General features: G+C 56.6%; 89 protein-coding genes and 2 pseudogenes (2 of these 91 cut by a window edge). 24 read left to right on the forward strand and 67 right to left on the reverse strand.

Annotated features, from left to right (window positions below):
- The 6 genes from ACI5FR_RS16640 to ACI5FR_RS16665 form a co-directional block, all read right to left on the reverse strand.
- Positions 1 to 1,383, reverse strand: partial view of an extracellular solute-binding protein gene (locus ACI5FR_RS16640; RefSeq protein WP_405456230.1) — the 5' portion only. Its footprint begins 189 nt before the window's first position; the window shows 1,383 of its 1,572 coding nt (coding positions 1–1,383); the start codon lies at positions 1,381 to 1,383; its stop codon lies beyond the left edge, outside the window.
- 61 nt (positions 1,384 to 1,444) lie between these two features.
- Positions 1,445 to 2,317 carry a carbohydrate ABC transporter permease gene (locus tag ACI5FR_RS16645; protein ID WP_405456233.1) on the reverse strand — a complete coding sequence of 291 codons (873 nt, stop codon included), beginning with the start codon at positions 2,315 to 2,317 and terminating at the stop codon, positions 1,445 to 1,447.
- Positions 2,318 to 2,326: 9 nt separating this feature from the next.
- Positions 2,327 to 3,286 carry an ABC transporter permease gene (locus ACI5FR_RS16650; protein WP_405456235.1) on the reverse strand — a complete coding sequence of 320 codons (960 nt, stop codon included), beginning with the start codon at positions 3,284 to 3,286 and terminating at the stop codon, positions 2,327 to 2,329.
- Positions 3,283 to 4,920, reverse strand: coding sequence for a right-handed parallel beta-helix repeat-containing protein (locus ACI5FR_RS16655; protein WP_405456238.1), 1,638 nt, complete (start codon positions 4,918 to 4,920; stop codon positions 3,283 to 3,285). The genes ACI5FR_RS16650 and ACI5FR_RS16655 overlap by 4 nt, the downstream gene beginning before the upstream one ends.
- A gap of 43 nt (positions 4,921 to 4,963) precedes the next feature.
- On the reverse strand, positions 4,964 to 6,481 hold the full coding sequence (locus tag ACI5FR_RS16660) for an extracellular solute-binding protein (protein ID WP_405456239.1): 1,518 nt from the start codon (positions 6,479 to 6,481) through the stop codon (positions 4,964 to 4,966).
- A 157-nt stretch (positions 6,482 to 6,638) separates the two neighbouring features.
- Entirely contained in the window at positions 6,639 to 10,349 is a 3,711-nt protein-coding gene (locus ACI5FR_RS16665; protein WP_405456241.1) for a cadherin-like beta sandwich domain-containing protein, read from the reverse strand.
- Positions 10,350 to 10,539: 190 nt separating this feature from the next.
- Between ACI5FR_RS16665 and ACI5FR_RS16670 the strand changes: the two genes are divergently transcribed.
- Together ACI5FR_RS16670 and ACI5FR_RS16675 are read left to right on the forward strand one after the other, a co-directional pair.
- Positions 10,540 to 12,300 carry a sensor histidine kinase gene (locus ACI5FR_RS16670; protein WP_405456242.1) on the forward strand — a complete coding sequence of 587 codons (1,761 nt, stop codon included), beginning with the start codon at positions 10,540 to 10,542 and terminating at the stop codon, positions 12,298 to 12,300.
- Entirely contained in the window at positions 12,275 to 13,888 is a 1,614-nt protein-coding gene (locus ACI5FR_RS16675) for a response regulator (RefSeq protein WP_405456245.1), read from the forward strand. The genes ACI5FR_RS16670 and ACI5FR_RS16675 overlap by 26 nt, the downstream gene beginning before the upstream one ends.
- A 247-nt stretch (positions 13,889 to 14,135) precedes the next feature.
- On the opposite strand, the pseudogene ACI5FR_RS16680 reads toward ACI5FR_RS16675, so the two are convergent.
- The 21 genes and pseudogenes from ACI5FR_RS16680 to ACI5FR_RS16780 all read right to left on the reverse strand — a co-directional run.
- Positions 14,136 to 14,345 (reverse strand): annotated as a pseudogene (locus tag ACI5FR_RS16680) (transposase zinc-binding domain-containing protein); the annotation flags it as partial.
- A gap of 75 nt (positions 14,346 to 14,420) precedes the next feature.
- The gene (locus ACI5FR_RS16685) at positions 14,421 to 18,464 is read right to left on the reverse strand and encodes a COG1361 family protein (protein WP_405456247.1); all 4,044 of its coding nucleotides are present in this window, start codon (positions 18,462 to 18,464) and stop codon (positions 14,421 to 14,423) included.
- 79 nt (positions 18,465 to 18,543) lie between these two features.
- Positions 18,544 to 20,529: an alpha-L-rhamnosidase-related protein gene (locus ACI5FR_RS16690; RefSeq protein WP_405456249.1), complete on the reverse strand. Its 1,986-nt coding sequence runs from the start codon at positions 20,527 to 20,529 to the stop codon at positions 18,544 to 18,546.
- Positions 20,530 to 20,721: 192 nt separating this feature from the next.
- On the reverse strand, positions 20,722 to 21,609 hold the full coding sequence (locus ACI5FR_RS16695) for a carbohydrate ABC transporter permease (RefSeq protein ID WP_405456251.1): 888 nt from the start codon (positions 21,607 to 21,609) through the stop codon (positions 20,722 to 20,724).
- A gap of 16 nt (positions 21,610 to 21,625) precedes the next feature.
- Complete coding sequence (locus tag ACI5FR_RS16700; protein ID WP_405456253.1) at positions 21,626 to 23,530, reverse strand: ABC transporter permease subunit; 1,905 nt, start codon at positions 23,528 to 23,530, stop codon at positions 21,626 to 21,628.
- Between the two features lie 83 nt (positions 23,531 to 23,613).
- On the reverse strand, positions 23,614 to 25,260 hold the full coding sequence (locus ACI5FR_RS16705) for an ABC transporter substrate-binding protein (protein ID WP_405456255.1): 1,647 nt from the start codon (positions 25,258 to 25,260) through the stop codon (positions 23,614 to 23,616).
- 195 nt (positions 25,261 to 25,455) lie between these two features.
- Positions 25,456 to 26,472 carry a LacI family DNA-binding transcriptional regulator gene (locus ACI5FR_RS16710; protein WP_405456257.1) on the reverse strand — a complete coding sequence of 339 codons (1,017 nt, stop codon included), beginning with the start codon at positions 26,470 to 26,472 and terminating at the stop codon, positions 25,456 to 25,458.
- 189 nt (positions 26,473 to 26,661) lie between these two features.
- Positions 26,662 to 27,564 carry a helix-turn-helix domain-containing protein gene (locus ACI5FR_RS16715; protein ID WP_405456430.1) on the reverse strand — a complete coding sequence of 301 codons (903 nt, stop codon included), beginning with the start codon at positions 27,562 to 27,564 and terminating at the stop codon, positions 26,662 to 26,664.
- A 16-nt stretch (positions 27,565 to 27,580) separates the two neighbouring features.
- A complete protein-coding gene (locus ACI5FR_RS16720) occupies positions 27,581 to 28,999 on the reverse strand; it encodes a sulfatase family protein (RefSeq protein ID WP_405456258.1) in 1,419 nt (472 codons plus the stop codon).
- A 32-nt stretch (positions 29,000 to 29,031) separates the two neighbouring features.
- A complete protein-coding gene (gene cysC, locus ACI5FR_RS16725) occupies positions 29,032 to 29,592 on the reverse strand; it encodes an adenylyl-sulfate kinase (protein WP_405456260.1) in 561 nt (186 codons plus the stop codon).
- A 5-nt stretch (positions 29,593 to 29,597) separates the two neighbouring features.
- Positions 29,598 to 30,593: a Gfo/Idh/MocA family protein gene (locus ACI5FR_RS16730; protein WP_405456262.1), complete on the reverse strand. Its 996-nt coding sequence runs from the start codon at positions 30,591 to 30,593 to the stop codon at positions 29,598 to 29,600.
- A complete protein-coding gene (locus ACI5FR_RS16735; protein ID WP_405456265.1) occupies positions 30,593 to 32,002 on the reverse strand; it encodes a sulfatase family protein in 1,410 nt (469 codons plus the stop codon). The genes ACI5FR_RS16730 and ACI5FR_RS16735 overlap by 1 nt, the downstream gene beginning before the upstream one ends.
- Before the next feature lie 13 nt (positions 32,003 to 32,015).
- On the reverse strand, positions 32,016 to 32,819 hold the full coding sequence (locus tag ACI5FR_RS16740; RefSeq protein WP_405456267.1) for a sugar phosphate isomerase/epimerase family protein: 804 nt from the start codon (positions 32,817 to 32,819) through the stop codon (positions 32,016 to 32,018).
- A 14-nt stretch (positions 32,820 to 32,833) separates the two neighbouring features.
- Positions 32,834 to 33,940, reverse strand: coding sequence for a Gfo/Idh/MocA family protein (locus ACI5FR_RS16745; RefSeq protein ID WP_405456268.1), 1,107 nt, complete (start codon positions 33,938 to 33,940; stop codon positions 32,834 to 32,836).
- Positions 33,941 to 34,548: 608 nt separating this feature from the next.
- The gene (locus ACI5FR_RS16750; RefSeq protein ID WP_405456271.1) at positions 34,549 to 36,825 is read right to left on the reverse strand and encodes a DUF4962 domain-containing protein; all 2,277 of its coding nucleotides are present in this window, start codon (positions 36,823 to 36,825) and stop codon (positions 34,549 to 34,551) included.
- Between the two features lie 21 nt (positions 36,826 to 36,846).
- Positions 36,847 to 38,493 (reverse strand): glycosyl hydrolase family 28-related protein, encoded by a 1,647-nt coding sequence (locus ACI5FR_RS16755; protein WP_405456273.1) that lies wholly within the window; start codon positions 38,491 to 38,493, stop codon positions 36,847 to 36,849.
- A 27-nt stretch (positions 38,494 to 38,520) separates the two neighbouring features.
- Positions 38,521 to 39,357, reverse strand: a complete 837-nt coding sequence (locus ACI5FR_RS16760) for a carbohydrate ABC transporter permease (RefSeq protein ID WP_405456275.1) — start codon at positions 39,355 to 39,357, stop codon at positions 38,521 to 38,523.
- Positions 39,358 to 39,369: 12 nt separating this feature from the next.
- Positions 39,370 to 40,263 carry a carbohydrate ABC transporter permease gene (locus ACI5FR_RS16765; RefSeq protein ID WP_405456277.1) on the reverse strand — a complete coding sequence of 298 codons (894 nt, stop codon included), beginning with the start codon at positions 40,261 to 40,263 and terminating at the stop codon, positions 39,370 to 39,372.
- A 179-nt stretch (positions 40,264 to 40,442) separates the two neighbouring features.
- Positions 40,443 to 41,885, reverse strand: a complete 1,443-nt coding sequence (locus ACI5FR_RS16770) for an ABC transporter substrate-binding protein (RefSeq protein WP_405456278.1) — start codon at positions 41,883 to 41,885, stop codon at positions 40,443 to 40,445.
- 38 nt (positions 41,886 to 41,923) lie between these two features.
- Positions 41,924 to 44,488 carry a DUF4838 domain-containing protein gene (locus ACI5FR_RS16775; protein WP_405456279.1) on the reverse strand — a complete coding sequence of 855 codons (2,565 nt, stop codon included), beginning with the start codon at positions 44,486 to 44,488 and terminating at the stop codon, positions 41,924 to 41,926.
- A 193-nt stretch (positions 44,489 to 44,681) separates the two neighbouring features.
- Positions 44,682 to 46,904: a helix-turn-helix domain-containing protein gene (locus ACI5FR_RS16780; protein ID WP_405456281.1), complete on the reverse strand. Its 2,223-nt coding sequence runs from the start codon at positions 46,902 to 46,904 to the stop codon at positions 44,682 to 44,684.
- A gap of 137 nt (positions 46,905 to 47,041) precedes the next feature.
- Here ACI5FR_RS16780 and ACI5FR_RS16785 point away from each other — a divergent pair, with 137 nt between their 5' ends.
- Complete coding sequence (locus ACI5FR_RS16785) at positions 47,042 to 48,613, forward strand: type 2 periplasmic-binding domain-containing protein (RefSeq protein WP_405456284.1); 1,572 nt, start codon at positions 47,042 to 47,044, stop codon at positions 48,611 to 48,613.
- A gap of 499 nt (positions 48,614 to 49,112) precedes the next feature.
- Here the strand turns inward: ACI5FR_RS16785 and ACI5FR_RS16790 are convergent, their stop codons facing one another.
- The 9 genes from ACI5FR_RS16790 to ACI5FR_RS16830 form a co-directional block, all read right to left on the reverse strand.
- Positions 49,113 to 50,942, reverse strand: a complete 1,830-nt coding sequence (locus tag ACI5FR_RS16790) for a right-handed parallel beta-helix repeat-containing protein (RefSeq protein WP_405456286.1) — start codon at positions 50,940 to 50,942, stop codon at positions 49,113 to 49,115.
- A gap of 15 nt (positions 50,943 to 50,957) precedes the next feature.
- A complete protein-coding gene (locus tag ACI5FR_RS16795; protein ID WP_405456288.1) occupies positions 50,958 to 51,755 on the reverse strand; it encodes a sugar phosphate isomerase/epimerase family protein in 798 nt (265 codons plus the stop codon).
- Between the two features lie 30 nt (positions 51,756 to 51,785).
- Positions 51,786 to 53,318, reverse strand: a complete 1,533-nt coding sequence (locus tag ACI5FR_RS16800; RefSeq protein ID WP_405456290.1) for a CehA/McbA family metallohydrolase — start codon at positions 53,316 to 53,318, stop codon at positions 51,786 to 51,788.
- Positions 53,319 to 53,330: 12 nt separating this feature from the next.
- On the reverse strand, positions 53,331 to 54,206 hold the full coding sequence (locus ACI5FR_RS16805) for a carbohydrate ABC transporter permease (RefSeq protein WP_405456292.1): 876 nt from the start codon (positions 54,204 to 54,206) through the stop codon (positions 53,331 to 53,333).
- A 19-nt stretch (positions 54,207 to 54,225) separates the two neighbouring features.
- Positions 54,226 to 55,125 (reverse strand): ABC transporter permease, encoded by a 900-nt coding sequence (locus ACI5FR_RS16810; protein WP_405456294.1) that lies wholly within the window; start codon positions 55,123 to 55,125, stop codon positions 54,226 to 54,228.
- A gap of 77 nt (positions 55,126 to 55,202) precedes the next feature.
- Complete coding sequence (locus ACI5FR_RS16815) at positions 55,203 to 56,795, reverse strand: extracellular solute-binding protein (protein ID WP_405456295.1); 1,593 nt, start codon at positions 56,793 to 56,795, stop codon at positions 55,203 to 55,205.
- 103 nt (positions 56,796 to 56,898) lie between these two features.
- Entirely contained in the window at positions 56,899 to 57,993 is a 1,095-nt protein-coding gene (locus ACI5FR_RS16820) for a response regulator (RefSeq protein WP_405456296.1), read from the reverse strand.
- 2 nt (positions 57,994 to 57,995) lie between these two features.
- Positions 57,996 to 59,657, reverse strand: a complete 1,662-nt coding sequence (locus ACI5FR_RS16825) for a cache domain-containing sensor histidine kinase (RefSeq protein ID WP_405456299.1) — start codon at positions 59,655 to 59,657, stop codon at positions 57,996 to 57,998.
- A 220-nt stretch (positions 59,658 to 59,877) separates the two neighbouring features.
- Positions 59,878 to 60,711, reverse strand: coding sequence for a phytanoyl-CoA dioxygenase family protein (locus ACI5FR_RS16830; RefSeq protein ID WP_405456301.1), 834 nt, complete (start codon positions 60,709 to 60,711; stop codon positions 59,878 to 59,880).
- 282 nt (positions 60,712 to 60,993) lie between these two features.
- On the opposite strand from ACI5FR_RS16830, the gene ACI5FR_RS16835 reads away from it, so the two are divergent.
- From ACI5FR_RS16835 to ACI5FR_RS16845, 3 genes are all read left to right on the forward strand, one after another.
- A complete protein-coding gene (locus ACI5FR_RS16835) occupies positions 60,994 to 63,873 on the forward strand; it encodes an S-layer homology domain-containing protein (RefSeq protein WP_405456303.1) in 2,880 nt (959 codons plus the stop codon).
- A gap of 131 nt (positions 63,874 to 64,004) precedes the next feature.
- Positions 64,005 to 64,670, forward strand: a complete 666-nt coding sequence (locus ACI5FR_RS16840) for a class I SAM-dependent methyltransferase (protein WP_405456305.1) — start codon at positions 64,005 to 64,007, stop codon at positions 64,668 to 64,670.
- 15 nt (positions 64,671 to 64,685) lie between these two features.
- Positions 64,686 to 64,889 carry a helix-hairpin-helix domain-containing protein gene (locus ACI5FR_RS16845; RefSeq protein WP_405456307.1) on the forward strand — a complete coding sequence of 68 codons (204 nt, stop codon included), beginning with the start codon at positions 64,686 to 64,688 and terminating at the stop codon, positions 64,887 to 64,889.
- 8 nt (positions 64,890 to 64,897) lie between these two features.
- Here the strand turns inward: ACI5FR_RS16845 and ACI5FR_RS16850 are convergent, their stop codons facing one another.
- On the reverse strand, positions 64,898 to 65,329 hold the full coding sequence (locus ACI5FR_RS16850; protein ID WP_405456310.1) for an NUDIX hydrolase: 432 nt from the start codon (positions 65,327 to 65,329) through the stop codon (positions 64,898 to 64,900).
- 83 nt (positions 65,330 to 65,412) lie between these two features.
- On the opposite strand from ACI5FR_RS16850, the gene ACI5FR_RS16855 reads away from it, so the two are divergent.
- Complete coding sequence (locus ACI5FR_RS16855) at positions 65,413 to 65,637, forward strand: cysteine-rich CWC family protein (RefSeq protein WP_405456312.1); 225 nt, start codon at positions 65,413 to 65,415, stop codon at positions 65,635 to 65,637.
- 99 nt (positions 65,638 to 65,736) lie between these two features.
- Here the strand turns inward: ACI5FR_RS16855 and aroA are convergent, their stop codons facing one another.
- Positions 65,737 to 67,056 carry a 3-phosphoshikimate 1-carboxyvinyltransferase gene (aroA, locus tag ACI5FR_RS16860; protein ID WP_405456432.1) on the reverse strand — a complete coding sequence of 440 codons (1,320 nt, stop codon included), beginning with the start codon at positions 67,054 to 67,056 and terminating at the stop codon, positions 65,737 to 65,739.
- Between the two features lie 186 nt (positions 67,057 to 67,242).
- Between aroA and ACI5FR_RS16865 the strand changes: the two genes are divergently transcribed.
- The 4 genes from ACI5FR_RS16865 to ACI5FR_RS16880 all read left to right on the forward strand — a co-directional run bounded on the left by ACI5FR_RS16865 (position 67,243) and on the right by ACI5FR_RS16880 (position 71,774).
- Positions 67,243 to 68,130 (forward strand): LysR family transcriptional regulator, encoded by an 888-nt coding sequence (locus ACI5FR_RS16865; RefSeq protein WP_405456314.1) that lies wholly within the window; start codon positions 67,243 to 67,245, stop codon positions 68,128 to 68,130.
- Positions 68,131 to 68,166: 36 nt separating this feature from the next.
- Positions 68,167 to 68,922 carry an alpha/beta fold hydrolase gene (locus ACI5FR_RS16870; protein WP_405456317.1) on the forward strand — a complete coding sequence of 252 codons (756 nt, stop codon included), beginning with the start codon at positions 68,167 to 68,169 and terminating at the stop codon, positions 68,920 to 68,922.
- Positions 68,923 to 69,130: 208 nt separating this feature from the next.
- Positions 69,131 to 70,363 carry an MFS transporter gene (locus tag ACI5FR_RS16875; protein ID WP_405456319.1) on the forward strand — a complete coding sequence of 411 codons (1,233 nt, stop codon included), beginning with the start codon at positions 69,131 to 69,133 and terminating at the stop codon, positions 70,361 to 70,363.
- Between the two features lie 34 nt (positions 70,364 to 70,397).
- Positions 70,398 to 71,774 carry a hypothetical protein gene (locus ACI5FR_RS16880; RefSeq protein ID WP_405456321.1) on the forward strand — a complete coding sequence of 459 codons (1,377 nt, stop codon included), beginning with the start codon at positions 70,398 to 70,400 and terminating at the stop codon, positions 71,772 to 71,774.
- A gap of 162 nt (positions 71,775 to 71,936) precedes the next feature.
- Here the strand turns inward: ACI5FR_RS16880 and ACI5FR_RS16885 are convergent, their stop codons facing one another.
- The 5 genes from ACI5FR_RS16885 to ACI5FR_RS16905 all read right to left on the reverse strand — a co-directional run bounded on the left by ACI5FR_RS16885 (position 71,937) and on the right by ACI5FR_RS16905 (position 77,157).
- The gene (locus tag ACI5FR_RS16885) at positions 71,937 to 72,359 is read right to left on the reverse strand and encodes a hypothetical protein (RefSeq protein ID WP_405456323.1); all 423 of its coding nucleotides are present in this window, start codon (positions 72,357 to 72,359) and stop codon (positions 71,937 to 71,939) included.
- 309 nt (positions 72,360 to 72,668) lie between these two features.
- The gene (locus tag ACI5FR_RS16890; RefSeq protein ID WP_405456325.1) at positions 72,669 to 73,955 is read right to left on the reverse strand and encodes a hypothetical protein; all 1,287 of its coding nucleotides are present in this window, start codon (positions 73,953 to 73,955) and stop codon (positions 72,669 to 72,671) included.
- Between the two features lie 24 nt (positions 73,956 to 73,979).
- Positions 73,980 to 74,843: a carbohydrate ABC transporter permease gene (locus ACI5FR_RS16895; RefSeq protein ID WP_405456327.1), complete on the reverse strand. Its 864-nt coding sequence runs from the start codon at positions 74,841 to 74,843 to the stop codon at positions 73,980 to 73,982.
- 15 nt (positions 74,844 to 74,858) lie between these two features.
- Positions 74,859 to 75,734 (reverse strand): carbohydrate ABC transporter permease, encoded by an 876-nt coding sequence (locus ACI5FR_RS16900; protein WP_405456330.1) that lies wholly within the window; start codon positions 75,732 to 75,734, stop codon positions 74,859 to 74,861.
- Positions 75,735 to 75,792: 58 nt separating this feature from the next.
- Positions 75,793 to 77,157: an ABC transporter substrate-binding protein gene (locus tag ACI5FR_RS16905; protein ID WP_405456331.1), complete on the reverse strand. Its 1,365-nt coding sequence runs from the start codon at positions 77,155 to 77,157 to the stop codon at positions 75,793 to 75,795.
- 223 nt (positions 77,158 to 77,380) lie between these two features.
- Here ACI5FR_RS16905 and ACI5FR_RS16910 point away from each other — a divergent pair, with 223 nt between their 5' ends.
- Entirely contained in the window at positions 77,381 to 78,310 is a 930-nt protein-coding gene (locus ACI5FR_RS16910; RefSeq protein WP_405456333.1) for an AraC family transcriptional regulator, read from the forward strand.
- Between the two features lie 41 nt (positions 78,311 to 78,351).
- A complete protein-coding gene (locus ACI5FR_RS16915) occupies positions 78,352 to 79,560 on the forward strand; it encodes an MFS transporter (RefSeq protein WP_405456335.1) in 1,209 nt (402 codons plus the stop codon).
- A 365-nt stretch (positions 79,561 to 79,925) separates the two neighbouring features.
- Here the strand turns inward: ACI5FR_RS16915 and sigZ are convergent, their stop codons facing one another.
- Positions 79,926 to 80,540, reverse strand: coding sequence for an RNA polymerase sigma factor SigZ (sigZ, locus tag ACI5FR_RS16920; RefSeq protein WP_405456337.1), 615 nt, complete (start codon positions 80,538 to 80,540; stop codon positions 79,926 to 79,928).
- Between the two features lie 67 nt (positions 80,541 to 80,607).
- Between sigZ and ACI5FR_RS16925 the strand changes: the two genes are divergently transcribed.
- Positions 80,608 to 81,624, forward strand: a complete 1,017-nt coding sequence (locus tag ACI5FR_RS16925) for an aldo/keto reductase (protein WP_405456339.1) — start codon at positions 80,608 to 80,610, stop codon at positions 81,622 to 81,624.
- 98 nt (positions 81,625 to 81,722) lie between these two features.
- On the opposite strand, the gene ACI5FR_RS16930 is transcribed toward ACI5FR_RS16925, so the two are convergent.
- From ACI5FR_RS16930 to uptA, 4 genes and pseudogenes are all read right to left on the reverse strand, one after another.
- A complete protein-coding gene (locus tag ACI5FR_RS16930) occupies positions 81,723 to 82,349 on the reverse strand; it encodes an MBL fold metallo-hydrolase (protein WP_405456341.1) in 627 nt (208 codons plus the stop codon).
- On the reverse strand, positions 82,349 to 82,915 hold the full coding sequence (locus ACI5FR_RS16935; protein WP_405456342.1) for a thioredoxin family protein: 567 nt from the start codon (positions 82,913 to 82,915) through the stop codon (positions 82,349 to 82,351). The genes ACI5FR_RS16930 and ACI5FR_RS16935 overlap by 1 nt, the downstream gene beginning before the upstream one ends.
- A 75-nt stretch (positions 82,916 to 82,990) precedes the next feature.
- Complete coding sequence (locus ACI5FR_RS16940) at positions 82,991 to 83,458, reverse strand: nuclease-related domain-containing protein (RefSeq protein WP_405456435.1); 468 nt, start codon at positions 83,456 to 83,458, stop codon at positions 82,991 to 82,993.
- A gap of 30 nt (positions 83,459 to 83,488) precedes the next feature.
- Positions 83,489 to 84,091, reverse strand: a pseudogene (uptA, locus tag ACI5FR_RS16945) (undecaprenyl phosphate transporter UptA); the annotation flags it as partial.
- A 188-nt stretch (positions 84,092 to 84,279) separates the two neighbouring features.
- Between uptA and ACI5FR_RS16950 the strand changes: the two are divergent.
- Positions 84,280 to 84,729, forward strand: a complete 450-nt coding sequence (locus ACI5FR_RS16950; protein WP_405456344.1) for a cupredoxin domain-containing protein — start codon at positions 84,280 to 84,282, stop codon at positions 84,727 to 84,729.
- A gap of 75 nt (positions 84,730 to 84,804) precedes the next feature.
- Positions 84,805 to 85,116, forward strand: coding sequence for a dehydrogenase (locus ACI5FR_RS16955; RefSeq protein ID WP_405456346.1), 312 nt, complete (start codon positions 84,805 to 84,807; stop codon positions 85,114 to 85,116).
- A gap of 247 nt (positions 85,117 to 85,363) precedes the next feature.
- Here the strand turns inward: ACI5FR_RS16955 and ACI5FR_RS16960 are convergent, their stop codons facing one another.
- From ACI5FR_RS16960 to map, 5 genes are all read right to left on the reverse strand, one after another.
- A complete protein-coding gene (locus ACI5FR_RS16960) occupies positions 85,364 to 86,152 on the reverse strand; it encodes an NAD(P)H-binding protein (protein WP_405456348.1) in 789 nt (262 codons plus the stop codon).
- A 4-nt stretch (positions 86,153 to 86,156) separates the two neighbouring features.
- Positions 86,157 to 87,800, reverse strand: a complete 1,644-nt coding sequence (locus ACI5FR_RS16965) for a sensor domain-containing diguanylate cyclase (RefSeq protein ID WP_405456351.1) — start codon at positions 87,798 to 87,800, stop codon at positions 86,157 to 86,159.
- Between the two features lie 148 nt (positions 87,801 to 87,948).
- Entirely contained in the window at positions 87,949 to 89,733 is a 1,785-nt protein-coding gene (locus ACI5FR_RS16970; RefSeq protein ID WP_405456353.1) for a B12-binding domain-containing radical SAM protein, read from the reverse strand.
- Between the two features lie 170 nt (positions 89,734 to 89,903).
- On the reverse strand, positions 89,904 to 90,161 hold the full coding sequence (locus tag ACI5FR_RS16975) for a hypothetical protein (RefSeq protein ID WP_405456355.1): 258 nt from the start codon (positions 90,159 to 90,161) through the stop codon (positions 89,904 to 89,906).
- 391 nt (positions 90,162 to 90,552) lie between these two features.
- Positions 90,553 to 91,308 carry a type I methionyl aminopeptidase gene (gene map / locus ACI5FR_RS16980; protein ID WP_405456356.1) on the reverse strand — a complete coding sequence of 252 codons (756 nt, stop codon included), beginning with the start codon at positions 91,306 to 91,308 and terminating at the stop codon, positions 90,553 to 90,555.
- A 126-nt stretch (positions 91,309 to 91,434) separates the two neighbouring features.
- Between map and ACI5FR_RS16985 the strand changes: the two genes are divergently transcribed.
- Positions 91,435 to 92,490, forward strand: coding sequence for an acyltransferase (locus ACI5FR_RS16985; protein ID WP_405456357.1), 1,056 nt, complete (start codon positions 91,435 to 91,437; stop codon positions 92,488 to 92,490).
- A gap of 38 nt (positions 92,491 to 92,528) precedes the next feature.
- On the opposite strand, the gene ACI5FR_RS16990 is transcribed toward ACI5FR_RS16985, so the two are convergent.
- The 5 genes from ACI5FR_RS16990 to ACI5FR_RS17010 all read right to left on the reverse strand — a co-directional run bounded on the left by ACI5FR_RS16990 (position 92,529) and on the right by ACI5FR_RS17010 (position 97,024).
- Positions 92,529 to 92,891 carry a LysM peptidoglycan-binding domain-containing protein gene (locus tag ACI5FR_RS16990; protein WP_405456360.1) on the reverse strand — a complete coding sequence of 121 codons (363 nt, stop codon included), beginning with the start codon at positions 92,889 to 92,891 and terminating at the stop codon, positions 92,529 to 92,531.
- A gap of 156 nt (positions 92,892 to 93,047) precedes the next feature.
- Positions 93,048 to 93,416, reverse strand: coding sequence for a DUF4383 domain-containing protein (locus ACI5FR_RS16995; RefSeq protein WP_405456362.1), 369 nt, complete (start codon positions 93,414 to 93,416; stop codon positions 93,048 to 93,050).
- Between the two features lie 772 nt (positions 93,417 to 94,188).
- Positions 94,189 to 94,827, reverse strand: coding sequence for a thiamine diphosphokinase (locus ACI5FR_RS17000; RefSeq protein WP_405456437.1), 639 nt, complete (start codon positions 94,825 to 94,827; stop codon positions 94,189 to 94,191).
- A gap of 154 nt (positions 94,828 to 94,981) precedes the next feature.
- Positions 94,982 to 95,635, reverse strand: coding sequence for a YigZ family protein (locus ACI5FR_RS17005; RefSeq protein ID WP_405456364.1), 654 nt, complete (start codon positions 95,633 to 95,635; stop codon positions 94,982 to 94,984).
- 33 nt (positions 95,636 to 95,668) lie between these two features.
- Complete coding sequence (locus tag ACI5FR_RS17010) at positions 95,669 to 97,024, reverse strand: glucose-6-phosphate isomerase (protein WP_405456367.1); 1,356 nt, start codon at positions 97,022 to 97,024, stop codon at positions 95,669 to 95,671.
- 157 nt (positions 97,025 to 97,181) lie between these two features.
- Here ACI5FR_RS17010 and ACI5FR_RS17015 point away from each other — a divergent pair, with 157 nt between their 5' ends.
- From ACI5FR_RS17015 to ACI5FR_RS17025, 3 genes are all read left to right on the forward strand, one after another.
- Positions 97,182 to 98,495 (forward strand): NAD(P)-binding domain-containing protein, encoded by a 1,314-nt coding sequence (locus ACI5FR_RS17015; protein WP_405456369.1) that lies wholly within the window; start codon positions 97,182 to 97,184, stop codon positions 98,493 to 98,495.
- Between the two features lie 99 nt (positions 98,496 to 98,594).
- Complete coding sequence (locus ACI5FR_RS17020) at positions 98,595 to 98,885, forward strand: hypothetical protein (protein ID WP_405456370.1); 291 nt, start codon at positions 98,595 to 98,597, stop codon at positions 98,883 to 98,885.
- A 128-nt stretch (positions 98,886 to 99,013) separates the two neighbouring features.
- Positions 99,014 to 99,988: an aldo/keto reductase gene (locus ACI5FR_RS17025; protein ID WP_405456373.1), complete on the forward strand. Its 975-nt coding sequence runs from the start codon at positions 99,014 to 99,016 to the stop codon at positions 99,986 to 99,988.
- 52 nt (positions 99,989 to 100,040) lie between these two features.
- Here ACI5FR_RS17025 and ACI5FR_RS17030 read toward each other — a convergent pair whose 3' ends face one another.
- The 5 genes from ACI5FR_RS17030 to ACI5FR_RS17050 form a co-directional block, all read right to left on the reverse strand.
- Positions 100,041 to 101,852 carry an ABC transporter ATP-binding protein gene (locus tag ACI5FR_RS17030; RefSeq protein WP_405456374.1) on the reverse strand — a complete coding sequence of 604 codons (1,812 nt, stop codon included), beginning with the start codon at positions 101,850 to 101,852 and terminating at the stop codon, positions 100,041 to 100,043.
- Positions 101,849 to 103,603 (reverse strand): ABC transporter ATP-binding protein, encoded by a 1,755-nt coding sequence (locus ACI5FR_RS17035; RefSeq protein ID WP_405456377.1) that lies wholly within the window; start codon positions 103,601 to 103,603, stop codon positions 101,849 to 101,851. Before ACI5FR_RS17035 ends, ACI5FR_RS17030 begins: the two co-directional genes overlap by 4 nt.
- Positions 103,604 to 103,938: 335 nt before the next feature.
- Positions 103,939 to 104,250: a pyrimidine/purine nucleoside phosphorylase gene (gene ppnP, locus ACI5FR_RS17040; RefSeq protein ID WP_405456379.1), complete on the reverse strand. Its 312-nt coding sequence runs from the start codon at positions 104,248 to 104,250 to the stop codon at positions 103,939 to 103,941.
- Between the two features lie 61 nt (positions 104,251 to 104,311).
- On the reverse strand, positions 104,312 to 106,330 hold the full coding sequence (gene tkt, locus ACI5FR_RS17045) for a transketolase (protein WP_405456382.1): 2,019 nt from the start codon (positions 106,328 to 106,330) through the stop codon (positions 104,312 to 104,314).
- A 154-nt stretch (positions 106,331 to 106,484) separates the two neighbouring features.
- Positions 106,485 to 107,369: an AraC family transcriptional regulator gene (locus ACI5FR_RS17050; protein WP_405456384.1), complete on the reverse strand. Its 885-nt coding sequence runs from the start codon at positions 107,367 to 107,369 to the stop codon at positions 106,485 to 106,487.
- A 271-nt stretch (positions 107,370 to 107,640) separates the two neighbouring features.
- On the opposite strand from ACI5FR_RS17050, the gene ACI5FR_RS17055 reads away from it, so the two are divergent.
- Positions 107,641 to 109,650 carry a beta-galactosidase trimerization domain-containing protein gene (locus ACI5FR_RS17055; RefSeq protein ID WP_405456387.1) on the forward strand — a complete coding sequence of 670 codons (2,010 nt, stop codon included), beginning with the start codon at positions 107,641 to 107,643 and terminating at the stop codon, positions 109,648 to 109,650.
- Between the two features lie 121 nt (positions 109,651 to 109,771).
- On the opposite strand, the gene purU is transcribed toward ACI5FR_RS17055, so the two are convergent.
- Both purU and ACI5FR_RS17065 read right to left on the reverse strand, forming a co-directional pair.
- Positions 109,772 to 110,671 (reverse strand): formyltetrahydrofolate deformylase, encoded by a 900-nt coding sequence (gene purU, locus ACI5FR_RS17060; protein ID WP_405456388.1) that lies wholly within the window; start codon positions 110,669 to 110,671, stop codon positions 109,772 to 109,774.
- A 70-nt stretch (positions 110,672 to 110,741) separates the two neighbouring features.
- Positions 110,742 to 111,869 (reverse strand): deoxyribonuclease IV, encoded by a 1,128-nt coding sequence (locus tag ACI5FR_RS17065; protein ID WP_405456389.1) that lies wholly within the window; start codon positions 111,867 to 111,869, stop codon positions 110,742 to 110,744.
- 188 nt (positions 111,870 to 112,057) lie between these two features.
- Here ACI5FR_RS17065 and ACI5FR_RS17070 point away from each other — a divergent pair, with 188 nt between their 5' ends.
- Positions 112,058 to 112,468, forward strand: a complete 411-nt coding sequence (locus ACI5FR_RS17070) for a DUF2621 family protein (protein WP_405456439.1) — start codon at positions 112,058 to 112,060, stop codon at positions 112,466 to 112,468.
- A gap of 59 nt (positions 112,469 to 112,527) precedes the next feature.
- Here ACI5FR_RS17070 and ACI5FR_RS17075 read toward each other — a convergent pair whose 3' ends face one another.
- Positions 112,528 to 112,947 carry a MarR family winged helix-turn-helix transcriptional regulator gene (locus ACI5FR_RS17075; RefSeq protein ID WP_405456391.1) on the reverse strand — a complete coding sequence of 140 codons (420 nt, stop codon included), beginning with the start codon at positions 112,945 to 112,947 and terminating at the stop codon, positions 112,528 to 112,530.
- Between the two features lie 51 nt (positions 112,948 to 112,998).
- Positions 112,999 to 114,348: an MFS transporter gene (locus ACI5FR_RS17080; RefSeq protein ID WP_405456393.1), complete on the reverse strand. Its 1,350-nt coding sequence runs from the start codon at positions 114,346 to 114,348 to the stop codon at positions 112,999 to 113,001.
- A gap of 99 nt (positions 114,349 to 114,447) precedes the next feature.
- On the opposite strand from ACI5FR_RS17080, the gene ACI5FR_RS17085 reads away from it, so the two are divergent.
- Both ACI5FR_RS17085 and ACI5FR_RS17090 read left to right on the forward strand, forming a co-directional pair.
- Complete coding sequence (locus ACI5FR_RS17085) at positions 114,448 to 114,903, forward strand: MarR family winged helix-turn-helix transcriptional regulator (protein WP_405456395.1); 456 nt, start codon at positions 114,448 to 114,450, stop codon at positions 114,901 to 114,903.
- 78 nt (positions 114,904 to 114,981) lie between these two features.
- Positions 114,982 to 115,343, forward strand: partial view of an MFS transporter gene (locus ACI5FR_RS17090; RefSeq protein WP_405456397.1) — the 5' portion only. The gene runs 814 nt beyond the window's last position; only the first 362 of its 1,176 coding nucleotides appear in the window; its start codon is at positions 114,982 to 114,984; the stop codon falls past the right edge of the window.

Here is a 115,343-nt window from a genome sequence, read left to right on the forward strand (position 1 = left end):
CGGCACGAAGCCAAGATCCTTGCCGGCTACAACGGTTTCCAGCGACTTTTTCAGCCAAGGCGTGATTTTGTCCACAACCTCTTTGGGCGTGCCTGTCGTGATGAAGAAGCCGATGTCATTGGCTCTGCGCATCGAGTTGCGGCGGATGAAATTCTTGGGCGGACCGACGATGGCCTTCTTCTGGCCGTTGTCCACCGTATAATCTTGCCCTTCATAACCGTCCACCACAACGGGCCACAGGTCGTCGGACAGCCAGCTATCCAGTAAATTTACAACTTTCTGCGGGTTTTTAGCGTTCTTCGTAATGCCCCAGAAGCCCCACAAGCCCGTCGGACTCGTCGCCAGGTTACCGCCCTTGACTTCCCCCTTCTCGTTCTTCACATGCACGAAGGTCAAATCCGCCTTCGGCGCTTGTTTCTGAATTTCCGGGAGATGCCAGGTGTAATGCCCCGCGAAGCCGGGGTAAACGCCGGTCAGTCCCCTCCAGAAGCGTTCGCGCTGCTTCGTGCCGTCGTTCAAAGCCGAGTCCGGATCAAGGACGCCGGCTTTATACAGATTGGCCGAAAATTCAAGCGCTTTCTTGAACTCCGTGCCGTTCTGATCGTACATCGGGTTCATATACTCGTATTTGCCTCCGGATGCCTTCTGCCATCCCATGACCCCGAACGGGCCGGTCAGAATCGGCTCCAGCACCTTGCGGGCATTGTAGGCTCCGGCGTAGCCGTACGTGTCGTTTTTCCCGTTTTTGTCCGGGTCGTTAAACGTAAATTTCTTCAGAATGTCTTCGAATTGCTGGATCGTAATCTCGCTGTTGGCCGGGATTGGAATGCCTACGTTTTCCAGCCAGTCCGTCCGCACCCAATACCCGTCATTGCGTACGACCGACGTACGCGGAATGCCGTAAATTTTCCCGTCCTGATTCGCTTTGAGCTGATCCCAGGAGGACTGGTACGTATACTTCATCAAATTGGGCGCGTTCTTCAAATAATCGTTGACCGGAACGAGAATCCCGTCGCGCACGGCGTTCAGGTAGGCTTGGTCGGTTGTGTTCTGGAAGAAGACCACATCGGGATATTCGCCCGAGGAGAGCATGAGCTGTTGCCGCTCGAGATAACCTGTGGACGGCGGAATTTCGAACGTCAGCTTTACGTTGTTTTTCTTCTCCAATTGTTCGATGAACTTCGCATCCGTTGCGGAGATGTCCGGCTGCTCGTGATTCGCCATGATTTTAATCGGCACCGGTGCCGCCGGCTCCGCCGATTTGACTGGATCTGCCGTAGCGGCAGAATTCGTACCGCCCGGTTTGTCGGTAGTTCCACATGCGGTCGCCACCAGCATCATACCGGCGATAACCGTCAACATCCCTTTCCGTTTCAGACTCATTTTCAAACCCCTCCCATGATTGAGCAAAAATTTTATATAGCAGCAAGGATCCCCCTGATTGCTACCCTTTTACGGAGCCTAGCATAATGCCTTTGACAAAGAATTTCTGGAGAAACGGATAGACGCACAAAATCGGAATCATGACGATCATCAGCGTCGCGTATTTCAACGTTTCGCTCGTAACCTGCGAGGCGCCCATCTCCGCCGCGTTGGCCTGCTGAGCCATCGTGCTCGCCGCTTCGATCACTTCGCGCAGATACAGCATAAGGGGCCATTTGGTTTCGCTTCGAATGTAGATGATGCCGTTAAAGAAGTTGTTCCAATACCCGACCGCAGCGAATAGGCACAAGGTAGCCACAATCGGTTTGGACAACGGAACGACGATCCGGAACAGAATGTACGGGTCGGATGCGCCGTCGATCCGCGCGGCTTCCTCCAGCTCCTCGGGCAACGATTCAAAGAAGTTTTTCATCAGAATCAGGCTGAACCCCGATATCAGAGCCGGAAGCGTAAGAGCCGCCAGCGTATCCAGCAGTCCGAGAGAGCGCATCAGGTAAAAGTTCGGGATCAGACCGCCGTTGAACAGCATCGTGAAGATGACGAGCACCATCAACGTTTTACGCCCTTTAAGCACTTTTTTGGACAAGGGGTAGGCCGTCAAAATGTACAAGAGAATGCCGATCCCGACACCGGAGACGGTGACAAGGATCGTATTCAGATAGCTCCTCCAGAGCAGGGATCGCGACATGATTTCTTTATAAGCTCCGAACGTAAAGTCATGGGGCCAGATCATCATCGGATTATTCACATAGGCCGAGTAAGAGCTAAGCGATACGGAAGCCACGTTCAGGAACGGATACACCATCACGATGGTAATGATTGTGATCAGCGTATAATTGACGGCATCGAAGAGTTCAAATTTTGTTTTACCCATGACGGTCACCTACCATATTTGTTTCCCGAACAGCCGGGCTATCCGATTCGCGATGAGGATCAGCACGAGGCCCACGAATGCTTTGAACAATCCCACCGCTGCGGCGAACGACAATCTGCCGTCAATCAGACCGATCCGGTACGTGTAGGTTTCGAATACATCGGCTACATCGTAGGTTCTGGGGTTGTACAGCAGGTACACCTGCTCGAAGCCGTTGTCGAGAATGTGGCCCAGCTGCAAGATGAGCAGCACGACAACGGTCGAAGCGATGCCGGGTATCGTGATGTAGCGGATCTGCTGAAGACGGCTGGCGCCGTCAATCTTGGCCGATTCGTACAAAGAGGGATCGATGCCTGTCATGGCGGCCAGATAGATGATCGTCCCCCAGCCTACTCCCTTCCACACCTCCGCGGAAATGAGAATCGTCCGAAAATACTCCGGTTTCAACAGAAACGGGATCGGCTCGAATCCCATGGACTTGATCAAATAATTGACGGGACCTGTCGAGGGCGACAAAAAGTTGATGACCATCCCCGCCAGTACGACCCAGGAGATGAAGTGAGGCAAATAAAGCAGCGTCTGCGATACCCGTTTGAACAGGAGGTGCCTCACTTCGTTTAACATGACCGCCAGTAAGATAGGAGCCGGAAATCCGAACAGAGTCTGGTAAAAGCTGAGAATGAGCGAGTTTCTTAACACCTTGTAAAAATCTTTGGATTCGAACAAATAAGTAAAATTCTCAAAACCGATCCATTTGCTGGCCCAGATCCCCCTCACCAGGCTAAAATCCTTGAATGCGATGACGATGCCGAACATGGGGATATATTTGAAAACAAACAGATATAAAAATCCGGGTATCAAAAAGAGATACAGCCATTTGTACATTTTGAAATGCTTGAGCAGGTCTCCCTTGCGCGTATGCGACCGGACTGTCTCGTCTTTCTTGGCAATCAGCTCCAAGGTGTTCACTCTCTTTCCTCGATCGCGATATTTCTCGTTGTCTCAGGGTCTATCCTATAGCGGCGTTCGACATCCGCAAAACGGTTTCCGACCAGCCTTACATCCTCCGCGTGGTGCACATCCACGCCAACCGGGACATTCACGAACATGTTGTCTTCGATCAGGATATATTGGTTATAGATCCCTTCCAAACCGCTGGTTCGAATGCCGACGCCGCCGGTAACGCCGCAGCGCGGGGTGTATCCGCAGTTGTCGAACGTGCAGCGCCGAATCGTTATATGGCTGGGATGGCCCCCTTCATAAAACCCCGTCCATTCCGCACCGATCCATACGCCGGCGTTCATTAGATTCCGGTAAATGACATCTTCGATTGTGACATTGCTGTACCTAATGACATGACCGCACCCCGCGACATTACGGAACACCGAATTTCGCATCGTATACGATTCCACTTCCCAGCAAGCCGGCGCCACATAAGCTTCGGAGGAAATCGGCGCAGCAACCGGTTCGTCAAGCTCTATCAGGTAATAATGGCCGTTATTGCCTCTGCCGTCATGACTCCAACTCCGGATCGTACGGCGCTCCCGACCGGTCCCGATATAGATCGTAACGGCCGTATCCGCACGAAGCGGAGCGTAAGTCCACTTGGCCCAGAGCCTTATCTTATAGCGATCGATGACCTGGTCCACCAACAGGAAGGTGCCATGCATGTTTTGGCCGTCCATCCGCACCCCATTTACGTACATATGTTCGATTTCGAAGTCGCCTGAACACTTATAGATTTTCCATGCATCCCTGGGTGCCGTGAATAACAGGTTGCCTTCCGGCTGGAACCGGATATGGTCGGCCTGCACTCCGCGGCAGATTTCCGTCTGCATTGCAAATCCATTGGAGCTTACCGTATGCAGGTTCTGGAGCCGCAAATCCACGCACTCCTTGAACTGCAGCTGGAACTCCGTATGGGCACCGAAATGCCAGGACAGCCCTTCCCCCACATTCACCTGGCTGGCGACACGAGCGCTGTCCAGACGAAGCCTCCGACCCGCTCCTCCTTCAATACGCCGCCACAGGGCATCCGCTCCCTTGCCGTAGGTCACGCTCTCGCCGAGCAGCGCGGCAGCTTGCAGATCGAAGCGGTTCGCACAGTAGCAGGCCATTCCGTCGATACATGGATTACCCTGGAATACATCAACGGCGATATAGTCTTCTCCCTTATCCACAATGACGCCGGCGCTGGAATAGGCCGGGTCCCTGGAGAACTTCAGATTGCGAAGCGTAAGACCGGTGCACCTGTCGGCCCACAGGATCGAAGGCAAATGCTTTTCATTCTCTCCGTCATGGCAGCCGACCAGCATCGTAGCGGGATTCCCTTCCTCGTCTGTCGCCCCTTCGATTGTTAACCCATCCATATCTTGCAGCCAGAGGTGACGCCGGCTCCAACCGGGATTTTCCGTCGTGTCGTCTGTTACGCAGCTGCGGAGGAAGTACGTTCCCTGTTCAAGCAGCACCCTGGATTTCCCGGACGCAATTGCAGAATAGATGGCCGACCGGATGGCCGCGGCCTGATCGGCGGGATCGTCCGGCATGGCGCCGAAATCTCTCGCAAGCACGTCCCGGTGTGCGTCATAATCTATTCGGACCATGCATCGGCACCTCTTTTCTAGTTGGTCATGTTGCCTGGCAAGCTCACTTCAGCGAGAGCTGCTCCTCCAGTTGTTTCCTGGCCGCTTCCATGTACAATCCATAGTTGTACTTCGTATCAAGTGTCTTGAGAAAATCGTCATACTCGGCCAATGGACGTCTCCCGTAAATGAATTTGAACATTTCCTCCAAAATGTACCGGTTGGCGTCGACGGCCCGGAAGCCTTCCGGGAGTTGAATGAAGGAATCGTACACTTTGATCCGCGGCTGCTCGATCGCAAAGCTGAAAAACGGCTCGGCTGCCGGAAATTTGGTTGCCAGATACGTCATTTCATCGCGGCCCAGCAGCTGGTAGACGTGTGAGTAGATGACGTCGTCTATCTTGTCCGTCGGCCGGATTTCTCCGCCGTCCAGCGTATAATGGACGTTTCTCAAGCCGTACTGTACCAGGCGCGAGCCTTCGGGAGATGACAGGTAATTCAACAGCCGGATGATTTTTTCCAGCTTAAGCGGTTCATTCTGCAGGGTTACCGGCATCACTAGAATGTTCGAAGCGCCAAAATCGTCGTAGCCGTTAAAGGCACCTCCCGGTCCCTCTGGAACTTCAATCTGGATCCATTTCGCTTTCGGGTTGATTGCGGCGATCTGTGCGGCGGCGTCAGTGTTGACCACCAGCGGCCAATTGATATTAAGGAGGCCTACCTGTCCCTGATAAGCTTTATCCTTCTGCTGTCCCTTCGTGTTGGCCAGGAAGTCGGGGTCGACGACTCCCTCCTTCACCATCTCGTTCATATAGGCCAGCGCTTCTCTGAATTGAGGATCGTAGACGGAATTCGTCAGCTTGCCGTTTTTGATATAAAATTTACCGGGATACGTAGTACCGAAGGCTCCGAATATAGGATCGAGGGCGTTAAAGTTCGGGTTGCCCGTAAATCCGAAGGTGTCGTTTTTCCCGTTTCCGTCCGGATCCTTATCGGTAAAGGCTTTCATCACAAGCATTAGTTCACCAAGAGTAGCCGGCGCTTTCATTCCGATACGCTCCAGCCAATCCTGGCGTGCCCATAATGTAAATTGGGGAGCCGGTGAAGCCTTCGTGACGCCGAACACCTTGCCTTTGACCGTCGCGGCCGCCATCGCTTCCGTACCGACGAATTGGACCGCGGGTTGGAGCTTATCCATATAGGGAGTAAGATCCAACAGGCTGCCCTGCTGGGCCAGCTTGATCATGTCCCTTCGGTCCACATAGAACAGATCCGGCGGGCTGTTGCCGGCTATCCGCAGGTTCCATTGGTTTTTATAATCCTCATCGCCGACATTCGTGGTGATTTTCAAATCGATGCCCAGCGTCTTGTCCAATTCCCGCTTGATCACATCATGAGACGAGTCGGACGGCAGGTTGTTCTGGGCTGAAACCATCGCTTCAATTCTCACCCTGGCGCCGGCATCCGTGCTGTTCTCAGACTGATCCGGACTAGCGGACTGCGATTTGCAGCCCGCGAGGAGCCCGGTTATGAAGACAATCATGATTACTGTGGGAATGGGATGCAGTCGTCGTTTGGCCATGTTCGTTTCCCTCTTCCTCTTCAACCGCTTTTAAGTGTAGTGTACACCCTCGATGGCAGCCACAACCTTTCAACTTTTCTTAAAAACTTTCAAAATTTCAGATTGTTGAGTAAGTACGACCAGTATTTGCAACGCGATCCGGAAGGTCGCATCCTCTTTAACCCGGTCGCTTCGACGGTTTCACTGGATCCGCTGGAACTGCCGGGGTCGCCCGGTTTGACGGATCTGCCGGATTAGCCGGGACAGCGGGAATTGCCGGGGTTGCCGGATCGGCCGGCTGCCCTAACGTTCGAACGAAAGAAGGAGCCGACACGGCCGATTCTCCCGCTGCGTTGTATGCCGATGCTGTGTAATAATAATCAGCCGAATGAGCGACGGTAGTATCGGTGTACTGCTGCTCAGCTCCTGTATAAATCAGGCTGTACGGCCCTTCCTCAGCGGAAGCCCGGTATAGCTTGTAGCCATCGGCGCCATTCGAAGCCGTCCAATTCAGGCTTACACTTCGTCCGGTCAATTTGCCGGCACTGGGTCCGGCCGGCGTTTCCGGCGCCAGCGTGATTGGAACGAACATCACCGTATCCGTCCGAGTAAAAGCAGGATCCATGGCCGTTAAGATCACCTTGGCCTCAGCCCCGTCGTTAAAACGGAAGGTTCCTAGGGAAATCCACTGCTGGCCTCCCAGCTTCTGATCTACGGATACGTCCGTTGTCCCGTCCGCATGCAGTACCGTATACTTCGCTTGAGTCGAGTTGTTCGTATAAGAAGGATTCCAGATCTTAACCTCATAAGTCCCTGTATGAGCGATATTCGCCTTCCACTCGGCACGGTCTCCCGGCGTGCGGGTAAATCTGGTGTCGTTATCGTCATAACCGAAGGCGTCCCCGGTGGAAGTCCAAGTACCGGTTTCCGAATAGCCGGCGTCCCCATTATCGATCAATATGGCACCGTCCGGTGCGTTCAATCCGTAATCATTCGTATAGAATCTGAAGTAATCGTACGTCACTTCGCCGGGAAGCCCCGAATCGTCAACCGGCAACTGGTAGACAAGGGAGGTCAGCCATAGATGCTGGCCCCGTCCTTGCGTACCCGCTCCATGAGGACCTGTGTAGAACTCTTCCCGGAACAATTTGCCGTCGATGTAATATTTGAGTTTGGTCGGGGTCCATTCGAAGCCGTAAGTATGGTAACCGTCGGACGAATCGACATTCGTATACGTGAGATACGGCACCGGAACCGTGTGGCTGTCTCCGGGCCACCATAGATGGGCGGCCGTCTTGATTTCATTCGGGGCCCCGGTCTCAATCTCGAAGCCGTCGATTTCGTTGACCTGATAGTCGGTAGACGGAGAATAAATCCGATCGCCGTCGAGCACCTGGACCTTCGGGTTCATGCCTGCGACCCAGAACGAGCTGTGGAAGCCGGCCTTGTTATGCTGCTTGAAGCGGGTTTCGTAATAGCCGTATCCGAGCAGCTGCTTCGTTATGACGCCTCCGCCCGAATAACCTTTGCTGCTTCCGGCCGGTTCCTTCTTCAAAGCGATCCGCAGATATCCATCCGAAACGGAGACGTTGTCTTTCTTGTTGTCCGAATACGTATTGCCGCCGGTTCTGTAGAACCAGGAATCTTCATTCAGGGTGGTTCCGTCGAATTCATCCGCGAATGCAAGGGTGTATCCGGAGCCGGGAACCGAAGGGACCAGCTCGATATGCAAACGGTATTCCATCGACCGGCTCCCGTCCTTAGACGTAACCTGGATCGTTACGGTCCGCGGTTTTCCGTACAAGCTTTCTTTTTCCACCACAAGGGTGTCCCGGGTTACACCGTCGATCGTGAGCGTTTGCCCTTCTGCCGCCTTAACCGGCGAAACGGTGATGTCACGGTCCGTGACGACCGTATAATCCGTTTTATAGGGATCGAAAGCCACGGTTCCGCCTGACAGCGAAATTCCCGAAAGCCGTTCGTACTCATCGCCTTTGACGTCGGAAGGTACATCAGGGCCGTAAATCTCCATCGCATATAAGCCGATATACACCGATTCCCTAGCTTTATCCGCATAAAACCGGACATACCGGGCCGTAACCTCCGGAAAACGAACAATCTCGATCGAGGAAGGCGCAGATTCTTTCAAGTAGGCGTCCTGCCAAGTGTTGCCGTCGTCCGAGTATTGAATTTTGAAGTTTCGCATATCCGCATAATTGTAAAAAGCCACAATCGCCCGATCAAAAGTCGTTCTGCGGAGCAAATCCACCTCGAGCCAAATATACGGAGTGCCATCCGCGAGCACAGTTCTCCAAACCGTGGATCCGTCTCCGTCCACCGCATTTTTACCCGGAGTCAAATAATATTCTCCCGATACTCGGGAAGGCTTGCCTTGCGCATGGTCGCCCTGGCCGACTGTAAGGTTGTAAGTTTGGGTGTAAGCACGGTCTTCCGCTTGAATCTCGATCCGAAATGTCTGTACGCCGAAGGCCACAGGCAATGTTGCTGTGTAGGTGGTACTATTCACAGACGCCCCGTTGATCGAAACCGCTGCGTTCGGGTCATTCGGTATGGTGGTAAGGGTGATGCTGTTCACCCCAACCGCCACATTATAGGCGTAATCCGTAACGCCTGGTTCGAAGCCCGGCGAATTGTTCTCGCCCGATGCAACGTTGTAGCCTCTTGTCGGCTGCCTGCCGTTGATGAGTAAACTCCTTAATTTGGCGTCGGCCTTTTGCCGGATGACAGTCAAAGTGTAGGTCTTCGTATACGCCGGGTCTTGAGCGATTACATCGATCCGGATCGAATTGCTTCCCTCCTCCAATGGCACCGTAGTCGGCGGATCGTTCGGTCCGATTGGGCTGCCGTTTACTCGGACGGTCGCTTCGGCAAACGATGCGATCGGCTTTATGCCCAGAGTCGCGCGGTCATGATTGACCGTATACGTGTATTCGGTGACACCGCGGTCGAATCCCGGCAGGTCGGCCCCGTTCAGCTGCAGGCTGCTCAGGTCCGCATCTCTGCTGCTGCCGGAAGAACGTTTCACATGAAGCGAGTATTGTTTCTTGAAGTTTATGTTTTCAGCCGTCACCTCGATAGGAATCCAATTGTCTCCCACGGCCAGGGCTAGAGGAGCGCTGGATTCCCCGCGGGCGACAACGTTTCCCGCCACCGTGACCGTCGCTTTCGGATCCGCAGTGAGCGGTACGATCGTGATGGAGCTCGTCTCATGGCTCACATTATAGGTAAAGTCCGTTACCGAAGGCTGATAGATCGAGAAGCTTCCAATCTTCAGATCGCTCAGCGTAGTATGCCGGGACCCAAGTCTCTCAAATTTGACGGAATCCGTATTGAAATACCCGGTCGGTCCGTTCGGATCCCTCGATAGCTTCACATACTCGTCGCCTGAACCTTGAAAATCGAAGGTGCCGACCTCCACCCATCCCCCGGCGGGGTCCAAATTCGGAAAAACCGCCGTCGTAGAAACGCCGTTTCGGAATACGTCCACCTTGAGATTCGCATGGAATGAGGTTCTCTTGACGATCCATACGGAGACGCGATAGGTTCCGATCTCGAAGCCTTGTCCGCTAAGAGACGGCGTGTATCGGGCGTAGGCCGTGTTGCTGTTGGCATTCTGAGAGCCCTTGGCGTAAGCGAGGCTGCTGTATGCTCCGCCCCCGGCCATCCCCGAGCTCGAATAACCGCTTGTTGTCGTAGGCAGTCCGCCGGATACATTGGGAGCTCCGTTGTTATCGTTGTCGATGATAATCGTCGACAATGCCGGCTCCACCTCCACTGCCGACGCTGTGTGTACTCCGCCCAACAGTTGCACCGCGAAGAGAAGGAACGCAAGACAGCCGCAAGAAGCCTTCATGAATCTCTGAAACATGATCATTCCCCCAGCATGGAATATAGGATGGAATAAAAACACGCAGTTCATCTCAGATTCATTATCGCTTGTTCCGATTTTCCGTCTCCATTCAATATTTATAAAAAACCTTCAATAATTCGTGAAGTTTCAAAATTCGACTCCATCCGACTCGAAGTCGTTATACTATTAGAAAGTAGGAGGGTCACCTATGAAACGCCGAATTGCAGTCAAAGTGTTTATCATCTCCTTCTTGATGGTGGAAACAATCATCGTTCTGTTGGGCTACCGATATTACCGGTATTCTTCCGACTCTTTACTGGATGCCCAATACGAGTACGCCGCCCAGATCACGAATAAATCCAACGATTATCTCAAGGTCACGCTGGAGCATGTACGCAACCTGCTCATCACGGTCGGTGCCGACAATCGGTTCCAGGGGGGCTCCAGCGAGGAAATCGTGCGATGGTTCAATGAAAGCTTGCTCCCGTATTTGCCGAATGTTTACAATATCCATCTGCTGGAGCAGGGACGCGTGACCGCCAGCACCTCTTATGTGCAGTGGGCGCTTCTCGACGATCCGTTTCTTGTCAAGGAGCTGGATAAAATAAAGCTGTACGGTACCGTTTATTGGATCGGACCCTATTTCTCGCTTTCTTCCAACTATACGGTGACGGCGGTAATGAAGCTGCCTTCCGCAGGGGGGGATAAGGTGATCCTGCTCGATCTATATCTGGCGAGGCTCTACGATTCGATGCTGCCGCAGCCGCCGAACCGAATCAGCGGCGAATTCATCCTGCTGGACAGCTCGCGCCAACCTGTGTTCGGCAGGCTGCCTTATGCGGAATATAACGTATTCGATAAATCTTACCACCTCTACGGGATAGAACCCGAATGGTTCAAGGGAAGCTGGAGACAAACCGAACGAACGACCTCCTCGGGACAAAGTCTGGTGCTGACGAGAGCTACCAACCCGATCATCGGATGGGACGTGGTGTGGATTCTGGATAAAGCGGTTCTGCTCCGGCCGCTGCAGGATACGGTATCTTTTACATGGGCGCTCGGCCTCTTATCCCTCTTCCTGTCGCTCGGCATGGCGTATACGATATCCCTGATGATCAGCCGGCCTGTCCGCGTCATCGCCAAATCCATGAATGCCGTCAGCTCGGGGCAGTTGAATACGACGATCCGAATGAACCGGAAGGATGAGCTAGGACTTTTGGCTACTCATTTCAATCGGATGACAGTGCGGATTCGCGAGCTGATCGCCGATCTGAAGGCAACGGAAAAGCAGAAGCAGCTATCGGACTTTCAAGCACTGCAGGCGCAGATCAAACCTCATTTTCTGTTCAATACATTGAATACGATCAGCATGGCCGCGCGAACCGGCGAATACATCAAGGTCGATCAGCTGATCTCGGCACTCACCATGCAATTGGACTATACCCTGACATCCAGTCCTGAGCCTGTGACGCTGCGCGAGGAAATAAGCGCCCTGGAAAGCTACATTTATCTCATGAAGATCCGGTATCCGGATAAATTTACATTCCATATGGATCTGGACCCGCTTACGCTCGAGAGATTTCTCCCGAAGTTCGTGTTGCAGCCTCTGGTGGAAAACAGTATTTTTCATGGGCTCGCTTCCGCTGAGAAAGACGGTGTCCTGTTTATCGGAACAACCAGCGGACCGGACGGCTGGGACATTATGATCGAAGACAACGGCAGGGGCATGACAGTGGAGGTTAGAGCCGAGCTTGAACGGTTGCTGAGCTTGCCGGCGTCCCTGGACGACAGCCTGACGGAGAATAAACCTTTTGGTCACGGAATCGGATTCGTCAACGTCCACCGCAGGCTGCAGATGATGTTCGGCGATCATTTTCGACTGACGATCGAAAGCGCACCCGATGAGGGGACAAAACTTTTGATCCATTTGGGGGTGGAAGAGCATGAAGCGAATCCTGATCGTGGATGACGAAGCGATGACCAGACAGCATATCCGCACCCAGTTTCCATGGCAGGAATGGGGGTATGTCATTGCCGGCGAAGCGGAGAACGGCGTACAAGCCTTGGAACGCTGCAGGAAGCTGAAGCCGGACATCCTGCTCCTCGATATTACGATGCCGTTGATGGGGGGATTGGAACTGCTTGAGCGGCTGAAGGTGGAGTTCCCTCTTATTCGATGCATCATCCTGACGGCCCATCGAGACTTTTCTTATGCACAGGAGGCGATCCGTAAAGGCGCAGACGGCTACATCTTGAAAGCCCCTATCGATGCCGGAGAGATGAGGTCGGCGCTGCAGCGGGCCAGCGATGAATTCGATAAAACGAGCCGCCTGAAGATCAGCGAACAAAGCCATAAAGTATTGGTTCATAATTACCAGTATCCGCTGCGGCAAAAGTTTTTCGAGGATATCCAGTCCTCCCTGCTCGCCAAAAATGAGGAAATCATCGCTCTGGGAGAAAAGCTTGGTATCGACCTTGGCCGGCCATCCTATATACTTCTCGATTGCTGCGTGGACGAACTCCCCAAGCTCGAACACCGTTACCCGGTCAAGGACCGGTCGCTGATCGAGTTCAGCCTGCTGGAGATCGTGCGCGAGTGCGTTCAGATGGATTTTCCCGGAAGTTTCGAGCTGTTCCCCGTCACATTCGGGCGTTTCGTCCTTCTGCTGACGGGTCAACGGACTGCGAACGCTCCCTTGCTGAAAGAGAACATCACCCTGCTGCTCCGTAAATTATCGAAACCGCTTGGACAATACTTGAAAATCCGGCTTACGGTTACAGGGAGCCGACCCTTCACGACCATCTCCTTGCTTAATCAGGTGTACAGGGATACCTTGAAATACCGGAACCGCCACTTTTACTCGGATCGTTCAGAGCCTCTGTTCGTCGACCAAGCCGTTCCGTTCCGCCCGATTCCATCGGCCGTCCTGAAAAAGCTGGAGGATCGCGTGGAAGAGATCGTCTGCTGCCAGGACGAACAACCTTACGGGGATTGGACGGGACTCATCAAGAAGGAATTTCTGTTCTATAAACCCGAGCCTGCTTCGGCCTTGCAGTGGCTCGAAAATTTGCTGTGCCTGCTGACGGAAAATACGGCCGCCTTGGGCGTACAACCATTCGCGTCCGGCTCCCTTCAAGGGGAAACGTCCTTCAGCCGGGCACTGGAGGCCGTTGCTCGCCAGGTCAATGAACGGCGCAAGCGGCAATCCCATTCGCTTCAGCTGAGACACGAGCTATCCGCCGCCGTGCAATATATCAAGAACCATCTGAGCGACGATCTCAACGTGGAGATCATAGCCCATAAGGTGAAGCTGAGTCCGTCCTACCTGGGCCAACTGTTCAAGAAGGAAGTAGGTGTCTCTATCGTCGATTATATTCTGGAGCAGCGGATGGAGATGGCCAAGCATTATTTATTGACCGGGCAATACCGGAACTACGAGCTGGCTTCGAAAGTCGGATTCCGCAGTTACTCCTATTTCTGCACCCTGTTCAAAAAATATTACGGTGTGACACCCAACGAATACAAGCACGCCCATCAGCCTGTCGTCGAACCGTGAGCATCCCAAGGAAATTACCTGAATTAAGAAAAACCGTCCTGACGGACGTTCCTTGGCGTTGGCGTTCAATTGGCGCGTGGGGGAGGGCAGGCAGAGGGGTTCCGACCGCTGTTGAAATCTTGTGCTTTTGATCGGAATGGGCTTAGGGTAGCACAAGATTTCAAAGGCGGACGCTTCGCTTCTCCACTCCCTCTGCCTGCCCTCTTTCGTTCCTCTTTCCAGCCGTGCGTTATGTCGAGGCCTCTTGTAGCTGTACGGCCTCATCGATAAATTCCCTCATCAGCTTCTCGCGATGCCGTAAGAAGACTTCGCGTAATCCTTCATCGATCGTAAAGACAACATGTCGATGATTGACCTGAAATACGTCTTGCTCCAGGAACCGTCCCCACTCTTCGGTCTCTCGACATGAACATGTCGTACAGAATCTCACTTTGCACCGATACGGAACATGCCGCAGGACTACTAGTATGTTGAAAAGACCCCAGCCGACATGCAGAGCATGCCGGCCGGGGTTTTCCTGCTTCGAGCCTTGTCAATAATGAATTTTCACTTGATCCTGTCCCGTATGCCGGACTTTCAGGAGCAAATACCGGTTATGTTCCTGATAGACCCACCCTACAGGGGCTCCGTTTAAGTCAACGTTTTCGTCAAGTGCGACGTCGTTAATCGTGATTTGGCGCGGTTTCTCCCTCATGGCGACCAGAACGTAACTCGTTTCTCCGGCTGGATAGTCCAGTGCAAAGGATACGAGATGCCTGGTGTCGGCGGGAGAAGTGTTCCGAATCTCCGCAAGAGAAGTCACACGAGCTTCGGAGCATTCCCGTTTGTCGACAACCGCCTCAGGACAGCCGGGAACGGTAATGGAGCGGACGTCGGGATTTGGCCCCTTCCCTTCCACGAACCGTTTCATAAAGATCGTTTTTACAATTTCCTCCGGGTTCAGCATAACGCTGTCCGAACGGCTGTTGGAGATCAGCCTCCAGTTATCCGGGTAGCCGCCCCTCCAGACTTCGTCCTTTCCGGACGCCTGCTGCTTCTCAGCGCTGGCCAGTATTCCGTCCGCTACCTGCTTCCAAGGCCCTGAGCTGTCGTAGCGGGCCAGATCCAACACTTCATAGGCGTAAACAAGACCGTTCCACTGCACGGGTGAAGCCAGCCAGGAGTTGATGTAAGCGGAAGCGCCGAAGATCGGGATGGTGCCGTATTCCATCATGGGCCGTTCCTGCACCCCCCAGGTGTACACAAAAGGCAAGCCAGCTTGCGCCCATTTAGCGGATTTTTGCAAATAACGGTCCTCACCGGTCAACTTGTAGGCCTGCAGGTAAGCTCCTGCAGCATGCCCTGCGGCAAGAATATCGGGCGTATGCAGGGGAACCTCCCATGGCTGTCCCGCACGCGGAACCTCACCCATGGAACCGAGAGCCGCAAGTCCCTTAAAGCCTGCTTCTTCCGCCTTCTTGCTGCCTGTCATGGCTGCGTATTTTAACAACAGCTTCGTATTCAGGGCCGTCTGTCCGAGAAGGGGGGTGCCGTTGCTGCCGAGAGGCGGATTGTACGCGTTCTCCTTGTCGTATACCCAGGAACCCGAGGGAGTCTGCGTATCCATAAGCGTCTGCATCTGCTCCTCCAGCCCTTCCAGCATTTCCTCCATGTATCCTACATGGAACGCGGCCTGGAACTGCGGGATATGGTAATCCGGATCGCCCAATTGCTTCTTGTCTGCCATGGCGTTCAGCGCCTTCGAGATCACCTGCTCTACTTCCGGTTTGCGGTCCGGCTGTGACATGCCCAGAAGCTTAAGGCTTACCATGTCGGCAGGATACTGATTCGTTCCCCAAGACGGAATGTTGACATGGCGCCATCCGTTCGTTGCAGGATCCCAGTATGTTCGTAGGTAGGCATCCAACCCTAGGTCTACTTGTTCTTTAAAATCGAAGACCTGCGGAACGGCAGGCAGTCCGCCCTCCTGCTTCATATAGAGGTCCACCGCTTTGGATACGGATTCCGCGTTGGACACCGTGATGCCGGACTTCAGTTCAATGGGCTGTCCTGCTTGCAGGGGATAGGGCGTATGGGCGAGCTCCTGGTTCTCCTTAACCCAGGCCGGCACGCTTAACGCGGACAATCCCATCACGTGGTTGTTTTGATTCTCCACCCAGTTGGGCGAAGCGAATTTAGCGGCAGGAAGCTCATGCACGCCATCCCACTTCTGATGAGGGTCCCAGCTCAGACTGATGAGTTGCCCGCCTTGGCGAACGGCCATTAAGGGAACCGTAATCTTGTAAGGATGAGGAACGAGGCGCAAGGAGTCCGGTGTGTGAATGTCCAGCTTACTGGAAGAGACCTCGTCGCCGACAAGCCATTCGAGCCCAGGGAATAACGCTTCATCCTTGGCGCTGCCGAAACTTCCTTCTCCTACTGTAAGGACCGGTCCGGTCAGATTAAGCAGCTCCGCATCTCTGTCCGACTGAACACGCTGCTGGGCCCCAATTTGTAAATCGCCGTCCTTAAGAGCAAACCCAAATTGGTAACTCCATTGTCTGCCTGCTGAATCCTTGGTCTCACCCTGGAACGTAAGCCGAGACTCGCCGTTCGCAACTCCGGCCGCGACCCGGCTCGGATGAAAAGCGACCGTCTCCGCGCTGTTATCCCCTTGACGGACGACGGCCCCGGCAAACGGCTGAACGCTCGCCATCCGCTTCCAGCCCTGAGTGTCCTCCCATGCGTACACCTGATACTGTCCGTATCCGAAGCTTGATTTGGGGGCCACGAAGCGGATGTTCGGATTCTCCAGCACGGCATCTCCGGTCCCAGGGTCCACATAGGCCCGCGTAGCTTCCGGCCTGCCGACCGGTAACGCCTGATTTTCCTTTACGATGGGCAATGCAACGGAATAACCTTGTTCGTATCCTGCAGCATGAAGGCGGACCTCAACACCCGATGCACTTTCAGAGGCCGCTTTTAGTTTCCACGAGACGGTCTTGGTATCGCCGGGGTGCAGATCCGGAAGAGGCTGAACGAGTTGCCCTTCGTCAATCCCCAGGTTCCCGGAAAGGATAAGCTCCGCCTGCGGGCTGAAAAAGGCTTTGCCGCCGGTGTTCGAGATATCAACCGTAATTTCCGCATTGTCTCCGGGATGCAAAGCCGGCTTGGAACGTTTGACGGACAAGTTCGCACCGGCCGGACTGGAGACGAATCTCACTTCGTCCAGGGTCAGAACGGCATTCATTCGTTCCCCGCCCTCCAAGTCCAAGCGCAGCTTCGTGATCTTCCCTTTCCACATCGGGTGGTCGCCTACGGGAATGACGTATTCCCTCATCGTCCCGTCAGCCGTAATGGTAAAATCGAATCGGCGCGTTTCCGCATAGGCCGGGGCGGTATCGGTCGCGAAGAAAACGGATATGAAATTACCCGCTGTTGCAGCCATTCGGATCTTAAGGGTTTTGTCCCTCTCCCCCACCACGCCCTTCAGGTTATCGATTCCCAAGTGAGGATCCGTGCCGGTTACAGTTGTCCGAAGCATGCCGTCCGCTATGGTGAAAGGAGTCAGATGGTTGATCGGAGTCCACTGTTGCGAGTCGCCGTCTTTGTTCCAGTCGAAGACTGGAAGCACAACGCTTTGGAACCGGACATAGTCCGTTTCCCACAAGGCCGCTCCCTCCGAGCCCGTATATTCGAGGCTTAGGCGAACGGTTCGGATCGTCCCCTTCCAGGACGGGTGCTCCCACATTTTCACAATGGTTTCCCGGTAGGTCTCATCGGCCGAGAGGGGGATTCGGATTTCGTTGGCAGCCGTATAATCCGGGGAATCCTCCGTTGTAAACGAAACCCGCAAGGCATTCGCCGTCCCGCCGGTCAATCGGGTTCTGACTTTCAGCTCGCCCAGTCTGTCTGCCGGTTCCCCGATAAGACCGGATTCCATGGTAGGCTGAGAGCCGTATACCGTGGCGGTGACACTTCCCGACTGCGCGGCCAGTTCGCTCAGATCCCGGACGGAATGCCAGCCGTCCGTCCCGCTGAACTCAAATCCGAAATCCGCATGGTCGGCAATCCGGATGTAATCGATGCTTACTTCGGAAGGAACGCTTGAGGCTGGCTCCAAGTCCATCCTCAGCTTCCGTACGTTTCCTTTCCAGTTCGGATGAACGCCTGCGCTCACCGTATACTCGTGAAACTCCCCGTCCGGTTTAATCGGAATCAGGATTCTCTTGCTTTGAGAGAGTCCGGGGTAAAGATCCGTATCGAAATAGAAGGCGATGGAATCTCCCTTGGTCGCCCGCATCCGCACGGTGATCGATTGATCGGCGGAAGCGGTAAGCCCGACGGGCTCCGGACCGTACCAAAACGGATCCGTTCCGTTCAATTTCAGGTGCAGGCTTCCCGCCTGAACCTGGTAGCTCTCGACACCGTTCCGGAAATTCAGCCAGCCCTCCGCATTGCCAGGTTCATCAAACTCATAAGACACGGAAGTCGTAGTCCCGGCTGCCGAAGCACCGTAGGGAAGGGGAAACCCGGTAAACATCACGGCGAAAATAAGGACGATCACGAGCATTCTAAGAGTGCGAATTTTCTTCATTGCGATCCACCTCCTCAAATGTTTGCAACGATGCCGCTTCTCAGTGTTTGTGATGCGCTTCGGACCTCATCTCCGAAGCTTATTGCAGATCCATTCCGCCTGCCGTGCGTCGACTGACGGATTTGTTTATCCCGCCCTCTGTCACCTTCCATTCCACGAGGATCGGACCATCGGGTGTGCCTACACCTCCCTTGCACTCCGTAAGTCCGGGCAGCGCATTCGGCGTAAAGTCAAATTTCCGGTATCCCGGTTCAAGCGGTTGGATCCCCAAGATGTACCGGCTTATCCATACGACGGGGGTACTAGACCAACTGTGGCATAGGCTCATCCGGTACGAGCCATACGCCGTGTACGTCGTTTGGGCGGCATGATAGTCCTCTTCACGGTTAAGCACGATACTCTCCCAAAATGTCGTGGCCCCTGAATTCAGCATGGATCCCCAAACGAGGGAGATGGCGTCCCATGCTTTTTCGTGAAGACCATGCCGGGAGCAGCATTCGGCAAACCAATAGGCGGAAAGTGGGGTCAACGGGTCTTTGAGCTCACAGCTCCGGAGGAACGCTTCCGCTTTGTCAGGGGCAACCGAACCGCTCATAATCCCTAGAAGAGGGGTCAGCAGTGCCGACGTGCCTTCCAAAAACACATATTCCGGGAGCTCCGGCCCCTCCCCTGTCACCTCGATACCCAGCTCAGGGACGTAGGCGGCCAGCCGTCCGATCTGCGTCTTCATGAGTTTATAAATCGCGTTGAGGCACCACCACGATTCGTCAGCGCCTATCGGCACCCACTCGATGAACGAAACCTCCGCCCGCGCACCCGGCAGGAACAATCCGGTCTCCTTGTCGGTGTTCTCCTCTACCCACCGGAGATGACGGGTCAAATCCTCCCTAAGTTCCAGTACAAACGCGGTATCGCCCGTCTCCAGATAGTAGTCCCACACGCCGCACAGCCACCATAAAGTATAAGAGGGAATGGCGTTCATCCAATAGCCGTAGGGGGTTTTGCCCAGCTCCCGAATGGAACGGCGCAGAACCGAAAGATCATCCCACAGCACATAATCGGCCTTTGCAGCCATGTAGATATCGTAAGCCCAGTTTAGGCGGTCTCTCTTAATTCCGTCCCACAATCCGATTTGATGGCAGACCGCGCTGGTATGGACGGAAACGTCGTAGATCTTCTTCAACAGCGGGTTGTCGCATTCCAGTCTCCCCACCTGCTTCATGGGAACGCCGACGGCCTCAAACCGGATTTCGAGGTGGAAGCTTTCCCCCGCCCCGGCCCCCACGAGGAACTGAACCAGTTTCATGCCTTGGGGACTTGTCACAAACCGGCTCCCGGGCTTTACTACGGCACGCTCCGTGATGCAGGAATCATACCCGTGCAGCTCATGGAGCGATTCCGCCCCGTTCCATACAATCTCCACCTCGCCCAAGCCCCGGTTCTCAATGTGGAATCGGATGTTCATCTCGGACGGGAACTCGACAACCGTCTTGGGCATGTCGGTCCAGTCCCGGGCATTCTGCTGGCTGCGCAGGGCCTTCCACTCGTTTTGCTTCATCAGATGATAGAAAATATAGCGCTCGTTCCGGGCGTTCGTTTCACCGAACTGGAGCTTCCGTACTCCGCTTCCGGTTAGGATCAGGCGGCCGCCATGGACATTCGCTTCGAGACCCGAGGCGGACAGGCAGTTTAACTTCTCCATCGGTTCGGCGGCAATGTCGCCATAACCGCCTGCTACAAACCAATCCGGGGTGTTGTCCAATTCGCCGTACGGCTCCTCCCCCAGCCTGCACACCACCTCCGCTTGGCCGTCGTCCGCCTGCCACGTTGCATCGGTCGGAAGCCAGAATCCGTCTCCCTGGATATAAGCGATGCAGCCGACGGTGCGGTCATGGAGATGGATGTTGATGGGAAGGAGCGGCATAGGTTCGCTGCACCGGATCTTCAAGGTTAGGGTATGGACGCCGGCTGCAAGTGCGGCCGGGAAGCGGTCAAGACAAGTAAATGACGTCGATTGCCGCGGATGTTCCGGAATGGCGCCTAGGGGGCTCCCATCCAACTCCACCTCCACACCGCCCGTACAAGCTATCCGGAATTCCAAACCCGCCACTTCACTTGCGAGGGTAAACCGCCTGCTCAGGACAACCGACCTCTGTCTCTCTCGGGCCGGATGCCAAATCCAGCTTGGGATTTGTCGTGATTCCACATATTGGGTCATGGTTTATCTCCGTTAGGGTATTTGCGATATTTGCGAACATTACATCTTCAAAGCGCCCTGCGTAAGCCCTTGGATGTAGTACTTCATCCCGAAGCTGAACAACAGGACGAGCGGGATCGAGGAGATCATATAGGCGGCGAATTCAACGCCCATGTCGGAGATCCCGAATTGATTTTTGAACTGAGTGAGACCGACGCCGATCATCTGGATTTCATTGGATTTGATCGTTAGCAGCGGCCAGATGTATTCGTTATAGATCCCGACCGAAGACATGATGAAAAGTGTCATCAGCACCGGTACGGTTAAGGGGAGTACGATTTTTAGAAATACGGTGAACTCGGAGGCCCCGTCTATTTTGGCCGAGTCGAACAGTTCATTGGAGAGCCCGCCCATGAAGCTCCGGCACAGAAAGGTGCCGAAGATCTGACCTCCCGCCGCCGAGCTGATTATGATGACCCAGGGGGTGTTGACGAGCCCGAGATCGGCGTAAAGGACGTAAGATGGGATTAATGTCAGAACGCCCGGAATCATCATAATCGCCAGCATCATCATGAAGAGAATCTCCTTGCCGAGAAAGTTCTTCTTGGCGAAGGTGTAGCCCGAAATGGCCGAGAGCAGCACGACCAGGAGACTGCCCGTTACCGCATACCCGACGGTATTCGCGGTATACCGCCAGATGGCGGCGAATGCGACCTCATAGTTTGCCGCCTGCGGCGGAGAAGGTATGGACCAAAAGCCTCCCAGGATTTGGGCGTTGTTCTTGAAGGAAGAGATCAGGGTAAATAAAATGGGACCGAGCGTAAGGATCACGAAGAGGCCGAGAACCGCATACAGCACAGCTTGCTGTGTGATTACCGCCTTTTTGCGAAGTCGGACCGCGGCTTTTACCGTACCGGCCCGGGGGACTAGCGTTTCCGACTTAGCCAACCTATTCACCCCCTATTTAGTCAGCGGTCTTGATAAATTTCATGTTGATCACCGTGATCAATAGAATCACTAAGAACATGCTGACGCCCAGGGCGGAAGCATAACCCAGGTCACCGAACTTGGTCGCGGCATAATACATCTGAAGGGCGGGTACGTACGTCGAGTCCATCGGACCTCCGCCGGTTACGATGAGAATGGAACCGAAGTCCTGGACGATGCCGATGAGAGCCAGCACGATGAGCAGCTTGAACTGCCCTCCAAGAAGCGGCAGATGGATGGAACGGATGATGCGGAACGACTTGGCTCCGTCCATTCTGGCTGCCTCGATCACTTCGTCCGAGATGGCAATAAGGCCCGAATACATCACGAGCAGCTGCATGATGCCGACGAACGGAAATCCCATAAAGATGATGGCCCACAGCGCCGTGTCCGCATCGCCGAGCCAAGGGTGGGCGAATGAATCAAGGCCTATGACGGTCAGAATCTGGTTGATCAGGCCGATGTTCGGGTCGTACAGGTTTTGCCAGACCAGTAGAAAGCCGACGGACGGGATGACCATGGAAATAACGAATGAGGTCCGGAACAAGTACTTAGCTTTGTTGTTTCTCAAGTGATAGATCAATTCCGCCACAATCAACGGAGGGATCAGCGTCTTGAACAGACCGGTGACCACGAGGATGAGGAGGTTGACGGCACCTTTGGACACATAGGGATCGTCCAGCATCCTTTTGAAGTTGTCGAGGCCCACGAACGTGCTGCGCGATCCGGGATTCCAATCATAGAGAGAATGGAAAAGTCCGGAAATGGACGGATAGTAGAGAAAAACAAGAAGAAGCGAGAAGCTTGGAACCAGCATCATGTAAGCATATTTGTCTTTCCACAGGCGCTTAAAGATTTCCGGTTTCCGTTTCACCGTCCATAAAATGAGGACTAAAATGAGAAGCGCAACCGCCGCGATCGAACCGTATTGGATGGTCTTTTGCCGGAGGGCTGCTTGTTGGCCGCTCTTGAGGAGGTGACCGACCTCGTACTGATAGACCGCTCCTTTGTCCGATGCGGCATACAGGTGCTTGCCGTCCGGACTGAAACGGATCTGGCGTCCGGCTCCCGTTTCTTGGGCAGACCAGAGCTCCTGGCCCTTCAGGCTGCCCACGTAATACTGGCCTGAGTAGTCGGCGTAAGCGACATAATCGGCATCGCCTGTGATATGTACGGACGTGATGATGTCCCCTGCCAGGAGCTCGGTAAGCTTCTTTCCGCCGGCATCCAGGATGATGACCTTATCTTCCGACGAACCGACGACCGCAACCCCTTCATCCGAGATGGATACCGAGTTGATGCTGCCCGAAATCGACGTCTTGACGACAAGCTCTCCTTGCCCGTTGTACACGTACAGAAACTGGTCCGCTCCGGCCGCGGCCAGGAATTTACCGTTGGGAGAGACCTGGGCGCCGGTTATATCAATCCCGACCGGGATTTCCTTTACGACTTCACCCTGCTTGTTCAGCAAGTGCACGGCATTTGAGCGAAAAAGCGTTACCGCAATCACTTCGCCGTCTGGGGTAGATGAGATGGATTTAACCATCTTCTTCATGCTTTTGGACCAGACCGGCTTACCCTCGACATCGAGGAGATAGACATACTGGTCGTCTGAAGAAACGAGCAGTTCCCCGGTGTCTAACATCGATACGCCTGTTATGACATTCTTGGCTTCGAACCGGTAAACCTGCGTACCGTCGGGCTTGAGAACAAATGCAGCGGCGTCCTGCGTACCTACTGCGATCCGCTCGCCGTCGGTCGCTATCGACAACGAGTTTACGTTCATTTGCTTATCCATTTGCCAGAGGGGCTCCGCCATAGCCGGATGAGCAAAAAACAGCAAGGAGACGGCCAACATTAGGTAAACAATCCGTGTTTTCATGGGTTCTCCCTTCTTCCGGGACCATCATTGCGCTTTGCTCCGTGCTGGGACAGACGCGGAGCAAAGCGGCTGCATGGGGTTGCTTACTGCCTGACCGGAGGTTTGCGTTCCGGGTGGTCCAAATCGGAAACCTCCCATTTCTTACGCTCCTTCAGCATGGCTTCCAGCTTCGAGTCGATGTCTGCTTGGTACTGCTTCATAAATTCGTCTACACTGAGCTGTCCGCTGAAATACTTGGAGATCAGGCCGACATAGCTTTGTACGGAAGGCTGATAATCGTATAGGCCGCGCGCCAGTACGTTGCCCGGGCTTGGAAGTCCTTCCGTGTTGCCGATGGCGCTGAAGGATTCGAACGCCTTCTTCATGCTGTCCGGCAGTTCGATGTTATTCAGCATCGGGGAACCGGACATCGCGGCATCCTTGGAATTCTGCATGGCTTCCATATAGACCTTGAAGCCTTTCGGGCTAGTGAAGTACATCATGAAGTCGATGTCGAGGGCGGTTTGCTCCGCGTCCTTCTTAACGAAACCGTAGAACCCGGTGCTGACATGAATCGTGCGGGCCGGCGCCTGAACGAGAGGGCCTTCGATCGACGGCATGTTGTAGTAGCCGAATTCGAACGGCTTGACCCCGCTGCTCTCCCCCGTCTTTTCGGCGTCCTTAAAATCCTTCGGAAGCTGCCAATAAGAGGAAGGTTGTGCCAGCATCGTTGCCGCCTTGCCCGTGAGGAACAACTTGTAAGCCTGGTCCTCCGACATGCCCATAAAGCCTTGAGGGGCATAGCCGAATAGCTTTTTCAAGTTTTCATACACTTCACGCCATGCCGGATTGCCCTCAATTTTGTAAGGGCCTTCCTTATCGCGTACCGCTTTCAGCATGCGGAGCTCGTTGGGTGAAACCTTCGCGCGGGCATCGTTGTAAGGATCCTTCAGATCGAACTTCCAGGTGTCGTCTTTCGGCAAATAAGTATAGTCCCCGTTCTGTGAACGGATCAGTTTGATGTAGTCACGGAAGTATTGGTCTGGAAATATTCGCATCAGCCAGCCGGCCTGACCGCTCCAAAGGGAGAGGGCGTTCCCGCCGATGGTGAAAGGCGTATAACCGGCGTCTTTGATTTTCTGAAAGGCAGTCATAAGTTCATTGAAGGTCTTGGGAGGGGCGGAAATGCCGGCCTTCTGGAAGATCTCTTTGTTGTACATCCACAAGATCTGAACGGACTCCACATTCAGGGAGGTTAGCTGGTCCAGCTGGGGATCCTCAAGATTGATCCCCATTCCCTCCAGGTTGAGACCGTCCTTCCATGATTTCCCTGTGTAAGGGTTTACTTTTTCCAAGTAAGGCTTGAAGTCGACAAATTTATCTTTAGCAAGCTCCCCGTTTTCGTTGGTCGTGATGAAATCCGCCTCCGGTTTTCCGGCGGCGAACTGGGCCTGCACCCATTCTCGGTAGCCTTGGGCCGGTTTAACGTCGACGATTACCTTTACATTGGGGTGCATAGCTGTGTAGGATTCCGCCACCTTGTTCCAAACTTCCGCCGAAGCGCCCCGTAGATTGACCCGGATGGTCCCTTTGAGCGGGTCTGCGCCCGGAGTCATGGTGGCCTGAGCCTTTTGTGTTTCCGACGGTTTGGCGCTGGGGGACTCCGTCTGCGACGTACTCTTCGTGCATCCCGTAATGCCGAGTGCGATAGCAAGGGTTAGAACCGTACTCATAACCTTTTTTACCTGCATCGTGCTTTTCACTCCCTTATGGATGATTGAAACCGCTTACGAAACAGCCTGTATTTCTCGTCAACCCGACTCCGCCTATGAGCGTTAAAAGGCATCACATCCTCTCAATTTTATTGCAAAAACGTTTTTGTACTCGAAATGACGAAGCCCAGGCTAGCAAGCTAACCTAAGGAGCCTCGTTTGAGCCGTTTGATTTTATACGGATTCTCGTGCATGCAGGATACAGGGCAGAACTATTCGTTGGGTATTGTCATAAGAAATGCCGCCCTCGATGAGCTGAATCAGGAGATTCGCCGCCCTATACCCCATTTCCAGCATGGGCAGTTCAATAGAGGTAATGGAAGGGCGGGCTACTTGGGAGACGACACTATTATCAAAACCGACTACCGCAAGATCATCGGGCACGTGGTAACCGAGATCCATCGCTTTCTCGATAACCCGCGAGGCGATGGCGTCCCGGCCGGCGATTATAGCAGTCGGGCGGTCCTTCAGGCTTAAGAGCCTCTCCGTCTCGGCATAGCCGCTGTCGGAGGCAAAGCTGCCATAGGCAATCAGTTGGTCCTCCGCGCCGCCGAAAAAGTCACTCATTGCCTTCCGGTAGCCGGTCAGCCGGTCCTGAGCGGCGTCGACCTCGAGGGAGCAAGGAGTGATGAAAGCGATCCGCCTATGGCCCTTGCTTGCCAAATGCTCGACTGCCAGGTAGGCGCCCTGCTCGTTGTCGGCGTTAACACTGTGGCAAAGGCAGTCCGAAGAAGGGCGGCCTAGAAGAACGAAAGGAAATCGTTTGCTCACCAACTCCTTGTACGGCGTCTCTCCCATCTTCGTTCCCATCATGATCAGACCGTCGGCGGATTGTTTACGGTATACGTCCAGCAAATGATCATTCGGCTTTGCGGCGTGGGGCTTCTGAAAAGAAAGCATGACATCGTAGTTGAATTTGCCTGCCGCCTGCCCCAATCCTTTAATGACATCCAGCAAAATACCGTTCTCCAAACCGTCCGCCGTCTCAGACACGGCCAGCCCAATGTTGTTCGTCCTCTTGGTGACCAATCCCCGAGCTGATTGATTGGGGCGGTAGTTCAGGCGCTCGATCGCTTCGAAAATCCGCTTCTTGGTTTCTTCAGCCACATGAGCGGAACCGTTCATGGCGAAAGAGACCGTACATACAGCTACTCCCGCTTCTTTTGCCACATCCTTTATCGTTGCCGCCATGTTGTTTCTCCCTCGGTCCGTTAGTAAAAACGTTTTTGCAAAATCGCTTTTGATAATAAACTACTACCATTACCGGGCGTTTGTCAATATATTCCTTCGCAATTTCTCTTTTAATTTATTGCTCCATTAAGTTTCCTTTTCATGTCGAATTAAACAAAAAAAAGCCGCGATTAAGCAGCTTTTTGATGACTAGCGTTCCACTCGCGCCCTATATTGACTGGGGGAGCAACCGACATGGCGGTGAAACAACCGGCTGAAGAACGAGGGGTCCTCGTAGCCTACCATCGTCGCTACGACGATCACTTTCTCATGCGTCTCCCCAAGCAGATGCTTCGCCCGATTAATCCGGATCTCGTGCAGCACGTCGATCACGCTTTTGCCGAACTCCTGCCCCATGAGGCGGTTGAGCTGGCGAACGCTGACATTGTACAGATTCGCAAGCGATTGCAAGGTAATCTTGCTCTCGTAATTGCGCTCCATGTACCCGTAGATGCGTTTGGCCGTCATGTCGTAGCTGGACGCACGGCTGGGCGCGGACGCCTTCTGCTTCTGAAGCAGCGTGTAGTGGCGGGAAAGCACGACAAGCAGCTCGATCAGCTGCAGCCGGACCAACGTCGTATAGCCTTGACTTTGGGATTCCAGTTCCCGGATCATGCTGTCCAGCAAACCCAGCACAATCTCTGCATCCTTGCCGCGTAGGTTGAGCCGATGATTGAAGCGCACATCGCTCTTGAGAAAGGGATGCACGTAGAAGTAATCCATGGAAGCCGTAATCCCCAGCTCGCGGAGCAGCGTATCGGGGATCAAGGACGTCATGAACAAGCAGTTGATAATATCCATCTGCTCGCCCTCTTCCACCACATAGCTATGGGTTTCCCCCGGGTTGATGATAAAGACGTCGCCGGCCTTGATCTCGTAAGCGCTCTCTTGAAACCGATGAATCCCTCTGCCCCGCTCGACAAACACCAGTTCAATGAATTCGTGCCCGTGCTCGTCAAGTGTCTTCTGAACAAACCGCTTCACATAGATGGGAAACTCGGACTTCATAAAAACACCGCTCTTGGAAATACGCATGACGGCATCGCTACCCATATCCTTCACCGGCCAGTCACCTACCTTCTCGTACCGCCTTGTCGAAGCGCTCTCGATCCGGGTTGCTGCACCACTCGGCCCAGCTCATGCCGACGGAGGACAAGATGGCCTCGATCCGTCCCCGGAACGGCAATCCGGCTTGTCGCAATTGAACTTTCATCGGATCGGGGCGCCCGTCGAGCTTGGCCTCGACCCAGGCATCCAACTGTCGCTGGAAATCCGCGGTCAAACCCGGCTCCTCCTCCGCCAAATTCACGGTCTCGGCCGGATCCTTTATCAAATCATACAGCTCGCAGGACGGGCGGGTAAAAGGACCCGCATCGTACGTCCGAATGTATTTGAACCGCTCGGTCCGAATCCCGCGAGCCGCTTGCCAGGCGCACTCGCTCAAGTAAACCTGCTCATGCGTCCCGTACGTCTCGCCATGAATCGCCGGCCACAGACTGTGCCCGTCCAACTCGGGAGGATCGGCGAGCTTGGCGAGATCGATGCCGGACGGCTGCAGGAGCCGGATCGCCTCCAGCAGAGTCGGCAATAAGTCGACGTGCTGAACGAGCCCCTGCACTCTGCGGCCAGCCGGAATGCGCCCCGGCCAGCGCATGATCAAGGGAACATGAACGGTCGGTTCGTACAACCCGCAATGATCCCAATAAATTTGATGCTCCGTCAAGCTCTCACCGTGATCGCCAAACAGGATGAGCATCGTTTCCTCACGAATGCCGAGCTCCTCCAAGTGGTCGTCCAGCTCCTTCAACCGATCGTCCAGATAGCGGATTTCGGCGTCATACAACGCATCGTAATAAGCGGAATCGGTTACCGGGCCGACCAGATCATAATGATGATGTTTGAAGAAAGGATAGGCCGAATGATTATAAGCCTCGGACATACTTCGATTGTCAGGGTCGTACGGATCGCGGTTCTTGTCGTAGAAGGCTTCGATATAAGGGCTCGGCGGCAAATACGGCGTGTGGGGATCCCAGTAATGCAGGAACAGGAAGAAGGACTCCTCCTTGTGCTCGTTCAGCCAAGGCAGCGCCATTTCATTGACCGTCCGCCCATCGATCCACCGTTTTGGTCCCGAGCTGTTCATATAATAACGATACCCTCTCGCGAACCACTCCTTCAACTGATACAAATTGTCGACGGCCGCGGTCGTGAACCCCGCCGCCCGAAGCAGGGTGGGCAACCAGGCGACGGTTTTGGGCAGCTGCGTAAGACTCGACCCGTGCGATACGATCCCGGTGGACAGACCGACCCTCCCGGTGAAGAGGCCGGTATGAGCCACTTCCGTAGGGATGTCCCCGGCGTAAGCCCGTTCAAAAAGTACGCCTTGTTCGGCGATCCGATCCAAGTAAGGACTCGTCGGTTTGTCATACCCATAGCTGCCCAACCGGGAAGCGCGAAGCGTATCGAGCGAGATCAAAATGATCTTCATACTGTTAGTGTCCTCCTAAAGAAGCACCCTCGTCAAGTCCGTCTTTCATGCCTTGCATTCACCCAAGCCACGACGTCATTACCATTGTGCTCTATAGAGTAGGACGCCGTACACAGCGTGATGTCCGGCTGCAGCGGTTCCTCATATGGGTCCGAGATGCCCGTAAACCGGAGCAGCTCGCCTCGCCTCGCTTTCGCATACAGTCCCTTCACGTCACGATGCTCGCACGTCTCGAGCGGGCACTTGACGTAAATCTCCACGTAGCCGGGAACCTCTCGCCGGGCGTACTCCCTCATCTCTTCATAAGGTGTGATGGCGGAGACGAGAACGATGACGCCATTGCGAGACAGCAGCTTGGCGATATAGGCGATACGCTTGATGTTCTCGAGCCGATCCTCCCGGCTGAATCCGAGTCCCTTGCAAACCGTCGCGCGAAGCTCGTCGCCATCCAACAGCTCCACGGCATAGCCTTGCTCGCGAAGGATCGTCTCGACATGCCTCGCCGTTGTCGTTTTGCCCGACCCGGACAACCCCGTGAACCACAAGACCGACCCTTGTACGACGTTGCTGCTCATGTTTATCGGTTCCTTCATCAAAGTCATGCGACCTCCACCGGCATGCCGCCGGACTGATGCGAGCGGATCGCCGCTTCGATGACTTCCTGCGCGGCGAGCGCATCCGCCCCCGACGCTTCGATTGCTTCGGGCGCCGTGCCCGCTTTGATCTGCTCCACGAAACGGTCGATCCGCCGCCGGAACGTATCGTTGAAGCCCTGCATGCCCCCGAACAGCGGATTTTTCACGACCAGAAGATCGTCGGATTGGTGCGGGTAGAAGGTCATGCTTTCATAGACGTTGTCGATGACGAACCGTCCGGTCTGACCGGCCACCTCGCAATACTCGATCGGATGGCGCATCGACATGTCATAGCTGCCGGTCAAGTGCCCAACCGCTCCGGAGGCGAACTCCATATTGACGGACACGGTCGACCAAGAGGTTCTGCCTTCCGCCCGAGTCATGAAAGCCTGAACCCGGCGAATGTCGCCGCCGAAATACCGCATGACATCGATGGAATGAGGGTGCAGCGCCCGCATATGCAGCCATTCGGTCTCATCGGATTTGTTCTGGATCGTCAGCCGCATGTTGATGAACAGTTGTCGGCCTAGTTGTCCGGCATCTACCAGCTCCTTGGCACGATGTGCTGCCGGGGTGAACCTGTGGTTCAAGTTGCAGGCGAGACGAACGCCCTTCTCCCGGGCAAAAGCGACCATCCGCCTCGCTTCCTCAATATCGTTGGAGATCGGCTTCTCTACCAGCACGTCTTTGCCTGCTTCAATCGCAAGCATGACGGGTGCGTAATGATGGCTGCCTTTCTCCGTGCCCGCCGTGGCTACAACCACCACATCAATCCGCTCCTGCTGCAGCAGCATCGAGAGATCGGTGTACGCCGGAACGCCGAATTCCGAACCGGCGGCAGAAGCCCGCTCCTCCATCAGATCGCACACGGCGGCAACCTCAGTATCCGGATGCTGCTTGTAACTGCGGCAATGAATTTTGCCTATATGGTTCACACCTACAACAGCAACTCGGATCATCACGCACCTTCCTTCTTCTCTTCCGGGACGGCCTTCTTCTCCTGAAGCGAGCGGGCGCCGCCAATCGAGCCGATTCCAAGCGAATCGTAAGCGTCTTGGGACGTGGCGAACGTTTTGTTCTTCCCGTGCCAATTCAAGTTAGTGTAGATCGGATTCCGGCGGCCGGTCTCTTGTTCCCTCTTCGCGATATGCGCCAGCATCCTTTGCTCCAGCAGGGCGACGATCTCCGGTTCCTGCTCGGCCACGTTCACATTTTCTTCCGGATCCCGGACAAGATTGTACAGCTCGATCTCCGGCTTGAAATGAAAATCCGGCTCAAGCGCATGGATCAGCTTCCATTCCGGGGTTCTCCAGCCGTGTTTGCGCATCCAGGTGCACTCCGTGATGTAGAATTCGCTGATCCGGTCTGAAGGCTCGGCTTGCCAGCGCCCGGCAAAGCTGCGTCCGTCAAATTCGATCCCGCTGTCGATGTCAAGCAGATCCAGCACGGTAGGCATAATATCCTGAATCACCGTGACTTCGGAGACCCGTTTCCCTGCTGGTACGCGCCCCGGAAACTTCAGGATGAGCGGTACGACAAGCGTGCAATCGTATAACCCGTGGTGATCGAAATAGCATTCGTGCTCATACAGCGTCTCGCCGTGATCGGACGTAATGATAATGAGCGTGTCCTCGTCTAAGCCTAATGCGTTGACTTTGGCAAAGATCGACTGCATGCAGGCATCCATATAGGCGACAGCCCCGTCGTATTGGGCGCTGACGTATTCGTGATCCGTCACGCCTTCCGGAATCCACGATTGCAGGAAGGTCGCGAACGGCTTGAAATCGTAGACCGGTTCCATCGAGCGGTTGCTCGGGTCCTTCTCGTTCGCGCCGTAGAACATGCGCTCATAGGGGGCGGGAGGCAAATACGGCGAATGCGGATCCATATGCCGCAGGAACAGGAAAAACGGCTTGTCGTCCGATGCGAGCCGCTCCAGCTCCGGGATCGCGACATCGTTCAAGTTTTGCGCCTTCGGCGCGCGGCCCGTCTCGTCCGGCAGCCACGATTCATAATTCAGATACGTCTGGAATCCGCGCGAGGACGGATTTCCCGTAAATCCGATACAAGTGGTTTGATAGCCCTCGTCCTGCAGCACTTCGGCGAGTGTACGCACATGCCCGCCAAGCGGACCCTCATGCCGCAGCGCGACGACATTCGTGCCGAATACATCCATGCCCGTCAGCATGTTGGCATAAGCGGGCGTCGTCGGAATGCTCGGGCTGAAATGCTGCTCGAACAACACGCCTTCCGAAGCGATCCGATCCATATGCGGAGTCGTCAGTCGGTGGTAGCCGTATGCGCTCATATGATCGCGACGCAAGCTGTCGATGCCGAACAAAATCACATTCGGTTTTTTCGTGGACATAGGTAGAAGCCTCCTATCGAGCGTTTAATTGTTTCAAGCAGGCGTTCAAGTAACCGTAGGACTCGGCCGCGACTATGGAAACATCGGCCAGCGAGTGTGCCGGCCCGGCGCCGATCACTTCCAGCACGACCGGACCGTCATAACCACCGTCCACCATCGCCTTACAATAGCGATACAGATCGATATCGCCTCGGCCGCACGCCTGCAGCTCGATCGGTCCCGGGCCTTGTGCACGGCCTTTGCAATCGCGGATATGGATATGCTTCACCCGACTGAGCACGGCCGGGAGCGCCTCTTCCGCATTCTCCCCCGCCCGGTGAATGTGGCTCGGGTCCATGTCGATCCCGAATGCGGGAGACGCGATTCCCTCCATCGCTTGCAGCGTTGTAGGCGTGTTGTAGATCGATTGGTTCACGTGCGCCTTCACGCACAAGGTAACGCCGAACGAAGCGGCCGCCTCGGCCATCCTGGCCAATCGCTCGATCGATTGCTGCAAATGCCCGGGCTCGTCGGATTTCCCACCCGGGCCCACATTGATCACCGGAATCCCGATCGCGGCCCCCGCTTCGAATGCCGGAAGCAAGCGCTCCTCGTCCAGAGAGGCGACTTCCATCGACAGGAACGTTAACCCGTTTTCTTGAACGATCCCTTGCAATTCAGCCTTTTGGTCCCGCCAACGGCTTAGATCCAGATGCTCGCACATGCCTTTGATCGCCGAAATTTCGACGCCGTCATACCCGCATTGCTTGATCTGTTGGGCCGCAGTGGCAAAATCGAATTGTTTGAACAGCACCGAGTTCACGCCTAGTTGGATCATGATCTACTCCCTCCTTATCTGAGCGTAAGCGGGTCGCCATGGAGCGGCGGCAGCGCGTGCGGACGGACGACCTCTCCCCCGCGTTCATAAGATTCGATCACTGCGAACGTGTACTCCAACACGGCCAACGCGTCGCGGCCATTCGCCCGCAGCTTCTCCCGGGGAACCCCATTCGAGACATCCTCCAGAAACGCATGGAGGCGGTTGTTGAAGGTCGTGCCGAAATCGGTCACCCCATAATCGGTCACTTCCGCCTTCGGCTGCTCGCTAATGGCCGGAATGCCCTTCTCCGCTTTCCAATAGGACACCTTTTCCACGCAATTCTCGATGCACACCGTTCCTTTCGTCCCCGCCATCTCGAAGCTCCACCAGCCGCCCAGTCCATAGACGGCATCGCCTCGCTGGCTGAGCAAATACCCGGCGCCGCCATTCGCGAACTTCACATGAATGCTGTTGATCGACACCATCACGTCTCCGGCACTCCTCCGGAAGCCCGGTCGGTCGGAGAACGTCTGGATGTGTGTAATATCGCCGCAGAAGTACCGCATGACGCTGAAGGGATGGGTAAGAAATGCTTTCATATGAAAATACGGGTGGCCCTTCACCTTGTCCGAGCCCGCCGGCGCATAGCCGGCTTCGCCGCCATTGAATCCCATCTTGTGCAAGCAGTACACCAGCTCTCCTACCTCGCCGTTGTCTACATATTGCTTGGCCTTCTCGGCCGGGGGCGTGAAGTAGTGATTCAGATTGCAGCCGAGATACACCTTCATCTTTTCCGCATAAGCGACCAGTTCCCGGGCTTCCGCAATGTCATGGCAGATCGGTTTTTCGACAAGCACGTGCTTGCCCCGGCCGATCGCTTCCATCGCGGGCTCAAAATGCCAGCTTCCATTGTCGATCCCGCCTGTCGTGACGTCCACCACTTGAATGTCGGGTTCGTTCTCCAGCATTTCCTTCAGACTGAAGTACGCCTTTACGCCATATTTCTCAGCTGCCGCATCCGCTCTTTCCTTCACGACATCGCAGACGGCCACCAATTCCGCCAGATCATCCGTCTGGTAGCAGCGCGCATGGTTGTTCCCGATGCCGTTCATGCCGACAATTCCGATTTTAACCGCCATTTCCAGTTCCCCGTCCTTTCTGCTCCCTAATCTGAAAACGCTTGCTTACAAGCCTTATTATAGTCGCCTCGTATGAGCGATTCATGGTCGATTCGGACATTCACATCTTTGATTAGGACGGATTTTGGAAATAGGTCATGATTCCAAATAATAAGAAAAACCTCTGGAGCAGATTCACTCCAGAGGTCCTTGGCGTTGGCGTTCAGTCGGCGGTGGGGAGGGCAGGCAGAGGGTTTCCAACCGCTGTTGAAATCTTGTGCTTTTGATCAGAATGGTTGAGGGGAGCACAAGATTTCAAAGGCGGACGCTATCGCTTCTCCACTCCCTCTGCCTGCCCTTTTTTCCTTCTTTCGATCTATGAGCTCCGGTTGAACTTGGGCTTATGGCGAGCTGTAGTTCCATTTCGCCTAATTGCACGAGGGCAGCTTGGCTCCGATCGAGTTCTAATTCGATTTTGCCGAATTGGAGCTGCTTTTTGGAGCCCAAGCCCCGTCAGAATGCGTGCTAAATAGGCAAAATCGAATTGCATCCCGATAAACGTTTCGGTTGCGTCTCCCAAGTCGACAAAATCGAATTACACGAACTCGGAGGCGACTTGAGTTCTCGTCTCAACCGGTCTCGTTCCTCGAAAAAACAAATTCGACATAAGCGCACCTGACGGGCTTTTCGGAATCGTAGCGAACCGTATCGAACGGGAGGAAGCCGCTCGGACTGACATAGGACCAGACGACCGGTGTTTCCTCCACAGTCACAGTCAGGCCTAATTGCGGAGACCGAGGGCTGATCGTCACGCCCCCCTCGCCCCCCAGCTTGCAAGTCAGGCCTTCGAAGGCTGGATTATGCTCCCGTTTCGTCTGGAACAGCCAAGACAGCTTCCGCGGTTCATTCAGCACGACATAGTCTCGCAGTCTAACCGGCTGGCCTCTTTCAAGAAAAAACTCTCTTCTGTAAGCGGTGACTCCCGCCTCTCTGGGGTAGGCCTCAGTCAAATTTAGCCGGACCCTCCCTTTTCCTTCGGCATCGTCCCAGCTCACCGACTCGATTTCCTCGCCCAAGTATTTGTAAGAAGGGACGGACATCGTATAGCCGACGTCATCCTGCTGCCCTTGGCCATCTATAAGCAGGCAGGAGCGAATATCGGTTCGCAGGCTGTAGCCGCTGTCCGGGGTTACCAGGAAGGGCTCCCCTTGAACCGCGATCATGAAGTGTCCCGCATCGGGTCCCAAGCCGAGCCGGTCGCACGCTCCCTGGGCAGTCCGGTACGCATGATGCCCCATAGAAGGACCGCATCGGAGGGAGACGACGACCTGCTGCTCCGCGTCGCGGTAATGGACCACACCGCTGTCTTCGTAATACCGGATTCCGGTCGATTGTTGCAAGCGTTCGGCAGGCGGCTGAGCCGTCTCCTCGTAACTGAGAAGGCCCCACAAGGCGTCCCCGTAATAAGCCTTCTCTTCCGGTCCCGCGTAGAACGCCTCCATCCGCTTATCGTTCAGCAATTGCTGCAGGAAGGCCGCACGCCGGTCCTGGTAGACGGAAGCCATTGCATTGAGAAAGGCTCGGCCTCCGACAAGATGGAGCTTATCTCGCCCCCACCCCACGACGGTCTGGTCCGCCGCGTGAACGATGTCCGTCAAATAATCGACGATCCGACGAAACGCTTCGCTTCGGTAAATGTCACGGCCCGTCAACCGGTACAGCGCATCCCGATACGGCACGAGCATCTCCGTATAGAGCTCGAGGCTGTAATGCGAGCTCGCGGGAATTACCCCGTCCGTCGGCATCGCCGCCAAGCTCTTGTCGAGCCGGGGAATGATATAGCGCGTCCACAAGGAAGCTTCCGGAAGCACGCCGAGCAAATGCAGCGCCGCGCTCCCGAAGCCGAACAGCGATCGCCAGCCGTGATCCTGAAGCAGCGAGCCTCCCCAATAATCCCGGTACAGCAGCGCTTTTTCGAAAAAACGATTGCCTTGCAAAGCGAGCTTATCGAGCATTCGGCTCTTCATTTCGCGGTCCAGTCGATCGTACAAGGAATGGTAAGCATACGTGAGGCCCCACAGCACGTACATCGCGGACATATCCCCGTCGTGTCCGTATCCGTCCGGCTTCTGGTTTCCCCAATGCTCGGCGGCAACCGCCCGCTCAATGACCTCACAAGCCACCCCCAAGGCGGATTCGTCGTTGTTCAGTCGATACTTGGCAATCAGAAGCGGAAGCGTCTCCGGCGTTTGATGATCCGCAACGTTCAGCCATTCGAATGCTTCGCGCAAGGGACGTTCATACCCCTGGCAGGGCCCTTGCAATCGGCTTGTCATCTTCATCCAGTATGCCGGGTCTCGCCACTCGGCAAAGGGACAACGGTCGAACCAGTCCGGCGGAATTTCCGGCACCTCGCCCAGACGATCTTCCGGATCCGCCTCCAGAAGAGCCGACAGCCATCGGACATTGCCGACGTCGTTGTAGGGTCTAAGCCTCAATCGATGCTCTCCGCTCTCCGCGGTGTAAAAAGCAAATCGCCCTCTAAACCGTTTGTTCGTCAAGTCGTCGATCGACACGCGCTGGAAGTACCATAGCCCGATGGGCTGATCATCCAATTCCACCCAATAGCTCGGCAACAAAGCCCTTGCTCCTTCCGTAGGATGAAAATCCCAGGGTCCGGTTCGCTGCCCATGGTTATGATAGGAAAACAAATTCATGTACAAGGACTCCCATTGGAATTCGGAAGCATCGGCAATCACCGAAAACTGATACAATCCGGAGGCGGCTTCGAAGGATATGACCGTCTCGCCATCCGGCCGAACCGTCCAGTCCAATTCGCCGATGGTCGATGAGACGGCGTTAACCGCTACGACTCCGCCTATGTCCGGCTGAGAGGAAACCGTCATGAAACACCCTCCTTCGTCTTATCAGGAACTGTACTGCTGCATGACGAGAAATTTGCTGCCGTCGAACAGCAGCGTGTACACATCGATACCGAACGTTCGCTTAACAGGCGCCGCGGAGCGGCTGCCGAACTTCCACTCCGTCGGAAAACCGCTGATCGTATAGCCGGTTGAAGAATTCTGGATCAGGTGCACCGTAATCTCGCATCCTTGAAACAAGGCGGGCCTATTAACGAACTGGATCGATGTAACGTCCGCGTTGACGGCTACGGTATGGTACGTGGCCACAGATAAATCCAATTGAATCGTACTGGATGAGCTGGAAACATACTTGAACGGCTTCGCACCGACCGGGATTTGCGGCACGCCGTTAAGCGGAGTCATCACCGTGCCGGGCTTGACGAACGCGAAGTACACGCCGTCGAAATATTCGACGTATTTGCTGTTCACGACAGCGGCCGATAGCCGGTTGTATCGGCCGTTATCCAATATTTTCTCCGGCTTATCCCCAGCGGCGGGCGCGATCAGCTTGTTCGATTGTGTACCCGTGCCGAAATCGGCGAGCCAGGTAGCATGAGGCATTTCCAGATAAGTCTCATAAAAGCTGTTGTTCGCCGACGCCCTTACCTTGATCCCGACATCGTGGAACCCCTCCAGCAATTGATTGTAAAATTTGTTGTTGTTGTTATAGCCGATTTTCGTGCCATTCAGATAAATATGAACCGCTCCGGTCGACGCTTGGCCGCCGAACGAGCCGCCGTAGAAGGAGTTCCCGTTGACCCATCCGGTGGCCGTATCGACCAGCTCGAGGCCGCATTGGCAGTTTTCGATGCGACCCGGATAAAACGAGTTGTACACCGTTCCTTTGGCTTGCCCGTTCACCGTGTCGGCCGTCAACTGGATTCCCGTAGTAAAGCCTCTGACCTTGCCGATTGTAAACCGGCCATAGTAACTGTTAACGATTTTTAGAGCGATACTGCCTAGCGAATAATTGGGGGTTCTTTTCCAGAATGACAGGTTCATGTTCAATCTGGTGGTCTCCGCGTCTCCGAAATTGCTTCGCAACGCAGGTATGAATTGCAAGCATACGTCATCATGATCGGCCACAAGGACCGCATCGTCCGATTCCAACGTAACCGTCTTCCCAACCGTTATAACGGATGTCGTTCTATAGTGACCTTTCGGGAAAAATAAGGTTTGGCCGGTTCCCAGCGCTGCAACCGCCGCCGCTATGGCCGCCGTATCGTCGGTTCCCGCCGCTCCGCTCGGCACGCTGTCTCCTTTCGCTCCGAACCATTTCACATTAAGAATCCCGCCATCCACAATCCGCATAAATCGCGCACCTGATGAGGAGACCAATACGGTCCCCGTATTATCCGGCGTCGTCGTATCCGACGGGGCGTACTTGAAATACCCTTCCTGCGCTGCGTCAACGACGTAATAGAGCACGTCCGCGTTGGGAGCCGTATTGGCCCTGAGCTCCGCAATCGTCGTGACTATGACTTCGCAGCAATCCGATGTCCCGCCGCCGTAGACCGACTCCGTTACGCTCATCGCATTTGCCGGCATAAGGCCGGTAACGCCGCCTCCCAGCGCCGTTCCGGCTACCACGGCCGCTCCCGCCGAAGCGAGAGTCGTCAACATTTTTCTTCTGCTTACTTTTTGATCCATATCGTATACCTCCCTAAATTGGATGGTTTACCCTTTCACTGCGCCGAGCGTCGCACCTTCAATAATGGACCTTTGGAAAAGAATGAATACCAGAACGGACGGGACCATGGCGATGATTACGCCAGCGAACAATGTAACCCAGTCCGCCGTGTACTGCATCTTCATATTGGCCTGATACATGTTGACGCCGATTGTGTATTTAGCCTGGTCGCTTAAGTAGATAAAAGGTCCGAGAAAATTGTTGTACAGCCCAAGAAACTTGAAAATCGCCACGGTCACGATTCCCGGCATCGACAGCGGGACAATCACGCGGGCAAACACCTGCAGCAGGGAAGCCCCGTCCATAAATGCGCTTTCTTCCAGCTCCTTGGGCAGCGATTGCATGAATCCGCCCAGCAGCATCAGGAAAAAGACGCTCTCGCTGAGCACGTGAAGCAGGATGAGCCCGGTTAAGCTGTTGGTCAAATGCAGGCTCCGCATGACTACGTATTGAGGAATGAGCGCATTGATACCGGGAAGGAACAAGGAGAACATGATCGTCGCCCAGATCAGCTTCCGGCCTCGGAACGCCAGCCGGGTGAGCACGAAAGCGTTCAATGTCGTGAACAACGTCCCTAAGACGAGTCCGGTCCCCACGTAATACAACGTGTTGAGCATGGCGGGGCCGATGTTGTAGTTCACCCACGCGTTGCGATAATTGACCCAGTGGAGCGTCCCCGGGAGCTTCCATACGTCCATGAAAAACTCCCGGTTTGTTTTCAACGATTCGTACAAAACCCAGATTACGGGAAACAAAATCGAGAGCAGCCACAGAAGAAGCACTCCCCACCATAATCCGTCAACGATTGTGCGTCTTTCTTTCAATCCGTTCTCCCCCTAATACTCCACGCCCCGGTTCGGCATAAATTTGTCCAGCAACAGTTTGGCGCTGACTAGAATCACGAAGAGGAACATCCCCACTGCCGACGCGTAACCGTAATTGTGGTATTCCATACCAAAGGCGAGATTGAACATATATAGAGCGATTACATCAGTCGATCCCGACGGTCCCCCATTGGTCAGGATCAGAACCTGCTCCATTCCTTTCAGCGTTCCGAGCATTAGGAAAAGAACGCCCACGCGAACGACCGGCATAATGAGCGGAACCGTGATCTTGAACATCCGCGCCGAATGGGTAGCCCCTTCCAGAATGGCCGCCTCATACAGCGATTTCGGAATGGAAGACATCGCATTGATGAAGATGACGATATAAAATCCGACGCCCCCCCATACCGCGGGCGGAATGAGCGCCCAAATGGCGGTTTTTTCTTCACCGAGCCAATAAAAATGGCCGATCTTCAAACCGATGGCTTCCAGCAAACCGTTCAGCAGGCCGAACTGGCCGTCATAAACGAATGTCCACAATAAGGCGATGACCACCGTAGACAGCACGTTCGGGAAAAAAAACAGCACCTTAAGCACGGACGAGCCCTTGTAGTTCTTATAAACGAGCAAGTACGCGAGCACGATCGAAATGAGCACGACAAGCGGGGGGATCGTCGCCATCAGCAGCAGGTTGTGTCCCAGCGCTCTCCATACGTACTTGTCTCCCAGCATGGTAATGAAGTTATCCAACCCGACAAATCGGGGCTCCGACATCCCGTCCCACTGAAGCAGCGAATAATACACAGAGAGGATGTTGGGGTAGAGGGTAAACAGCAGGTAGCCCCCATAGGCCGGACCAAGGCTCAAGACGATAAACATCCATTTCTGCACGGCGCCTCGTTGCATCCAACGCACGACTCCAGTTCCAGCGGTCCTTTTCTGCGAAGTTATCGAAGTCTGATTCAACCTTACGCTCCTTTCACTTCTCCTGTTGAAAAGCTCGTAAACCCATTCCGCACCGCGCGAGGCTCCCCTCGCGCGGTGCTCGGCGTCACATGAAGGGGGTCAACCCCATACGACTGCCGCTATTTCTGGGCATCGATCGCTTTTTGAATAAGCGCTGCAGCTTCCGTCATAATCGGCAGCGGGTCCTGCTCCCCCAAGGCGATCTTGGGCAGCGCTTCGTTGATCACTTTATCCGCCTGGGCGGCGGCCGGATCGGTGAGCGTCACGTTTCTGACATCGGTGATGCTCTTCACTTTATTTTTCTTGACGTATTCCATTACGGCGCGGGGAGCCGCCTGAACCTTATCGGCGCGCGCCTGATCGTCCATGAAATCTTTGCGCACCGAACTGGACCCGCCCTTCTCCGCCAACACTTGCTGAACGTCGAGATTCAGCAGCGAGAGAACGAACTCTTTGGCCCATTTTTTGTTCAAGTCCGGCTTCGCCGCCCAAATAAAATACGGCCCTGTGACGCTGACTCTCATGTATTTCGTTTGGTCGGGTTTGTCGTTCATCGGAATGACCATAAAGCCCCAGCGGAAATCTTTGGGCACCGCATCCTTCATCTCGTTCTGGACCCATTCGCCGGTCGGCACCATGGCCGCCTGCCCTTGCAGCAGCTGCATCTGGGCCTGCGTATGGGTCAGAGCGGCCAATCCTTCCGGAAAGGCACCCTTCTTGCCCAGCTCGGCGAGACGCTGGAAAGCGGTTCGGGCCTCAGGCATCGATAAATAAGGGGACTTATAATTCCGGTAGGCGTCGTCGAACGGCTGTGCATGGCCATTCATATCCGCAAGCTGGAGCATGGGACCGGTTAAGAAGGCAGACGCGATATACCCCGGCACTTTGCCCGGCGCGGTGATCGGAATGACGCCATCGGCCTTGATCCGTTCAATCAGTTGGACGAACTCGTTCCAAGTTGTCGGGTTTTGATTCCACCCCTTCTTTTCGAACAAGCTTTTGTCGAAGAATAATCCGAAGCCGGAGGTCGTAACCGGCAAAGCGTACAAATCTTTGGCTACGCTCTCGTAGATCCCGTCCACTAATCCTTCCCTTACCGTTTTATTGCTGTCATACAGCTTGCGTTCCCACAAGTCCGCTTGCGGCAGCAGCTTGCCGGCTTGCTTGAGCTGCAGCGTCGTGGCGCCGGGAATGCCGGTCGAGAAGATATCGAACATGTCGTTATCGTCGTTGGCAGATGCCTTCGTCGTAATGACCGTGGAGATGGTCGGCGAATAGGTGGGATCGAACGTAACGTTCGGAAACTTCTTCGTGAACGCCTGCATCGCGTAATCGACCCATTCCCGGCCGTTGCCGTTTTCCCAAACCGCGATTTTGAGCTTGACCTTCTCATCTTTCGGCAGCCCGTTCTCCGGGTAAGTGCCTCCCGCTGTCGGCGCTCCCCCCGGAGTAGCCGTTGCATTCGGAGTGTCCCCCGTTCCGGTGGAAGAGCAGGCGGCAAGCAAGAGCAGGATAAGAACAACTACCGAAAGACGATCCCATCGTTTAAGCAAAACATTCATTGTTAAGTCGACGCCCCTTTCAAATATAAACCCAGTGGTTAATTGGACGGGATGTTGTAAACGTCCGCATCGTCCAAATACAGCTCGTCGGTTGCGGCCAGCGCTTCCACATTCACATCGTATTTCACTTGCTTGACAGGCACGCCATTCACCGCCGCAGGGATCTCCCGAATCATTTGAATATCGGCCCACGTGCCGGAGGTTTGCTGTACCGTTCTCGCTTCGGCCGGCAGGGTGCCGATCTGTTTACCCTGTGCGTCCAGCAGATATGTGTAGAGCCGGATCGCGCCGTTCGTCTTCAAACCGGCAGGCGTGTAGTAATAAACTTGGGCGTGGAGCAGCCCCTTCTGTACATCGATCGTCTGCGACAATTGTCCCCAGTCGATCCCTTGCGCCAATATGCTGGCATTCCCCGTATGAGCGGTCCCTTCCACGCGCTTGAAGCTGCCCGTATTGCGGACCGTATACGTCCACGGAGGAGCGTCCGCCACGCCATTCTCGAAGGACAGGTTGCTTCCTCCGGTATACGTTCCCTCCGCCGCCTTAATCGTGTATTGCGCGTACGTTCGGCTGAGCGGCGAATCTCCGTTAGAAGCAATCCGGGCGATCTCGTCCTTGACCGGGCCGCCTTGCGGTTCTTGTTCCTTTACGTAATCGGCGACGCCCCAGAACCGATACGGATTCCAGCCCGAGAAATTCAGGTTGAAATACGATTTGGCGTTCAGCCAATGCTTCAGTACCGGGTGCTTGGCGAATTCGTCCAGCAAGGCGGACCTTTTGTTCGCGTACACCAATTCGTTAGACCCTTGCTGGAACAACTCCTTCGCTTCGTTCGCACTCACCGGCGGCACGCTCTTCCTCGGGTAGCTGTAGGCGGAAGCCTCGTAATACTCGAACGCCCGGTACAGCAGATTGGCCCGCGCCTTCTGCGCGTCCGTTCCCGCTTTGCTCAGGACCGTCTCGAGCAGTTCACGGCTCTTCGTGATGTCCGCCGTTGTCAGCTTCTTCAGATAGTCCGGAAAGGCGAAGACGAGGAACGATTTCGTTTTGTACGTATCGAACCATTCGTTTTTCGTGCCGCGTTCGAGCCAGAACTTCTCCCATAGATCGTAATACGCTTTCAAATACGGGGCCGCTTCCTTCCCGACGGCGCGCTCGTACCATTCATTGAGCAACGCGTCCACATTCTGGTACGGATCCCACATCAGCTTCGCGGCAATCCACATCTTCGGACCCTCGCCCCAGTTGGGATACGCCTCCATGTAGTGGGCGGTTACCCCGTTTTCCGCCGCGAAGCGCATATTATCGGCCATCAGGTGTGGATAGACACGCGGCACCAGGTACGGCGTGCCGTATATATAGTCGTACAGGGCGACATTCGACGCCACCTCGTTCCACTCGCGGATCAACCGCTGGTCGTTGAGCCGGATCGTATCGTCGTACCAGATCACCCGGTCCTTGGCTATGAACGGAATGACGTGATCGTTCAACGGAAACGACGGCGGGTCGGTCGACTCCGCGTAAGCGAGCAGCCCGAACCACTTGTCCGGATGCACCTTCCGCACTTCTTCCACGACCCGATTGACCCACTTGTAATAGATGTCCGAAAGATCTTGCGAGCCCGTCGAGTTCAACTTGTTCGGATAGAGCGGATGGGACGGATCGGATTCGCACGAGCCGCCGCTGTCGTTCATGCCCAGCGAGAAGGAAGTTGCTTGAGGGTTTTTATTAAAGTAGTCGACGATATAATCGACCGCGACGCCGATCGTCCCTTCCTCAGAGAAGCACGGCTGCCATCCGGTCTTGACATTGGGAGCGGGAATGTAGCGCACGCCTCCCTTCATCGGATAAAACTCGGGATGCGTCTGCCCGTACTTGTCCGGCGGGAATATGGCCCATAGGTTGTGGCCAAATTCCACTCGCTGGTGGGTGCGGTTCTTCCTCGCCCAGACGACTTGGACATCCGTGCTGTCGATGTTCTGGAACGGGCTGAATAGGCGGGCGAATGCAGCTGGCTCCTCCTTCACCTCTTTGCGCGGTACCGATACATCGCGAAGCTTCGGCACATCCTCGCCGTCCGGCCCCGGCATCAGCCATCTTACGCCCAGATAGCGCTCCAGAAACTCATACACGCCGTATTCCGTACCCCACGCAGTCGGTCCGACGATCGTGATAGCGTTTGCATGCGGCCGGATCAGAAACCCGTCCCCATCCATATTCTCGAGCTTCTTCGTAATAAACGGCCGTTCTTTCTCTTCGGCATCCCCAATGTAAATGCGCACAGTGTCGCCAAGGTCTACCCCGGACTCCTCCTGTGCCTGCTCCGTCGAGATCGGCAGCCGGGCTCCGGTCGATTTCTGCACATACTCGACTAGCGTAGTTGCCGCCTTGCGAGTTTGCGCATCGGCGTCCTCCGCCACCAGCACGATCGCTTTCGCTTGCCCGTCGCGAACGATGGCGATCCCGTCAGCATGATACGATTGCGACTCGGCGTTTGAGCCCGCAGATTCATCGGCGAAGGCTCGAACGTCCAATACCGGGATGACTAGAAGCGCTGCCAGCAATAGCAGCAACAGGCTTCTCCTGCCCTTTCCTAAACTCATTTGAACTCCCTCCAGATCCAATGGATTCGCTTGCCGGTTCGTATGTAAACCGTACGTTCCGCGGATGAACCTCCTTCCGTCCTCGCTTGTTTCCGGCAAGTGACCCCATCCTAGCACGACCGCTCCATGACGCCTATCGGCATTATTTTTCGAATATGCAAAAACCGGAATCGCTTCCGGTTTTCGCGCAGGATCAGTCCTGTTGGGCATCTTTTCGGTATTGTCCGGGCGTGATTCCGGTTTGCTTTTTGAATACGCGAATAAACGTCAGCGAGTTGGTGTACCCGACAGCGGCCGCAATTTGTTGGATGGCTTCGTCGGTTTCGGCTAGCAGCCGTTTGGCATGCTCCGTTCGAACATCGGTCACATACTCGACGAACCGAACCCCGAACGCTTCTTTGAAGAGGCGGCTGAGATACCCGCCGCTCAAGCCGAATTGATCGCCAATATAACCGAGGGAAAAGTTCGGATCGGCATAATGCTCGTCGATCATTCGCTTCATGTTCTGAATCAAAGCGCCGGTAGACTGACTCTCGCGCAATTCCTGCATCGACTGGAAGGCCTCGCGCAGCAAGGTCCGGAATGCGCCGATCAGGTCGTCCGCCGTCTCGTGACGCTTCAGCGATTCCTGCAGCTGCTGCCGGACACCTGAATTCCACAATTCCAAGAAAGGACCGGACATTTCATCGATCTCTTTATTCAAGTGATAGAGGAGAACGTTCATCACATTGATTAATTCTTCGCGCGCGAACAACCGGCTGCGCAGCGTTCGGTGGAGCTCGTCCAATGCGGTCTCCCAATGCGATTCGCCGGCCCGGAACGATTGACATAACGTTCGAATGTCGTTCAAATGCCGATACAGATCTTCCTTGGAATGGCCGTCCAGGTCCTCTTGGTCGATAATCCGGTTCCCTCCCAGTGAGGGCTTGTACTGCAGCGCTGTCCAAGCGGCGCGATACGAGCCTGGAATCCGTTTCAACTCCGCCACGTGGAATCCAAGCCCTATCGTGACGGTGAAGTCGAGATTGTGCTCCACCCAGTGGCGCAGCTTCTCGCACATCGACTGAACGTCCTGTTCATCCGCTGTGGCGTCCTGCAAGGCAAACATAACGGCCAAATGCTGACTGCCGACCCACTCCGGCCACAACTGGAACGGCTTGCTTTCGGCCAGTTCCTTGAGTGCCATGACAAGAACGTTCTTAAGCAAATATTGGTCCCGATTATATTGGTGGACGAATTCCGCGAACTGATCGATTTCTACGATCGCCATGATCGCGCCGCCAGCCTGCGGCGCAAAGCCGAATCGCTTCGCTTCGAGCACCAATGGTTCTGCTTCTTCATCCGATGCCGCCTCCAAGAGGTGGAGGAACACATGCTTCTTCCGGTAGACGATGTTTTCCTTGTTTTGCTCCTGCAGGGTGATCGACTCTCCGAACAAGCGCTCGATCGTCGATTCGATGAGGTGAAAGTCGTCCTTCTCCTTCTCGAATTCGTCGGGCGAGGTTTCGTTTCTCATCTCCGCAATTCGTTTCAATATCGTTTGAACCGGCCGGTAATTTTGCTTCGTCAGGTAAACGAACCAAGCGATGCCTGCCGCAATGACAACAAAGCCGAAGGCAATCCAGACGTAAAACAGAGAGGAAACCAGATTCAAGAGCGGCGCGCCTTTCGGTTCGTTGCGGACGGACCAACCCGTATAAGCCGAGGTTGCCGTATCGGGTCCGACCTTCTGCTTTGCCGCTGTCTCTTGAGCGTTCGGTTGATCGTTTGCCCCTAGGATCGGGTGTCCTTCCGCATCGAAAAGATGAACGGCCGTCACCTCAGGGTCATACATGCCCAGCATCATTTCGCGTAAATATTGCGCTTTTATGTTGACAACCAGCAGACTGTTATATTTGAAGTCGGCGATCTTCGCCAGACTGACGACCCCTTGGCCCTCCCGCATGGGTAACGCTCTCGCCGTCCAACGATAAATGTCCGGGCTGCTCATCCGATTGCCGATAAACGTCCGATCGTCGAATTGTCCGAAGCTTTTCAAGGTGGAAGGCGTCAGCACCATTTGATCCGTTGCCCGAAACAAATAGACCGACTCGATGCCCGGATTGTTCGCGAGCAGTTCCTTGAGGGCCACAGCGGCCACGATATCCGAATATTCCCGATTGTCGGCCGTATCCCGGAAAAACCCTTTCAGCTTTTCGTTATTCAACAGCTCGTACTGCATCATGGCGTCAAATCCGCCGAGCGTATGGTCGAGCAGCTTCATCAAATTGCGGGACAGTTCCTGGCTCGCCTTTTGCGACGATTTTTTTGTCAGTTCATTGATGGATAAGAAAGCGATCAGCAGAAGGCTGAGCGTGATGATGAACAAGGCGGGCAAATAAGAGAGCAACAATTTGTAAAACCAATTTTTGCGCATTCGGACGATCTCCTCCGGTCTCGCATCGTAGAAGCCCAATTTCCCCCCTATTATCTTTGTATTTATTTCCCATGGCAAGTGTAATATCATTAAGCTGTCTTGGGATTCTCATTAAAGGCACCCTGGAGGTGAAGCGCTTGCAAGCCAGACGACTCTCGATCATAACCGGTATTGTGGTTTCAGTGGCCTTGTTGTTAGGGCTGTTGCTGGTCCAGGTTTGGTTGTCGGACAAGCAGCGCAGCGCAGTGAACAAAGACTTGCCCCCGCTGGAGCTCACGATGGTTTTGCCCAGCCCGGCCGATACGGGTCCTTCGACTTCCGATCCCGATAGGGTTCGAACCGTGATCGAATCGAAATTTCATGTCAAGCTGAATCTGATTGCATGGCCTCGGGGCCGAGATTACCAAACCAAATATGTCAGCATGCTGATGGCGAACAATGCTCCGGATTTTGCGATCGACCTTAGTCCCGATGGAGGATCGAGCCTGATTCTGAATGGCGTTTATGCCGACCTCTCCTCTTTCGTGTCGCCCGCTTCCATGCCGAATTATTTCAAATATTGGATGACCGAGCATGAATTAAGACAATACCAGCTCCACAACCAGTTCGTAAGAGCTCCCGTCCCTTACGACCGGAACGTGTACCGCAGCTATTACATTCGCAAAGATTGGCTCGAGCGGCTCAGTCTACCCGTACCCGAGAGCTACGAACAATACGTGGAGACGCTGCGCGCCTTTACGTTTCGAGATCCGGACGGCAACGGACAGCAAGACACTTACGGGTTCTCGACCTCCGGGAACGGCAAACAGATTTCCGAGGAATGGCCCGAATATGTCAAAAACGATTTGCTTTATCCCGCCTATATGGAGAACAATCGGTTGGTCGATATGAAGACCGATCCCCGAATAAGCCGCGTGATTGACGATATCCTGAGCCTTATGAAGGAGGGGCTGAGCGATCCGGATTGGTTCCTGAACCAGGATAACGAGCATATCGAGAAGGCGGTTCAGGGTCGGGTCGGCATCGTGATGGGGAACACGCGCGACTTTGCCTTCGATTCCAATCCGTTCAGCCTTCAAGCCAGAGGCAAAAAAGCGAACGCATCGGCCGATTGGATCCCGTTCACCCCGTTCGGCGCGAACCGACCGCTAGGTACGGCCATTGAAGCCAGCTCTCCCTTCGTGTTCCTGAAAACGAACGCGGACAAGCACCCGGAGAAAGTGAGCAAGCTGATCGAGATTCTGGATTGGCTATGCGGCGAGGAGGGCTATCTCCTGAGCCATTATGGGCTCGAGGGGCAGCATTATACGCGAAGCGGGAACATCATCACGCTGCTGCCTGACGCAAGCGCCATGACCGGAAGAGGGGGTGCTTCGAGTGTGTGGAGTTTCTTTACTCCCGAGGCGCCGTCCGTCCTCGGCCTTACCGTGATCGATCCCCGGATGACGGAGCACGACAAGACCGTCGCGGACTTTTTGGTGCGGCTTCCTGTCAAGGAGAAGCTGGGAACCTTCCTGATCCCTCCTCAAGAAATCGATGTCGGCGCTTTTCGCGACAAGCTGGACGAGTATCAGATCCGAATGCTGTACTCCGACAAATCCGGTCAACGGTGGCCGGAATATCGCAAGGAGTTGATGGACAACTACAACGGGGACGTGATCCTGCGGCATTACGAGAATCAGGTACGCACTGCACGCGGAACGAAATAATGGAATCTAACATGATTGCCATGGATTCGCATGATCGCTGCCCCAATCGGTCGTCCGGCTGCTGAAGCCGGGCGGCAAGCTCATCCTGCAGGATTTACACCCGGTGTCTACGACAGCCCCCCGCCGCACGCTCCCGCCACTCGGGATGTGAGGGAAAACCTCCCCCTCATTGGGGCGAATTCGGCGATCTTGTCATCACGAGAGGGAAAAGCTCCCTCTCTTTTGACCAGTTTGACCGTAATCGCCCGAAGGATTCCCGGAAAATGAGGGAGTTTTTCCCTCTCATGGGCCAAAAACATAGGATCGCACTTCAAAGAGAGGGAGATTTTCCCTCTCCTCGCGCTCGACCCCGCTCCCCCGCAGCGCGCAACTTAAAACCCGGCTGCTTTGGTCGGGTATCGTGCAATAGTCCGCAGACGCCAGGAGCCCGGCCATAAGAAAAAACCGCGGAATCCGCGGCTTAGAAGGTGATGCAGCATTTCTTGATTTCCCGGCTAAATTAAACCAAATCCTGGAAAGAGGTATTAGGAGTCACGGACAAATCCTGCAGATTGGCGGTTGCGGCTCCGCATCTAAGATCGTTCTGCAAGCGGGTTAGCAAGGTGATCGTAGCGGCTGCGTTCAACCCATAGCGAACTTTTTTCTTGCCAGCTTCGGTCCGTACCACATTGCCGATGACCCGGTTGTCCGAGCCGGTGCCGGTGAGCGAGATGCCGTCATTCGTATTATCGCCGTTTTGACTGGCGTTTGTAATCGAATTGTTATTCACGATCACCCGTTTCGAGTTGTTCACTTGAATCCCATGCAAATTGACATCGCGAATCAAGTTATCGGAAACGATTACGTTGCTGCTTTCCGTTATGAAGATCCCATTCTTCTTAGCCCCTTCAAGAATGTTGCCGGTCACGACGCAATTGGCGCAACGTAAGCTAATCGATTGGCCGTCTAACTTCTTGAAAATGTTGTTGGCGATGATCACCTTCTCCCCGCAGCCCTCGGGGAACCCTTCGACATAAACGCCGTTGTTGGTGCCGGTGTCGATAATGTTGTTCTCAATAATCAGCGTGCTGGCCGGCTGAACGGGGTGGACAACGCCGTTATCGTCCTTGGAGGAGGCGGATGTCGCCGAAGGTGTGGAGACGAAGAAGCCCCCATTTACTTTGATCAAATGATTGCCGGAAATAACGGAGTTTAACCATTTAAAAGGACGAATGGCCCAGTAAGTGGAGTTCTCCATCACGTTATCGCGAACGATAATATGCTCGAAATAAGCGTCCGGATACGCGCCGTGCGCGCCAACCCCGCATGGCCACGGCACCGTGCCGGCCGTTCCGCTCGGACCGAAATAGCAATGCTGTACCGTTACATGGTGGGTAGGCGTATGGTCGGCGACTTGCCCTACAAACCCAGCTTTGAGCGCGGGCTCCAGTTGAATCGCTTCGGAGTAGTTCTGCGTGGTGAACATGAAGCCTACAAACCGGCACCGATCGATCATAACGTGACGGACGCCGGTCAATTCAGCACCATGGCCGCTCTGAGTGTCCTTAATCGTCAGCTTCCGCAACGTGATATTCTCCGCATGGGCAAGCGCAATTCCGTTGCATACACGGGTGAACTTCACGCCGTTGCAATCGAGCACCCCGCCCTCGATGGTAATATTTCCGTTCCCTTCATAGTTGTAGAATACGTCCGTTGTCCGGTAGTTGCGGATTACGTTGCCGTCATGGCTGCGGAGAAGGACGGTAGTCTCATCCATTTTCAAATACGTATTCTTAAACAGGTACAATTCCCTCGTCATTCGATAGGTTCCCGAAGGAACCGTCACCTTGACGTTCGGCCACCGGAGAGCTTCGTTCAACGCGGCTTGGATGGATGGCGTATCGTCGGCCATACCGTCGCCTTTGGCCCCGTACCACTTGGCGTTGACCGAATAATTGTCCACGATTCGCTTGAATCGGGCTCCATCGGCGCTCACCAAGAGGGTTCCGGTATTGTCTGCAGAGACGGTATCGCCCGAGTCGTAAACAAAGAACCCTTCCTGGTCGGGGTCGGTTATGTAGTAGACATCACCGACCGAAGGCCGTTTGACAAGCCGCAGCTCCGCAATTGTAGTGGAGGCCACCGGCTGAGTATGCTTCAGCTTCAGGGAGACCTCGTCTCCGTGTCCGTACGTGGCTTCAGTCACGCTTTGTCCCTGAACGCTGCCGGCGCCGTAGGCGGACAACATAACGGCTGCACCGGCCATCCCCATGGAGGCCAACAGCTTTCTGCGACTCATCGGACGTTTGTCTGCGGATTCTTGTTGCGGGGTTTGGGATGTTGGATTCATACTATTTTATACCTCCTAAAGTATATTTGCTTCTCTCCGAAGCTCACGTTCGACCAAAGAGGCGTGCTCCATCACGATCTCTAACGAGGTATCAAAATCATATTCCAAAATGGATCGGTAAGCGTGCTTCTGACTTCTCAACGCCTCCCAGATCGGCCCCCACTCTATGGTTCCTGCTCCGATTGGCTGATGCAGATCGTCAATCCCATCATTATCGTGAAGATGGACCGCACTTAACCGGGTTCCCAAACGACGGATGAGCTCCGGCGTGTTCCAGCCGTTTATATGAGCATGACCGACGTCCACCAAAGCGGAGATAGTAGGGATCTGCTCGAACAGTTGAACGAACTCATCCTCATCGAACAAGGCAAACTCATGAAAGCCCACATTCTCGACAGCCAAATCAATATTGAGCTTTTGGGCAACATCGCCCAACCGTTTCAAATTATCGATCGACCGCTGCTGGGACTCCTTGCGCATGAACAGCCGCGTAGAGTACAAGCTGGGATGAACAACCATTTGCTCCGCCCCAATATGGGCAGACCATTCCAGACACTCCTTGTACACTTCGTACGAGTATTGACTGATCATCTCGAACCGGGCCGAGGCCAAGTTAAGCTCCCAGATCGGAGAGTGAACACTGATAGGGCCCTTATAGCCTTTGAATCGGTCGAATTCCTTGTGCCAATTCACGGGTTCGTCCCAATTCGGCCCGTCCATGGAGATTTCCAGTCCGCCTGTCCAAGTATCCAAGAGCTCCTTGCAATCCTCAATGCGATTCATATACGGCAACAAGTTAATAAATACGGTCATCGTATCCCTTCCCTCTCGCGGTTATTTATACTACTCGATGACAAAGCCCGCCAATTCCAGCAGTTGTCCCCACGTACGTATGGTGGACTTCTTCCTCCCTGCTGAGATCGGGTTCGTAAAACAGAGCAGCTTTCCAACGGTGTCCCGAATTTCATACCGTCTCCAGTTATAGTCGCCGGGCGTCCAGTTGAACGAAAAAGCTTGTCTCCGCAGGTCCGACCCGATCTCCCAGGAGTCGATCTGAACCCCGTTCTCGATCAAGCAAAGTTGCGAGTCCCGAGCCTGTTGTACGATCAATTCCATGTGAACGTATCCATCCGGAGAAGCTGCGAGTGCCTCGGTCAAGTCGTCTCCAAAGGTGAAGCTTTTGCTCCCGACCTGTACCGTTACATCCAACATCGGCCCTCTGGACACATAGACATGGCCGGCTCTCAGCCCGAGCAGCAGCTCCTCCGGTGTAAGTCGATCGAGCAGGACGTAACTCGCCGGATCGCCGATCGTATCGGACGAACCGTCCGCTTCATAACGATACTCGGGCTTCTGATGCGTATCGGAGCCTCCAACGCCCGGAATCCGGTAACCCTCGTTCCAAAGCAGACTCCAGAGCGTGAGTGTACGTTCCGTCAGGTAGTCCGCACGCGCGCGGGACGGGCTATTCCAAATTTCGAATAGATCGATGAGTTCCAGCGGCGTATCCGGATACCGCCATGCGAACCGGCCGGCCAGCGGATGGTTAAGCGTCCGCAACGCCCCGGCTGCGGCGGCCTCGGCCATCAGCCGATTTTGCCCGGCTTGCGTCTCCATGCCTCGATCGGCCCTTCCGGTTCCCCAGCTGTCGATCCAAGTCCGTAAGCCGACCGCATTCCAATCTCCCTTGCCGAATGAAGTGAACTCCATTCCCGGAAGAACGAGCGGCCTCCCCTTGGGCCAGCTGCCAGGCATTACGTTGTGCTCGGTCACTACGTAATAATCCAGCCCTCTCGCCTCAGCCTGACGCGTCATCTCGCTAGGGGTCATCTGGCCGTCCGACAATGTGGTATGGCCATGAAGATCCCCCTTGTACCAACGTCTGCCGCTCCCTCGGCATTGGAACCAGTCGTAGCGGTTCAGCGTCAATTCGGGTCCCGCATCCTCTTCGTTCCCGTCACACCAGACCTCCCGCTCTTCATCGTGGGACGGGGTTAGCCCTGCTGCGGCTAAATCCGGCACAGGACCGTCGCCTGAGATCCAGCTGAGGACGAACGATTCCGGCGCGTTCCTCAGGAATTGGATCGTCCATACGCCACTGCTTATCGTTCCGGCCGCAGCAGCCATGCTCGTCACATAAGGATCGCGGTGCAAGAGGACGACTCGCGTCTCCATAACGTCCAGATGCATGAACCTCACACGTCCGGCAGGGTCGCGTACCACGAGCTGCCGCCATGTGCGGGGTTTCCCATAATCGAACCGCAAGACCATCCATGCCGCAGGGGTTGCCACCTCGAACGCAAGCGATGCGGGCTGGGACTCCAACGTTTCGGAACCCCTGTAGTGAACGCTCTGCCAACTCTGCCAATCTTCCATGGCAACGGCCTCCTATTCTTTTAAAGATCCGAGCATGGCGCCTTTCACAAAATATTTTTGCAGGAACGGATAGACGATCAAAATCGGGAGTGTAGTGAATAAGATCGCAGCGGCCTTAATCGTCTCGGGACTGGAGTGCACTCCGGAATCGAGGGCAATGCTGTCGAGTCCCGAATCCGTCATACTCGACGCTACCATATTCTTGAGCTTCAACTGGAGCGGGAACAGGTCCTTGGAGCGAATATAGATCATGGCTCCGAAGTAGGCGTTCCACGTCCCGACCGAGTGGAAGAGGGCGATGGTAGCGAGGACGGGCGTAGAGAGCGGCAGGACAAGCCGGGCGTAGACACCGAATTCTCCGCTGCCGTCGATCTTCATAGCGTCCACGAGCTCTGCAGACACACTTTGGAAGAACGTCTTCATGATGAATACATTGTAGGCGCCTAGCGCTCCAGGAATAATTAGCGCCCAGAGCGAATTGATCATCCCTAGCTCCTTCACGATCAGGTAGCTCGGGATGAGCGGCACCGGGAAGATGAAGGTAACGAGAATCAGCTTCAGCAGCAGCTTCCGTCCCGGCATGGCGGGTCGAATGAGCGCATAGGCCAGTGCGGATGTGAGCAGGAGGCAGAGCAGGGTTCCCATCACGGTAATATACACACTAATCCCCATGGCTCTCCACATGTCGCGCATGTGCAGGAGGGATTCGTAGATTTTCGTCTGAAACCCTTTGGGCCACAAAATCACCAGCTTGTTGTTGGCATAAAGCGGATCGCTGAGCGAGACGGCGAGCAGATGGATCATCGGGGAGATCATCGTGAAGCATAAGCCGACGAAAAAGAGGGCGTTCACCCATTGAAACGTGGTCTCGGAGCGGTAAGCTTTCATGGTTGTACCCATTCCTTTCCTAGTAAATGCTTTCCCCCGTTGTTCTTCGGCTAAGCGTATTCAACCCGACGACAAGGAGGACGCCTACAAATGCCTTGAACAGTCCGATTGCCGTCGTATAGCTGTACTGCCCTCCCATTAGGCCGACCCGGTATACATACGTATCAAAGACGTCGCCTACTTCCCGAACGAGCGGATTGAGGAAGAACAGCACCTGTTCCACGTTCGCATCGAGAATATGCCCGATGCGCAGCAACAGAAGGACGACGATCGCCGGCATGAGCGAAGGAAGCGTAATGTGCCAGGCACGCTTCCAGCGCCCCGCACCGTCCACCATAGCGGCTTCGTACAAATTGGGATTAATGCCGGCGATGGCCGCCAAATAGATGATCATCGACCAGCCGACTTCCTTCCACACCCCAAGACTGATTACGATGCCTAGGAAGTATCGGGGCTCCGTCAAGAAAGAGACAGGCTCCATCCCCAAGCCAGCGAGCCCTTGATTGATAAGCCCTCCCCGGGCCAGCAGATCAGTAAAGATGCCCCCTACAATGACCCAGGACAAAAAGTGCGGGAGATAGAGCAGCGTCTGAGTCGTCCGCTTGAACCAGCTGAGCCGAATTTCGTTCAAGAGCAGCGCGAGCAGCAAAGGAGCCGGGAATCCGAAGAGGATCGAATAAAGGCCGAACTTGAGTGAGTTTCGCAGAACCATGATGAATTCCGCGTACTGGAACATGAAGATGAAATGTTTGAAGCCTACCCACTTGCTATGAAAGACCCCCGAGAAGATGTTGTATTCCTGGAAGGCAATCAGGTTGCCGAAGAGCGGAATGTATTTGAAAATTACAAAATGGGCGATGGCCGGCAGCGCCAGCAGCGTCAATACAAGGGCATCGATCGATTTGGCTTTACGAAACAACAGAGTAGTCTCCCTTCTGATGCAAAGGCCCCCTAGCCAGCAAACTCCAGAGGGCCTCACATGCTGAGTGCGTCGCGTTATTTCTTCATGGAGCTGTTGTACCAGTCGGTCGCTTCTTTGATCGCCGCTTCTCCGCCGCGCTTTTTCCACTCGGAGACGAAGGTGTCGAAGCCCTTGTCCAGATCTTCCTTGCCCACAACGAGCTTCACGAACCAATCGTAGAACAGGCTGCCCGCCACGAAGCCCGGATTCAGCTCGGGACGACCGTCCATGGACTTAAGCTGCGGCAAATAGACGGCATCGTTCTTCATCACTACGCTTTTGGCATCATCGTAGCCTTTCAAGACCTTATCGCTGTTAGGCAACATTTTGAGAACCAACGGGTTATTCAAGCCATTCTCCCGAACGTTGATGGAAAGCTGGTAGAACTCCTTCTCATTCAACTCTGTGTTGTTCGGACCGTTCGGATCAAATTTGACCTTACCGCCCTCTTCCGTATAGTTAAAATCCTTGATGCCGTAGGCAAAAAATTTATCGGCTTCAGGAGAGCTCCAAGCCCACTCCAAAAACTTGACGATTTCTTCCGGATTTTTCGTTCCGCTCGGAATCGTCCAGACGAAATAGATCTGGTCCGTACCGTTCTGCAGGAAGTTCTCCCCGCGGGGACCCTTAGGCGGTACAGCCATCGTGATGGCCGCTTTCGGCTGGTTCGGAAACTGCTGGGCGGCCACGGCCGCGTATTGATATGTAGCGGCTCCCCAGGCGGCGACCAATCCTTTGGAAATGTCCGCTCCGCGGTCACCCTGCTTCTTCGTAATGAAATCTTTCTCGATATACCCGTTGTCATACAGCTTCTTATAGAATGCAATCGCTTCCTTCATCTGCGGCTGAATAATATCCGGCTCCAGCTTGCCGTCGCGCACGTGCCACGTTCCCGGCCGCACTCCGAACGAACCGGTAAACACGTCGTTCCAGGACATGTTGTCCGTTAGCGAAAGCGCCCACTCATTATTCGGGTCTCCATCTCCATTCACATCATTCACTTTGACCGCCTCGGCGAATTTCAAAAACTCATCCAACGTTTTGGGCACGTCCATTTTCAGCTGATCGAGTATATCTTGCCGGTAGAAGATGATTCGGTCGGCCGCCGCTCCGTTCAACGTAGGGATACCGTAGATTTTTCCGTTCTTCATAACTTTAGGGCTGTTCCAGGCGACTTCCGGAATCTTCTTCTTCAGATTCGGAGCGTACTTGTCGATGAGCGGACCGAGCTCCATGAATACGCCCCGGTCCACGGCCCCCTGATGAACTTCCCAGTCAACGCTGCCCGTCCGGACCAGATCCGCGAGCTCCCCGGAAGCGAAGCGAAGAGACAGCTGCTGACGGAAATCGATATCGTGTCCGAGGAATTCATAGCTGACATTGTACCCGGACAGCCGGCTCAGCTCCGCGTAATACTTCGCTTTTTTGTCATCAGGGCCTTTGGAGGCGAAGCCCGAATTGTTATGCGACAGCAAAATCTTGATGTCTTTTTTCACCGGCTCTTTTTTGCCGGTCTCGCCGTCCTTGGGAGCCGCTCCGTCCGGACTGCTGCACGCGGACAAAGCTGTGGCGGCCAGCAAGACCGATGCAGCTCCCGCAAGTACGGATTTCTTGAATTTGTAAGACACAGTAATCCCTCCGATAATCAATGTGATAAGGTTCATCATGGGCTTCATGTGTTTGATTATAGAAGAACGATCACTATGGCCACTATGGAATTATCAACGAAAACTAGAACATATCCTCATCGACTTGAATGCTCCCGGCATAGTCGTATTTGCGGAACTCCGAAGGCGTGACACCTGTGTATTTCTTGAACGTCTTAGAGAAATAGGCGTAATCCGAGAAGCCGACGCGTTCTCCCGCCTCAAATACCTTTACCGTAGGATTTTTCAGGTACTCCATGGCCTTCTCGATCCTCAGGCGGGTCAAATATTGATTCAAGGACATGCCGGCCTCCCGTTTGAACAAGATTCCGAAGTAATTCGGCGAAATCTCGAAATGCGCGGCGACCTCCTTAACCGTCAGGTCGGATTTCATGTAATGGTCTTCCATATATGCCGACACGGATTTGAGCATGCGGTTGTAGCTCCACCAGTTCCGCGAACTCCGGATCTGGTCGAGGACTCCCGCTAGGCTGGCATCCAGCGCTTCGCAAAGTTTTTCGTTCCCCATCGGCCCCTCAGGCAACTGGATGACCGGCAGGGGCGGCGAGCCTTGCCCCAACTGCTCCAGTTCACCGTTCAAGACGACCAGATAATACGCGAGCATTTCCCGGAGTTGAGACAGGGCCTGTCCCGCCGAAGCTTCCATGATAAGCGTGCGGAAGCGCCCCAGCTCCATTCGAACCTCATGTTCTTCGAGACGCCAGACCCACTTCGCCATGCGCTCCGCGTCCAACTTCCAAGTCCACATCCATTGCTTGGGGGCGGCGTTGCCGCGTTTCCGTTCAATTCGACTGCCCATCTTACGCAGCGCAGTCCTCATATAGTCCGGATCGATCGGTTTCAGCAAATAATCGGCGACGCCGAATCGAAGCGCGCTCTGGGCATATTCGAAATCGCTATAGCCCGAGACGACGATGAATTCCGTAGAGGCCCCTTCCTCCGACAGGCTGCGAATGAGCTCCAATCCGTCGAGTCCCGGCATCCGGATGTCCGTAATAAGCAGGTCCGGCTTCATCTTGGAAGCCAACCGCAGCGCGTTCTCCCCGTCATGGGCTTCGCCCACGACCGTGAAGCCGGCGTTATCCCGTTCGATCATAGTTCGCAGGCTGATCCGAACCATTCGTTCATCGTCGGCGATCACCACCGTATGCATAGCCATCGTCAGATGCTCCTTTCGCTAAGGCGCGGAGTAATCACGCCGGTCATATAGGGAAGTAGAATACGGATGATCGAGCCGTCCTCGCCCGAACGGATGATATGGATTCCGTAAGGGACGCCGAAACCCAAGCGAAGCCGGGCGTGTACATTCCAGAGACCGATCCGTTGGAAGGGGCTGAAGCCGGATTGGAGCATTTTATTTTCCGAGATCGTCTCGAAGGCTTCGTTATATTTCCGGGCCAGCTCCGGCGGCATCCCTCCGCCTTCGTCTTCGATGTATAGGGCGAACGCGTCTGCCTCCGCAACACCGGTAATCTTAATTGTACTAGGCGTGATCTCGTGCTGCTCATACGCGTGTTGGAAGGCATTCTCGACCAACGGTTGAACGATGAGGCGGTATACATACACTTTGTCCAGCATGTCGCTGTCCACGTTCACTACGAATTGCAAGTTGTCATAGCGCTGCTCCTGAATCATCATGTAGTTCCTAATATGGTCCAGCTCCTCGCGAAGGCTGACCACCTGGTCGGGGTTGCTTACGCTATATCGGAACAAATTCGACAAATGCTGCGTCATGCGGCTGATCGGCCTCACTTGGGCTACGATGGCATAGGCATTGATAATTTCTAAGGCATTGTACAGAAAATGAGGATTAATGCGGGATTGAAGGGCGGACATCAAGGAATCTCGATGCTTCAGCTCCAATTCCTTCTCCCGCAAACGGTTCATGTGGATCTCACCCAGCAGCCTCTTAATCTCCCAAAACATCCGAGAGAAAACGAGAAAGGCTAACCCGAGAATCACAGCCCCGACCAGCAAGGTCAGCAGTTGAAGCCGAATCAGGCCGCCGAGCAGCTCGTACTTGGAAATCTCGGAAACAATCTTGAATTTAGTCTGCTTGGAGACCTGATACACCAGTAATTTTTTTCCTTCCGGTTCCTTCATCTCGAGCCGACCGCTTTCCTGATTCATTTGTTCGAATTGAGGCAAAAATTGTCCCCATTTTTGGCGGTCGGTGTGATAGAGAATTTGTCCCTGCTCATCCGCAATCGCGAAGGAGCCGTGTTTCCCGTAAGGCTTAATATCCGCAATTCTGACGAATTGGTCGAACGAAAGAGCCATGATGATGCTGCCGGCAGGCTCATACGACACATTATCCATGACGATTCGGTATATGATCAGGACCGGTACTCCGTCCTTCTCGGCCATCCCAGCAATCTTAAAATTGTCCGTCCACTGAAAACTGCCGAACGGTTCAATGTCCTTCGGGAGTTGGATCGGACTTCCGTATGCCGCACCCTTAGCCGTTAGGATCGTGAAGCCGGCTATGTCCTTGCGCAGGTTCGACACCAGTTCTATAGGGAACCGGCCCTTCAGACGAAACATTTCATAAGAATTGTTAGGATCGGCTTTGATGAATTCTTGAATGAGCGGATGGCCCGGCAGCGATCTGGTATCCGCACTAATGCCGGTGAAATATTCGTCCAGCTGCATATTAACGCGTTGGACCAGTTGCTCATTATAGTAAATGCCGCTCTCTTCCATCATTTCCGCTGACTTGGCATACCAGATCAGGCATAGAGCAAGAAAGGGAAGAATGAATAGAACTAGAAAGAAAACGATTAAATTTTTCTTGATGGACAGCGGCTGCAGCAACTTTCTCACAAGAATCCTCCCTAACGTGTATTCATGCAGTGAATCATGCGACGATCCCCGTCAGATTATCCCGAGGATTCAAGTGTGTCAACCATCTTTACAAAAATCTTAGTTAGGTTAGGAACTGCACCAGTGCCTGTGGCAACTTATGGATGACATAGATACAACAAACAAGGCTGCCGAATGATGAGTTCGGCAGCCTTGGCATGTACACTAGCAAATGGAGCTATTATTTTTGGTAAACCAAAGGATTAATCTCGCTGGCGGCGAGGTCGCCCGGTTTAAGCCCGGGGAATACGGCTTCCAGATCATTGCGCCGGGCCGCGCTGTCCGGTTCGGCGATTCGGATGCCGTCCGCCATGTAAATGATGGTCATCACTTCCCGCATCGAGTCCGTCGGATTCCCAGGCGCACAGTGAGCGGTCCAACCGGAATGAAAAGTAGCGTCGCCGGCAGCCATCGCTCCATAATTGACTTGTTCGAACGATTTGGACTCGATATATTGCTGCAGGGTCTTGTGGGAATCGTCCGAGATGACCTGCTTGCTAATAAAGCCGATTTCGTGGGTTCCGGAAGCGAATGTCATAGACCCCACTTCCTCGCTGATCGGGACAAGCGGCATCCACATCGTAATCGTGTGCCGGGTATCGAGCGGCCAATAGATTTGGTCCTGATGCCACGGCGTGTGGCCCCCTCCCGGTTCTTTATACAAAGCTTGATCGTGATAAATCCGTACGCCTTCCACCCCCATAAGATCGGCAGCGATTTTGGCGAAACGGCGTGCCAATACGAACCGCTCCACCGCTTTGCTATGCCTCCACAGGTTGCCTACTTGAATAAACGCCTTGCCGTAAGTATCTCTTTCGTTCAAAGCTTTCGTATGCGGGTTCAGCTTGTGCACCTGCTCCGCGATTTCTTTCCGATAGGCCGCAACCTCTTCTGAATTGGCAACACCCCGGAGCAAAATATGCCCTTTCTCCTGATAGGACTGAATCTGCTCCTTGCTGACCGAATAATCCCCGTTCAAATCCGGGAGCCGGTTCACCTGTTCTGAAGCCGCCATCTGTCTGTCCCCTTCCCTTGAGAAATCCTGCCCCTCCATTATAGTCTTTCTTCTGCCGGAACCCGATGTAAAAACAAATCGAGTTCATTGTCAAAAACGTTTGTCCCTTCTACCTAATGCTTGCATTGCCTAGGTAATATGACCCGTCGATCATACAGAAACCTTATCTCGGAAACTGGTAATAACGACCTATAAAATGTATTCCTTGGCGGAATAGTCAAAACTAGTAGGTTTCTATATACTTAGATACGATTTGGAACGGCAGAGCTTTAAGGAGGATATATGAAAAGAACAAGATTGGCGAAGAAGGCGATCGGGGTCGCGTTGGCCGGCTTGCTCGCGCTTTCTTCCGTGCCGCCCCTAGCCGGAGCGGCGGGTACGCTCCAATCCGCCTCCGATCTCACGGGACATTGGGCGGAACGGGACATTGCGCAATGGATGGAACAAGGTTGGATCGGCGGTTATGAGGATGGCAGCTTCCAGCCGAATCGGACCGTGACACGGGCGGAATTCATGGCCCTCGTCAATCGCTCCTTCGGGTTTACGGCGACCGGAAGCGTTACATACCAAGACCTGCAGGCGAACGATTGGAGCTATCCCGAGGTTCAAAAGGCGGTAAAAGCCGGCTATATCGCAGGCTTCGAGGACGGCACCGTCCGGCCGAGCTCCCCGATTACCCGACAGGAAATCGCGATGATCGTAGCCCGGCTATTAGACTTATCCTTGTCGGAGCCAAGTACGGGCGCGTTCACGGATTCGGCGTCCTTCCCGGCGTGGAGCAAAGGCGCGATCGGTGCCGTAGGCGCCGCGGGCATTATGGAGGGGTATGAGGACAAGGCGTTCCGGCCGGCCTTCGATGCGACCCGCGCTGAAGCGGTCGTGATATTGAACCATGCGGTCCAGGCTAAGAAGGCACCGACGAAGTTCGACAAAGCGGGGACATACGGTCCGGAAACGGGGAGCCAGACGATCCAAGGCACTGTTGTCATTACCGCTCCGGGTGTTACACTCCGAAACACGGTGATTGAAGGGGACCTGACGCTGGCGGAAGAGATCGGCGAAGGCGATGCCGTGCTCGACCATGTGACGGTGAAAGGTACGACAACCGTAAAGGGCGGAGGCGGACACAGCGTTCACGTAGTGGACTCCGTGCTGCTGACGATCATCGTCGACAAAGCGGGCGGGACCGTGCGGCTCGTAGCCGAAGGGTCGACGACCGTCGCGGAGGTGGTAGTGAGAACCGGGGTGACGCTCGAGGAGGCCGGCGTGACGGGAACGGGATTCACCGCTGTGCAGCTCAGCAGCCTGCTCCCCAAGGACACGGTCGTCACGCTGGTAGGAACATTTGAAGACGTGCAGGTTGCCAGCGCGAACGTCCGCGTCGACATTCCGAGCGGAAGCGCGGGCAAGATCACCGTTAGCGGGGAGGCGACCGGGAACAAGATCGAGCTCGGAGACGAGGCGGCGGTGCTCAACCTGGTCCTGAATGCAGCAGTCAACATGATTGGAAACGGTACGATCGAGAAGGTTGTGATGAACGAGCAAGCACAACCCTCGACAACTTTCGACAAACAACCGAATCGGGCCGAGACGGAGAGCGGCGAGCCGATTACCGTGAATCCGTCTAAGCCTACACCGACTCCAACACCGACTCCAACGCCAACTCCCGACCCGGCACCCAATCCTGATCCGACGCCGGAAGGGCCGTCCCAAGAGGAGATCGATCGTCAAGAAGCGGATCGCGTAATCTCCATCATCGGCTCACTGCCCGCGGCGGCGGATCTGAAGCTCGCGGAGGATGCGGCGAAGGTGACCGCTGCGCGCCAAGCATTTGAAGCACTGTCGTCCGCGCAGCAGGCGCTGGTCACGAATCGGAGCAAACTGACGGACGCGATCACGCGCATCGCCGAGCTCCAGCAGGACCAGGATGCGGCCGCAGCCGTTCAGGCGTTAATCGAAGCGCTTCCGGCTGTATCCGCTCTGACGCTCGCGGATGAAGCGCAAGTCGTGGCGGCCAACACGGCATTCGGCGCCCTCACCGCAGCTCAGAAGGGGCTTGTCACGAATCAAGCCAAGTTGACCGCAGCTCTCGCTCGCATAGCCGAGCTCCAGGCCGTGGACCGTGACGCTGCAGCTATTGTCCAGGCACGGATTGAGGCGCTTCCGGATGTATCTGCTTTGACGCTTGCGGATAAGACGCAAGTCACGGCGGCCAACACTGAATTTGACAAACTCACCGTATCCCAGAAGGCGCTCGTCACGAATCAGACCAAGCTAACCGGAGCTCTTGCACGCATCGCCGAGCTCGATGCTGCGGACCAAAGTGCCGCGGCCGCCGTCAAGGCACTGATTGATGCGCTCCCGGATGTATCCGCGTTGACGCTTGGGCATGAAGCGCAAGTCGAGACAGCGAACACGGCTTTTGGTGCGCTCACGGCCAGTCAGAAGCAGTGGATCGGCGAGGAAACACAAGACAAGTTGGCCGAGGCCATCACCCGAATAGCCGAGCTTCGATTGACAAGCCTCACGATCTCGAATCTTAATTTCAGATCGACCAATCTGACGGCGGCGAAGACAGTGAGCAAATCCCTCACGTCCTCAGACTTCAGCGGGGCGAATGCCAAGGAATTTACCGTCAGCGACGGAACCCTCAGTATCCCTATCCGGCTCTTCTGGAACATTCCGGTCTTTAACGGGGAGATGACCTTTACGGTCGGCGAGGTAGTCGGATCGGCGGTCATCAGTACGATCATGGACTACTACAATGCCCATCATCTCAATCTGGGGGACATGGCCATTATTGCCTTCGGTTCCGGGGACACCTTCACCCTCTCTACGACCGCCACCGGCAAGAATGCGAAGCTGATCATCAGCGGACCGGATTGGTCGTACTTCTTCACCGGCACCAGCTTCACCGGGTCCGGAGACGAAGCGAACAAAAGCTTCACGGTCAGCGACGGCTCCCATACGGCGACTATACAGCTGACTCAAAATTTCTCGAGCATGGATGCGCTCGTCGCTTTCGTAAACACCAAGCTGCAGGCGGCAGGCGTTGGCGCAACCGCTGCGAAGGTCGACGAGCAGCATTTCAAATTCATTCCCTCCACAGGCACTACATTAATCATTGGCGGAGAAGACAAAGCCAGTTTTTTCGGGAATTAGGCGATAAAACCCTGATCGGCGCATTTGCCGGTCAGGGTTTTCTGTGTCTTGTCATTTATTTCTATATCCCCTAGACTTAGAGTAAAAGAAACGCTGTAGATTCGGAGGCGATAGGATGGCCCCACTACGATTTGTTCGCCGAGCAATATAATGCGATGGTAGTTTCCGGGCGTTCGGACAGCGCTTATCAGTATATCCTCGAACAGCTGGAGAGACTGGATGCCTTGCAAGACAAGCGGATTTGCGATGTCGGCTGCGGGCAAGGGGAGCTCAGCTATCGCCTGTCAGGTAGAGGCGCGCATGTAACCGGTGTCGACCTTAGCGGAAAATTGCTGGAGTTTGCGAAACGGAAAACCGAAGCGGTCACATGGATTCAGGACGATGCAATGACCTTAAGTCAGCTGCCAAGCGGGTCTTACGATGTCGCCGTCTCCAGCGTCATGCTGGTGGATGTGCCCGACCATCTGGCGGTGTTCCAGTCCGTGCACCGGATTCTGAAGCCCGACGGGATTATGATCTGGGCGATCACGCATCCTTGCTTTCAATCCCCGTTCAGCTCCCCTTTGGGCGATGGCGCAAGAATTGTAAAGGACTATGTCGAGCAGTTCTGGAAATCGGAAGGGTCCGGCACGATCCGCTCGACGCTCGGGGCTTATCATCGTCCGCTGGCGCAATATTTGAACGATTTTATAGCAACCGGATTCTCCATCCTGCGTGTTGACGAGCCGGCCCGACTTGATACGTCTGTCGATAACCTGCCTTTGCTGTTCGCTGCGGTGGGGCGGAAGATAAGCTGAAAGGAGGGAACGGTCATGAATCAAGCGATCGAAAGCGACCTGCCGGAAAAGCTGTCCAAGCCCGCTCAACAGGCGCTCGCGAACGCGGGGTATTCTCGGCTGGAGCAACTCGCTGCGCTCAAAGAGGCGGATTTGCTGCAATTGCACGGGCTCGGCCCCAAAACGATCCGGCAGCTGCGTCAAGCGCTTGCGGACAAGGGGCTGGCTTTTGCCGAGTGATCACGCTCTTACTCGTAAAAGGAGATAAGAAAAGGCTCCGGCATGTGCCGGGGCTCTTGCGCCAGCTGGAACACCCGCTCGATGCGCTCCCGGAAATTGCCCCAAGTGACGAGCCGAAGCACTTGCTCCATAGGAAAATACCCGACCTCCAGACTCTCCGCGCTCGTTCGGAGCACTCCTCCCACCGGGCTGGCAAGGAACGTAAAATTGACCACATCGCGGGTCCGATTGTGATACACCCCGCAAAACCGGGTCAGCCGTACTTCGAGGCCCGTCTCTTCCCGTACTTCGCGGATCGCGCAGTCCTCGATCGTCTCGCCTTCCTCCATCAATCCTTGCGGCATCTCCCACCCCCGGAACGGGTTGCGGATCAGTAAAATCTCATCATTCTCGTTCAGCGCTATGACCGAGGCGGACACCGTAAACTTGGCCTGCGACATGCGGACCACTCCCTTCGGGCCAATCTAATTGATATAATGGAACTCTATGTAATCTTCCTAAATGATGTCAAGCGGGTGAATCCATGATCAACGAAGCAGCCGCTACTTGTCCTCTCTGCGGCAACGACAATCTCTGCGGCATTAAAGAGGTGCTGACCGGCGGCACATGCTGGTGCATGAACAAAGCGGAGCGCATGCCGCAAGAGCTCCTGGAGCGGGTGCCTCCCGACAAGCGGCGCCAATCGTGCATCTGCCAGGCTTGTTATACAGCCTATATGCGTGAGGCGAGATCGCGGGAGGCGCAGTAAAGTCGACCAGTGGTGGAGGGCGCAGGGCGACCGGCACGGAGAAGGCAACGGTAGTTAATGTCCTGCCTCTGCTGCGTATCGGGAGCCCGCTGAGGCGCACTACTCGCGTGCCGTCACGCGCAGACCTAGCTGCTGCATCATCTCCCAGTACGTCGGACACGTCTTAGACACGCAGCCGGGATCCTGAAGCACGATGCCCTCCACCCTCGTTCCGATCAGCGCAAGCGACATCGACATGCGATGATCGTCGTACGTCGGGAGCACGGCAGGCCGTGGCGTACCCGGATGGATCGTCATCCCGTCCGAACGCTCCTCCACACGGATGCCGAGCCGGGCCAGCGATTCGCACATCGCCTGGATCCGGTCGCATTCGTGCGCCCGAATGTGCGCCACGTCCGTGATGGTGATCGGGGCGTCGGCGAACGGCGCCATCGCGGCGAGCGTCAGCGTCTGGTCGGACATCTCCCGCAGGCTGACAGTGAAGCCGCCTCGCAGCTTGCCCACCGGCGGCCCTTGTACCTCGATGCCCGCCGACTCCCCTCCCGCCTTAACCGTGCATCCCATCCGCTCCCAGATTTGCAGCATTCCGATGTCCGGTTGACGCGTCCGGTCGCTCAGATTCGGAATGCGCACGGCTCCGCCCGTCAGCGCGGCATACGCGAGAAAGTAGCCGCATGTGGACGCGTCCGCCTCCAGCTCCAGGTCGCAGCCTTGATAGCGCTGGGGCCGGATGAGGAACCGGTCGAACTGCGCTTCATCATATTCAACACTTACGCCGAACCGCTCCATGAGCTCCAGGGTCATCTTCACGTACGCGTGCTGCACGATCCCATCCGGGACGCGGACGATCGTCTCGTGTTCGGCATAGGGCGCGGCGAGGAGGAGCCCGCTGATGAACTGGCTGGACACCGCGCCGGAGACGGTGACCTCGCCGCCCTTGAGTGCGCCCGCGTCTATGCGAAGCGGAAGCCGCCCGGGGCTGGCGGCGTCCGCGTACTGCACGCGGGCGCCGAGTGCCTGCCACGCGTCCACGAGCGGCGCGATCGGCCGCTCGCTGAGGCGCGTGCTGCCCGTGAGGCGCCACTCGCCCCGGCCGCAGGCCGCGATGGCGCCCGGCAAGAAGCGGGCGACGGTCCCGGCGGCGCCCATGTACACGGTGCCGCCGACCCGGGGCCAGCGGCCGGCGGCGCCCTCGATGACGACGGCCGTCGGGTCGTCGGCGTCGAAGGTGACGCGCGTGCCGAGCTGGGCGAGCGCCTCGAGGCACCAGTAGGCGTCGTCGCTGCGCAGGATGTGGCGCAGCGACGACCGGCCTTGCGCGAGACCCGCGAGCAGGAGCGCGCGGGTCGTGAAGCTTTTGCTGCCGGGCACGGTCACGGCAGCACCGGCAGGCGGCGTGAGCGGGGGAGCGAGCTCCACCGCGGCCGCCTGCGCGTGCGCGCCCGCCCACGGGGAGCGGGCGGACAAGTCGGGATGAGGGTGTGGGTGTGGCATAGAAGGAAACCGCCTCTCTTGTGTGATTTACACTTGTTCCTTATTATAGAGAAGGGTCAGCCATACGAATAATGGATAGTTTCTATCCTACCCATAGAGAGGTTCTATGCCATGAGCGCGATGGACTATTACAAGGTGTTCTACTACGCCGCCTCGACCGGCAGCATCACGAAGGCTGCGCAGCAGCTGTTCATCACGCAGCCCAGCGCCAGCTACGCGATCAAGCAACTGGAGGAGCAGCTCGGCGTACGCCTCTTGGAACGACAGCCCCGCGGGGTGGCGCTGACCGGGGAAGGCGAGGCGCTCTTCGCCTACGTGCAGCAATCATATCGGCTGCTGCAAGCAGGCGAGCAGGCGGTCGCGCAGCTACGCACGCTGCAGGCGGGCATCGTCCGCATGGGGGCGAGCGACTCGCTGTGCAAGGCGTTCCTGCTCCCTTATCTGGAGCGGTTCCGCGAGGCGCATCCCGGCATCCGCATCGTGCTGACGCATGGGAAAAGCGAGGACATCTCGGCCCGGCTCTCGGCCGGAACAATCGACTGCGGCATCGTCCACCTGCCGGTCCCGGAGCCGCTTCTCCATATTCTAGCGGTGCGGCCGATCCAGGACGTATTCGTCGCCGCTCCGGGACTAGCCGCCGGCACGGATCCCCATGCACTGGCCGACTTGGTTCAGCATCCTTTCGTCATGCTGTCCGAACGGAGCCGGTCGCGCGCTTTTTTCCACGCCTACTTGCAGACCTATGGCCTGACGGCCACGCCGGAGATCGAAGTCGGCAGCATTGAGCTGCTGCTCGAATTCGTGCGCCGGGGCATGGGGCTCGCCTTCATGACGCGCGATTTCGCAGCCGACGATCTAGCTGCCGGTACGCTTGTGGAGCTGCCGGTCGCCGAGCCGATTCCCGGCAGAGCGATCGGCATCATTACCCGGCCCGGGGACAGCCTCTCCCTAGCAGCCGACCGCTTCGTACGCGGGCTGGCGGAATCGTTCGGCGGTTAGCCCGCTGAAAGAATGATCAAAAGGAGGAATAACGCGATGGAGAACTTCTCCCGGATCACGCTCGCTGATGTCCCGTGTCTTCAGTTCGAGCCGACGCAGCCGGAACCGGCCGGCAACGTGCTGTTGTACCACGGCTGGGCTTCAACGATCGACCGATATATATTTTTCGCTTCGCAAATCGCGTGTTGGGGTTATCGGGTGATCGTGCCCGAGCTCCCTCATCACGGACAGCGGGGGACGCTGGATTATGGGGATCGGCAAGCTCTGGTGCAGCATTTTTGGAGTATCGTTCGCCAGGCGGCTGCGGAGGCGCAGGCCATAGCCCGTATTGCGGGTTCATCGCAGGATACATCGCGAACCGTACCATTAGCCATCATCGGGCATTCCACAGGCGGCTTTATTGCCTCGAGCGCGTTCGCCCGCGCCGCGGCGGTGCAAACCGCGATCGTGATCAATGGCTCGTGCGCGTGGGTCCGATGCGAAGAGCTGTTCCGGGAAATGTTCGGGATGCCGGCGATGGCCCCCGCCGAACGAGAAGCGCTTACCGCCGATGACCCTCTGACTCACCTGATCGAGTGGGAGGCCGGCCGGGGGCTGCTGCTGCTGCACGGCCAGGCGGATGCGACGGTGCCGATCGAGAGCCAGCGGTATTTTATACAGGCGCTGTCGCACTGCGGGATCCCTGCGGATCAATTGCAGTTTATCGAGCATCCCAATGTGAACCATCACATCACCCTCGCGATGCTGGAGCAGTCCAAGGCATGGCTGGATCGGCATCTCTCCTCTACCTGACCTGGTCTCGTCAGCGTCTTGACCGGCTACGGTACGCCCGATATGATGGGAATATAGAATGGGAATAACCCCCATCGAGGAAGGAGACTTCTCCATGAACCGAACCGCCAGACCTCCCTGCTAATCTTCAGCCTCCCGCAGTTCCCGAGCCCCGCCTTAGCTTGGTTGAGCGTGTCCGCCCAGCCAAACTAAGAGAGGAGCTCTTTCGTTGACCTATACCGCTAACTTATGGAAGCTTTATGTGTTCCGTTTCTTTTCCAGCCTCATCCCGGCCTATGTGATCGAACGGCTGTATTGGGAGGAGCGCGGCATGACGATCCAGATGGTCGTGTATACCGAGATCATCTACGCGATCACGATCGTCCTGCTGGAGGTGCCTACGGGCATCATTGCCGACAAGTGGGGGCGCCGCCACCTGCTTGTGCTGAGCGCTCTGCTCGGCTGCGCCGAGTTTCTCATCCTCGTCTACGCGACCGAGTTCTGGCACTTCGCGCTCGTCGTCTTCCTGGCGGGTATCAGCCGCTCGGCCAGCAGCGGGGCGGAGAACGCCCTGTTGTACGATACGCTGCTCCTGCAAGGGAGAGCAGCCGACTTCGAGCGGCAGCTCGGCCGCCTGAACGCATGCGACTTCCTGTCCGCGATGCTGGCCGCGCTGTGCGGGAGCTGGCTCGCCAGCCGGTTCGGGCTGGAGCTGAACTACTGGATCTCGCTCGGCAGCGCGGGGATCGCCCTTCTGGTCTCGCTGCTCCTGATCGAACCCCCTTGCGGGTCATCTTTGAAGGCTTCGCCATCGTCAGAACCTTCGTCAGATCCGTCGTTGGAACCCTCCGACCCAGAACAACACGCTCCTTCGTTCCGGGAGTATGTCACCGTATCGCTGCGCTTCTTCGGGGCGAATCCGGGGCTCCGGCTCGTCCTGCTTACCGGGATGATCACGGGCACGGCGGTCGGCTTCATCGACGAATTCTGGCAGCTGTACGCGAATCGCCTGGAGCTGCCGGTCGTGTACTTCGGCGTCCTGTCCGCCGGACTGATGGTGATGCGGCTGCCGGGCAACCTGCTGGCGCACGCGCTGCTTCGCCGGTTCCGGTACCGGACGCTGCTGCTCAGCGTCCTGCTCGCGAGCACGGCCGGCTTCGCCGTACTCGCCGCAAGCCCCAGCTACGCCGGGCTGCCGGCGATGCTCGTCATCTGCCTGTTCTCCGGCGTGATGGAGCCGCTCGCGTCCGGGTACTTGCACCACCGGATCGACTCCTCGATGCGGGCGACGATGGACTCGTTCCAGTCGCTCGGGCTGAACGCCGTTCACATCTTGGCCGGATTAGGCTTCGGCTATTGCTCGACGCGCTTCGATATATTCGGCGGGTACGGGTTTCTCGCCCTGCTGTGCGGCGTGTTCCTCCTCTGGTTCCTCGCGGCGGCACGCCGGATTGAGGGATAGTCCACAATCCTGCAAAGTAACAAGGGAGACGTCCATGTTTCAGCTCTTGTATCGAACGGCAGCCTTACTCATACTCACGCTAGTCTGGATGATGATCGGGTCCGACCAAATACGGGAGACTTTTTATGCAAGCCCGTCGCCACAAGATCCCATTCAGAAGGAGCCCGGGACCCTTGGGACGCCCCCGACGGCGACTCCCTTTCTATCGCCACGGCCCAGTGAACCGACTCTGGCTGTTGCAGCTGTCGTTCCTGGGTCAACGCCGACGACGAAGGATTACACGGTAGACAGTTTCATCGCCGATATGCGGACCCGACTGAGGCTCGCTCCCCATGCAGCCGCTGCCGCTGGACCGGCTCCTGCCCCTGGCGGTTGGACCGCATGGTTAACAGCATTCGTCGCACACTATGACAATGCCAAATGCGCTGAGGCAACTCAGATCCCGATCACGATAGGGGAAAGCACGAGAACGATTACAAGCGCCTCCATCTGTCGTCTTGTCCCCAAGGGCGAGAACGGCCAACCAATTCCAACGTCGATCGCTCTAATCCTCACCCCGGTCGAGGCTCAATATTCACTGAGCTCGTACGTATTCCCCGACGACATGATGGAGACGGCCAAGACCCATGTAGCCGAGCTATATAAATCGGGCAATCCCGAAATCCTGATGGAATCCACAATTACCGGCGCCCATACGAGTACGACACAATATGCAGCCTACACATGGTTGGAGGACCAATGGATTCGCGTTCCCGGGTTGGCAAGTCTGCCTTCGGTAAGGTCGATGCGGATCGAAAACGCCAAGCTGATCTTGAAAGGCGGGATCATCTCTTCCGCCGGTGCCGGAACCTGGCAGCGCGAACGCACCTTCACATTTCAAATTCGAGATAGCGCGCTGCAGTTGACTGATGTGCAAGCCGACCAGTCTCCCACCATCTACCATCTCCTTCAGGATGCAGTAGATATAGAATCCTTGGCGAATTGGCAGCATGCCATCGATCGATATGCTCGGGTACTCGAACATCCGGCCGACAAGGACGACTACCAGGGCTATTTATTTCAGAATAAACAAGAGTTAGTAGAAGGCGGCAAAGACCCCGTTTTCGAGCGGAGGTTTCAAGAAGCGGTTCGAGCCCTCGCCTGGCTTCGGCTTCAACTGCTGCAAGGGGACACGAATCGCGTCCCGGGGAATGGGATCAAGCAAGAGCCGGATCTCGGCGAGTTTGCCGGCCTTGCTGAGGTGGTGAAGCCAGCAAAAAACGGGGAAGAAGCGAGAACGGCGGCCGTGAAATGGGCCCAAACAAACCCGGCCTGGGTCGAGTTGTTGAATGCCCCCTTCGGCTATGCAAATCGGAACTGGACTCCCACCTCAATCGCGGCTGCCATCGCCCCGGTCGAACCCAGTTATTAAGTGAAAAGGCTGCCTGATCCTACTAGGATCGGCGGCCTTTAAATCTTAGTCCCATGCAACTGCAGCAGTAAAGCTAACGGTCATGCCAAACATGCAAAAGAAGCCGCCAAAATTAGACGACTCCTCTCGTTTGCAATTTATCCTTTTCCAACTCTACCATTATCAGTCGTATAATTTCACTTGGCGTTCAAAAGCAAGCCCACCAGATGCGAGAGCGGCTTTCACATAAAGTTCCGCTTTCTTATTGGTGCCATCTTTAAATTTATCCAGACCTGTGAACGTATAACAATCATTCATGCCTAATGTCCAAGAGTATACATAGTCATCATTATTGCTACCTGGATCATACTCGTACACAAAAAACTTCGTGCTAGACATATTATAATTACACACTTTAAAACTTCCGCCATCAGAATGTACATACTCGGTTCTATAATAATAGAGATTGCTTCCAGCCTTCTCTCCCGTATTAATCGTCAACCCGTACCTACCCAAATAATCCAATGCAGCAAAAGCTGAAGAAAAAGGAATAAGTAAAGCAACTACCGCTGCGAAGAAAGTTATACCGAGTTTTCTGAGTCTCATAGAGCATTCTCCTCTCTGTGGTTAAACATGATATATCAATGGTATTCGTTATTGTATGTAATGAAATCATTCAATTTGATCAATACCATAAATACATATGTCATTATAACTCAACTTACGCAGCTAGAAATGGGCAGAAAGGCCTTAATACTTGGGTACACCATCAATCAAAGCTGGAGTTGACTATGAATCAACTTGGAAAAGCCCCGGTTAGTAGGAAGCGCTGTCCAGCGCACAAAGGCGAACGCCTGCTGGCGTTCGCCGCTCTCTTCTTTCTCCGAACCCTTGCCAGGGCCGGCAGCCTTCAACCTAAGGCCGATGCAACTGCTGAAGCAACGCCAGCGCCCGCTCCACGAATCGTTCGCCCGCCTCGTGCGCTAAACGGCTCATGCGGGTGATCCGAGGCTCGTACCCGCCTTGCTCATACGCCTCCGGCGTGCACACATAGCCGTGACCGGATCCGTTGGCCAACTCACACACCAGGGTGACCCGGAAAGGGGAAGCCGCCTTAATCCGCAGCCCGTACTCCACGAACAGCTCCGCAGGAAGTGCGATCAGGGCGAGCTCGCCTATCCGGAACGCTTGAAGCTCAATCTCTTCTACTGCACCCCGATCAGGCTCAATCAACAAAATCTCGTTCGCGAGCACCGTCTCACTCAGGTCCACAGATCCGTTCCCCACCAGATTCGCCGCCCACAATCGTTCAGCCTCGGACGGATACCGGAGCGGAACCATGAACCGGTCCGACCGCACCTTCAATCCCCGCGGTTCACCCGAATCGATCCCATCCCATACTCGAAGGACTTCCTTCGCCAGCACACTCCCCATCACCCGGTGATGATTGGGGCCTACCACCAGCGCCCCGGACACATCGTGATGATTAATGTTCCCGCTCGCCCCCATGAAGAACAAACTGACCACTGCTTCCCCCAGCTCCCGCTTAATCGCTTCGCTCAGCACTCCGGGATAATCCGCGCTGTGCTCCGTCCCCGACACGGCGTCGGTATGGCAAGCATAGTTCCACACGACGCCCATCGGGTTTCCGCCAGCATCGTCGATGCGGATGACCGCCACCTCCGGATCGATCGGACCGGCGGCCCGATCGATGAGCGGATTGCGGACGCCGGGATTCGTCGTTACAGAGCCGTCCTTCATCAAGAATCTTCGCTGGAACGCGATCGACGATTCTCCCCCTGTACCGACGCCTATTCGGGCTTCGACGCGATTCCGATACGCCATCACCGCACAATCGGCCGCCAGCAGCACAACAGTATTCGCGTACTGTTCATCGACATGGCCGGCGAACCAAGGGCTAATATGTCCGCCCGTGTGGGTGTGGGTAGCGGCGACCAGGATATGTTCCGGCGGCACGCCGGTGAACATCTGCACTCTACGGCGAATGCCGACAACCGCGTCCCGGGTGAGATCGAACGTATCGACCGCGATCCAGACCGCCACCATCTCGCCCTGCTCCATCACGAACGCTTTGGCATGCAAGTCGTCATTGATCCCTGTGGCGAGCCGCTCCTGATAATAGCCTGGGATGGAAGTCCCGAGGGGCGGAGTGATGACCTTTTCGTATACGCCGCATTTCATCGCTTCATCCGGTCCTCCCCGCTCCTATTGTTTAATCCCCGACAGGGCGATGCTCTCTATGATATAGCGTTGAAGGAACAAGTACAGCGCCAAAATCGGCACCAGGCTGATCGTCGTGGCCGCCATGATCAGCGCAATATAATCGCCCTCGCCCTTGTTGTAAGTGAACATGGCCATGCCGATCTGCACCGTGTATTTGTCCGGATCGTGCAGCACGAGCAGCGGCCAAAGGAAATCGTTCCACACCCCCAGAAAGTGCAGGATCACCATCGTGGCGATAATCGGACCGCAGAGCGGAAGGAAAATGCGGGTGAACGTCGTGAACTCGCTCGCTCCGTCCACGATCGCAGCCTCCCGCAGGCTGTAGGGCAGTTGATCCATAAATTGCTTGGCCAGGAACGTGCCGAACCCATACACGATCGCCGGCAAGTAGAACGCCCAATACGAGTCGATCAGGTTTAAGGTGTTGAACAGCTTATAAAGGGGGATCATCGTCGTCTCGAACGGAATCATCATGGTGCTGAGCGCCAGGATAAGGACGAACGAAGCCCCGCGAAACCGGATTTTGGACAAGGCGTACCCGGACGCCAGCGCCGATACGGTGCTGATCAGAATGACGAACACGGCCACGAGCATGGAGTTCATAATATACCGGAGCAGCGGCACGTTCACGAAGGCGAGCTGGTAGGTTTTCAGCGTCGGCTCAAGCGGCCATAACCTCGGCGGGAACGGAATATCCGCTACGGCGTCCCAATCCAGGCTCGTGGAGATCATCCAGATGAACGGAATCACCATGATCAGGGAGAGGCCGCACAGGCTGATGAATACAACGACGCTCAGCGCTGTTCGAGGGGACGCTTGCGACGTTGCGGATCGGACCGACAGCATAGGCTATTCCTCCCCTCAATCCACATTGTTTTTGCCGAAAATTCTCAAGTTCAGCAAGCTGAAGATCATAATAATGACGAACAGCAGGAACGCCGCAGCCGAGCCGATCCCGATCTGATAAGCCTCGAAGGCGTTGCGGTAGATGTAAAGCACGATCGTGAGCAGCGACCCGTTCGGATTGCCGGCGTTGCCGCCGATCATCCAGACATCCCCGAATCGCTTCATGCTGCCGATCGTCCCGATGACGATGATGAACACGAAGATCGCGCGCAAGTAAGGGATCGTGATGTACCACCACTTCTGAACCGGATTCGCCCCATCAACCTCCGCCGCCTCGTACAGGTCACGGGGGACACTCTGCAATCCAGCCAAGAAAATGATCGTGTTGTACCCGAGCGAGCCCCATAACCCCATAAGCACGATCGAATACTTCGAATACCTCGGGTCCGAGAACCACCCGATCTCATCAAACCCGATCCAGCCGATGATCGAATTCATCAGGCCTTGCTCCGTCGGATAGAAGATGTACGTGAACAAAATCGCAGTCCCTACGACCGAGACGATGTTGGGCAGGAAAAACACACTCTTGAACAACCCTTTGCCCCACCGTACGCTGTTGATCAGCGAGGCCAGCACGAACGGGAACACCAGACCGGTCACTACGGACAAGAAAGCCATATAGATCGTGTTGAACACCGCCGACCAGAAGTTCGGATCCCGGACAATCCAGGCATAGTTGTTCAGGTTGCGAGCGCTGTCGGCCGCTCCGTTCGCATTGCGGAAGCTTAGGTCGAACGACGCCAGCATGGGATAGAGGAAGAAGACGGCGATCCCGAGCAGCATCGGCGCTACGAACGCGTACCCGACGAGGTCAGTCTTTTTGAACGGCATGTTGGTTCCCTCGCTTCCGTATGTAGAAGTAGGCGGGAGAGACTCCCGCCTGCGCCGGTTATTTCAACAGCGACGACCAGTTCTTCGCCTTGTCCTGCTGCTGCTTCAGGAAGGCGGCGACGTCCGGAGTTTTGCCCGTAGCGGCGGAGCTGATGAACCCGTTGACCGCCGGATTGAGCTCGCTGCTGAAGTACTCGCCCACGCTGTCATGAAGGCTGGTGTGCCCGACCTCGGCGATCTTGAGCGCCTTCTGCAAGTACACGTCGTCCGGGTTCAGGAAGTCCGGGTTCTTCAGCGTAGGCGCGTTGCCGAACATCTCATAGTTGTACTTTTGATAGTCGTACCCGCCCATGAACTTCATCACTTCCCAGGCAGCTTCCAAGTTCTGCGGCTCCTTCGCCATAGTGATGCTGTCGTTCGCCACCCAGCCTTCCCCTTTGGGTCCGAGATTGAGTGTAGGTACGAACCGCTCGATCATGTCCTTCTTTCCGCTGCCTTTATAATCCGAAATGATTTTCGCACCGTTCATCTCGAGGTTGATCGCGTTCACATTTTTATCCGTCCCGAAATTCTCATTGCCCTTATTGTTCACGAACGCCGGATGGGCGAGCTTCGCCGCTTCCCCGAGCCAGTTCATCACCTTGGCCATATTCGGGGTATCGAGCTGCCAATTAATGTTCTTATGGTCCTTCAGATCGCCTTGGAACCCCGGGGCATCGAACGCGAACGTTAGGGTGGTGAACAGGCTGCCCGCCAAGTTATTCCCGGCAAAATAGAACCCATAGTTCATCTCGCCCGTCTTCGGGTTTTTGCCCGTCATCTTCTTCGCCTTCTCCAGAATCTCTTCCGGCGTCGGCCGCTCGGACAAGTACGGCACGCCCCAGTCGTCGAACAGCTTCTTGTCATAGATGACCATCCGCTGGCCCAGGGTAGTCGGCAAGCCGAAGCGTACCCCGTCCAGGGTTTTGTTAAATACCGAATTTTCCCATAGCCCGCTTATATAAAGGTTGGCCGGCTTGAAGGCCGGATCCTTCGCCAGCAGGTCGTCGATGCTCCTCAGCAGCCCGGCGGCATAATATTTGTGCTCGAAGCCCCCGGAAGCGAGTACGTCGATGTCTTTGGAGATCAGCAGGGATCGCATTTTGGCGTCCGCATTCTCCCAGGGAGCTACGCTCAATTCGATTTTGATGTTCGGGTACTTCTTGCTGAATTCCTGATCGAAGAACTGCTTGAGCCCCATCGTTTTTTTGCCGCTGATCGGATCGACTCCGTTCTCCAGCTGTCCGCCGGCTACGATCACCCTCACTTTCCCGGACACGTTCGACACGACGACCCCGCTGTCCCCCGAGCCTTTGTCCGTGGTTGTCCCTCCATTCGAACCGCAGCCGAGCACCAACAGCAACGACAAAAGAACTGCCAACATCAGCGTAAGCCTTCTCTTCATGCCGAAACCCCTTTCCATAGTTGAACTGGCCATGACACCGCTATCATAACGCCGGGGGACAGCAAAAATCTTTAACATTCCCGACTCAAAATTTGTACAATCGTAAACCGGGAATCGGCTTTGTTGCGGCATCGATCGGTTGACAGACATTCAGGGGCCTACTAGTATGAGGGGTAAAGACGGGTTTCAAGGGGGAAGGCATGTGTTTAAACGGTACATGCATTTGAACTTGAAGGAAGAACTGGTCGTCCGCAGGTTGTATTCGTTTCATTACTCCGAACTGACCCGGGATTACAGCTTCCCGAGCGAAACCCACGATTTCTGGGAATTCGTCTACGTGGACAAAGGGAGTGTCGAGATTACGACCGATACTCATGTGTACCAGCTGAACCAAGGGGAGATGGTGTTTTATGCCCCGAACGAGGGTCATGCGCTGCGCACGTTCCACGAATCCGCTCCGAACCTCTTCATCATCTGCTTTGACTGCCGTTCGGACGCGATGCAGTACTTCGCGAACAAAACGTTCCGCATCGGCAACGAGGAGCGTCGAATCCTTTCCCGGCTGATCGAGGAGGGGCGCCGCTCGTTCATTCCGTCCACTCGTAAACCGAAGCGCACCGACCGGCTGCTGCATTGCCTGGAGAAAGCGACTCCCTCCTATTTCGGCTCGGAGCAATTGGTGAAGATCTATCTGGAGGGGCTCCTCATCCAGTTGACCCGCAACGGGATCAAGAGGACGACCCCGCCCATGTTGACTTCTATGATCAAGCAAAAAGAAGAGATCGGCATCCCCTCCCGGCTTGAAGCGTACATCGCGAACCACTGGTCCGTATGGTTGACGCTGGAGCGGGTGTGTGCCGACTTCGCCATGAGCAAGACGTATTTGGGCTCGGTGTTCCGGCGGCATTTCGGCTGCGGAATTATCGAATTCGCCGGGCGGATCAAAATCGAGAAGGCGAAGCAGTTTCTGCGCGAGGAGACCTGCACCGTCTCCGAAATCTCCGAACGGCTCGGCTATAGCAGCATCCACTATTTCTCCCGGCATTTCAAACGGGCTACCGGCATGTCGCCGACCGAGTATTTGAAGACGCTCAAGGCGATCGTGGTCGATCAGCCGCAAGGGCATACTTAACCTAAACTGCGCTATAAAAGTTCGATGAAGGAGTTCGCCTCATGTCCACTTTGTCCGCACCGGCCACACTCGCGAGCCGCCCTCTGACCCGGGGGCTCGTGCTGTTGATGGCGATCTCCTGCGGCGTTACCGTCGCCAATCTGTATTACAATCAACCGCTGCTGGCCGACATCGGCCGGACGTTCGGCATCGACGCCCAGCGGGCGGTCTATGTCTCTATGCTGACCCAGATCGGGTATGCGACCGGGCTCTTCCTCTTCATCCCGCTCGGCGATATCCAGGAGCGGCGCAAGCTGATCACCGGCCTGCTGCTAGCGGTGGCGGTGTCGCTCATCGGCGTGGCGACCGCGCAGACGGTCGCCTGGCTCTATGCGGCCAGCTACATCGTGGGCGTGACGACCGTCGCGCCGCAGATGATCATCCCGCTGGCCGCGCACTTGGCCCCGCCCCCCGAGCGCGGGCGGGTGATCGGCAACGTGATGAGCGGCTTGCTCATCGGCATCCTGCTCGCCCGGACCGTCTCCGGGGCGGTCGGGGATTGGCTCGGCTGGCGCAGCATGTATGCGCTCGCCGCGCTGTTCATGTTCGCGCTGGCGTACGTGCTGCACCGCCAGCTGCCGATTAGCCGGCCGGAGATCCGACTCCGCTACCCGGCGCTCGTCCGCTCCATCGGGACGCTGATCGCGGAGCAGCGCACGCTTCGGGAAGCGGCGTCGATCGCCGCTTGCGTCTTCGGCGCGTTCAGTGTGTTCTGGACCGCGCTTACGTTCTACCTCGAGGGACCGAACTTCGGCTACGGGAGCGGGGTCGCCGGGCTGTTCGGCCTCGTCGGCGTAGCCGGGGCGGGAGCCGCACCGGTCATCGGGCGGATCGCGGACCGGATCCGCCCCCGATATATGGTCGGGGGCATGATCCTGATCGCACTCGCCGCGTTCGCCTGCTTCTGGCTGATCGGCTCATGGATCTGGGGCCTGGTCATCGGCGTACTGCTGCTAGACCTTGGCGTCCAGGGCAGCCAAGTATCCAATCAGGCTCGCATCTACAGCCTGCAGCCGGAAGCGAGGAGCCGAATCAACACCGTCTTCATGGTGAGCACCTTCCTGGGCGGGGCGATCGGCTCGACGATCGGTGCGTTCGCCTGGAGCCATTGGGGTTGGAATGGCGTCTGCGCCGTAGGCGGCGGGCTGGCTGCAGTCGCACTGCTATTGTGGGCCGGACACAGGGTAAGCGGTGAAGGCGGCGAGGCGTAAACTGGCGACATGGAGGCGGAACGGCGAGGTGTAGCCTGAGACGGAGCCGAGTTATCGTGGTGTTACCTGGACTTTCTAATCTTCTCCCAAGAGATGTAAGGCAAAGTTAACAATAAGCTAACCTCCCTTACAATGAATCGGGCATATCGGAACTTTTCGCCTTCTTGTAAGGCTATGTTTACAATTAAAGAGGGTCGCCTTCCCTATTAACATAACCTTGCCTTACAAATCGGCGGAAATGATGAAAATCTAGCCGAATTTGTAAGGTTACTCTTATTATTTGTGAGCTTTGCCTTACAAAGCCGAATCCTCTACTTTTAAGAGAGCCCTCTATGCCTGGCTTCACACGAGCGTCAGCTCGAAATTCAGCCTCGGTGCGAACCAACGGTTCCCTTCTTTATAGATCGGGGCAATTCTTTCAATACTACCCGATAATCAACAATATTGCCGTACCTATCCGCTTCGATGGCACAGCAGCTGGTCATCATTTCTTTGAGCATCTCCCTGCCCCGCTGAACTCTCGATTTGGCGCCGGAGTAGGATAGGCCCATCTGCTCGCTCAGTTTCTTCTGGGACAACCCCTTCAATTCGGACAGCTCGAGCGCTTCCCTATATTTATCCGGCATTTGCCGGATTACGTTTTGTAACCCGAACACGGCCTCCTTGTCAGGATCCGACTCTTCATACCGGTCTTCAATCGAATGCTGATCCTGCAGTTCCTCGGTCCGCTTCACTTTGCGGAAATGATCGATGATGCTGTTCCGGGCAATTTGGAAAAGCCAAGCACGCATTTTCTGCTCATCCCTCAAATCGTCAATTCGTCTATACGCCTTTACAAATACATTCTGAACAATATCCTCGGCATCGGGATGATACCGGGTTTTATCCTGAACGAAATTCCTGATGGGATCGTGATGCTGCTCCCAAAGTTCTTCAAAGGTCATCCGGCGAGTATCCCCTTCCACAAAATTTTCTGCCATTTTGCGTCCTTTTCAATTCGCTTCCGTCACCATTAGTGTAAACCAACTTCAGGAGGGTGAAAAGGATATGAAATACAATTTACTAGGGAATACGGGAGTACTTGTATCGGAAATCGGTCTTGGAACGATGACGTTCGGAGGCGGGGACAAGTGGGGCCTCTTCGGGTCGCTGGATGAGAAAGAAGCGGGTATCCTGGTCGATCGAGCGATGGATGCAGGTGTCAATTTCTTCGATACCGCCAATGTGTACGCCGAAGGCAGATCCGAGGAAATTCTCGGAAAAACGCTAAAAGGCAAAAGACAGCATGCCATCATCGCAACCAAGGTGAGAGGTCGAATGGGCCCCGGTCCGAACGAACTCGGCTTGTCGCGGCTTCATATCATTCGTCAAGTCGAAGATAGTCTCAAGCGGCTCGGTACGGACTATATCGATCTGTACCAAATCCACAATCCGGATCAGTTGACGGACTGGGAAGAGACACTTCGGGTGCTCGACGACCTCGTTCGCAGCGGGAAAATACGCTACATCGGCAGCTCCAACATGACCGGCTGGAATATCATGAAAACACGAGGACTGTCCCAGCTTCACGGCCTTCATGCTTTCAAAAGCAGTCAGTCCTACTACTCCCTGGCGGCTCGCGAAATTGAAAGGGAGATCATCCCTGTTCTTCAAGACCAGAAAATGGGCCTGATCGTTTGGAGTCCGCTGGCGGGAGGTTTTTTATCGGGCAAATACTCCCGGAATGATCAAGGTACAAACGAAGACCGCCATGCCAAGCTGTCGTTTCCTCCCGTTGACAAAGAAAAGACGTTCGCCATCCTCGACGTACTCCGCGACATTGCAGAAGCGCGTGAAACGACGATAGCGCAAATTGCCCTGGCTTGGGTACTTAACCGGCCTGTTGTCACCAGTGTGATCGTCGGAGCGAAGCGTCCCGAACAATTGCAGGATAATCTGGCGGCAAGCGGCATCCTGCTAAATCAGGCCGAATTGGCAAGGCTGGATGAGGTCAGCCGCTTGCCCATCGAATACCCGGCGTGGCCTTTCTTGGCGCAGGACGACTCGATCGTGAGAAAACTCTAAGCTTTAATTATAACCTATAGATAGCCCCGATGATTCCAAAAAAACCCGCTCTTCGGCCATTAGGCCCGAAAGCGGGTTGTTCTCATCCATCATCACGTTCACACATAAGGATTATGCGCCCGTTCGTAGCCGATTGTCGTCAAGCCGCCGTGGCCCGGGTACACCTTCACATCGTCCGCGAACTCGAACAACGTCCCATGGATCGACTCCAGCAGCTCGCGCTCGCTGCCGCCCGGCAGATCGGTGCGGCCGACCGACAGCCGGAACAGCACATCGCCGCTGAACAGATGCTGGCCGGCGTACAGGAAGCTGACGCTCCCCGGGGAATGGCCGGGCGTATGGAACACCTGCAGCGCTTCCCCGTCCGGCAGCGGGATCGTCATCCCGGTATCGAGCGCGTATTCCGCGGGATCGCTCTCGATCCGGGCTCCGAGCTCCGGCCAGCGCAGCGAGCCGTTCTTCTTGGCGTCGGTCAGCCAGTCCGCCTCCGCATCGTGCAGGTAGACCGGGCAGCCCTTCAGCTTGCGAATCTCGTCCACGCCGCCGATATGATCGAAGTGCGCATGCGTCAGCAGGATGGCGTCGATCTGCATGGCCTCGATCCGATTGATCAGCGGCTTCGGGTTCATCCCGGGGTCGATGATCACCCCGCGGCTGCCATCCTCCGTGCTGAGCAAGTAGGCGTTCGTCCCGATCGGGCCGAGCTCGAACTTCTCGATCTTCATCACAGGCCGGACACCAAGTCGCGAAGCTCGCGTACGATCGTATGCTGGTAGCCGTAGCCTTCGCCGTATTGTGCGATCATCTCGGCACGGGCGACTTTGAGCCTGTCGTCATAGCCTTCGGCCGTGCGGTCCGGGTTCTCCGCCTTGAAGCGCCGCAAGACGTCCTGAACATGCTTCGGACGAGGCCCCCAAGTCCCGAGCGTGAACCCGCCGGTGTCCGCGAAAATCACGACCGGGATCGACTCGCCGCCATCGGTCAGGAACTGCGCCATCACATCGGGATGCTCTTCCTTGATCAGCACCTCGACCGGCATGCCGGAGTTCTCGAGCGCCCGGAACACGACCGGGATGTTGCGCACGACGTCGCCGCACCAGTCGGCCGCGATGATCAAGCACCGCAAATCGTCGCGGTTGCTCACCGATTCGAAGAATTCCTTTTGCTCGTCCGACTCCCACTGGAAGGCGTTGTAATAGTCCAGGAATTTCTCCTGGTTCTTCGTCATGCCGTCAATGAATTGCTGCGGCTCGAGGCCTTGCCCCAGCTTGTTCGCCAAATTCGCGCCCATCGGAATCCCTCCTAGAAAATAAGTCCATTTATCCCTTAGTGTAGCACTAACGCCTCCGGAATTCCAAGCGCACCTCTACTTCGTACGCGACTTGCTGTGCTCTTCGATCAGCCCAACGATCTCCTGAACCTGCTGCTCGCTCAGCGTTTGCTTCGGCTTGTACCCCCGAATGTAAGAAACGAGCCGATCCGGCTTGAGCGCAGCGAAGGCGGCACTCTCCCCGAGCAGCCGGGCGTCCGGGTGCGTGAAGCAGACGATTCCTACGACATCGGCTTGTTTATGCTGCTCGCGAAGCAGCTCCTTCAGTACGAACTCATAGCGGTACGACTGCGCGGTCGCATCCTCCTGCCCGGAGCCGGATGCAGCCTCGCCGCCGACCTGAATTTCGCCGGACCAAGGTTTGTTCTCGATATGGAACACCCCGTTCGGGCCGACAACTATGTGTGCGATCCGATGAGCCGCGCTTCCGGAATGCACCTCGAGGCCGTGCAGCACGCGGTATTCGGGTCCCAGCCCGCGCAGCTCCCGTTCCGTATTGTGCATCTCGGCGGCGGTATAACCGCTCGCGAACGATTTCTTCTTGGACCGCGTCCACAGCTTGTACGCCACGAACAGCACGACCGCCGCGATCGCCGCCCACATCAGGAGTTTCACGTAAGGCGCCGCCTTCTCGTCGATCGCCTCCCAGTTCTCGCCTAGCGTCTTGCCTAGGTAGACGAATAGGATGGACCAAGGAATGATGGCCAGCGTGGTCAGCACCGTGAACTTCAAGAGCGGCATACGCACGATCCCGGCCGGGATCGAGATCGCATGACGCACGACCGGGATGAACCGGGCGGAGAAAATAACCCCCGTGCCGTACCGGTTGAACCATTTTTCCGAGAGGTCGATGTGATGCTTGTTGATGAAAATGTACTTCCCGTACCGTTCCAAGAAAGGCCGGCCGCCGTAGCGCCCGATCCAATAAACGAAAATTTGGGCGATGGTCCCGCCGATGACGCCGAACAGCACCGCCATCCAGAAGTTGATGTCTCCTGTGGAGACGAGATAGCCCCCGAACGCCAGCACAATTTCGCTGGGAATGATCTCGATCATAAGACCGAGCATAATGCCCCAATGCCCGAGATGGGTGATCCATTGCATAACCGTGTCGACCAAATGGTGTACTGCATCCATCATCCGAATCTCTTCCTACTTTCCTATAGTTTGGCACTCGCCGATTTGTCCCTCCTATTCTATCACAAATCGACGTGCGCCCGCATCTTGGGCCCCGTCCCGCTCCCCGAACATCGCTAGGCATGCGAAGACAAGCCCCCGCATATAGCTAGTACTAAATAAGCTCTAACACTGAAGGAGGCGTATCCGTGATCCGAATTTTCGTTCTGCACCGCAAGCAAATGCTGCTGATCCTGGGCTTGATGCTGCTCGCTGTCTTCACATGGATGTACTTTGAACGCGACCAGATCCGAGCTGCGATGAGTCCGACTCCGACCACGGAACGGACCATTCATCTCGTCACCGGCGAATTCGAAGGCAAGACGGCCGAAGGGAAAGAAATCGAGGCTTACCGCTGGGACCCGGGCACGATCGTCGTGGAGAAGGGGGAAAAGGTGAAGCTCGTCATCCGCGGCGTGAGCGGCATGAGCCACCCGTTCATCATCGAAGGGCTTAATATTAAAGGCGAGGTGAAGCAGGACAAAGAAACCGTCGTGACGTTCCAAGCGGACAAGGAAGGCACCTATCGCCTCATCTGCCTGACGCATCCGGACGCCGCCCACAACGGACCGATGATCGCTTACATCGTAGTCGACTAGCTGCCTGGAACGGCGCGGAGTAGCCTATTCCCGCCCTGCTGCATACTGTGGTAGGGAGAGGAAGGGATCAGCCGCATGCAACCGACGAATGAAAAGCATAAAGCCCCGCTGCCTACGCTTCGCAAGCTGAGAAGGGCCTGCAACAACGAATTGTACCGCACCGTCAAACGAATGAAGATTTGGATTCCGCCCGCTCAGCTCGTGGAAGCGGAGGATCTGTACTTGAAGAAGGTCGTGCTCAACCTGCCGTTTATCGTGGAGAATAGCAGCAATCGCAAGCTGCTGTCGGATTGGTGGGACGAGAATGTGTGCCCGGAGATCGCTCAGCTGTGGAATGTGGAACCGGCGCTGCTCTCACGCTGCTTCCGCGAGGCCTTCGGGGGGTAGCTGAAAAAGAACTTGATGCCCGAGAAACCCGGTCCTGGACCGGGTTTTAACTTTGTTAGGAGAAGGAAAACCTCCCTCATGTTGTGCGGGTATCCTCGAACGGGCCGCTACGTGAGGGAAAACCTCCCTCTCTTCGGCCCGAAGTCGCTCCAATCGAGCGGAATCCGGCCGAGATGAGGGAGGTTTTCCCTTTCATTAGTCCATTTTCGAGACAATCGAGCGAAAATGAGGGAGGTTATTCCCCTCCTCAGCGTGCATACCGCTGAGCGAGCTCGGCGATGCGATCCGACGCGTAGACGATCGCATCGCCCGCGCCTGCCGCCGCCGCGCCTCCCGCCTCCTCCGAGACGGCGGCTTGCACCATCGCCATCGCCACGGCCCGGCCGGCGATGGGCTTGTACTTGCGGAGCGGCCCGCGCAGCACGGCGCTCCACAAAGGGGCGAGCGCGGCGGCGATCCGCTCGCCCGCGCGCACCTCCTGCCGCTCCCCGAGCAGGAGCGAGGGGCGGAAGATGTGGAGGCGCGGCAGCCCAAGTCCGCGGAGCGCTCGCTCGACATCGCCCTTCACGCGGCTATAGAAAATCCGCGAGCGCGGATCGGCTCCCATCGCCGTGACGATCAGCAGCTGCGCCGCACCACTCGCCTTCGCGAGCCGCCCCAGGGCGAGCGGGTACGCGTAGTCGACTTGGCGGAACGCCTCCTGGGAGCCGGCCTGCCGGATCGTCGTGCCAAGGGCGCAGAACACGTCCGCGTCGCGCAGCACGTCTCCCGCCGCCCCGGCCAAAGCTTCCTCGAGCCGGTCATACGCCACGACCCGCTCCTCCAGCTTCGGATGAGGGGGGATGGCGCCCGGCCGCCGCGTAAGCGCAACGACCCGTGCATAGCGCGGGTCGTCCAGCAGCAGCTTCACCAGTTCGATCCCGACGAGACCGGTCCCACCGGCGACAACGGCCTTCCGTCCCTTCACGCTGGGCTGGGCAGGCCCATCGCCAGACGCACCGCCCCCCGCCATCGTACCTCCGATCCGTTCCCGCATGCGATCAGGCGCCTCCCTTCGACTCCTTATCCTTATCCTTATCCTTATCCTTATCCTTATCCTTATCCTTATCCTTGTCCTTGTCTTTATCCTTGCCCTCGTCCTCCTCGGCCGGCGCCGGCTCCGCCACGACGCGGTTCCGGCCGCGGTGCTTCGCCTTGTACAGCGCCTTGTCGGCCCGCTCGATCATGTCCTCCAGCACGTTCGTGCCGTACTGGCGCACCGTGCTGTTCTGCGTCACGCCGATGCTGACACTGAGGCGGATCGTGATCGCCTCTTCCCGATACGGCGAGCTCTCGACCCAGGTGCGGATCCGCTCCGCCAGCTCCTGCCCCTGCTGCAGGTCGCAGTTCGTCGCCAGCACGACGAACTCCTCGCCTCCGTAGCGGGCGACGACGTCCGACGTCCGCACGCAGCCGACGAGCACCTCGGCGATGTGCTTCAGGACACGGTCGCCGATCAAGTGCCCGTACCGGTCGTTGACCGACTTGAAGTAGTCGGCGTCGATGAGCAGGACGCTGCACGGGCTGCCGGCGCGCAGCGAAGACATCATCATTTTGTTCCCTTCATTCATCAGGAACCGCCGGTTGTAGACCTCCGTCAGATGGTCGACGACCGCCGATTCCTCCAAGAGCAGCACCGTCGATTGCAGCTTTTCCGACATGACGTTGAAATTGTCCGACAGCTCCCGCAGCTCGGACGGCGCCGAATCGATCACTTGCCGGTCAATCTGGTAGCCATACTGGCCTTCACGAATACGCGTCGTCCCGTGCAGGAGATGGCCGATGACGTCCTCCATCCGGCGGGTCAGCGACAGCGCGAGCACGTAGCAGATGAGCAGAATCCCCAGCGTAATGACAACCATCACCTTGAGCAGCGTGTAATAAGGCCGGAACACCTCTTTGTAGGCGAGCTCTCCCACGATGATCCAGCTGTGATCCTGCGTCCACGAGAAGGCGCCGAACACCTTCGTCCCATCCGGGTTCAAGTAAGCGGACGTATCCTGCCGGTTCGCCAGCGCGCGCTCGAAGATCGCCGTTACATATTGGCGGCTCAGCCGGGTTTCGTCCGACCCCGGGACAGCCTTCGTAATCCGGTAGCCGTTCCGATTCAAGATATACGTCTCTCCCGTGGTGCCGAGCTGGAACTGATGCATCAGCTCATCGAGGGTATTGAGGCGAACCGAACCCGCGACCCCGCCTTGGAAGTCCCCGCTCGGCCCGACGACGGGCGATATGAAGACGACGATCAGCCGACCGGTCACCCGGCTCTCGATCACGTCGGACACATAATCGCTCTTCTTTGCAGCGGCGAGGAAATAATCCCGGTCCCCCACATTCGTGCTGCCGCCCGCTCCCGAGCTGTTCCATTGGATTACACCCGACTTGTCAATGAACGAGAGCGTATCGTAATCCGGATGCGTCAGCGTGAACTGTTCGAATTCCGATTTTATCCGATTCAGGTCAATTCCCGCGCGACCCGTCATGGAGGCCAAGTAGCGAATATCCGCTTGACGCTCGGCCTTCCACTTATCTATGAACTGGCTCTGCAGGGTAACCGTTTCTTGCAGCGTATTGAACGTCTCCTGCTCCTTAATGATGCGTACGAGTAAAGCAAATGAAAGCAAGATGAGCACGCTCATCCCCATAATAATGGCTCCGACCCAGAATCGGAAACGCCCTCTAAACGAAGAGATACGAAACATTTTAAACATTGATCTCATGGAGGCACTTCACCCTCTTCAACGACTGGGTCCTACCGTTGCGCCATACTTCCAGCCTGGGCTGATCTTCTATTCAATTCCCGGATTCCACCGCAAGTGCCGCCCGGTCCTCCGGCAAGCTGTAGATGCGCGAAGAGGCGCCGGATTCCGGGTCAAAATAAGCGATAAGGATCGACGAGCGGTCGGTCTCCACAGCTCCAGCGGCCAGATACCGCGCCAGGTCGAATGGGACGCGCTCCAGCGCCGTATGCTTGTGAAGCTCCTTCTCGCCCAAGCTAAGTTCCCCAAAGCCGTCTCCCTCGACCCGCTCCGGGTGCGCGGCCATCAGCCGCATCCACGCCGTCTGCTCGTTTTTGTCCATGGAGAACGTCCACCACGTCTTACGCGGCTTGTATTTGTGATTCAGGAAGTAATCCAGCTTCATCAGCCCTTGAACGACCTCCATGTCCGCGGTGCTCCGATCGAGCAGGAATGTCTGCAGCCGCGCGAACAAGTCCTCCAGCTGATGCCCGATGCGCTGCCACCCTTGGGCGTCCCAGTAGTCGCCGAACTGCTGGAAGAAGTCAAACGGCGTCTCGAAATGCTCGCGAATCAAATACTCGACCGTATGGTCCAACCTGTGGGCGTTCCAATATTTCTCCAGTACATCCTCCACCCGCTTAATCCGTACGATATCCGAGAACGGCAAGATCCGGTTGCCCAGAATCTCGTAGGGCGAGTGGTCCATGTACACGTAGCCGTACTTCTCGGCGTCCCGCCGCAGGCCGGTGCCGCGCAGCATCTTCAGGAAGCCGAGCTGCAGCTCCTCCGGCCGCAAGGCGAACACGTCGTTGAACGTTTGGCGGAACGAGGCGTAATCCTCCTCCGGCAATCCGGCGATCAGATCCAAGTGCTGGTCGATCTTCCCGCTCTCCTTGATCTTCGTCACCGTCCGCGTCAGCTTGGCGAAGTTCTGCCGGCGCATCACGAGCGCATTGGTCTCGTCGTTCGTCGACTGCACCCCGATCTCGAACCGGAAGACGCCCGGAGGCGCATGCTCGGCTAGGAAATCGAGCACTTCGGGCCGCATAATATCGGCGGTAATCTCGAACTGGAACACGCAGGACCCGCCGTGGTTGTCGATCAGGAATTGAAATATCTCCATCGCGTAGTCGCGCTTGATGTTGAACGTCCGGTCCACGAACTTGATCAACTTCGCTCCGGATTGGATCAAGTGCAACAGATCGGCCTTCGTCCGCTCCATGTCGAAATACCGCACGCCTACCTCAATGCTGCTCAGGCAGAACTGGCAGCTGAACGGGCAGCCCCGGCTCGTCTCGAAGTAGACGACCCGCTTGCCGAGGGCCGCGTAATCCTCCTCGAAGCGATGCGGCGACGGGATCTCGTTCAGCTCCAGCTTCGGCCGGCCGGGGTTCACTACAACCTCGTCCCCTTTCCGGTAGGTGATCCCGAATACGAGATGGAACTTGCGCGTCGTCCGCAGCTCTCTTAATAGATGGAGGAACGTCTCTTCCCCTTCTCCCATCACGATATGATCGACCTCGGGCACCCGACGCATCCATTCTTCCGTATCGTACGACACTTCGGGACCGCCCAGCACGATCGTCAGCTCCGGCTTGATTTTCTTCAGCATCCTTACTACTTGTATCGTCTCTTCGATATTCCAAATGTAGCAGGAAAACCCGAGCACGTCGGGATTTTTTTGATACAGGTCCGCCACGATGTTCATCGCCGGGTCTTTTATAGTATATTCGGCCATCTCCACGTCGAACTCCCCTGCGCAAAAAGCTTTCAAATAGCGCAAGGCAAGGCAGGTGTGAATATATTTGGCGTTCAAGCTGGATACGATTACATTCATGCGTGCATTCCCTCTTCGTCTGCCTATGTCTTACCGTCTCGCTCAATCGGCTTGCATACTCATTCTACATGGAATTGTGCCGCAATACAAAAGAAAACCAGCCCTCCGGATCTCCCCGGTTCGGACTGGCATTGCGATTCGAAATTTCGGCTGTCGGCCGGCTCTCGGCCTCAGCTCGTCTGCGAGGCGGCGGCAAATTCTTCCGTAGCGGAGAAGGACTCCGTCAGCGGCACGTAGACGTCCGGATCGAAGTCAAGCTCGACCGGGGTTTGCTCGGGTACAAGCCACCGGCTCGCTTGCGTCAGCATGATCTGCTCGACCTGCTCCTTGCGGGCGAGCAATTGCTGCCGATCCCCTTCCGCCTCGTCGAGTACGAGCTTGAGCCGCATCCGTTCCTCCATCCACATGGCCAACTGGTATAAAATCATCCCTTCCACTCCTTTCCGTCTGCTATCATTGTAAATCCCGAACATGAAATTCTTGTTAGCGGAACATTAGCGCAGCATTAACTTTGTGTGACAAAGCGGTTACAGCCGGCTCGATTACTAGTATGACCCATTCCCCCAAAATGTAGAATGCCCCGGAGGCCGCTTCCGGAATGCTTTTTTTCAACGAAACGTTCCCTACCGTTTCGTCCCGCGATGGAGTAAAGTAAAGGTATCCCAAAGAAGGGAGTGATGCAAATTGGTACAAACGGATAAGGTGATTGACCTGTAGCCGGAATTTCGATTCCGCCGCAGGGCAAGCAGGGGCTGCCCCTTAAGTAGATTCATTCTACTCTAGGGACAGCCCCCATCTTTTTTTATGCCCTTCTACACCCTAGCAGTCGCCCTGGTCGGTCAGAATGATCGGCCCGGCTTCGGTGATCGCGATCGTATGCTCATACTGCGCGCACAGGCTGCCGTCCACCGTCTTGGCGGTCCAGCCGTCATCCTCGATATACGCGGCATAACCGCCCGAAGTGATCATCGGCTCGACGGTGATCACCATGCCGGCCTTGAGCCGTACGCCCTTGCCGGCCACGCCGTAATGAAGCACTTGAGGCTCTTCGTGCATCGAGCGCCCGATCCCGTGTCCGGTGAAATCACGCACGACCCCATATCCGTGCTGCTCGGCGTACGATTGGATCGCATGCCCGATGTCTCCCAACCGATTGCCCACGACCGCCTGCTGGATCCCCAGGTACATGCTCTTCCGCGTCACGTCCAGCAGCTTCCTTGCCTGCGGCGAGACGTTGCCCACCGCGTACGACCAGGCCGAATCGGCCAGCCAACCGTCTTTGTTCACGACCATGTCGATCGTGACGATATCTCCGTCCCGCAGCACCTGCGCGCCCGGGAACCCGTGGCAGATCACATCGTTCACCGAGGCACACGTGGCGTACTCGTAGCCGTGGAAGCCTTTTTGCTCCGGGGTGGCTCCGTGCTCCAGCATGAAGCGCTCGGCGAACTGGTCGATCTCTCCCGTTGTGACCCCCGGCCGGATTCGTTTGCGAATTTCCTTATGACACGCAGCCAGAATCGCGCCTGCTTTGCGCATCGCTTCGATCTGGGCTTTCGATTTCAATTCCGTCATGAACGTAATGAACCTCCTTTGGGTACAGCATGATCTTTGCCTTTTTGAACAATCCTATTCAGTAGAAAGCGCACACGTTTTCAAGTATACTAGGTGCAACCCTGATAAGCGAGAGGTAGAGCCAAATTGAGAAAACCGAGATTATTCGAGCTGGACATCGTCCGTGCCGTCGCCATCACTGCCGTCCTGCTCATCCACGGTACCGCTTCGGCTACGGTGGACCTGCCGCTGGGCAGGATGCAGGTGTTGTACAAGCTGGTGAACAGCTTGAGCTATTACGCCGTCTTCCTGTTTATTTTCCTCAGCGGGCTCGTGCTGTTCTACAGCTATATGGATTCGTGGAATGTTCGCCAGATCTTCACCTTTTACCGCAAACGGCTTCAATATATCGTTCTGCCGTATTTGATCTGGGCCGTGTTTTATTATTTGTACAACCCTGCCGTAACCCCGGGGTGGGGAGTGGAGTGGAATTGGCCCAAGTTCCTTGAGGGTCTAGCTTGGGGCGAGACTGGGTATCACCTTTATTTTATGATCATCATTGTCCAGTTTTATGCTCTGTTCCCGATCGTCGTTAGCCTTGCAAAGGTCTGGTCCGGGTTCAGGCGCTACCTATGGGTGTTCGGGCTGGCCGTGCAAATAGGCGCATACTTGTTTCATTTGTACATAGCACCGATGGAGCACCGCGTCACGTGGTTCTTCACCTACTTCGGGCTGTTCTGCATCGGGGGATCGATCGGCATGTACTACGACCGCTTCCTGGGGTGGCTGAACCGCAATATTTGGTGGGTCCCGGCGGTTACGGTCGCACTCGGGATGATGTATGCCGGACTGACCATCTTGGGGCAATACGGCATTACCTACGGTCAGCATTTGTTCGAGCTTACGTTCAACTCCTATGCGCTCTTCGTCGGCCTCAGTTCCATCTGGATCGGTCGTCACATGCTCACGGCAGCGCCTAGGTTGGCGAAGCTGCTCTCGTCCATGGGTGCCGCTTCGTTCGGCATCTACTTCATCCATCCGGCCGTGCAGCTGATCTGGATGAACGAGGTGCAGGCGTCTCCGCTTAGCTCCATGTATCATGCAGTGACATGGGGCGGGATTCTCCTGATCTTCACGGTGCCTTGGCTGATCGTCTGGGCGCTTAAGCGCGTGAAAGGGAGTTGGATTTTGTTCGGCAAATAGGGCAAAGGCGGCAGGGGTCGGAGGTTCTCAGTCGGTGGTCAGCGAGTAGAGGGAGGCAGTCGATCGATCCGCAGCTCCTGCCGGGTCATGCGCCCGCGCAGCCGGTTCATCTCTTGCTCCAGCTGGCTGACTCGCTTCTTCAGCAATTGGATCTCCAGCTGCAGGGCGATGTTCCGCTCCTCGAGCAGGTCGACCCTCCGTTCCTGCTGACCTCCGGCCCGCGGTACTGTCGTCGGCAGTGGGGTAGGCGCGGGCAGGGGCCACGGGATGAGGAGCGTCTGCCCGGCCTCCAGGGGGGTCGGGCGCTCCATGCCGTTCGCCTGCATAAGCGCCGGCACGCTCACTCCATACTGCGCGGCGATCGAGTACAAGGTGTCGCCGGGTTGAACGACCACATTCATGCGCGTCCGCCCTCCCTTTCCCGTCCGGAATGGTACAGTATATGCAAACGCCGGGCCCTTGACCCCCGCGAATCGAACCCCAAGAGCCTCGCTCTCCCCGGCCGGATGGTCGGAGAAGGCGAGGCTCTTGGCCGTCTTGCGGGTGTGGGCGCGCGCTTAGTTCATCTTGGATTTCAGCTTGACGGTTTGAATCGTTTGGGCTGTGAAGCCCAGGTACAGGCCGATGACGCCGACTACGAGATGGAGCACGTTCTCGGCATTCTCCATGTGCATGAGGCCGAGCATATCCGGCAGCACCATGCCCAGGATGCCTAGCACGACATAGAGGAGGCCGACGGTCTTGGCGAACTTGATCGCCGTGTCTTCCGATCGCATGGCCCAGATGCCGGCGGCTCCGATCCCGAGGTGGATGATGTTATGCAGGAGGTCGAAGTGAATCATGCCGAACAGCTCATGCGTGAAGAAGCCGGTCAAGCCCAGTAGCAAGAACAACACGCCGACCAAACCCGCAAACGGTTTTACCATGTGTACTCCTCCTTTATTGGTTGTGCTACTTTATCCATATGAACCTGTCCGGGGAAAAAGTACAAGTTGGCTTGTATAAAGTTTGTTGGCGGGGCGCGGCGGAGTGCTGGGGATGGGTGCGGGGTGCGGGGGGTACGGGGGTTGCGGGGGGTGCGGGGGTTGCGGGGGTTGCGGGGGTTGCGGGGGGTGCTGGGTTGCGGGGTTGCGGGGGGTTGCGGGGGTTGCGGAGGTTGCGGGGGTTACGGAGGTTGCGGGGGTTACGGGGGTTGCGAGGGTTGCCGGGGTGCGGGGTGCGTGGGGGTTGCGGGGGTTGCTGGGTTGCGGGGTTGCTCGGATTTTTGCTCGGGTTGCGGGATTGGATGGGGCCGCTGGGTGTGCTTGGTTAGATAGGATCGATGGGTTTATGGGTTACCTTGGTTCTCTCGCTGGTCGGCATCAGCTGATACGCTCGATCCGTGCAGTTGGTTGGGTTTCCTTGAGTGGACTTGGCCTTCCACTAGTTAAGCAAAGCTTACAATTTGCAAGCCTTTCCTTACTATTCTGAAGCCAATTGGCGGTTATTGCGCCCATAGTAAACCAAACTTAGCTTAATAGGTAAGCGCGCCTTACTATTAACTAAAGATTGGTTTACTAAAGCTCAAAAACGGCCAGTTTCCCGCCAGTTTTGTAAACTTCCCCCCGCTTAATAATAAACTTCGGTTTACTAGCGCCCCACACAGGTACGCCAAAAAGCCCCGCCAACGGCCGAACACACCGCGGCGGGGCTAGAAACTTAATCTCGGCTCTGAATGACGAGCAGCAGGCCTTCCCGGACCGTGACCCGGCCCTCGGGCTCGAGCAGCACGTTGCTGATCCCGAGCGACTGCCCGATGGTCAGCGTAGCGTCCGTCAGCGGGTACTGGAAGCCCGCAAGGGTAATGCCATGCACGTCCGCCGTCAATGGGAGCAGCGAGACGTTGTCGTACCGGCCGCGGGCCACGACGGCCGGCGTGTCGGGACCCGCGAGGCGCACCTCGTTGTACGCATCGACGATGCGGCAAGAGACGCCTCGCGCAAGCGCTTGCCGCAGCAAGTGCACGTTCGCGAGCGAGTGGTCGAAGCGGGTGCCGAGCGCGCCGAGGAGCACGACCTCCTGCGGCGGGTCCGGCTGCGCTTCCAGCGCGCGGACGAACGCCATCTCCGTGTCGGTCCAGTCCTTCAGGACCGGATCGCACGCTTCGAAGCGGCGGCTCGCGGCCTCGATGTCGGCGAGCTCCTCGGCGGTGACCGAGTCGAAGTCGCCGAGCGCCAGATCGGGCGTCAGCCCGTGACGCACGAGGAACAGCGCGCCGCGGTCCGCGCCGATGAGCGTGTCGCCGGGCCGCACTTCGCCCAGCGCCCACTCACCGAGCGCGCCTCCGGTGAAGATCAGCGCGCGCCGCCGAGCGGCCTGCGAGTCCGCGCCCGCGGTGGCGGAGCCTGCGGACTCGGGACCCGCAGCACCAGTGCCTGCAGACTCACGACCTGCAGCAGCCACAAACCCAACAGCGGCAGCACCCGCCTCGTCCAGCTTCAGCCTAGCGCCCCTAGCCGTCTCCGACGGCCGGCTGCTCTTCATGCTCGACATAGCGCGCCTCCCCCTCGACAATGTCGGCTTGGCCTTGCGTCAGGTCGGTCATCCACGCGGTGAACCGCTCCCGTTCGGCGTACAAAGGCAAGCAGACGAGCGTCACCTTGTCGGTGAACGCCGTCTCGCCCATCAGCATGCCGCGGCCGCGCAGCTCGTTCTCCACCTTGCCGAGCCAGGTGTAGTCGATCGCGACGCGCACCTCTTGATGGAGCGCCCGGTACACCGGCTCCGCCGCCGCGAGCCCAGCCACAGTCGCGTCGGTATAGGCGCGGACGAGTCCGCCCGCCCCCAACATGATGCCGCCGAAGTAACGCGTCACGACAACGACGACATTTTTCAGCTTCTGGTGCTTGATCACCTCGAGGATCGGCTTGCCCGCCGTGCCGCTCGGTTCTCCGTCGTCCGAAGCTTTCTGGAACTGGTCGCGCTCCCCCACGACATAGGCCGAACAATTGTGGGTGGCCGACCAATGCTCCTTCTTGATCTGTTCGATATACGCGATCGCCTCGTCCTCCGTCTCCACCGGCTTCACGTGCCCGATGAACCGGGATTTCTTAATGACGATCTCGGCCGCCTCGCTGCGCCGGACCGTCCGATACACTTCCAGCACCGCGCCGCACCGCCTTTCCTGTCACAAACTCGCTTACTTGTCCAGTCGGGCTTCCAGCTCCGCCTTCTCTTTCTCGAACCCCGGCTTGCCCAGCAGCGCGAACATGTTCTTCTTGTACGCCTCAACACCCGGCTGATCGAACGGATTGACCCCCAGCAGGTAACCGCTGATGCCGCACGCTTTTTCGAAGAAATACACCATATACCCGAACGAATACGCGGAAATATCCGGAATCGTCACGATCAGGTTCGGCACGCCGCCGTCGGTGTGGGCCAGCATTGTGCCTTGGAACGCCTTTTTATTGACGAAATCCATCGTCTGCCCGGCCAGGAAGTTCAGCCCGTCCAGGTTGTCCGCATCGGTCCCGATCACGATCTCTTCCGGCACCCGCGATACTTGGATCACCGTCTCGAACAGGTTGCGCGACCCCTCCTGCACGAATTGCCCCATGGAATGCAGATCCGCCGAGAAATCGACCGAAGCCGGGTACAAGCCTTTGTGGTCCTTCCCTTCGCTCTCCCCGTACAGCTGCTTCCACCATTCCGAGACGTAATGAAGCGAGGGCTCGTAGTTGACGAGAATCTCGATCGCCTTGCCTTTACGGAGCAGCGCATTGCGCACGGCGGCATATTGGTAACATTCGTTGCGGCTCAGATCGGGGTCGGCATAGGCGACCGATGCGTCGCGCGCGCCCTTCATCATCGCCTCGATGTCGATGCCGGCCGCAGCGATCGGGAGCAGCCCCACCGCGGTCAGCACGGAATAGCGGCCGCCCACGTCGTCCGGAATGACGAACGTCTCGTAGCCTTCGGCATCGGCCAGCTGTTTGAGCGCCCCCCGGGCCCGATCGGTCGTCGCATAGATGCGCTCCCGCGCGCCGGCTTTGCCGTACTTCTTCTCCAGCACCTCGCGGAAAATCCGGAACGCAATCGCCGGCTCCGTCGTCGTCCCCGATTTGGAGATGACGTTGACCGAGAAATCTTTGCCCTCCAGCAGCTGCAGCAAATGCGTCACGTATGTAGAACTGATGTTGTTGCCTACGAAATAAATCGCGGGGGTGGTCCTCCGGTCCGGGGACAGCATATTATAGAAAGAGTGCGACAGCATCTCCACCGCCGCCCGCGCGCCGAGGTAGGATCCGCCGATTCCGATGACGACGAGTGCCTCGGAGTTCGATTGAATCCGCTTGGCCGCCTGTCCGATCCGGGCGAACTCTTCCTTGTCGTAATTGGTAGGCAGATCGATCCAGCCCAAGTAATCCGAGCCGGCTCCGGTTCCCTTATGCAGCTGCTCGTGCGCGAGACGGACGGGCTCCGCAAAATAGTCGATTTCATGTTGATTCACGAACGTCAGCGCCTTGCTGTAGTCAAAATGAAGCCTTTCAGTCATGGGACAACTCCCTTTCAAATTTTTAAACTTAGCATACTTGAATTGCACCGGCAAAACAAGTGAAGCGGCACGATTCCCTTCAGGTAGCGGAAGTGCTACAATGATGGAATGGAATGGAAGCGTAGGCCTGCTTCCTAGTAGAGTTAGAGGTGACTAAATGAAGAAGATCGGCTTTATCGGCCTTGGCACGATGGGGGCAGCCATGGCTGCGAATTTAGTGAAAAAAGGGTTCCCGGTTAGTGTATACAATCGTACGTTGGACAAGGCGGAACATTTGGTCGGACTGGGGGCGTCCTTGGCGGCCACTCCGGCAGACGCTGCCCGGCACGTCGACGTGCTGATCACAATGCTGAGCCACGATAACGCGATCCGGCAAATTTTTTACGACGCTTACGGGGTCTTGGAGGGCATCCGACCTGGGATGACCGTGATCGATTGCAGCACGATCTCTCCGCATACGAGCAAGACGTTGTATGCCGAGCTCGCCGAGCACAGCGTACGGTTCCTAGATGCGCCCGTGACAGGCAGCAAGCCGCATGCGATCGAAGGGTCGCTCACTTTCATGGTTGGCGGCGACGAAGGGGTCCTGGAGGAGCATCGGGACGTATTCGAAGCGATGGGCAAACGCGTCATCCATATGGGACCCGCCGGTTCCGGCTCCTACGCCAAACTCGCGAACAATACGATCGCGGGGATCAACGCGCTGGCCTTTATCGAAGGCTTGTCGCTCGCGGCCAAAGCGAACGTCAACTTGGAGAAATTCATGGAAATCGTCCAATCCGGCGGGGCAGGCAGCCGGCAGGCGGAGCAGAAGGGCCCCAAGATACTGGACCGCAATTTCGACGTCCAGTTCTCGATGCAGCTCATGCACAAGGACCTGCGGCTCGCTACCCAGCTCACAGACCTGCTTCAGTTGACCGCCCCCTTGCTCGGCATGGCGAAGAACGTGTTCGAGATGGGCCTCAGCAAAGGACTGGGCGAGCAGGATCTATGCGCCGTCGCTCAGTTGTATGAAGAGTGGATGGGCGCATCGATTCAGCGGAACGCGGCTCCGTCGGCGGAAGCGATCCTGCAGGCGGAGAAACCGTTCGTGGAACGAAGGAAGAGTGTCCGGCTGCCGATGGACATCCCGCTCCTGCTGTCCGTGTACCAGTGGGAGCAGGAAGGCGCCTTCTCCGGTCAAAATATCGAGGGCACCCTCTTCGATCTGTCCGACAGCGGACTGCAGATTGCGAGCCGGTTCCCGCTGGCGCAGGATATGTTCGTCGTCATCCATTTCCCGCAGGAAGCGGAGTTGCCTCCGATCACGGGACGCATTATCCGAATCCAGCCTGAAGATGATTGGTTCCATTACGGCTGCCTGCTCTCCGGCCTCCCGCCTTCCACCCGCATCAAGCTGGAGGAGTACATCCAGAGCCATCTGAGACGGGAACAAGAGGGAGAAGAAGACGAGGACGGGGAAGAGTTGTGAGCAAATAAAAGCAGCGATAGTCAGGGACGAAAGCATTTAGTCCTGGGCTGTCGCTGTTTTCATTCTAGGAGCGTTTTTCAAAAAAGATACAATGGGCTGTTGCCTGAACTTGCTCTTCCTCATAAGCTAAAACGAGTGAATCTTGCCTTTAATATAGCGGAGGAGAGCGGAGCCAGCTTTGTTGAAAACTTAGGGCTCTTCGGACAAATCCTGGTAGTCACCGGAGAGGTGATTCTTTTGGTCGGCCAAGCTCTTGCCATCGAGCAAGCGAGACAAGAAGCCATTCAGGTGCAAATGGAGAAACTGGAGCAGCAACAAGACATGCAGATGCAGTTGGAAGAGATGCAACGACAAATCGATCAGCTCCAAAAGCAGTTAAAAAAGAAGTAGGTGTTGTTTAGATAAACAACACGGATGGCTTTTTTCCCTGCCAGAGGCGGGAGCTCTGCGCAAGTGCCGTGCAAAAGCCGGCCTATATTTGCTATAATTGAGCAAACAGGGCTAGAGGAGGCGTTGGCGTGCGGTATCGGAATTTGGGCAAGAGTGGATTGGAAGTTTCCGTACTAGGTTTGGGTACGAATGCGTTTGGCGGACGTGCGGACAAAGAAGCCTCGATTCGAGTGCTGCACAACGCGGTGGACAATGGAATTACGTTCATTGACACGGCCAACATCTACACGGGCACCAAGTCGGAGGAGATCATTGGCGAAGCGTTCGAAGGGCGGCGTCATGAGGTGATCCTGGCGACGAAAGCAGGCATGAAGCGGGGAGAAGGTCCCCATTCCAAAGGATCCTCCCGTCAGCATATTCTGAAGGAAATCGAAGGCAGCTTGAGTCGTTTGCGTACCGATTACATAGACTTGTATCAGATCCACGCTTTTGATCCGAACACCCCTCTCGAGGAGACGCTCCGGGTCTTGGATGATCTGGTCACCTCCGGCAAAGTGAGGTATGTAGGAGCTTCGAATTATTCCGCCTGGCAGATGATGAAATCCCTCTCCATTAGTGAAAGCAAGCAGCTGGTCAAGTATGTTTCGGTCCAACCCGGCTATTCCTTGGCGGACCGGGGTATTGAGCGTGAACTGATTCCGTTCTGTGTAGATCAAGGGATCGGCGTTATCCCGTATTTTCCTCTAGCAGGAGGCATCCTTACAGGAAAATATGCGGGAGGTGCCGTACCGGCCGGATCGCTGCTGGATAAGAATCCGAACTTTGCTCAGCGCATGGACGCCGCGCGAATGGAATTGGGCGAACAGGTGACGAGAATCGCAGCCGAGATCGGGACGTCGGCCACGGCACTCTCCCTGGCTTGGCTGATGCACCGACCTGCAGTTAGTACGGTGATTGCCGGAGCGACCAGGGAATCGCAAATCGAGGAGAACCTGAAGGCGGTCGACCTTAGCCTTTCCGAAGATATTCTGCAAGCGCTCGATGAAGCAAGCGAAAGCTTTGTTTATGCCCCTCCTTTTGGAAGCGCAGTGCGGCGGAAATAAGTCATTCAAAAAAAGCGCATACCACTCCATGGTATGCGCTTCATTTGTTCTTCTACGCCAAAGAACGCTCAGGCATCGTCCGCTCTGTATTGGGCTCCTCATTCGGTTCCGGTGTCGTTTCCCCCTGCCACAGCAGCTGCATCTCGGTGCTCGTGGCGAGCAGCTCCGCCAGCGTCCCTTCCGCTTCGATCCGGCCGTCCTTCAGCACAAGGATGTGATCCGCCCGCGCCAGTGCCGCCCGCCGGTGGGACACTGCGATGCACGTCACGTCGCGCTCCTGGAACAGCCGCTCCCACAGCTGCTTCTCCGTCTCGACGTCCAGCGCGCTGGACAGATCGTCGAAGAGGAGCAGGTCCGCTTCCGTCAGCATCATCCGCGCGGTAGCCGCGCGCTGGATCTGGCCGCCCGACAGCATGACGCCGCGCGGGCCGACATACGTTTCCAAACCGTCGTTCAAGTCGTCAATGTCCTTCTCCATGACCGCGAGGCGCACCGCACGGGCCATCCCGGCCTCGTCCACGCCCCGGCCCTGGGTGATGTTCTCCCGCAGCGGGTCGCTGAATAGGCGCGGCACCTGTGGCGTATAGGCCGCCCTAGGCGGCACGAGGAAGGTGGCCGGGTCGTCGATGAGCCGGCCGTTCCAGCGGATCGTCCCCGCCTCCCGGGGCAGCAGCCCGAGCATGGACCGGACTAGGGTCGACTTTCCCGACCCGATCCGCCCGGTGACGACGAGGAACTGGCCCCGCTTCAGCCGGAACCGGATATCCTTCACCCCGTTCTCCGAATCCGGATACGTGTAGGTGAGCCCCTCCACCTCGAACCGGTGCAGCCGGTCATCCGACTGAGGCTCGGGCGCCGTTACCTCAGGCGGGTCGCTCTTCAGATAGGTCGGACGATGCTCCACAATCCCATCCTCTTCCCCGGGCCGGAATAACGCCCGCATCCGGTCAAGCGCGATGCGCAGCCTTTTGTGCTGGTACACCATATAGCCAAAGAGCGAGATGCTGTTCGAGAACATGGCGAGATACATGGTGAACAGCGCGAAGTCGCCCACCGTGAACCGTCCGGCCCGCATCTCCGAAGCGCACATCAGCAGGATGACGCCGGTACAGATGCTCAGCACATGCTGGTTGAGCGAGCGCATCCACTGCTTGAACAGGCTGTCCCGGAGCGCGGCTTGGCGCCGCTTCTCGTTCAGCTGCAGGAAGCGGTTCAGGACGTGGTCCTCCGCCCGTCCGAGCTTGACCGCCTGAACGGCGCCGAACGTCTCGGCGATGAAGCCGGTGATACGCCCGGTCGCTTCCCGGTTCAGCTGGCTGTAACGGCGCGCCCGGTCCCCGGACAAGTTGTTCAGCGACGTCACGAGCACTAGCGGCAAGATGGCGACGATCGTGATCCACACATTGATCTGGGCCATGATCCAGATGCTGCCGATCGCGAACGCGAGCCGCCCCCAAAAATCGACCCACGACTCCACGTACTCGACCACTTCGTCGACGTCTTCCCGGAAGCGGCTCATCGCTTCGCCCGGCGAGGCCGGGAGATTGCGGCCCGGCCAGCGCATAATGCCGGTCAGCATGTTCGTCCGCAGAATCGCCTGGAGGTTGTAGATGTAGGTCACCCACTCGTAAAAGGCGAGGAAGAATACCCCGACCCGGGTAAACCGGATCAAGGCCACTACCATCAGCGGCACAGCCAGCCATATATAGTCGGCGGACTGGCTGGTGACGCGGTCGAAAAACCATTGCAGGCCAAGCCCGACAAGCACCGGGATCGAGTGAAACAAGCCCCATAAAAGACCATTCACTATAAATAAGGACAGTCGATATTGTACCAGCCGTCCCATAAAACGGCTTACCGTCATGCCAATTCCTCCAATCGGTCCGTCCGGAGCAGCTGGCCGTAGTGGGAATTCGGATCGTTCGCCAGCGTTTCCCTGGCTCCGAATTCCACGATACGCCCCTCCTCCAGAACGAGGATGCGATCGACGCGCTCCAATGTGGCGAGCCGATGCGCAATAATGATCCCGGTGCATCGCTCGAGCAGCCGGTCTACGGCGGCCTGCAAAGCCGCCTCCGTGGCGCCGTCGAGCCGGGAGGACGGTTCATCCAGAATGACCAGGCTAGGCTGGGTCAGGAACACACGCGTGAGCGCGAACAGCTGGGCTTCGCCGGCCGACAGCGAAGCGCCCCCGCTCGACAGATGCGTATCCAACCCTTCCGGGAGCGCGTCGATCCAAGGCTTCAGACCGAGCTCCCGGGTCGTCTCCAGTATCTCTTCGTCCGTGATATGGCTGCTATACAGGGTCAAGTTGTCGCGCAGCGTGCCGTCGAACAGCTGCACGTCCTGCGTGACCATCCCGACCCTCCGGTACAGGTCTGCGAGCGGAAGCGTGCGGATGTCCACACCACCGACGCGGATCGTACCGCGATTGATATTGTACAGCCGGAGCAGGAGGCGGCTGATGCTGGATTTGCCGCTCCCCGTACGCCCCACGATCCCGAGCCGTTCGCCGGGGCGAAGCGAGAAGTGAATGTCCCGGAGCACCATGTTCTCCGGCTGATAGCCGAAATGCACGTGCTCGAATTCCACCTCGAGCGGACCTGCCGGCAAGACGCCACCATCTCCCCGGCCGTCCTGAATCTCGCTTCGCTCCGACAGCAGCTCGAGCGCGCGGCGCATGCCCGATTTGGCCCGTTGGAACTCCTGCATCTGATTGCCGAGCTGCTCCATCGGATCGTTCAGCATCTGTGTGTATTGGAAGAACAGGAACAGCGTACCGAGAGTTACCGCGCCGTTCAGGTACAGCCGCACGCCCATCAGCAGGACGACCGTCACCGAGACCGTGAACAGCACCACGGTTACATTCCAGGGCACGACCCGCCGCATCCAAGCTTTGACCCCGCGAACGGCCACGTTCCGCATAGCGCGGTGAAACCGGTTCAGCACATACGGCACGCTGCCGCTTGTCTGCACGTCTTCTATGCCGGCGATCCGCTCTTCGATGAGCCCGTATAGGGCGGCGCTCGCCTGACGCTCCGTCTGCGAGCTGGACACCCCCAGGTTGCGGATGAGCAGCATGGCACCGATGGAGAGGCAAGTGAACAGCGTCATCACCGCTGCGATCGGGCCATTGTACGTGAACATGAAGCCCAGAATGCCGGCCAGGAGAATAAAGCTGCCGACGATCTGGACGATAAACATGGCAAAAAAATTCGACATATACGTCACATCGCCGTCGATGCGCTCGATCATTTCGCCCGGCGTCTTCAGGTTGTGGAACCGCATATCAAGCCGCAAGGTATGCTGCAGCAGATCGGCCCGCAGCCGGTTCGTCGCCCGCCAGGCGACGTCATTGCCGAGGAAGCTGATCGCCACCGTGCCCAGCTGACTGAACACCGCGATGACCAAGTACACGCCGGCGAGCGCCATCAGGCTGGAGACGGCCCCTTTCGCCGCGGCCGTGTCGATGAAGCGCTGCACGATTTGCGGATGGATCAGCTGGAGCCCTGTAGACACGAGCAGCAGCGAGAGGAGGAGCAGCATCCGGCCCTTGACCGGGACGAGATAGCGGAGCAGCCACCCGATAGAAGCCGATTTGTTGTTGGTAGACATGTATATCACGACCTTTCCAGAAAAACGCAAAAAACCCCAGACTCCCCGTCTGGAGCGAAACACACGATGATTCGTGCAAACCCTCGTAGTTCGGGTCTTCAGCCGACGGAAGCAAGCGTATGCAATTGAAGTTGCGGTGCCGGAACAGGATGCTGCATCGCTTGGGACCTCCTCATTCGACCCGGATCGGAATGCGTTATTGTTACACTATAGCACAGTCGCACGCCGCGTAGACGAGGAATTTTAAATAAACTCGTTTTCTCCGAAACGTAAGAAAAAGGCCCGCTCGCCCACCAACGGGGACGAAACAGGCCTTTCCTTAGTGCGGGTGATGCTCAGCCGAACGAGCAAATATACGACGTAATCGACTTCACGTCCACCTTGAACTTCGAGTTCGCCGGGACGTCGAATTGCGTGCCGCCGGAGAACGGCTTCCACTCCGTCTCGCCGGGCAGCAGGGCGAGCAGGTCGCCGGACAGGAACTTCATGATCTCGCTCGAGTCCGTGTTGAACTCGAATTGACCGGGCAGCATGACGCCGAGCGTCTTCTTGGAGCCGTCCGGGAACACCACGGTATGGCTCGTGACTTTGCCGTCGAAATACACGTTCGCTTTGTGCAGAACCGTTACATTCTCAAATTGGGACATCGATGGGGGCTCCTCTTCCATGAAAATTCAGTGCAATACAGTTTACCCGACTACCCTACGCTTACAGCAGCGCCTTCACCTTGGACACCACGTTCGCCACGGTGAAGCCGTACTCGGCGATGATCTTGTCGCCCGGCGCGGAGGCGCCGAACTTGCTGATGCCGAGAATCGCGCCGCCGTCGCCGACATAGCGCTCCCAGCCGAGCGGGTACGCCATCTCGATGGCGAGACGGACTTTCACTTCCGGCAGGATGACCGAATCCTTGTACGCCTGCGGCTGCTTCTCGAACAGCTCCCAGCTCGGCATGCTGACGACGCGCACTTGGATGCCTTCCTCCGCCAGCTGCTTCTGCGCCGCTACGGCGAGCTGCACCTCCGAGCCGGTTGCGAGCAGCTGCGCCTGCGGCTTGCCGTTCGTGGCGTCCGCCAGCACATACGCGCCGCGGCCCAGGTTCGCGAACGCCAGCTCGTCCGAGCCCGGCAGCACCGGCAAGTTTTGGCGCGTCAGCACGAGCGCGAACGGCGTGTCGTTGTGGCTCAGCGCATATTGCCACGCCGCCGAGGTCTCGTTCGCGTCCGCCGGACGCAGCACGGTCATGCCCGGGATGACGCGCAGCGCGGGCAGCTGCTCGATCGGCTCGTGCGTCGGGCCGTCTTCGCCGACGCCGATGGAGTCGTGCGTCAGCACGAAGATCGCCGGCAGCTTCATCAGAGCGGCGAGCCGCACGGACGGGCGCAGGTAGTCGGAGAATACGAAGAACGTGCCTCCGTACGGGCGCAAGCCGCCGTGCAGCATCATGCCGTTCAGGGCGCAGCCCATCGCGAATTCTCGGACGCCGAACCAGAAGTTGCGGCCGCCGTAGTTCGCCGCGCTGTAGTTGCCGGCGTCCTTGATCATCGTGTTGTTCGAGCTCGCGAGGTCCGCGGAGCCTCCGACCAAGTACGGCACGCGCTTCGCGATCGCGTTCAGCGCATTGCCGGACGCGGCGCGGGTCGCCAGCGGCTTGTCCGCCGGCGTGTACTTCGGCAGGTCCGCGTCCCAGCCCTCAGGCAGCCGTCCGCTCGCCGCGTCCTCGAATTGCTGAGCGAGCTCCGGATACGCCTGGCGGTACTCCGCGAACAGAGCGCGCCAAGCGGCTTCCGCTTGCTCGCCGTTCGCCTTCACCTTGGCGTAGTTCGCGCGCACTTCGTCCGGCACGAGGAAATCCGGCTCCTCCGGCCAGCCGTAGAACTGCTTCGTCAGCTTCGTCTCTTCCTTGCCGAGCGGCGACCCGTGCGGGCCGGCGTGACCGCCCTTGCCGCCCTTGTTCGGGCTGCCGTAGCCGATCGTCGTCTTGACCTCGATCAAGGTCGGACGGGTCGTGTCAGCCTTCGCCTCCGCGATGGCGCGATCGATCTCGCCCAGATCGTTCTGATCCTCGACGCGCAGCACTTGCCAGCCGTACGCCTCGAAGCGCTGCTGCACATTTTCCGAGAACGCCATGTTCAAGTCGCCGTCCAGCGAAATATCGTTCGAATCGTACAGCACGATCAGCTTGCCCAGCTTCAGATGGCCGGCGAGCGATACCGCTTCCGACGATACGCCCTCCATCATATCGCCGTCGCCGCAGATGACGAACGTGTAGTGATCCATCACATTGAACCGGTCGCGGTTGTAGGCGGCGGCGAGATGCGCTTCGGCCATCGCCATGCCGACCGCCATCCCCATCCCTTGGCCAAGAGGACCGGTCGTAGCGTCGACGCCCGCGGTGTGCCCGAACTCCGGATGCCCCGGCGTGCGGCTGCCCCACTGGCGGAAGCTCTTGAGATCGTCGATGGTGACGTCATACCCGCACAGGTGCAGCAGGCTGTACAGCAGCATGGAGCCGTGGCCGGCCGACAGCACGAAGCGGTCGCGGTTAATCCAGCTCGGATTCGACGGGTTGTGGCTCATTTGCTGCGTCCACAGGACGTACGCCATCGGGGCGGCGCCCATGACCATCCCGGGATGGCCGGAATTGGCTTTCTCGATCGCGTCGATCGCGAGGGTGCGGATCGTGTTGATGGACAGTTGATCTAAAGTTGGATTCGGTTGTGACAAGGTTTTAGCCTCCCTTTTTATAGTGCGGTGTGTATGTAAACTACGGCTTGCAGCATGCTCCAGGTACTTGCATTATTGTAACATTTGCTTTCGCGCTTTGCTACTGCACACGTGTGAATTTCTTGAGAAGACCGGGCGGGTACCGGTTCCAAATCTACAGGGCTTCGAATCCATGCCTTTCTCCATCCGCTTGCCGGTAAGCGCCCGGACTGAGTCCCGCCGTTCTCCGAAACATCCGAATAAAATAATTGTCGTCCGCATACCCCACCTGTGCGCCGATCTCGCCCACCGTCATCGACGAATGGCGGAGCAGCCGCTTGGCCTCCTCGATTCGCAAATAATGCTGATACTTCAGCGGACTCATGCCGGTGTGACGCTTCAGGCAGCGGGCCGCATAGTCGAAGTTGTAATGCAGCTCCCGCTCCAGCTCCCCCGCGTCGAACGGTTCCCGAAATCGACGGTGCAACACCTTCTTCAGTTGCTCGCACATGCTCATCGACCGGGACACCTGCTTGTTCCGGAGCCCCTGCTGCAGCCGGACCAGCAGCTCGGCCAGCTTCGCATGCAGCAGCATGGCGTTCTCCCGGCACAAGGTGCGGTGGATCTCGACCATCTCCTTCAATAGAGGAAGGAGCCCGTCCATGTCGACATGCGCATATTTGGGCAAATACACATGCTGCTCGTTTGGGACGAGGTCCCGATCGGTGCCTTGCGGCAGCATAGACGACCAAGAGACCGATTCCATCGGTATACTCCGATAAGGCGCCTCCTGCCTCAGATGCAGCCAAAAAATTTCCGTCGGCTCGCTGCAGCTCCGATGGCCCCAATGCTCCAAGCCGGCTTCGAGGATCAGGAGCTGCCCGGCTTGAATATCGTAGGGCTGGCCCTCTTCCGTCATATGAAGCGTGCCTCGAACGATGAAGAGCACATCGAACAAGCCGAACCGGCGGCGAAAATGCTGGTCGCCCGCCCTCCACACCGCATGCCCTACGGTCAGCAGCTGGGGCAGCGGCGGTATGGTCATCTCCAACACCTGCATGAGACTCCCTCCTAGTATTACATGACACTACGGTCGAGAATGTGCTATCTGTATAAGCCTTCTCAATTGTAGCAAGTTCCGGCGAAATCTTGTAGATGATGCCAGAGGGAAAAATTCCATCTCGTGAGATCACAGCTTGGTCGAGATCCGCCATTCGCCGGGATTATAGTCGATAATGTGCTGCTCTAAGTCGGCCTGATCTCTATCGCTAGGCGTGCAACAGGTATATTGTAGAGGCATGGACATAAAAGATAGCAAAGGAGCTGGTATAATGCGTTTTCGCCAAGTTCATCTCGACTTCCATACGTCGGAGGCCATCCCCGGGATCGGCCGCAACTTCTCCAAAGCCCAATTCCAATCGATGCTGCAGTTGGGTCATGTCGATTCCATCACCGTGTTCTCCAAGTGCCATCACGGCTGGGCGTACCATCCGTCCGAAGCGAACGAGATGCACCCCGGGCTCGAGTTCGATCTGCTCGGAGCGATGATCGAGGCCGCGCATGAGATCGGGGTGAAGACGCCGGTGTACATCTCCGCGGGACTCGACGAGAAGCTCGCCCGCCGCCACCCGGAATGGCTCATTCGGGACGAGAACGACCGCACCCGCTGGGTCGACAGCTTCATGAAGCCGGGCTATCATGAATTTTGCCTGAACACGCCTTACCTGGATCTGCTCATCGCCCAGATCGAGGAAGTCGTGTCCCGCTACGATGCGGACGGCATCTTCCTCGATATCGTCGCGGTGCGCCGCTGCTACTGCCAATCTTGCGTCGCCGATCTCCGGCGCGAAGGGCACGATCCGCGCGACACGGACGCCTTCAAACGTCTCTGGGAGCGGACGTATGCGAACTACACGGCTCGCGTGCGCGCAGCGATCGATGCGATCAAGCCGGGCTTGCCCGTGTTCCACAACGGCGGGCACATCCGCTGCGGACGCCGCGACCTGGCGCACATGAATACCCACCTCGAGCTCGAATCGCTGCCGACCGGCGGCTGGGGCTACGATCACTTCCCGCTCTCCGCCCGCTACGCGGCCGGACTCGGGATGCCGTTCCTTGGCATGACCGGCAAGTTCCACACCACCTGGGGCGAATTCGGCGGGTTCAAGCACCCGAACGCGCTGCGCTACGAGACCGCGCTAAGCATCGCGAACGGCGCCCGCTGCTCCATCGGCGACCAGCTCCACCCGAACGGGCTCATGGATGAGACGACTTACCGGCTCATCGGGGCCGCGTATGCAGAGGTGGAGCGCAAGGAAGCGTGGTGCACGGACGTGACTGGCGTGGCCGACATCGGGCTGCTCGGCGTCGAGGCGCTCCATTCCGAGCTCGGCATCGAAGCGCCTCGCGTCGGCCATTCCGACGCCGGCGCGGTGCGCATGCTGCTCGAGGGCAAGTTCCTGTTCGACGTGATCGACTGGCAGAGCGACCTGAGCCGGTACAAGGTGCTGATTCTGCCCGATCAGATCGCGCTCACCGCCGAGCTCGCCGGTAAGCTGAACCGCTTTCTCGCGGGCGGGGGCCGTGTGCTCGCTACAGGCCGGTCCGGCTTGTGGAGAGAGGCGGCAGGCGGCGCGGGCGACGGGTCCGGCCAACCGGACGGATTCGCGATCGATCTCGGCGTGGAGTGGCTCGGGGAGAATGGGTACAAGCCGGATTACTTTCAGCCCCATTTCCCGCTCCAGAGCCTGGGCCGCGGAACGTTCATCTTCTATGCGCAAGGGCAGCGGATCGCGCTCGCCCAGGGCGGCACCGAGCTCGGCGTCCGCCAAAACCCTTACTTCAACCGCGACGTCTTCACGTTCAGCTCGCATCAGCACACGCCGAACGATCCGCAGACTGCCGGACCGGGGATGGTCGAATCGCCCCACGGTATCTACATCGCGTGGAACGTCTTCGAGGATTACGCCACGAAGGGCAGCCTGACGCTAAAGGAAACGGTTGTGCACGCCCTGAACCGGCTGCTGCCGGAGAAGTCGCTGCGCACGAACTTGCCCGCCCAAGGCGTCGTTACGCTGATGCAGCAGCCGGGCGAGAGCCGGTACGTGAACCATCTTCTCTACGCTTCGCCTGTGAAGCGCGGGGAGGGCGTCGAGGTGATCGAAGACCTCGTCCCGCTGTATGACATCGAGGTCAGCGTCAGGCTGCCGGCCGAGCCGAAGCGCGTCTACTTGGCCCCTGAGGGCGAGGATCTCCCGTTCCAGTGGGACGGCGAGGCGAGCCGGGCGTCGTATACGCTGCCGAAACTGCTCTGCCATCAGATGATCGTACTCGAGGTATAAGCAACCCCACAAAGTGACGTAGGCCTTCGGAGAATATTCCTATTACTTTGCGGGGACCCCGGGAAATAGCAAAAGCGGCTGTACCGGAGAAGCTCCGGCGCAGCCGCTTTCTTCTTATACCTTATGACGGGAACACAACCGTCTTGTTCTCGTGTACGAGCACGCGGTCTTCCACATGCCAGGAGACGGCGCGGGCCAGCACGATCCGCTCGATATGGCGGCCGATGCGCTTCAGGTCCTCCACGCTGTGGCGGTGGCTGACACGCTGGACGTCCTGCTCGATGATCGGCCCGCCGTCCAGCTCGGCCGTGACGTAATGCGCGGTGGCGCCGATAATCTTCACGCCCCGTTCGTACGCTTGCGCATACGGCTTGCCTCCGACGAAGGCCGGCAGGAACGAGTGATGGATGTTGATGATCCGATTCGCGTAATGCTCGAGGAAGTACGGCGAGATGATTTGCATGTACCGCGCCAGTACGATCGCGTCGACCTTGCCGTCCACCAGCTCGAGCTGGCGGCGTTCCGCCTCCGCTTTCGTCTCGGCCGTCACCGGCACATGATAATAGGGAATGCCGAACGACTCTACGGTCTCTCGCATATCCGGATGGTTGCTGATGACCATCTGCAGATCCGCATCGAGATCGCCCGCCTTCCACTGCCAGAGCAGCTCCAGGAGGCAGTGGTCTTCCTTCGAGACGAAGATCGCGAGACGTTTGCGCCGGTTCGCTTCCGTGATCCTACACGTCATGGAGAACGACTCCGCTACAATGGCGAAATCCCGCTCCAATTCGGCGAGCCGGCTATCGAGCCGCTCGAGGTCGAATTCGATGCGGATGAAGAACAAGCCGCCGGACGGGTGCATCGTGTATTGGTCCGATTGCACGATATTCGCCTCGTGCCGCGCCAGGAACGCAGATACCGCGGCGACGATCCCCGGGCGGTCCGGACACGAGATGAGCATCCGGGCGCGGTCGCGATACCGGTCAGTCCGGTCCGGTGAAGATGGATGATTCAAGCTCATGCTACATAACTCCTCTGACCTGTCAGGACTTGTCCATCCTGATCATCTTTATCTCTATCTTTCTCTTCTTTTAGGCCGTTTGGAACACTTCTTTGCCTGCCAGCCATGCCGTCAGGCGATGGTTGATCTGCTCCTCCGACAGCTCCGGGAACAGGCGGTTCTCGAACACCATGTCATACAGCCGCTCCAGCGGCTCGCGGGCGTCCGCCTTCTTGGCCTTACCGTCGTTCTTGAGCAGGTCCCACACCTGCAGCACGTACTCGCGGGGATCGATCAGTTCCTTGCTGAAGTAGTGATGGAGCTGCTCCAGATGGTCGAAGAATTCGCCGCCGAACCGGCTCGAGGCATCGCCGCGCAAGAGCGCGATCTCCGCTTCGTACATCGGCCGCTGCGTCCGCTCGTCCTTGCCGATCCAAGGCGTCTCGAGAACCATAGGCAGGTGCTGCAGGCTCGGGTGGTGCACGATGTAGTGCATCGCCTTGAACCCGATCAAGCCCGACCCGACCGGGGCATGGCGGTCCTTGGCCGCGCCGCGGAAGTTCTTGCTGTCGTTCAAGTGGAGCACGGCCAGACGGTTAAGGCCCAGCACCCGATCGAACGTGTCGAGGACACCGTCGAAATCGTCGACAATGTCGTAGCCCGCATCATGCACGTGGCATGTGTCGAGGCAAATCGTCAGGCGGCCGTTGTCCTCCACCTTCTCGATGATCGACGCCAGCTCCTCGAAGCTGCGGCCGATCTCGGAGCCCTTGCCCGCCATCGTCTCGAGCGCGATGTTCACGTTCGTATCCTTCGTGCCCTTCAGCACCTCATTCAAGCCTTCGGCGATCCGGGCGATGCCGTACTCTACGTCCTTCTCGGTGTAAGCGCCGGGATGCAGCACGATGTTGCGGACGCCGATGTAGTCGGTTCTGCGAATCTCTTCTTGCAGGAACCGGACGGCGAGCTCGAACGTATCTTCCTTATAAGAGCCGAGGTTGATAATGTATGGCGCGTGGACGACTATATCGCCGATGCCGTGCTTGTCCATCACGTCTTTGCCTTCGGCGATGAATTGCTCCTCTATGGGCTTTCTCCGCGTGTTCTGCGGGGCGCCGGTGTAGATCATGAACGTGCTGGAGCCGTAGGTAACCGCTTCCTCTGCCGCATTGAGCAGCCCTTTATCCGAAAATGATACATGAGAACCGATTTTCAACATACGGATGTTCACTCCTTATCATAGCTTCAACCTATTTTAACACATAAGATTTAATAAGTCCCGGGGTCTGCCAAAACTACAAATTCAGCGGGGAATGGGGTATAATGCTACTGATCCCGCAACAAAATGGTAGCATCGCATCACTCTTAACGAACACCGAGGTGAGTTCATTGCCTTCCCAAACGTTCATGATCGCCCTCATTTTCTGGGCCTGCGTCCTCTTATTCTTCATGTCGGTCGGCGGATACTTCATGTTCCGCAAATTCATGAAAGTGCTGCCCAAGGCCGACGGCAAGTCGAAGCTCGACTGGCAAAATTACTATGTCGACACGTCCCGACACATGTGGACGGAGGCGTCCAAGTCGTTCCTCGAGAAGCTGGTGTCGCCCGTGCCCGGCCCGTTCCGCGACATCGCCCGCCACTCCATCGCCGCCCGGATCGGCCAAGTCGCCCTGGAGAGCGGGGAACGGGAGGTCACCCAGGCGCATTGCATCGAGGGCTACATCCTCGCCACGCCGAAGCGCGATTACCCGAGCCTCATCCGCTTCCTGGAGAAGGAGCAGATCGACTATACGCCGTACAAGCATTTGCTGGGTTGAGATCAAAAAGAAGCCTGCGTAGCTAACGCAGGCTTCTTTTTCATGTTGCGACCGGGCCGCTAGTCGTTCGTCAGCTTGCGGTACAGGCCGTACAGCGTGTCGATCTCCTCGTCGGTCAGGGCGGAGAACAGCCTGCGATCCCGCTCCCGCTTCAGCTTGACGACCTCCTTCAGCAGCTCCCGGCCCGCATCCGTGATTTCCAGGAACACGATCCGGCGGTCCGCTTCATCCCGGCCGCGCTTGACGTAGCCCGCCTCCACCAATTTATCGGTAAGCCCGGTCACACCGCCGGTCGTAACGAACAACTCCGCCGCGAGACTCGTCGGCTTCTGCGGTCCCCGCGTATCCAGAATTTTCAGAATCGCCGCATGCGTGGGCGAGAGGCCGTTCGGTTTGTTTTTATTCCAATCCAGCATCCACTTCTTGGACATCTGGCGAAACATCTCGGTAATGCCGATAATCTGATCTTCCCGATTCATCGTTCCCAAACTCCCAACCCTACTATAGTGAGCACCAAATCCACATTAGCATCAAACCGCGGGAGAATCAATATTCGCCGCAGGGCGGGCGCGGGCACGCTTGTACCACCACAGCAACCCCAGGGAGAGAAGGCAAACGGCGAACAGCAGCCGGTAAACCGTCTGATACGGATGAAGCGGGACGGCGCCGCGAGTCAGCTCGATCACATGCCCCGCGACCGCCACGGAGATGGAGCCGCCGAAGAATTGAAGCAGCTGCAGGAAGCCCATCCCCGCTGCGATCTGGGCCTTGTCCAAAATGCTGGAGGTTTCGTTGTTCAAGGATGCGATCGTCATGGTGAATGCGGGCGAGAACACCAAGTAGCCGAGCAGGATGGCCACCGTCGGCAAGCCGGGACTCCAGGCGAAGCAGGCTAGGACGGCGGCTAGCAGGACGTGCCCCGCCAGCAAAAACCGCATGTTGCCGTACTGGTCGATCCAACGCCCGACGTATCGCGTCATAAGTGCCGAGAAGATCGCTCCTGGCGCGATGGTCAGTCCGATCTGGAGCTCGGAGAGATCGCCTATATCGGCCAGTACCAGGGGCATGAGGAACAAGTTGCTCATGTTCAGCACCAGAATGGAGAAGCCGACGGCGAGCAGCTTCCGGTACGCCGGCTTCCGGAGCAGCTCGACGCTGATGAACGTGCCCCTGGACCGTCCTGCCCGATAGAGGTACAGGCCCTGCAGCAGCAAGGACACCGCGCATATGGCGAGCCAGAGCACCGAACGCTGGGTAACCGCGAGGAGAAGGGAGGCGGCGTTCACGATCGTGAGGGCCGCCCCCAAGACGTCGAAGCGCGCGGAGCGCTTCTGTTCCTTCGGCAGCAGCCGGAGCAGGACCGGCAAAATGCCCAATACCAGGCACGTAACGGCAAACAGGCCGTTCCAGCCGAAAAATTCGCTGATCGTCCCGCCGACGATCGGACCGAGGCCGAACGCCATCGCGCTGCCGGCCGAGATCATCGCTATCGCCCGGCCCCGGCGTTCGAAGGGGATGTAGCGGCTCGCGAGGACGAGACCGAGTCCCGCCATCGCGCCCGAGCCCGCGGATTGCAGGATGCGGGCGAGGAGCAGGCTGTAGAACGTGTGGGCGAACAAGCCGTACACGGAAGACAGCCCTAACACGATCAGTCCGGTGGCGAGCAGCCGGCGGATCGGGTACACATCGGACAGCCGGCTGTACACGATGGTGGACAGGGCGTAGCCGATCGAGTAGCTGGAGACGATCCAGGAGCCCTGATCCGCCGTCACTCCGAGGTCACGGATGATGCCGGGGACGGAGACGTTGAACATCGTCGTGTTCATCACGACGACGAACAGACCGAGCGTCCAGACAGGGATTACGATGCGATCGTTCATGAGGGCTTCCTTCCGTTTATGAAAAAATGAGTTGCATCCGCTTAGTTGTTTTACATATAATTGTCTTACTAACTATTATCGAGGAGGGGTCGATCGAGTATGCCTGCACACCTTAACGGAACGGTCTTCGAGCAATCTGTCGGATTCCAGCTAGGCGTCACGTACCGTAAAATCTCCCACCTGTTCACCCAGCGGCTGAAGCCCTACAACATTACGCCCGAGCAGTGGATCGTGCTCTATACGGTTTGCCTGCAAGATGGCATGATGCAGAAGGAAATCGCGGAGCTGACGGAAAAGGACCGGCCGACAACGACCCGAATCCTGGATGCGCTGGAAGCCAAGGGGCTCGTTCACAAAACCGCCGGCGAATCGGACCGCCGATCGTTCCATGTATATGGGTCCGAGAGCGGACGCACCCTGCTGGAACAGACCGTGCCGATCGAACGGCAAACCGTCGAGGATGCTACGGCCGGACTATCGTCGGAAGAGCATGTATTGCTGCTGCAATTGCTGCGCCGCATCGGGGGTACGCTCGACTCGGAAAGCCATTCTTAAGCTAGGAGATGACTGAACCACGTTATGCCTGAACAACTAGAACAAACACGACCTGCCGCTTTGTGGACCCGATCGTTTTTGATTTTAACGTTTTGCTACTTCCTGCTATTTATCAGCGTACAGATGTTATTATCTCCATTTCCTCGTTATGTAAAAGAGCAGTTTCACGCAAGCGACGTCTCCGTCAGTCTCGTCACGAGCCTGTTCGCGCTTTCGGCTATCGCCTCACGCTTCCTGACGGCCGCGCTGATGAAGAAGGCGCACCGCAACCTGATCCTCCTCTGCGGGATCGCGATCGCTGCGGGGACTACCCTCGCCTATCCGTATGCCGATTCCTTCGCCGCGCTGCTGCTGATGCGCATCGGCTTCGGCGTAGGATTCGGGATGACGAGCACGATCATGCCGACGCTCGTGTCCCAGATTATCCCTCGCTCGCGGAT

Origin of the sequence: Paenibacillus sp. HJGM_3 (assembly GCF_045062745.1) — a bacterium.
GTDB lineage: Bacteria > Bacillota > Bacilli > Paenibacillales > NBRC-103111 > Paenibacillus_AA.

What these genes read in the sequence shown, in the direction of transcription:
- ACI5FR_RS16795 (WP_405456288.1), bottom strand. Translation starts at nt 51,755, where the DNA reads ATGACCGTATTTATTAACTTGTTGCCGTATATGAATCGCATTGAGGAT.
- cysC (WP_405456260.1), bottom strand. Translation starts at nt 29,592, where the DNA reads ATGAAGGAACCGATAAACATGAGCAGCAACGTCGTACAAGGGTCGGTC.
- ACI5FR_RS16995 (WP_405456362.1), bottom strand. Translation starts at nt 93,416, where the DNA reads ATGGTAAAACCGTTTGCGGGTTTGGTCGGCGTGTTGTTCTTGCTACTG.
- ACI5FR_RS16970 (WP_405456353.1), bottom strand. Translation starts at nt 89,733, where the DNA reads ATGAATGTAATCGTATCCAGCTTGAACGCCAAATATATTCACACCTGC.
- ACI5FR_RS16880 (WP_405456321.1), top strand. Translation starts at nt 70,398, where the DNA reads ATGTTTCAGCTCTTGTATCGAACGGCAGCCTTACTCATACTCACGCTA.
- ACI5FR_RS16780 (WP_405456281.1), bottom strand. Translation starts at nt 46,904, where the DNA reads ATGCGCAAAAATTGGTTTTACAAATTGTTGCTCTCTTATTTGCCCGCC.
- ACI5FR_RS16965 (WP_405456351.1), bottom strand. Translation starts at nt 87,800, where the DNA reads ATGGGGATGAGCGTGCTCATCTTGCTTTCATTTGCTTTACTCGTACGC.
- ppnP (WP_405456379.1), bottom strand. Translation starts at nt 104,250, where the DNA reads ATGTCCCAATTTGAGAATGTAACGGTTCTGCACAAAGCGAACGTGTAT.
- ACI5FR_RS16835 (WP_405456303.1), top strand. Translation starts at nt 60,994, where the DNA reads ATGAAAAGAACAAGATTGGCGAAGAAGGCGATCGGGGTCGCGTTGGCC.
- ACI5FR_RS16900 (WP_405456330.1), bottom strand. Translation starts at nt 75,734, where the DNA reads ATGCCGTTCAAAAAGACTGACCTCGTCGGGTACGCGTTCGTAGCGCCG.
- ACI5FR_RS17050 (WP_405456384.1), bottom strand. Translation starts at nt 107,369, where the DNA reads ATGCAGGTGTTGGAGATGACCATACCGCCGCTGCCCCAGCTGCTGACC.
- ACI5FR_RS16715 (WP_405456430.1), bottom strand. Translation starts at nt 27,564, where the DNA reads ATGGGTAGCGATGCCGTCATGCGTATTTCCAAGAGCGGTGTTTTTATG.
- ACI5FR_RS16845 (WP_405456307.1), top strand. Translation starts at nt 64,686, where the DNA reads ATGAATCAAGCGATCGAAAGCGACCTGCCGGAAAAGCTGTCCAAGCCC.
- ACI5FR_RS16930 (WP_405456341.1), bottom strand. Translation starts at nt 82,349, where the DNA reads ATGAAGATCGAGAAGTTCGAGCTCGGCCCGATCGGGACGAACGCCTAC.
- ACI5FR_RS16895 (WP_405456327.1), bottom strand. Translation starts at nt 74,843, where the DNA reads ATGCTGTCGGTCCGATCCGCAACGTCGCAAGCGTCCCCTCGAACAGCG.
- ACI5FR_RS16775 (WP_405456279.1), bottom strand. Translation starts at nt 44,488, where the DNA reads ATGAGTTTAGGAAAGGGCAGGAGAAGCCTGTTGCTGCTATTGCTGGCA.
- sigZ (WP_405456337.1), bottom strand. Translation starts at nt 80,540, where the DNA reads ATGGCAGAAAATTTTGTGGAAGGGGATACTCGCCGGATGACCTTTGAA.
- purU (WP_405456388.1), bottom strand. Translation starts at nt 110,671, where the DNA reads ATGAGCTTGAATCATCCATCTTCACCGGACCGGACTGACCGGTATCGC.
- ACI5FR_RS16915 (WP_405456335.1), top strand. Translation starts at nt 78,352, where the DNA reads ATGTCCACTTTGTCCGCACCGGCCACACTCGCGAGCCGCCCTCTGACC.
- ACI5FR_RS16770 (WP_405456278.1), bottom strand. Translation starts at nt 41,885, where the DNA reads ATGAATGTTTTGCTTAAACGATGGGATCGTCTTTCGGTAGTTGTTCTT.
- ACI5FR_RS16865 (WP_405456314.1), top strand. Translation starts at nt 67,243, where the DNA reads ATGAGCGCGATGGACTATTACAAGGTGTTCTACTACGCCGCCTCGACC.
- ACI5FR_RS16830 (WP_405456301.1), bottom strand. Translation starts at nt 60,711, where the DNA reads ATGGCGGCTTCAGAACAGGTGAACCGGCTCCCGGATTTGAACGGGGAT.
- ACI5FR_RS16670 (WP_405456242.1), top strand. Translation starts at nt 10,540, where the DNA reads ATGAAACGCCGAATTGCAGTCAAAGTGTTTATCATCTCCTTCTTGATG.
- ACI5FR_RS16805 (WP_405456292.1), bottom strand. Translation starts at nt 54,206, where the DNA reads ATGAAAGCTTACCGCTCCGAGACCACGTTTCAATGGGTGAACGCCCTC.
- ACI5FR_RS17030 (WP_405456374.1), bottom strand. Translation starts at nt 101,852, where the DNA reads ATGACGGTAAGCCGTTTTATGGGACGGCTGGTACAATATCGACTGTCC.
- ACI5FR_RS17055 (WP_405456387.1), top strand. Translation starts at nt 107,641, where the DNA reads ATGCGTTTTCGCCAAGTTCATCTCGACTTCCATACGTCGGAGGCCATC.
- ACI5FR_RS17015 (WP_405456369.1), top strand. Translation starts at nt 97,182, where the DNA reads ATGAAGAAGATCGGCTTTATCGGCCTTGGCACGATGGGGGCAGCCATG.
- ACI5FR_RS16735 (WP_405456265.1), bottom strand. Translation starts at nt 32,002, where the DNA reads ATGTCCACGAAAAAACCGAATGTGATTTTGTTCGGCATCGACAGCTTG.
- ACI5FR_RS16935 (WP_405456342.1), bottom strand. Translation starts at nt 82,915, where the DNA reads ATGGGCGCGAATTTGGCGAACAAGCTGGGGCAAGGCCTCGAGCCGCAG.
- ACI5FR_RS17085 (WP_405456395.1), top strand. Translation starts at nt 114,448, where the DNA reads ATGCCTGCACACCTTAACGGAACGGTCTTCGAGCAATCTGTCGGATTC.
- ACI5FR_RS17035 (WP_405456377.1), bottom strand. Translation starts at nt 103,603, where the DNA reads ATGTCTACCAACAACAAATCGGCTTCTATCGGGTGGCTGCTCCGCTAT.
- ACI5FR_RS16925 (WP_405456339.1), top strand. Translation starts at nt 80,608, where the DNA reads ATGAAATACAATTTACTAGGGAATACGGGAGTACTTGTATCGGAAATC.
- ACI5FR_RS16870 (WP_405456317.1), top strand. Translation starts at nt 68,167, where the DNA reads ATGGAGAACTTCTCCCGGATCACGCTCGCTGATGTCCCGTGTCTTCAG.
- ACI5FR_RS16655 (WP_405456238.1), bottom strand. Translation starts at nt 4,920, where the DNA reads ATGGTCCGAATAGATTATGACGCACACCGGGACGTGCTTGCGAGAGAT.
- ACI5FR_RS16990 (WP_405456360.1), bottom strand. Translation starts at nt 92,891, where the DNA reads ATGAATGTGGTCGTTCAACCCGGCGACACCTTGTACTCGATCGCCGCG.
- ACI5FR_RS16685 (WP_405456247.1), bottom strand. Translation starts at nt 18,464, where the DNA reads ATGAAGAAAATTCGCACTCTTAGAATGCTCGTGATCGTCCTTATTTTC.
- ACI5FR_RS16755 (WP_405456273.1), bottom strand. Translation starts at nt 38,493, where the DNA reads ATGGATCAAAAAGTAAGCAGAAGAAAAATGTTGACGACTCTCGCTTCG.
- ACI5FR_RS16905 (WP_405456331.1), bottom strand. Translation starts at nt 77,157, where the DNA reads ATGTTGGCAGTTCTTTTGTCGTTGCTGTTGGTGCTCGGCTGCGGTTCG.
- ACI5FR_RS16800 (WP_405456290.1), bottom strand. Translation starts at nt 53,318, where the DNA reads ATGGAAGATTGGCAGAGTTGGCAGAGCGTTCACTACAGGGGTTCCGAA.
- ACI5FR_RS17075 (WP_405456391.1), bottom strand. Translation starts at nt 112,947, where the DNA reads ATGAATCGGGAAGATCAGATTATCGGCATTACCGAGATGTTTCGCCAG.
- ACI5FR_RS17070 (WP_405456439.1), top strand. Translation starts at nt 112,058, where the DNA reads ATGATCGCCCTCATTTTCTGGGCCTGCGTCCTCTTATTCTTCATGTCG.
- ACI5FR_RS16660 (WP_405456239.1), bottom strand. Translation starts at nt 6,481, where the DNA reads ATGGCCAAACGACGACTGCATCCCATTCCCACAGTAATCATGATTGTC.
- ACI5FR_RS16855 (WP_405456312.1), top strand. Translation starts at nt 65,413, where the DNA reads ATGATCAACGAAGCAGCCGCTACTTGTCCTCTCTGCGGCAACGACAAT.
- ACI5FR_RS16720 (WP_405456258.1), bottom strand. Translation starts at nt 28,999, where the DNA reads ATGAAGATCATTTTGATCTCGCTCGATACGCTTCGCGCTTCCCGGTTG.
- ACI5FR_RS16765 (WP_405456277.1), bottom strand. Translation starts at nt 40,263, where the DNA reads ATGCAACGAGGCGCCGTGCAGAAATGGATGTTTATCGTCTTGAGCCTT.
- ACI5FR_RS16645 (WP_405456233.1), bottom strand. Translation starts at nt 2,317, where the DNA reads ATGGGTAAAACAAAATTTGAACTCTTCGATGCCGTCAATTATACGCTG.
- ACI5FR_RS16710 (WP_405456257.1), bottom strand. Translation starts at nt 26,472, where the DNA reads ATGGCGGCAACGATAAAGGATGTGGCAAAAGAAGCGGGAGTAGCTGTA.
- map (WP_405456356.1), bottom strand. Translation starts at nt 91,308, where the DNA reads ATGACGGAATTGAAATCGAAAGCCCAGATCGAAGCGATGCGCAAAGCA.
- ACI5FR_RS16750 (WP_405456271.1), bottom strand. Translation starts at nt 36,825, where the DNA reads ATGACGGTTTCCTCTCAGCCGGACATAGGCGGAGTCGTAGCGGTTAAC.
- ACI5FR_RS17080 (WP_405456393.1), bottom strand. Translation starts at nt 114,348, where the DNA reads ATGAACGATCGCATCGTAATCCCTGTCTGGACGCTCGGTCTGTTCGTC.
- ACI5FR_RS16740 (WP_405456267.1), bottom strand. Translation starts at nt 32,819, where the DNA reads ATGATCCAACTAGGCGTGAACTCGGTGCTGTTCAAACAATTCGATTTT.
- ACI5FR_RS16700 (WP_405456253.1), bottom strand. Translation starts at nt 23,530, where the DNA reads ATGAAAACACGGATTGTTTACCTAATGTTGGCCGTCTCCTTGCTGTTT.
- ACI5FR_RS16850 (WP_405456310.1), bottom strand. Translation starts at nt 65,329, where the DNA reads ATGTCGCAGGCCAAGTTTACGGTGTCCGCCTCGGTCATAGCGCTGAAC.
- ACI5FR_RS16955 (WP_405456346.1), top strand. Translation starts at nt 84,805, where the DNA reads ATGCAACCGACGAATGAAAAGCATAAAGCCCCGCTGCCTACGCTTCGC.
- ACI5FR_RS16665 (WP_405456241.1), bottom strand. Translation starts at nt 10,349, where the DNA reads ATGTTTCAGAGATTCATGAAGGCTTCTTGCGGCTGTCTTGCGTTCCTT.
- ACI5FR_RS16790 (WP_405456286.1), bottom strand. Translation starts at nt 50,942, where the DNA reads ATGAATCCAACATCCCAAACCCCGCAACAAGAATCCGCAGACAAACGT.
- ACI5FR_RS16820 (WP_405456296.1), bottom strand. Translation starts at nt 57,993, where the DNA reads ATGGCTATGCATACGGTGGTGATCGCCGACGATGAACGAATGGTTCGG.
- ACI5FR_RS17065 (WP_405456389.1), bottom strand. Translation starts at nt 111,869, where the DNA reads ATGTTGAAAATCGGTTCTCATGTATCATTTTCGGATAAAGGGCTGCTC.
- ACI5FR_RS16745 (WP_405456268.1), bottom strand. Translation starts at nt 33,940, where the DNA reads ATGGCGGTTAAAATCGGAATTGTCGGCATGAACGGCATCGGGAACAAC.
- ACI5FR_RS16705 (WP_405456255.1), bottom strand. Translation starts at nt 25,260, where the DNA reads ATGCAGGTAAAAAAGGTTATGAGTACGGTTCTAACCCTTGCTATCGCA.
- ACI5FR_RS16730 (WP_405456262.1), bottom strand. Translation starts at nt 30,593, where the DNA reads ATGATCCGAGTTGCTGTTGTAGGTGTGAACCATATAGGCAAAATTCAT.
- ACI5FR_RS16975 (WP_405456355.1), bottom strand. Translation starts at nt 90,161, where the DNA reads ATGATTTTATACCAGTTGGCCATGTGGATGGAGGAACGGATGCGGCTC.
- ACI5FR_RS16890 (WP_405456325.1), bottom strand. Translation starts at nt 73,955, where the DNA reads ATGAAATGCGGCGTATACGAAAAGGTCATCACTCCGCCCCTCGGGACT.
- ACI5FR_RS17010 (WP_405456367.1), bottom strand. Translation starts at nt 97,024, where the DNA reads ATGACTGAAAGGCTTCATTTTGACTACAGCAAGGCGCTGACGTTCGTG.
- ACI5FR_RS16960 (WP_405456348.1), bottom strand. Translation starts at nt 86,152, where the DNA reads ATGCGGGAACGGATCGGAGGTACGATGGCGGGGGGCGGTGCGTCTGGC.
- ACI5FR_RS16675 (WP_405456245.1), top strand. Translation starts at nt 12,275, where the DNA reads ATGAAGCGAATCCTGATCGTGGATGACGAAGCGATGACCAGACAGCAT.
- ACI5FR_RS16885 (WP_405456323.1), bottom strand. Translation starts at nt 72,359, where the DNA reads ATGAGACTCAGAAAACTCGGTATAACTTTCTTCGCAGCGGTAGTTGCT.
- ACI5FR_RS16940 (WP_405456435.1), bottom strand. Translation starts at nt 83,458, where the DNA reads ATGCACAATACGGAACGGGAGCTGCGCGGGCTGGGACCCGAATACCGC.